The sequence below is a fragment of the Alloyangia mangrovi genome, from assembly GCF_002300555.2.
In the GTDB taxonomy this organism is placed as follows: domain Bacteria; phylum Pseudomonadota; class Alphaproteobacteria; order Rhodobacterales; family Rhodobacteraceae; genus Salipiger; species Salipiger mangrovi.
This window is the reverse complement of the sequence record NZ_NTHN02000007.1, coordinates 55,003-136,934: the sequence shown is the minus strand read 5'-3', so window position 1 is coordinate 136,934 and position 81,932 is coordinate 55,003. Positions and strand designations below refer to the sequence as shown.

At 66.5% G+C, this 81,932-nt stretch carries 76 protein-coding genes, 3 tRNA genes and 3 pseudogenes (1 of these 82 running past the window's edge); 49 read left to right on the top strand and 33 right to left on the bottom strand.

From position 1 onward, the window contains the following. Positions 1-712 (bottom strand): FUSC family protein (locus tag CLG85_RS06070; RefSeq protein ID WP_260348570.1); only part of this gene is annotated, 712 nt, incomplete at its 3' end. Then, entirely contained in the window at positions 709-1,170 is a 462-nt protein-coding gene (locus CLG85_RS06065) for a MarR family winged helix-turn-helix transcriptional regulator (RefSeq protein ID WP_095881972.1), read from the bottom strand. The genes CLG85_RS06065 and CLG85_RS06070, both read right to left, overlap by 4 nt. 188 nt (positions 1,171-1,358) lie before the next feature. Between CLG85_RS06065 and CLG85_RS06060 the strand changes: the two genes are divergently transcribed. Continuing rightward, the gene (locus CLG85_RS06060) at positions 1,359-3,086 is read left to right on the top strand and encodes a tetratricopeptide repeat protein (protein ID WP_095881971.1); all 1,728 of its coding nucleotides are present in this window, start codon (positions 1,359-1,361) and stop codon (positions 3,084-3,086) included. After that, entirely contained in the window at positions 3,073-3,957 is an 885-nt protein-coding gene (locus CLG85_RS06055) for a 4-(cytidine 5'-diphospho)-2-C-methyl-D-erythritol kinase (RefSeq protein WP_260348569.1), read from the top strand. Before CLG85_RS06060 ends, CLG85_RS06055 begins: the two co-directional genes overlap by 14 nt. Positions 3,958-3,985: 28 nt before the next feature. Here CLG85_RS06055 and CLG85_RS06050 read toward each other — a convergent pair whose 3' ends face one another. Further along, positions 3,986-4,987 carry a polyprenyl synthetase family protein gene (locus CLG85_RS06050; protein ID WP_260348568.1) on the bottom strand — a complete coding sequence of 334 codons (1,002 nt, stop codon included), beginning with the start codon at positions 4,985-4,987 and terminating at the stop codon, positions 3,986-3,988. On the opposite strand from CLG85_RS06050, the gene CLG85_RS28070 reads away from it, so the two are divergent. The 3 genes from CLG85_RS28070 to CLG85_RS06035 all read left to right on the top strand — a co-directional run bounded on the left by CLG85_RS28070 (position 4,877) and on the right by CLG85_RS06035 (position 6,326). After that, positions 4,877-5,263: a putative signal transducing protein gene (locus CLG85_RS28070; protein WP_512699364.1), complete on the top strand. Its 387-nt coding sequence runs from the start codon at positions 4,877-4,879 to the stop codon at positions 5,261-5,263. The two genes, CLG85_RS06050 and CLG85_RS28070, sit on opposite strands and share 111 nt — an antisense overlap. Continuing rightward, complete coding sequence (locus CLG85_RS06040; RefSeq protein ID WP_095881330.1) at positions 5,260-6,039, top strand: tRNA1(Val) (adenine(37)-N6)-methyltransferase; 780 nt, start codon at positions 5,260-5,262, stop codon at positions 6,037-6,039. Before CLG85_RS28070 ends, CLG85_RS06040 begins: the two co-directional genes overlap by 4 nt. 113 nt (positions 6,040-6,152) lie before the next feature. Next, a complete protein-coding gene (locus CLG85_RS06035) occupies positions 6,153-6,326 on the top strand; it encodes a YdcH family protein (protein ID WP_095881329.1) in 174 nt (57 codons plus the stop codon). Positions 6,327-6,690: 364 nt separating this feature from the next. Here CLG85_RS06035 and CLG85_RS06030 read toward each other — a convergent pair. The 4 genes and pseudogenes from CLG85_RS06030 to CLG85_RS06015 form a co-directional block, all read right to left on the bottom strand. Continuing rightward, positions 6,691-7,615: pseudogene (locus CLG85_RS06030) on the bottom strand (VOC family protein). A gap of 180 nt (positions 7,616-7,795) precedes the next feature. Continuing rightward, on the bottom strand, positions 7,796-8,518 hold the full coding sequence (gene phbB, locus CLG85_RS06025; RefSeq protein ID WP_095881327.1) for an acetoacetyl-CoA reductase: 723 nt from the start codon (positions 8,516-8,518) through the stop codon (positions 7,796-7,798). A gap of 145 nt (positions 8,519-8,663) precedes the next feature. Continuing rightward, the gene (locus CLG85_RS06020; RefSeq protein WP_095881326.1) at positions 8,664-9,839 is read right to left on the bottom strand and encodes an acetyl-CoA C-acetyltransferase; all 1,176 of its coding nucleotides are present in this window, start codon (positions 9,837-9,839) and stop codon (positions 8,664-8,666) included. 225 nt (positions 9,840-10,064) lie between these two features. After that, positions 10,065-10,712, bottom strand: a complete 648-nt coding sequence (locus CLG85_RS06015; protein ID WP_375796901.1) for an EAL domain-containing protein — start codon at positions 10,710-10,712, stop codon at positions 10,065-10,067. Positions 10,713-10,728: 16 nt separating this feature from the next. Between CLG85_RS06015 and CLG85_RS27675 the strand changes: the two genes are divergently transcribed. The 4 genes from CLG85_RS27675 to preA all read left to right on the top strand — a co-directional run bounded on the left by CLG85_RS27675 (position 10,729) and on the right by preA (position 14,655). Beyond that, positions 10,729-11,025 (top strand): hypothetical protein, encoded by a 297-nt coding sequence (locus CLG85_RS27675; protein ID WP_375796900.1) that lies wholly within the window; start codon positions 10,729-10,731, stop codon positions 11,023-11,025. Positions 11,026-11,216: 191 nt separating this feature from the next. After that, entirely contained in the window at positions 11,217-11,837 is a 621-nt protein-coding gene (gene rpsD, locus CLG85_RS06010; RefSeq protein ID WP_095881324.1) for a 30S ribosomal protein S4, read from the top strand. A 181-nt stretch (positions 11,838-12,018) separates the two neighbouring features. Further along, complete coding sequence (locus tag CLG85_RS06005) at positions 12,019-13,341, top strand: NAD(P)-dependent oxidoreductase (RefSeq protein WP_095881323.1); 1,323 nt, start codon at positions 12,019-12,021, stop codon at positions 13,339-13,341. 12 nt (positions 13,342-13,353) lie between these two features. Further along, positions 13,354-14,655, top strand: a complete 1,302-nt coding sequence (preA, locus tag CLG85_RS06000) for an NAD-dependent dihydropyrimidine dehydrogenase subunit PreA (protein ID WP_095881322.1) — start codon at positions 13,354-13,356, stop codon at positions 14,653-14,655. A gap of 29 nt (positions 14,656-14,684) precedes the next feature. Here the strand turns inward: preA and CLG85_RS05995 are convergent, their stop codons facing one another. Beyond that, positions 14,685-15,308, bottom strand: coding sequence for a TetR family transcriptional regulator C-terminal domain-containing protein (locus tag CLG85_RS05995; protein WP_095881321.1), 624 nt, complete (start codon positions 15,306-15,308; stop codon positions 14,685-14,687). A 198-nt stretch (positions 15,309-15,506) separates the two neighbouring features. Between CLG85_RS05995 and CLG85_RS05990 the strand changes: the two genes are divergently transcribed. The 7 genes from CLG85_RS05990 (at position 15,507) to CLG85_RS05960 (ending at position 22,370) form a co-directional block, all read left to right on the top strand. Next, positions 15,507-16,757, top strand: coding sequence for a Zn-dependent hydrolase (locus CLG85_RS05990; protein WP_095881354.1), 1,251 nt, complete (start codon positions 15,507-15,509; stop codon positions 16,755-16,757). Positions 16,758-16,869: 112 nt separating this feature from the next. Beyond that, entirely contained in the window at positions 16,870-18,321 is a 1,452-nt protein-coding gene (gene hydA, locus CLG85_RS05985) for a dihydropyrimidinase (protein ID WP_095881320.1), read from the top strand. A gap of 63 nt (positions 18,322-18,384) precedes the next feature. Next, positions 18,385-19,206: an ABC transporter ATP-binding protein gene (locus tag CLG85_RS05980; RefSeq protein WP_375796899.1), complete on the top strand. Its 822-nt coding sequence runs from the start codon at positions 18,385-18,387 to the stop codon at positions 19,204-19,206. After that, positions 19,199-19,630, top strand: coding sequence for a GNAT family N-acetyltransferase (locus CLG85_RS05975; RefSeq protein ID WP_095881319.1), 432 nt, complete (start codon positions 19,199-19,201; stop codon positions 19,628-19,630). The genes CLG85_RS05980 and CLG85_RS05975 overlap by 8 nt, the downstream gene beginning before the upstream one ends. Continuing rightward, a complete protein-coding gene (locus tag CLG85_RS05970) occupies positions 19,627-20,487 on the top strand; it encodes an ABC transporter permease (protein ID WP_095881318.1) in 861 nt (286 codons plus the stop codon). The genes CLG85_RS05975 and CLG85_RS05970 overlap by 4 nt, the downstream gene beginning before the upstream one ends. After that, positions 20,484-21,323: an ABC transporter permease gene (locus CLG85_RS05965; protein WP_095881317.1), complete on the top strand. Its 840-nt coding sequence runs from the start codon at positions 20,484-20,486 to the stop codon at positions 21,321-21,323. The genes CLG85_RS05970 and CLG85_RS05965 overlap by 4 nt, the downstream gene beginning before the upstream one ends. A 54-nt stretch (positions 21,324-21,377) precedes the next feature. Beyond that, positions 21,378-22,370 (top strand): ABC transporter substrate-binding protein, encoded by a 993-nt coding sequence (locus tag CLG85_RS05960; protein ID WP_375796898.1) that lies wholly within the window; start codon positions 21,378-21,380, stop codon positions 22,368-22,370. Positions 22,371-22,570: 200 nt separating this feature from the next. On the opposite strand, the gene CLG85_RS05955 is transcribed toward CLG85_RS05960, so the two are convergent. Beyond that, positions 22,571-22,945, bottom strand: coding sequence for a hypothetical protein (locus CLG85_RS05955; RefSeq protein ID WP_095881316.1), 375 nt, complete (start codon positions 22,943-22,945; stop codon positions 22,571-22,573). 77 nt (positions 22,946-23,022) lie between these two features. Here CLG85_RS05955 and CLG85_RS05950 point away from each other — a divergent pair, with 77 nt between their 5' ends. Then, entirely contained in the window at positions 23,023-23,754 is a 732-nt protein-coding gene (locus CLG85_RS05950) for a Crp/Fnr family transcriptional regulator (protein ID WP_095881315.1), read from the top strand. Between the two features lie 6 nt (positions 23,755-23,760). Here the strand turns inward: CLG85_RS05950 and CLG85_RS05945 are convergent, their stop codons facing one another. Next, a complete protein-coding gene (locus CLG85_RS05945; RefSeq protein WP_095881314.1) occupies positions 23,761-24,783 on the bottom strand; it encodes a LacI family DNA-binding transcriptional regulator in 1,023 nt (340 codons plus the stop codon). Between the two features lie 134 nt (positions 24,784-24,917). On the opposite strand from CLG85_RS05945, the gene CLG85_RS05940 reads away from it, so the two are divergent. Further along, positions 24,918-24,994, top strand: a tRNA-Arg gene (locus CLG85_RS05940). 94 nt (positions 24,995-25,088) lie between these two features. Here CLG85_RS05940 and CLG85_RS05935 read toward each other — a convergent pair. Continuing rightward, positions 25,089-26,669: an acyltransferase family protein gene (locus CLG85_RS05935; protein WP_260348572.1), complete on the bottom strand. Its 1,581-nt coding sequence runs from the start codon at positions 26,667-26,669 to the stop codon at positions 25,089-25,091. Between the two features lie 115 nt (positions 26,670-26,784). Next, positions 26,785-26,988, bottom strand: a pseudogene (locus tag CLG85_RS27670) (acyltransferase family protein); the annotation flags it as partial. A 668-nt stretch (positions 26,989-27,656) separates the two neighbouring features. Here CLG85_RS27670 and CLG85_RS05925 point away from each other — a divergent pair. From CLG85_RS05925 to CLG85_RS05900, 6 genes are all read left to right on the top strand, one after another. Further along, on the top strand, positions 27,657-28,529 hold the full coding sequence (locus CLG85_RS05925; RefSeq protein WP_095881312.1) for an LnmK family bifunctional acyltransferase/decarboxylase: 873 nt from the start codon (positions 27,657-27,659) through the stop codon (positions 28,527-28,529). 116 nt (positions 28,530-28,645) lie between these two features. Next, entirely contained in the window at positions 28,646-29,533 is an 888-nt protein-coding gene (locus tag CLG85_RS05920; protein ID WP_095881311.1) for a LysR family transcriptional regulator, read from the top strand. Between the two features lie 74 nt (positions 29,534-29,607). Then, positions 29,608-30,321, top strand: a complete 714-nt coding sequence (locus CLG85_RS05915; RefSeq protein ID WP_224917704.1) for an ABC transporter ATP-binding protein — start codon at positions 29,608-29,610, stop codon at positions 30,319-30,321. A gap of 4 nt (positions 30,322-30,325) precedes the next feature. Next, entirely contained in the window at positions 30,326-32,686 is a 2,361-nt protein-coding gene (locus CLG85_RS05910) for an ABC transporter permease (protein WP_260348565.1), read from the top strand. A 4-nt stretch (positions 32,687-32,690) separates the two neighbouring features. After that, on the top strand, positions 32,691-32,885 hold the full coding sequence (locus CLG85_RS05905; RefSeq protein ID WP_260348564.1) for a hypothetical protein: 195 nt from the start codon (positions 32,691-32,693) through the stop codon (positions 32,883-32,885). Continuing rightward, entirely contained in the window at positions 32,864-33,928 is a 1,065-nt protein-coding gene (locus CLG85_RS05900; protein WP_260348563.1) for an efflux RND transporter periplasmic adaptor subunit, read from the top strand. The genes CLG85_RS05905 and CLG85_RS05900 overlap by 22 nt, the downstream gene beginning before the upstream one ends. 67 nt (positions 33,929-33,995) lie before the next feature. Here the strand turns inward: CLG85_RS05900 and CLG85_RS05895 are convergent, their stop codons facing one another. Next, the gene (locus CLG85_RS05895) at positions 33,996-34,241 is read right to left on the bottom strand and encodes an accessory factor UbiK family protein (RefSeq protein ID WP_095881151.1); all 246 of its coding nucleotides are present in this window, start codon (positions 34,239-34,241) and stop codon (positions 33,996-33,998) included. 94 nt (positions 34,242-34,335) lie between these two features. On the opposite strand from CLG85_RS05895, the gene lgt reads away from it, so the two are divergent. The 4 genes from lgt (at position 34,336) to CLG85_RS05875 (ending at position 38,090) form a co-directional block, all read left to right on the top strand. Further along, positions 34,336-35,223: a prolipoprotein diacylglyceryl transferase gene (gene lgt / locus CLG85_RS05890; protein ID WP_095881150.1), complete on the top strand. Its 888-nt coding sequence runs from the start codon at positions 34,336-34,338 to the stop codon at positions 35,221-35,223. Beyond that, positions 35,220-36,284: a class I SAM-dependent methyltransferase gene (locus tag CLG85_RS05885; RefSeq protein WP_095881149.1), complete on the top strand. Its 1,065-nt coding sequence runs from the start codon at positions 35,220-35,222 to the stop codon at positions 36,282-36,284. Before lgt ends, CLG85_RS05885 begins: the two co-directional genes overlap by 4 nt. Further along, positions 36,281-37,036 (top strand): peptidoglycan editing factor PgeF, encoded by a 756-nt coding sequence (gene pgeF, locus CLG85_RS05880; RefSeq protein WP_095881148.1) that lies wholly within the window; start codon positions 36,281-36,283, stop codon positions 37,034-37,036. The genes CLG85_RS05885 and pgeF overlap by 4 nt, the downstream gene beginning before the upstream one ends. A gap of 373 nt (positions 37,037-37,409) precedes the next feature. Further along, complete coding sequence (locus tag CLG85_RS05875) at positions 37,410-38,090, top strand: Hint domain-containing protein (RefSeq protein WP_095881147.1); 681 nt, start codon at positions 37,410-37,412, stop codon at positions 38,088-38,090. A gap of 30 nt (positions 38,091-38,120) precedes the next feature. On the opposite strand, the gene CLG85_RS05870 is transcribed toward CLG85_RS05875, so the two are convergent. Beyond that, positions 38,121-38,621 carry an Lrp/AsnC family transcriptional regulator gene (locus tag CLG85_RS05870; RefSeq protein WP_095881146.1) on the bottom strand — a complete coding sequence of 167 codons (501 nt, stop codon included), beginning with the start codon at positions 38,619-38,621 and terminating at the stop codon, positions 38,121-38,123. A gap of 191 nt (positions 38,622-38,812) precedes the next feature. Here CLG85_RS05870 and trxB point away from each other — a divergent pair, with 191 nt between their 5' ends. Beyond that, a complete protein-coding gene (gene trxB, locus CLG85_RS05865) occupies positions 38,813-39,817 on the top strand; it encodes a thioredoxin-disulfide reductase (RefSeq protein WP_095881145.1) in 1,005 nt (334 codons plus the stop codon). A gap of 290 nt (positions 39,818-40,107) precedes the next feature. Further along, positions 40,108-41,016: an autotransporter domain-containing protein gene (locus tag CLG85_RS05860; protein WP_095881144.1), complete on the top strand. Its 909-nt coding sequence runs from the start codon at positions 40,108-40,110 to the stop codon at positions 41,014-41,016. 18 nt (positions 41,017-41,034) lie between these two features. Here the strand turns inward: CLG85_RS05860 and CLG85_RS05855 are convergent, their stop codons facing one another. The 3 genes and pseudogenes from CLG85_RS05855 to CLG85_RS05845 form a co-directional block, all read right to left on the bottom strand. Continuing rightward, the gene (locus CLG85_RS05855; RefSeq protein ID WP_095881143.1) at positions 41,035-41,916 is read right to left on the bottom strand and encodes a PhzF family protein; all 882 of its coding nucleotides are present in this window, start codon (positions 41,914-41,916) and stop codon (positions 41,035-41,037) included. 22 nt (positions 41,917-41,938) lie between these two features. Beyond that, on the bottom strand, positions 41,939-42,166 hold the full coding sequence (locus CLG85_RS05850; protein WP_095881142.1) for a DUF1150 family protein: 228 nt from the start codon (positions 42,164-42,166) through the stop codon (positions 41,939-41,941). Positions 42,167-42,169: 3 nt separating this feature from the next. Continuing rightward, a pseudogene (locus CLG85_RS05845) lies at positions 42,170-42,581 on the bottom strand (Hsp20 family protein). A gap of 159 nt (positions 42,582-42,740) precedes the next feature. On the opposite strand from CLG85_RS05845, the gene CLG85_RS05840 reads away from it, so the two are divergent. The 4 genes from CLG85_RS05840 (at position 42,741) to CLG85_RS05825 (ending at position 45,276) form a co-directional block, all read left to right on the top strand. Beyond that, positions 42,741-42,965 (top strand): YdcH family protein, encoded by a 225-nt coding sequence (locus CLG85_RS05840; protein WP_092423670.1) that lies wholly within the window; start codon positions 42,741-42,743, stop codon positions 42,963-42,965. A gap of 214 nt (positions 42,966-43,179) precedes the next feature. Then, positions 43,180-43,995: a pyrroline-5-carboxylate reductase gene (gene proC / locus CLG85_RS05835; protein ID WP_095881141.1), complete on the top strand. Its 816-nt coding sequence runs from the start codon at positions 43,180-43,182 to the stop codon at positions 43,993-43,995. After that, positions 43,988-44,326 (top strand): tRNA-binding protein, encoded by a 339-nt coding sequence (locus CLG85_RS05830; protein ID WP_095881140.1) that lies wholly within the window; start codon positions 43,988-43,990, stop codon positions 44,324-44,326. Before proC ends, CLG85_RS05830 begins: the two co-directional genes overlap by 8 nt. Next, a complete protein-coding gene (locus CLG85_RS05825; protein ID WP_095881139.1) occupies positions 44,323-45,276 on the top strand; it encodes a 2-hydroxyacid dehydrogenase in 954 nt (317 codons plus the stop codon). The genes CLG85_RS05830 and CLG85_RS05825 overlap by 4 nt, the downstream gene beginning before the upstream one ends. A 31-nt stretch (positions 45,277-45,307) precedes the next feature. On the opposite strand, the gene CLG85_RS05820 is transcribed toward CLG85_RS05825, so the two are convergent. Both CLG85_RS05820 and CLG85_RS05815 read right to left on the bottom strand, forming a co-directional pair. Next, a complete protein-coding gene (locus tag CLG85_RS05820; protein ID WP_095881138.1) occupies positions 45,308-45,901 on the bottom strand; it encodes a thymidine kinase in 594 nt (197 codons plus the stop codon). A gap of 38 nt (positions 45,902-45,939) precedes the next feature. Then, the gene (locus CLG85_RS05815) at positions 45,940-46,794 is read right to left on the bottom strand and encodes a glycosyltransferase family 32 protein (RefSeq protein ID WP_224847462.1); all 855 of its coding nucleotides are present in this window, start codon (positions 46,792-46,794) and stop codon (positions 45,940-45,942) included. A gap of 136 nt (positions 46,795-46,930) precedes the next feature. Between CLG85_RS05815 and CLG85_RS05810 the strand changes: the two genes are divergently transcribed. After that, entirely contained in the window at positions 46,931-47,827 is an 897-nt protein-coding gene (locus tag CLG85_RS05810; protein WP_176476494.1) for a hypothetical protein, read from the top strand. A 3-nt stretch (positions 47,828-47,830) separates the two neighbouring features. Here the strand turns inward: CLG85_RS05810 and rimO are convergent, their stop codons facing one another. From rimO to CLG85_RS05795, 3 genes are all read right to left on the bottom strand, one after another. After that, positions 47,831-49,195: a 30S ribosomal protein S12 methylthiotransferase RimO gene (gene rimO / locus CLG85_RS05805; RefSeq protein ID WP_095881135.1), complete on the bottom strand. Its 1,365-nt coding sequence runs from the start codon at positions 49,193-49,195 to the stop codon at positions 47,831-47,833. Between the two features lie 195 nt (positions 49,196-49,390). Beyond that, positions 49,391-51,091: an SLC13 family permease gene (locus tag CLG85_RS05800; protein ID WP_260348561.1), complete on the bottom strand. Its 1,701-nt coding sequence runs from the start codon at positions 51,089-51,091 to the stop codon at positions 49,391-49,393. A gap of 249 nt (positions 51,092-51,340) precedes the next feature. After that, entirely contained in the window at positions 51,341-51,946 is a 606-nt protein-coding gene (locus CLG85_RS05795) for a GcrA family cell cycle regulator (protein ID WP_224847458.1), read from the bottom strand. Positions 51,947-52,069: 123 nt separating this feature from the next. Here CLG85_RS05795 and CLG85_RS05790 point away from each other — a divergent pair, with 123 nt between their 5' ends. Beyond that, positions 52,070-52,879 (top strand): ABC transporter permease, encoded by an 810-nt coding sequence (locus CLG85_RS05790; protein ID WP_095882874.1) that lies wholly within the window; start codon positions 52,070-52,072, stop codon positions 52,877-52,879. Positions 52,880-52,955: 76 nt separating this feature from the next. On the opposite strand, the gene CLG85_RS05785 is transcribed toward CLG85_RS05790, so the two are convergent. From CLG85_RS05785 to dapF, 5 genes are read right to left on the bottom strand one after another with little or no spacing between them, the layout of a single operon-like run. Next, on the bottom strand, positions 52,956-53,660 hold the full coding sequence (locus tag CLG85_RS05785; protein ID WP_095882873.1) for a CDP-alcohol phosphatidyltransferase family protein: 705 nt from the start codon (positions 53,658-53,660) through the stop codon (positions 52,956-52,958). 39 nt (positions 53,661-53,699) lie between these two features. Next, positions 53,700-54,104, bottom strand: a complete 405-nt coding sequence (locus tag CLG85_RS27330; RefSeq protein WP_311734962.1) for an FMN-binding negative transcriptional regulator — start codon at positions 54,102-54,104, stop codon at positions 53,700-53,702. Then, positions 54,101-54,325, bottom strand: coding sequence for an FMN-binding negative transcriptional regulator (locus tag CLG85_RS27325; RefSeq protein ID WP_311734961.1), 225 nt, complete (start codon positions 54,323-54,325; stop codon positions 54,101-54,103). Before CLG85_RS27325 ends, CLG85_RS27330 begins: the two co-directional genes overlap by 4 nt. 4 nt (positions 54,326-54,329) lie before the next feature. After that, positions 54,330-55,592, bottom strand: a complete 1,263-nt coding sequence (gene mtaB / locus CLG85_RS05775; RefSeq protein WP_260348559.1) for a tRNA (N(6)-L-threonylcarbamoyladenosine(37)-C(2))-methylthiotransferase MtaB — start codon at positions 55,590-55,592, stop codon at positions 54,330-54,332. Then, a complete protein-coding gene (gene dapF / locus CLG85_RS05770) occupies positions 55,589-56,422 on the bottom strand; it encodes a diaminopimelate epimerase (RefSeq protein WP_095883768.1) in 834 nt (277 codons plus the stop codon). The genes mtaB and dapF overlap by 4 nt, the downstream gene beginning before the upstream one ends. A 169-nt stretch (positions 56,423-56,591) precedes the next feature. On the opposite strand from dapF, the gene CLG85_RS05765 reads away from it, so the two are divergent. Next, positions 56,592-56,667 (top strand) — tRNA-Lys (locus CLG85_RS05765). 23 nt (positions 56,668-56,690) lie between these two features. Then, positions 56,691-56,766, top strand: a tRNA-Lys gene (locus CLG85_RS05760). Between the two features lie 264 nt (positions 56,767-57,030). On the opposite strand, the gene CLG85_RS05755 is transcribed toward CLG85_RS05760, so the two are convergent. After that, on the bottom strand, positions 57,031-58,404 hold the full coding sequence (locus CLG85_RS05755) for an O-antigen ligase family protein (protein ID WP_260348558.1): 1,374 nt from the start codon (positions 58,402-58,404) through the stop codon (positions 57,031-57,033). Positions 58,405-58,685: 281 nt separating this feature from the next. Beyond that, entirely contained in the window at positions 58,686-60,131 is a 1,446-nt protein-coding gene (locus tag CLG85_RS05750) for a lipopolysaccharide biosynthesis protein (protein WP_176476554.1), read from the bottom strand. Positions 60,132-60,454: 323 nt separating this feature from the next. On the opposite strand from CLG85_RS05750, the gene CLG85_RS05745 reads away from it, so the two are divergent. From CLG85_RS05745 to CLG85_RS05695, 11 genes are all read left to right on the top strand, one after another. Beyond that, the gene (locus CLG85_RS05745) at positions 60,455-61,621 is read left to right on the top strand and encodes a GumC domain-containing protein (protein ID WP_141244507.1); all 1,167 of its coding nucleotides are present in this window, start codon (positions 60,455-60,457) and stop codon (positions 61,619-61,621) included. A gap of 62 nt (positions 61,622-61,683) precedes the next feature. Then, positions 61,684-62,928 carry a glycosyltransferase gene (locus tag CLG85_RS05740; RefSeq protein ID WP_095881811.1) on the top strand — a complete coding sequence of 415 codons (1,245 nt, stop codon included), beginning with the start codon at positions 61,684-61,686 and terminating at the stop codon, positions 62,926-62,928. A 664-nt stretch (positions 62,929-63,592) separates the two neighbouring features. Then, a complete protein-coding gene (locus CLG85_RS05735) occupies positions 63,593-64,585 on the top strand; it encodes a sulfotransferase family protein (protein ID WP_176476553.1) in 993 nt (330 codons plus the stop codon). A 59-nt stretch (positions 64,586-64,644) separates the two neighbouring features. Then, positions 64,645-65,634, top strand: a complete 990-nt coding sequence (locus tag CLG85_RS05730; protein WP_217989737.1) for a UDP-glucuronic acid decarboxylase family protein — start codon at positions 64,645-64,647, stop codon at positions 65,632-65,634. A 99-nt stretch (positions 65,635-65,733) separates the two neighbouring features. Beyond that, a complete protein-coding gene (locus CLG85_RS05725; protein WP_260348557.1) occupies positions 65,734-66,270 on the top strand; it encodes a hypothetical protein in 537 nt (178 codons plus the stop codon). Beyond that, complete coding sequence (locus CLG85_RS05720) at positions 66,233-66,937, top strand: hypothetical protein (RefSeq protein ID WP_260348555.1); 705 nt, start codon at positions 66,233-66,235, stop codon at positions 66,935-66,937. The genes CLG85_RS05725 and CLG85_RS05720 overlap by 38 nt, the downstream gene beginning before the upstream one ends. Positions 66,938-67,348: 411 nt before the next feature. Next, on the top strand, positions 67,349-68,560 hold the full coding sequence (locus tag CLG85_RS05715) for a sugar transferase (protein WP_095881807.1): 1,212 nt from the start codon (positions 67,349-67,351) through the stop codon (positions 68,558-68,560). Between the two features lie 142 nt (positions 68,561-68,702). Then, complete coding sequence (locus tag CLG85_RS05710) at positions 68,703-74,870, top strand: malectin domain-containing carbohydrate-binding protein (RefSeq protein ID WP_095881806.1); 6,168 nt, start codon at positions 68,703-68,705, stop codon at positions 74,868-74,870. A 49-nt stretch (positions 74,871-74,919) separates the two neighbouring features. After that, positions 74,920-76,041, top strand: coding sequence for a glycosyltransferase family 4 protein (locus CLG85_RS05705; RefSeq protein ID WP_176476551.1), 1,122 nt, complete (start codon positions 74,920-74,922; stop codon positions 76,039-76,041). Further along, the gene (locus tag CLG85_RS05700; RefSeq protein WP_260348554.1) at positions 76,038-77,198 is read left to right on the top strand and encodes a glycosyltransferase; all 1,161 of its coding nucleotides are present in this window, start codon (positions 76,038-76,040) and stop codon (positions 77,196-77,198) included. Before CLG85_RS05705 ends, CLG85_RS05700 begins: the two co-directional genes overlap by 4 nt. A gap of 12 nt (positions 77,199-77,210) precedes the next feature. Further along, the gene (locus CLG85_RS05695; protein ID WP_095884126.1) at positions 77,211-78,386 is read left to right on the top strand and encodes a polysaccharide biosynthesis/export family protein; all 1,176 of its coding nucleotides are present in this window, start codon (positions 77,211-77,213) and stop codon (positions 78,384-78,386) included. A gap of 16 nt (positions 78,387-78,402) precedes the next feature. Here CLG85_RS05695 and CLG85_RS05690 read toward each other — a convergent pair whose 3' ends face one another. The 4 genes from CLG85_RS05690 to CLG85_RS05675 all read right to left on the bottom strand — a co-directional run. Further along, positions 78,403-79,341, bottom strand: a complete 939-nt coding sequence (locus CLG85_RS05690) for an MYG1 family protein (protein ID WP_260348553.1) — start codon at positions 79,339-79,341, stop codon at positions 78,403-78,405. A 68-nt stretch (positions 79,342-79,409) separates the two neighbouring features. Further along, complete coding sequence (locus tag CLG85_RS05685; protein WP_260348552.1) at positions 79,410-80,846, bottom strand: acyl-CoA dehydrogenase family protein; 1,437 nt, start codon at positions 80,844-80,846, stop codon at positions 79,410-79,412. Positions 80,847-81,009: 163 nt separating this feature from the next. Beyond that, positions 81,010-81,885 (bottom strand): amidohydrolase family protein, encoded by an 876-nt coding sequence (locus tag CLG85_RS05680; protein WP_095884353.1) that lies wholly within the window; start codon positions 81,883-81,885, stop codon positions 81,010-81,012. Positions 81,886-81,897: 12 nt separating this feature from the next. Continuing rightward, positions 81,898-81,932: the end of a feruloyl-CoA synthase gene (locus CLG85_RS05675; RefSeq protein ID WP_095884352.1), read on the bottom strand. Its footprint extends 1,840 nt past the window's final position; the window shows 35 of its 1,875 coding nt (coding positions 1,841-1,875); the start codon falls outside the window, past its right edge — the gene reads right to left on this strand; its stop codon occupies positions 81,898-81,900.

The window sequence follows — 81,932 nt, the reverse complement described above, 5'->3', positions numbered from 1 at the left end:
GCACCGACAGCGCGGCCGACAGCAGCGCGCGGCTGGCGCGAGTCTCGCGGTGCGAGCGCAGCGAGCCGGCGGCATGTGGGTCGAGCGCCTCTTCGGCGCCGGCCATGGCCGAGATCAGCTTCCGCGCCGCCTCGGGGTCGGAGCCGGGCGCCGCGAGCTGGTCGCAAAGATCAGCCAGCACGCCACGGATGCGCCCCCGCAACGCGCTGCCGTCGGCGGTGGGGGCAAAGAGCCAGCCCACCACCAGCGCGGCGAGCACGCCCACCAGCACCGTCGCCATCCGGTCGGCACCGAGCGCCCAGACATTCTCGGGGTGGCCGACGTCGAGCAGGGCAACCATCGCGGCGGTATAGCCCGCCAACACCGTGCCATAGGCGACGAAGCCGCGCAGGAGGTTGGCGAGCCCGGTGCAAAGCCCGACCCATAGCGCCAGACCGACGACCAGCAGGGCCGGATGCAGCTGCATCGCGAGGATCAGCCCGACCCCGGCGATCGTGCCGATCACCGTCCCGGCGAAGCGGAAGAGGCCCTTTTCCAGCAGTTGCCCGCGCACCGGCTGTGAGGCCGCCCAGACAGTCATCCCCGCCCATTGCGGGTGCTCGAGCCCGAGCATCCAGGCAACCACCAGCGCCAGACACGCGGCAAAAGCGGTGCGCAGCGCAAAGACCAGTCGGTGCTTGTTGAAGCCGAGGGTTTCCAGCGCGGCGCTCATGCCTCCACCTTCTCGGAAAGCATGGCATCGGCGCGGACAGCGATGCGCGAGAAGGCGTCCAGCATGGCGCTTGTCTCGTCGTCGGCGATGTCGGCGAGCAGTTCCCGTTCGGCCTGCAGCAGCATCGCGCGGATGCGGGCGAGTTCGGTGCGGCCCTCCTCGGTCAGATGGATGCGGCGGGCGCGGCGGTCCGAGGGATCGACCCGGCGCTCGACGAAGCCACGGGTCTCGAGCAGGTCGAGCAACCGCACCAGCGTCGAGGTGTCGAGGCTGATCCGCGCCGCGAGATCGCGCTGGCTGATGCCGTCGCCGCCCTCGGCCAGATGCACGAGCGGGCGCCAGGTGGCATCGCTGAGCCCGGCCTCGGCGAGGCGCTTGTCGACCACCCGGTGCCATTGCCGGGCAAGGGTGACGAAGGCAAAGCCAAAGCGATCGCGGGGGGAGGGAGTCTGTGTCATGAAATGCATGTAGATAAAAATGATTGGCAATGCAAATTAAATACCGACGCTGGGGAGCGCGAAATTATTTCTTGGCTCAGCCCCTGTGCCGGCGGTGCATCGCGCTCGCCGCCCCGTGAACGGGGCGCGGATTGCGCCGGGGTGCGGCGCGGTCTAGTCTTCGTGCCAACCAATCAACAGGAGGCGGCATGTCGGGCAAGGCATTCGGGACACTTCGCGGCACGGTTCTCGCGCTTGCACTGATGGCGGCAGGGGCCGGGGCGGTTTCCGCCGAGAGCCTTTCGGGCGACTACCTCGCGGCGCGGCAGGCCAGCTTCGCCGGGGATTTCAAGGCGGCAGCCCGCTATTACGGCGAGGCGGTCAAGCATGACCCCGAGAACGCCGACCTGCTCGAGCGCGCTGCGCTGGCGAACATCGGCCTCGGCGATTTCGTCCGCGCCGAGGCGCTGGCCGAACGGCTCACCGCGCTGGGGCACAGCAGCCAGATCGGCCAGCTCGCCGAGATCGCCGTGCTTGCCCATGAAGAGAATTACGCCGAGCTCGTGAAGCGGATCGAGGAAAACCGCTCGGCGGGCCCGCTGGTTGACGGTCTGCTGATGGCCTGGGCCGAGCTGGGGCGCGGCGACGTGAGCGCGGCGCTGGCCTCCTTCGATGGCGTGGCCGAGGAGCGCGGGCTCGCCGGTTTCGCCGCCTATCACAAGGCCATGGCGCTGGCTTCGGTCGGCGATTTCGAGGGCGCGGAGGCGATCTTTGCCGATCCGGCGGGCGGCGGCATGCAGATGACCCGCCGTGCCGTGCTGGCCCGTATCCAGATCCTTTCGCAGATCGACCGGCAGGCCGACGCCGTGTCGCTGATCGACGAGGCTTTCGGCCCGCAGCTCGACCCGGGCATGGTGGAGCTGCGCGCCAAGCTCGAGGCGGGCGAGACGCTGCCCTTCGACATCGTCACCTCGGCCCGTGACGGCATTGCCGAGGTCTTCTTCACAATCGCCGGCGCTCTGGCCAATGAATCCGCCGAGGATTACACGCTGCTGCACGTGCGCGTGGCAGAGTACCTGCGCCCCGATCACGTCGGCGCGCTGCTGATGGCGGGCGAGCTTCTGGAGAAGATGGGCCAGTACGAGCTTGCCGCCGCCACCTACCGCCGGGTGCCGCGCGAGGATGCCGCCTACCATGTCGCCGAGCTGGGCCGCTCCGACGCGCTGCGCGCCGAGGGCAAGCTCGATGCCGCCGTGGAGGTGTTGGAACAGCTCGCCGACACCCATGGCAACCTGCCCGCGGTGCAATCGGCGCTGGGGGACCTGATGCGCCAGCTCGAGCGCTACGGCGAGGCGATCACCGCCTATGACCGGGCGCTTGCCACCTTCGGCGAGCCCGATCCGGCGCAATGGTTCCTCTATTACGCCCGCGGCATCTGCAAGGAGCGGGACGGGAACTGGGAAGCCGCCGAGAAGGATTTCCGTGCCGCCCTCGAGTTCGTGCCGAACCAGCCGCAGGTGCTGAACTACCTCGGCTATTCCATGGTCGAGCACCACGTTAACCTCGACGAGGCGCTGGAGATGATCGAGCGCGCGGTCGAGGCGGAGCCGCAGAGCGGCTATATCGTCGACAGCCTCGGTTGGGCGCTCTACCGGCTGGGCCGCTACGACGAGGCGGTGGGCCACATGGAGCGCGCCGCCGAGCTGATGGCGGTGGACCCGGTGGTCAACGATCACCTTGGCGATGTCTACTGGGCGGTCGGCCGCAAGACCGAGGCGCGCTTCCAATGGCAGCGGGCGCTTTCCTTCGTCGGCTGGGAGGACGCCTCGGACGACGTCGAGCCCGAGCGCATCCGCCGGAAGCTGGCCGTGGGCCTCGATACCGTGCTCGCCGAGGAGGGCAGGCCGCCGCTGAAGGTGGCGCATGACGTGGACTGACGTCTTCGCCCCGGCAAAGATCAACCTGACCCTGCATATCACCGGCCAGCGCGACGACGGCTATCACCTGCTCGACACGCTGGTCGTCTTTGCCCCGGTGGGCGACACGCTCCGCGTCGCGCCCGCCGAGGAGTTTTCACTGCGTCTTGAAGGGCCGGAGGCCGCGGGGCTTCCTGCCAATGGCGACAACCTCGCCCTGCGCGCCGCCGCAATGGTGGGCGAGGGGCAGGGGGCCGCGATTGTGCTGGAGAAGCTGCTGCCGGTGGCCTCGGGCATCGGTGGCGGCTCGGCGGATGCCGCGGCTGCCGCGCGTGCGGTGTTAGCCGAGGCCGGGGCCCTGGACACCGATGGCCTGGCAAGGGCGGAAGCGGCACTGCTGGCGCTTGGGGCGGATGTGCCCATGTGCATCGCCTCGCGCCCGGTGCGGGTGCGCGGCATCGGTGAAGGGCTGGAGCCCGTCGCCCTGCCGCCGCTGCCCGCGGTGCTGGTCAACCCGCGGGTGCCGGTCTCGACCCCGCAAATCTTCCGCAGCCTCACCTCGCGCGTGAATCCCCCGATGCCGGAGCGCCTGCCGGAGTTCGCCGGCCCGGAGTCGCTGATCGACTGGCTGTCGGGCATGCGCAATGACATGGAGCCCGCGGCGATAGCGCTGGAGCCGGTGATCGGAACGCTGCTGTCGGAGCTGGCCGCGCTGCCGGGCTGCCGGCTGGCGCGCATGTCGGGATCAGGGGCGACCTGCTTCGGGCTCTTCGCCAGCATGGCGGAGGCGGGCGTGGCGGCAGGAGCTCTGCGCAGGGCGCGCCCGGATTGGTGGATCGCCGAGGGCCTGTTGGGGGATCAGCAGGCGCGGGCGATGCCGCGCCGGGGATGAACCAGAGGCGAGAGCGGATGGCGCGGGATCAGTAGAGCCGCGCCACCACGAAATCAGCCAGCTCGATCATCACGTCGCGCAGCTCGGACTGCGGCAGCTGCGCCATCGCGGCCTTGGCCTTTTCCGACCAGCCGAGCGCGTCTTCGCGGGTGGCTTCGAGCGCACTGTGCTTGTTCAGAAGCTCCAGCGCGTGGTCGAGGTCGCCCTCTTCCTGCTTGCCCTTCTCGATGGTGCGCTGCCAGAAGGCGCGTTCCTCTTCGTCAGCCGCTGCGACGGCCTTGATCACCGGCAGGGTCAGCTTGCGCTCGCGGAAGTCGTCGCCGACGTTCTTGCCGGTGGCGGCGCTGTCGCCCATGTAGTCGAGCAGGTCGTCGGCGATCTGGAAGGCGATGCCGAGCGCGTCGCCGTAATCGAAGAGCGCCTGAACCTGCGCCGGATCGGAGCCGGCGATGACCCCGCCCACCTCGGTCGCGGCCGAGAAGAGCGCGGCGGTCTTGCCGCGCACCACCTGCAGGTAGATGTCCTCGGTGGTGCCGAGATCCTGCGCCGCGGTGAGCTGCAGCACCTCGCCCTCGGCGATCGTGGCCGAGGCGTTCGACAGGATTTCCAGCACCCGCAGGTTGCCGGTCTCGGTCATGAGCTGGAAGCTGCGGGCAAAGAGATAGTCGCCGACCAGAACCGAGGACTTGTTGTCCCACAGCAGGTTGGCAGTGGGACGACCGCGCCGCTGCGCGCTTTCGTCGACCACGTCGTCATGCAGGAGCGTCGCGGTGTGGATGAACTCCACCGTCGCGGCGAGATGCACGTGATAGGGGCCGTCGTAGCCGCAGATCTTCGCCGCGGCGAGGGTGAGCATCGGGCGCAGGCGCTTGCCGCCCGCTTCGACCAGATGCGCGGTCACCTCCGGGATGCGCGGCGCATGTTTCGAGGCCATCCGCTCGCGGATCAAGGTGTTCACCGCACCCATCTCGTCGGACAGCATCGACGCGAGGCGGTCGTGCGGTTTCGCTTTTGCCGTATCCAAGCCCATCAGACCCCCGTCACAGGCTCGACAAGGCCGGGGCCCTGTCCTTACATCCCCAGTATGGAAGAACTTCTGCGCACAACCGACATCACACTGATCCCGCTGGCGAAGACCCTCCTTGATGGGCAGGGTATAGACAGCTTTGAGTTGGACGTAAATATGAGCGTCCTCGAGGGCTCGCTGGGTATACTTCCGCGCAGGTTGATGGTCCGCAGCAGCGAGCTGGAGGCGGCGCGACGGGTGCTGCGCGACTTCGGCATTTCTTTCGAGGCCGGAGCGTGAGACGCGACACCTTTGCCGAGGAGGCGCTTCGCTGCGACGATTTTCTTGGTGGTCGTGCGAGGATATGGCAGCCAAGACAAGGGTTTGGCTATAGGGCAGGGGTGGACCCCGTGCTGCTTGCGGCCAGCGTCGAAGCGCGGCCGGGGCAGGAGGTGCTGGAGCTCGGCTGCGGGGCTGCCCCGGCGCTCATATGCCTTGGCGTGCGCGTGGGCGGGCTGCGGGTGACCGGCGTGGAGCTCCAGCCGGGCTATGCCGCGCTCGCGCGCCGTAACATTGCCGAGAACGGTCTCGAGGGCGATATCCTCGAAGCGGACCTCTCGCTGCCGCCCGCCGAGTTGAAGGCCCGCGCCTTCGATCACGTTCTCGCCAACCCGCCCTATTTCGAGCCGGGCAAGCGCAGCGTCTCGCCGGATGCGGGGATCGAACTGGCACAGGCCGGGGCACTGCCGCTGGGCGAGTGGGTGGCGCTGGCCGCACGGCGGCTGAAGCCGCGCGGCACGGCGACCTTCGTCCAGCGGGTCGAACGGTTGCCGGAGCTGCTGTCGGCGCTGAGCGCGCATCTGGGGTCTGTCGAGGTGCTGCCGCTTGCCCCGCGCGAGGGCCGCGCGCCCCGGCTGATTCTCGCGCGTGGACGCAAGGGAGGCCGGGCAGCTTTCCGCCTTTGCCCGGCGCTCGTGCTTCACGCTGGCGCGTGCCACCTTGAAGACGGCGAGGATTATACAAATGTCGTCAAAGCAGCCTTGCGTGACGGAAAACCGATCATCTTTGACGGGTAAGCGAAAGTCCGAGCACCGCCTTGAGCCTGCGCTAAGCAATGCTGCGGGTGCGGCGTGACAGAATGTAAAAGTTATGCTGCACTGTAAGTGCCCAAAGCAAAAAGGAGGATATAATGAGCTTAACTTCTCACCTGCAGGAACTGAAGAAGAAGCACCAGAACCTCGCCACCACGGTGGAAGAAATGCAGCGGAGTCCGGGCGTGGACGACCTGCATGTCGCAGCCCTGAAGAAGCAGAAACTCCGGATCAAGGAAGAGATTAGCCGGCTCTCGGCAGAGGCCACCTAAGCGGGTCCGGGCAGGCAGCGCCCGCGAGGGACAGCCACCTACCCGCCTCGAGAGCACATGTGAGACACCGATCCAAGAGGCCGCCGCGCCCGAGGATCGCAGAGGTTCCGGGCCCGAATCTCCGGGCCCGGGCGGCAGGGCAAGGCGCCAACTGGCGCGCGACGAAGCGGCATTTCAAAGCACGCCTTTCAACACGCATCCCTTTTCACCCTTGCAAGGATGGTCGCGGCCCCTCGGAGCCGCGCATTCGGAAGGACGTGCGTGCCGTGCCCTGACAAAGAAAGCGCCCCCGGAGGCCCAAGCTCCGGGGGCGCTGCCCTGAAAGGGGAGAGTTCAGTCAGAGAACCAACAGGCCCGGGTCGGGTCAGTCGATGGGCTCGAGGCTTTTCTCCAGCTGCTCGCGCAGGTGCGCGTGCTGGCTCGGCAGCTTCAGCGCTTCGCCGAGGTGTGCGCGGTCCTCGTCCCGATCGAAGCCCGGCTCGTTGGTGGCCACCTCGAAGAGCACGCCGCCGGGGCTGCGGAAGTAGATCGCATAGAAGTAATCCCGGTCGATTTGCGGCGTGATCTGGTAGCCCTGCTCGGTGAGGGCCTTGCGTACCTCGAGCTGTGCCGCGCGATCCTCAACCGCAAAGGCGATGTGATGCACGCTTCCGGCGCTCTGGGTGCCGCGGGGGGGCGTCGACGGTCTCGATGTCGATGGTGCCCGCGCCGTTGTGCTCGGGCAGCACCAGGCGCATCACGTTGGCCTGGCGGCACTCTTCCTTGTAGCCCATGGCGCCAAGCAGCTCGGCGGTTGGCCCGGCGTCGCGCAGGCGCATCTGCACCGAGTGGAAGCCACGGATCGCCATGTCCTCGCCGACGCTGCCGCCGGTCCAGGGGTGGCGGGTGTCCTCGGCCTCGACCAGCGCGAGACCCTCGCCGTCCGGTCCCTCGAAGGAGAGACGGTGCTCGCCGTAACGGTTGAGCCGGTCGATGCCGGTGACACCGGCTTCGGTCAGCCGGGCCTCCCAGGCGTCGAGCGAGCCCTCGGGAACGGAAAAGGCGGTGGTCGCGACCTCGCCAGTGCCCCTGTGGCCGCGTGCCGCATGGGGGAAGGGGAAGTAGGTCATGACGCTGCCGGGGGTACCGAGCTCGTCACCATAGTAAAGGTGATAGACGTCGGGCGCGTCGAAGTTGACGGTTTTCTTGACCCGGCGCAGGCCGAGCGTGGTGGTGAAGAAGGCGTTGTTCCGAGACGCGCTGCTGGCCAGCGCGGTCACGTGATGCAGGCCCTTGATCTGTGTAAGCATGGTCTCTCTCCTGATGAGGAATTGATCCCGATATAGGCTCAAGCGCCGTTTCAGAAAACGAACATGTCCGCGCGGAGGGGCTGCACCAGTGCACAGCTCGCGGGCCGGCGCCGCCCGGAGATACAAAAAGGCCCCGGCGCGCGCGCTCGGGGCCTTTGGTTGATCATGCCTGCGATGGTGTCAGACGAAGAACTGCCCGCCGTTGGCCGAGATCGTCGAGCCGTTCACGAAGCCGGCCTTCTCGTCGGCAAGGAAGACCACGCAGCGGGCAATCTCCTCGGGCTCGCCAAGGCGGCCGGCCGGGATCTGCGCAATGATCGACTCGCGCACCTTCTCGGGCACGGCCATGACCATCTCGGTGGCGATATAGCCGGGGCAGATGGCGTTGGCGGTGATGCCGTAGCGCGCGCCTTCCTGCGCGAGCGACTTGATGATGCCCAGATCGCCAGCCTTGGTCGCCGCGTAGTTCACCTGCGCGAACTGGCCCTTTTGCCCGTTGATCGACGAGATCACGATGATCCGCCCGAACTTGCGCTCGCGCATGCCCGGCCAGACCGGGTGCACCGTGTTGAACACGCCGGTGAGATTGGTGTCGATGACCTCTTTCCATTGTTCGGGAGTCATCTTGTGGAAGGGCGCGTCGCGAGTGATGCCGGCGTTGGCCACCACCACGTCGATCGGCCCGAGGTCCGCCTCGACCTGCGCGATGCCTGCCTTGGACGCCTCGTAATCCGCCACATTCCACTTGTAGGTCTTGATGCCCGTCTCCGCGGTGAAGGTCTTTGCCTTCTCGTCGTTGCCGGCATAGGTCGCTGCCACTTCGTACCCTTCGGCCTTGAGTGCCTTCGAGATCGCCTCCCCGATCCCACGGCTGCCGCCGGTGACCAATGCAACTTTCGCCATTCTTTCCTCCAATTCGGAACCCTCGCAGTCCAGTAACGTTGTTACCTTGTTTAAAATATTCTAGCAATAATATTGCGCCATCATTTTGCATGTGCAGCAGGCGGCGCAAAGAAAAAGGGGCGCCGTGGCGCCCCTTTTCAATTTGTCAGTCGCGCTCCACGCAGAGCGCAACGCCCATGCCGCCGCCGATGCAGAGCGTCGCGAGGCCCTTCTTGGCGTCGCGGCGCTGCATCTCGAAGAGCAGCGTGTTCAGGATGCGGGCGCCCGAGGCGCCGATCGGGTGGCCGATGGCGATGGCACCGCCGTTCACGTTCACGATCGACGGATCCCAGCCCATGTCCTTGTTCACCGCGCAGGCCTGCGCGGCAAAGGCCTCGTTCGCCTCCACGAGGTCGAGATCCTCGGGTTTCCAGCCGGCTTTCTCCAGCGCCTTGCGCGAGGCGTGGATCGGGCCGACGCCCATGATCGACGGATCGAGGCCAGCGGTCGCATAGGAGACGATGCGGGCAAGCGGTTCGATGCCGCGCTTCTCGGCATTGTCGGCGCTCATCAACAGCACGCCGGCGGCACCATCATTGATGCCCGACGCATTGGCCGCAGTGACCGAGCCGTCCTTGGCGAAGGCCGGGCGCAGCTTCTGCATAGCCTCGATGGTGGCGCCGTGGCGGATGTACTCGTCCTTGTCGACCACAATGTCGCCCTTGCGGGTCTTCACGGTGAAGGGGATCACCTCGTCGTCGAACTTGCCGGCCTTCTGTGCCGCCTCGGCCTTGTTCTGCGACGCCAGCGCGAACTCGTCCTGCTGCTCGCGGCTGATCTGCCACTGCTGTGCGACGTTCTCGGCGGTCTGGCCCATGTGGTAGCCGTTGAAGGCATCCCAGAGCCCGTCGCGGATCATCGTGTCGATGTAGCTCACGTCGCCCATCTTGTGGCCGGCGCGCAGGTGCGCGGCGTGGGGTGAGAGGGTCATGTTCTCCTGGCCGCCGGCGCAGACGATGTCGGCATCGCCCAGCAGGATGTGCTGCGCGCCCAGCATCACGGTGCGCAGGCCCGAGCCGCAAACCTGGTTGATCGACCAGGCCGAGCTTTCCTTGGGCAGGCCTGCATTGATATGCGCCTGGCGCGCCGGGTTCTGGCCCTGCGCCGCGGTCAGCACCTGGCCGAGGATGGTCTCGGACACCTCGCCCTTGTCGATGCCGGCGCGGGCGACCAGCGCTTCGAGCATGGCCGCGCCGAGGTCATGGGCGGGTGTGTTGGCGAAGGCGCCGCTGAAGCTGCCCACGGCGGTACGCGCCGCGGATGCGATTACGACATTGGTCATGAAATTCTCCCTCCAAGCAAACATGCGATCGGACCGCGTTCCCTCGCCCTCTTGGCGGGGATAGTGGTTCCGCATCTGGCCTTGGTTCATTTGATAACGCGGGGATCCGCAACTGCACAGAGCCGGCGGCGCGGATTCACGCCTGTTTGCGCAATTCGTCGCAGGCTGTGACGTCAGCTGGGAAAAAATCGCCGACGCCTAGAGATGCGCCGATTTCCCGAGGATTTACAGGGCGGAGGCCTGCGATGGCTCGTCCAGACCCCCCGGGAACGCGACGGGCGCACCATGGTAGTATCCCTGCAGGCAGTTCACTCCGGCCGCAACGGCGAGGTCTGCCTCGGCCCGCGTTTCGACCGATTCGGCGACCGTGACCATGTCGAACTGCTCGGCGATGGCGACGATGGCGCGCAGCAGCACCTGGTTGTCCGGGTCGCGGTCGAGGTCTCGGATCACCTGGCCGTCGATCTTGAGGATGTCGAAGCTGAACCGCTTGAAGTGCCGCAGCACGGTCGGCCCCGCGCCGAAGTCGTCCATGGCAAAGGTGATCCCGCGTCGGTGCAGCTCGGCCATGAAGCCGATCACCAGCTCCGGCAGCAGCATGGCCGAGATTTCGGAAATCTCGAGGATCAGTCGCTCCGCGAGCGTGGGATCGGCGGCGAGGCCCTTTTCCAGCACGCGCATCCAGCGGCGGTAGCCGATCGACCGGGCCGACATGTTGATCGAGAGCCTCAGGTCAGGCCTGCGTTTCAGCGCGGCCAACCCCTGTTCCAGCGCGAGGCAGTCCAGAATGCGCCCCTCTTCCAGTTCCTCGACCTCGAAGATGAATTCGCGCGCGGGTACGATGCGCCCGGTCTCGTCCATCACCCGCAGCATGGCCTCGTGAAAGGCGATGCGCCTGTCGCCCCCCCGCCTGCACGACCGGCTGGAAGACAAGCATCACCTGCCGGTGGCGGATCGCGGCGCGCACGCGCTGCAGGATGTCGCGGTCGCGCAGGTCGAGCGCGCTGTCGAGAATGGCACCGGCCCCGCCCGCGCTGCGGGGGAGGGGAGTGACTTGCTCGCCCTGATGCTGCCTTTCCCGAACATCCCTGTTCCCGCTGACCGGCTGCATGCGCTGTCTCCCACCCTGTCTCCAGCCATCGACCTTTGCCCTTGGGCCCTGTCAGTCTGCGCGCAAGAGGTTTAACAGGGGATTACGCGCAGCCGCGCCAGGAAGGCGGCGCTTCAAAGCGGGGCCGTGCGCAAACAGCGGTTGACTCCCCCCTCGATCCCCATATAAGCGCCCGCTCATTGGTGTTGGTGGCCCCCGCAAGGGGATGCCTGTCGGCCTCCGGGCAGAAGGACAACGCCCTTCACAACTTATGAAGGAGATCAGCCGTGACCAAACGCACGTCTGCCAAGTACAAAATTGACCGCCGCATGGGCGAAAACATCTGGGGCCGTGCAAAGTCCCCGGTGAACAAGCGTGAATACGGCCCGGGCCAGCACGGCCAGCGCCGCAAGGGCAAGATGTCGGACTTCGGTCTGCAGCTCCGCGCCAAGCAGAAACTCAAGGGCTACTACGGTGACCTGACCGAGAAGCAGTTCCGCCGCATCTTCGGCGACGCAGAACGCCTCAAGGGTGACACCGGTGAGCTGCTCATCGGCCTGCTCGAGCGCCGCCTGGACGCCGTCGTCTACCGCGCCAAGTTCGTGCCGACCGTCTTCGCAGCCCGTCAGTTCGTGAACCACGGCCACGTGCTGGTGAACGGCAAGCGCGTGAACATCCCCTCCTACCGCGTGAAGGAAGGCGACGTCATCGAAGTTCGCGAGAAGTCGAAGCAGATGGTTGTTCTGCTCGAGGCTGTCCAGCTCGCAGAGCGTGACGTTCCCGACTACATCGAGGCCGACCACTCCAAGATGACCGCGACCTTCGTGCGCACCCCCGGCCTCGCCGACGTGCCCTACGCGGTCCAGATGGAACCGAACCTCGTCATCGAATACTACGCACAGAACTAATCCTTCTGGTCGTACGATCCTTGGAAGGCCGCGCAGCAATGCGCGGCCTTCCTGCGTTTTTTTGCCCGGGTTTTGGGCGATTTCCCCTGCGGCAGCCGCTGCAATTATTTTACCGATTGATAAAAAAATTTGACCTGTGAGAGCGTTTCTCCATTGCGCAAAGGCAGCGGGGAGGCGACCGATGGACGCAAGACAACTGGCAGGAGGGATCCGCGCAGGACGGCTGGAGCCGCAGGCGCTGGAGGAGGGCTTTTCCGACCTGCACCCTCCATACGACGATCACGAGGCGCTGGTGGCGGCGGACCGTTGCTACTTCTGCCATGACGCGCCCTGCGCGACGGCATGCCCGACCTCGATCGACATTCCGCTCTTCATCCGGCAGATCGCGACCGGCACGCCCGAGGCGGCCGCGAAGACGATCCTGTCGCAGAACATCCTCGGCGGCATGTGCGCCCGGGTCTGCCCGACCGAGACCCTCTGCGAAGAGGTCTGCGTGCGCGAGGTGGCCGAGGGCAAGCCGGTCGAGATCGGCCGGCTGCAGCGCTACGCCACCGACCGCATCATGGCGCGCAACATTCACCCCTTCGAGCGCGCGGCCCCCACTGGCAAGCGCGTTGTTGTTGTGGGGGCGGGGCCTGCGGGCCTGTCCTGCGCGCACCGTCTGGCGATGAAGGGCCATGACGTGGTCATCCTCGACGCGCGCGCCAAGCCCGGCGGGCTCAACGAGTTCGGCATCGCCGCCTACAAGAGCACCGACGATTTCGCCGCGCGCGAGGTGGACTGGCTGCTCGGCATCGGCGGCATCACCATAGAGACCGGCCGGATGCTCGGGCGCGACCTCACGCTGACGGAACTGACCTCGGACTATGACGCGGTCTTCCTCGGGCTCGGCCTTGGCGGAGTGAACACGCTGGGGATCGAGGGCGACGACCGCGAGGGCGTGCTGAACGCCGTGGAGTTCATTTCCGAACTGCGGCAGGCAGGCGATCTTTCTGCACTGCCCGTGGGCCGCGACGTGGTGGTGATCGGCGGCGGCATGACCGCCGTGGATGCGGCCGTGCAGGCCAAGCTGCTGGGCGCGCTCAACGTCACCATCGTCTACCGCCGCTCGCAGGCGCGCATGGCGGCGAGCGCATTCGAGCAGGAGCTGGCGCAGGCCAAGGGGGTGCGGATCATCTGCAACGCCACGCCCAAGGGCGTGCACGGCAACGGCGCGGTGCGCGAGATCGAGTTCGAGTTCACCGACGATGACCTCACCCCGACGGGCGAGAGCTTCCGACTGCCCGCCGATCAGGTGTTCCGCGCCATCGGCCAGAGCCTCGTGACGGAGGGTCTGCCCGTACTCGCGGGCCGCAAGATCGCGGTCGAGGGGCCGGGGCGCACCTCGTTGCCCGGGGTATGGGCCGGGGGAGACTGCGCCGCCGGGGGCGATGACCTGACCGTCACCGCCGTCGCCGAGGGCCGCGACGCGGCCGAAGACATCCACGCCACGTTGATGCGCTGAGGAGGGACCGACATGGCTGATCTGACGAGCACTTTCGTGGGCATCAAGTCGCCCAACCCGTTCTGGCTGGCCTCGGCGCCGCCGACGGACAAGGAATACAATGTCCGCCGCGCCTACGAGGCGGGCTGGGGCGGGGTGGTCTGGAAGACCCTCGGCGAGGAAGGACCGCCCGTGGTCAACGTCAACGGCCCGCGCTACGGCGCGATCTGGGGTGCGGACCGGCGGCTCTTGGGGCTGAACAACATCGAGTTGATCACCGACCGGCCTCTCGAGGTGAACCTGCGCGAGATCAAGGCGGTCAAGCGCGACTATCCCGACCGCGCGCTGGTGGTCTCGCTCATGGTCCCCTGCGAGGAGGCGGCGTGGAAGGCGATCCTGCCGCTGGTCGAGGAGACCGGCGCCGACGGGGTCGAGCTGAACTTCGGCTGCCCGCACGGGATGAGCGAGCGCGGCATGGGCTCGGCGGTGGGGCAGGTGCCCGAGTACATCGAGATGGTGACGCGCTGGGTGAAACAGAACTCGCGTATGCCCTGCATCGTCAAGCTGACGCCCAACATCACCGACATCCGCAAGCCCGCCGAAGCGGCCAAGCGCGGCGGCGCGGATGCGGTCTCACTCATCAATACGATCAACTCGATCACCTCGGTCGATCTCGACCTCTTCGCCCCCGAGCCGACCATCGACGGCAAGGGCGCGCATGGCGGCTACTGCGGCCCGGCAGTGAAGCCGATTGCGCTCAACATGGTGGCCGAGATTGCCCGCTCGCCCGAGACCCGCGGGATGCCGATCTCGGGCATCGGCGGCGTCACCACATGGCGCGACGCGGCAGAGTTCATGGCGCTAGGGGCCGGCAACGTGCAAGTCTGCACCGCGGCGATGACCTACGGCTTCAAGGTCGTGCAGGAGATGATCTCGGGCCTGTCGCAGTACCTCGACGAGAAGGGCGTGGGGCTTTCCGACCTTGTCGGCCGGGCGGTGCCGAACGTGTCGGACTGGCAGAACCTCAACCTCAACGCCATCTCCAAGGCCAAGATCGACCAGGACCTCTGCATCTCCTGCGGGCGTTGCTATGCCGCCTGCGAGGACACCTCGCACCAGGCGATCGCCATGTCCCCGGACCGGGTCTTCACTGTGAAGGACGACGAGTGCGTGGCCTGCAATCTTTGCGTCAATGTCTGCCCGGTCGAGGGATGCATCAGCATGGAGCGGATGGATATCGGGGCGACGGACCCGCGCACCGGCAAGGTGGTGCCGGCGGAGTTCGGCGACTGGACGACCCACCCCAACAATCCGATGGCCCGCGCGGCAGAGTGATCCAAGGGGCGGGGCCTGTTGGCCCTGCCTCACCCCTTCGGCGTCAGGATCGCCTTGAAGATCGTCTCGACATGGGCATTCGCCGCGTCCCAGCCCGCGACCTCGTCGGGCACCAGAACCCGCACCTGCGTGTCGAAGTCGGCGAAATGCTGGGTCAGCGCCCAGATCGACATGACAAGTTGCTGCGGATCCTGCGGGGCGAGCTTGCCGGCCTCCATCCAGCCCGCGATCAGCGCGCATTTCTCGTCGAAGAGTGGCTTCAGGTCACTCTCGAGGTGCGGCAGCATGCGCGGCGCGCCCTGGATGATTTCGATCGCGAAGAGTCGGCTCTCGCGCGGGAACTGACGGCTCATTTCCATCTTGCGTCGGACGTAGGCGAGGATCTCCTGCAGCGGATCGCCCTGCGCATCCATCTCGCGCAGCGGGTCGAGCCATTCGGTCATGAGCGCGTTCAGCAGGGCGACGTGGATCGCCTCCTTGCCGTCGAAATAGTAGATGAGATTGGGCTTCGACATGCCCGCGGCCTCGGCGATCTGGTCGAGCGTCGCACCCCGAAAGCCGTGCTGTGAGAAGACATCCAGCGCGGCATCCATGATCTTGCGGCGGTTGCGGATCTGGATTCGGCTGGGCTTTTTCTCGGGAGGAGCGGGCATGGCATTCCTTGGCTGCTGCTTTTCCGGGCGGCGCTGCCCGCTCTATGCGCATCCGTCCCGGGGGCCAAGGCAGGGATTTCTTGACAGGTTCGGGGCGCATTGCAATCGTGGCTTTACCAAATGGTAAAAAACACGCGCGGCCCGCGCAAGCGCGACCGCGCAATGCAAGATGCAAAGCAAGGCAGCGAGGACAAAAAGATGGCGGCACCGGGCGAGAACCTCCGGATCGATGGCGACCGACTCTGGGACAGCCTGATGGAGATGGCCAAGATCGGGCCGGGCATCGCCGGGGGCAACAACCGCCAGACGCTCACTGACGAGGACGCCGAGGGCCGTGCGCTGTTCCGGAGCTGGTGCGAGGCCGCGGGCATGACCATGGGCGTCGACGCCATGGGCACGATGTTCGCCACTCGGGCAGGCGAGGATCCGGACGCGCTGCCGGTCTACGTAGGCTCGCACCTCGACACCCAGCCGACGGGCGGCAAGTACGATGGCGTGCTGGGGGTGTTGGGCGCGCTCGAGGCGGTGCGCACGATGAACGACCTCGGCATCAAGACGAAACACCCGATCGTGGTCACCAACTGGGCGAACGAGGAGGGCGCGCGCTTTGCCCCGGCCATGCTGGCCTCGGGGGTCTTTGCCGGGGTGCTTGACCTCGACTACGCCTACGGGCGGAAGGATCTCGAGGGCAAGACCTATGGCGACGAGCTCAAGCGCATCGGCTGGCAGGGCGAGGAAGAGGTCGGCGCGCGCAAGATGCACGCCTATTACGAGCTGCACATCGAGCAGGGGCCGATCCTCGAGGCCGAGGGCCGCGACATCGGCGTGGTCACCCATTGCCAGGGGCTCTGGTGGCTCGAGTTCACCCTGACCGGCAAGGCCGCGCACACCGGCTCGACGCCGATGGACATGCGGGTGAACGCCGGGCTCGCCATGGGCCGCATCTTCGAGATGTTGCAGGAGGTGGCCATGGCCGCCCAGCCCGGCGCCGTCGGCGGGGTGGGGCAGGTGACCTTCTCGCCAAACTCGCGCAACGTGCTGCCCGGCAGCGTGGTCTTCACCGTCGACATCCGCTCGCCCGATCAGGCCAAGCTCGACGGCATGCGCGCCGAGATCGAGACACGCGCGGCGGAGATCTGCGCCGAGTTGGGCGTCGGCTGCGCGGTCGAGCCGGTCGGCCATTTCGACCCGGTGACCTTTGCCCCCGAGCTGGTCGAGAACGTCCGCAATGCCGCCGAGCGGCTGGGCTACTCGCACATGAACATCATCTCGGGCGCGGGCCACGATGCCTGCTGGGCCGCCAAGGTGGCCCCCGCGACCATGGTCATGTGCCCCTGCGTCGACGGCATCTCGCACAACGAGGCCGAGGAGATCTCGCAGGACTGGGCGGCTGCGGGCACCGATGTGCTGTTCCACGCGGTGCTCGAGACCGCGGAGATCGTCGCCTGAGGCGGGCGCCGGATATGGGGCTCTGCCCCGCCCGCGGCCCGAGGGCCGCGGACTCCCCGGGATATTTTCGCCTAGAAGAAACCCCGGACACGGACTTCCAAGGGAGGGAAACATGTCCACAGTGATCAAGGGCGGCACCGTCGTCACCGCCGACCTGAGTTATGAGGCCGACGTGCGAATCGAGGGCGGCCGCATCGCCGAGATCGGCCAGAACCTCAAGGGCGACGAGGTGCTGGACGCCTCGGGCTGCTACGTGATGCCCGGCGGGATCGACCCGCACACCCACCTCGAGATGCCCTTCATGGGCACATATTCGGCCGACGACTTCGACAGCGGCACTCGCGCGGCGCTGGCGGGGGGCACCACCATGGTGGTCGACTTCGCGCTGCCCTCGCCGGGGCAGGGGCTGCTCGACGCGCTGCAGATGTGGGACAACAAGTCGACCCGCGCGCATTGCGACTACTCCTTCCACATGGCGGTGACCTGGTGGAGCGAACAGGTGTTCAACGAGATGAAGGAGGTGGTGGATCGCGGCATCACCACCTTCAAGCACTTCATGGCCTACAAGGGTGCGCTGATGGTGAACGACGACGAGCTCTTCGCCTCGTTCCAGCGCTGCGCCGAGCTGGGGGCGATCCCGCTGGTGCATGCCGAGAATGGCGACGTGGTGGCGGAACTTTCCGCCAAGCTGCTCGCCGCCGGCAACAACGGCCCCGAGGCGCACGCCTATTCACGCCCGCCACAGGTCGAGGGCGAGGCCACCAACCGTGCGATCATGATCGCCGACATGGCCGGCGTGCCGCTCTACGTGGTGCACGTCAGCTGCGAGGAGAGCCACGAGGCGATCCGCCGCGCCCGTCAGGCGGGCAAGCGGGTCTGGGGCGAGCCGCTGATCCAGCACCTGACCCTGGATGAGAGCGAATACGCCCACCCCGACTGGGACCACGCGGCGCGCCGGGTGATGTCGCCGCCCTTCCGCAACAAGGCGCATCAGGACAGCCTCTGGGCCGGGCTGGCCGCGGGATCGCTGTCCTGCGTGGCGACCGACCATTGTGCCTTCACCACCGACCAGAAGCGCTACGGCGTCGGTGACTTCACCAAGATCCCCAATGGCACCGGCGGGCTCGAGGACCGGCTGCCGATGCTCTGGACGCAGGGCGTGGGCACTGGCCGCCTGACGCCGCAGGAGTTCGTCGCGGTCACCTCGACCAACATCGCCAAGATCCTCAACATCTACCCGCGCAAGGGGGCCATACTTGTCGGCGCCGATGCCGACATCGTCGTGCTCGACCCGACCCGGGAGAAGGTGATCTCGGCCAAGACCCAGCAGTCGGCCATCGATTACAACGTCTTCGAGGGCATGACGGTGAAAGGTCTGCCACGCTTCGTGCTGAGCCGGGGCAAGGTCTCGGTGACCGAGGGCGCGATGAGTTCCGAGGAAGGGCACGGCCAGTTCGTCGCCCGCCCGCCCGCCGGGGCGGTGAACAAGGCGCTGAGCTCGTGGAAGGAGCTGACCGCGCCGCGCAAGGTGGAACGTACGGGCATCCCGGCCTCCGGGGTGTGACTTAGACAGACGACCGGGGCAGGGGGCCAGAAGACGCCCCCGCCCCACTCAGGGAAGACGAAGATGATGACACAGAAAGCGGTCGCCCAGGCGGCCGGTGCCGCGCCGGCACGGACGGTGATCTCGGCCGAGGGGCTGAACCTCGTCTACGAGACGAACGACGGCCCGGTGCAGGCCCTCAAGGATGTGGACCTGGAGATCGGCAAGGGCGACTTCGTCTCCTTCATCGGTCCCTCGGGCTGCGGCAAGACCACCTTCCTCCGGGTGATGGCGGATCTCGAGACGCCGACCTCCGGTACCGTGCTGGTCAACGGCGTGACCCCCGAGGCCGCCCGCAAGGCGCGCGCCTATGGCTATGTCTTCCAGGCGGCGGGGCTTTATCCTTGGCGCACCATCGGCGGCAACATCCGCCTTCCGCTGGAGATCATGGGCTATCCGAAGGCGGAGCAGGCCGATCGGGTGCAGCGGGTGCTGGAACTGGTGGAGCTGTCGGGCTTCGAGAAAAAGTACCCCTGGCAGCTTTCGGGCGGCATGCAGCAAAGGGCCTCGATTGCCCGGGCGCTGGCGTTTGATGCAGACATCCTGTTGATGGACGAACCCTTCGGCGCGCTCGACGAGATCGTGCGCGATCACCTGAACGAGCAGCTACTCGCGCTCTGGGCACGCACCGAGAAGACCATCTGCTTCGTCACCCACTCTATTCCCGAGGCCGTGTATCTCTCGACCAAGATCGTCGTCATGTCGCCGCGTCCGGGGCGGATCACCGACATCATCGAAAGCCCGCTGCCGAAGGAGCGGCCGCTGGAGATCCGCGACAGCCCGGAGTTCCTCGAGATCGCCCACCGTGTGCGTGAGGGGCTGCGGGCGGGGCATGCCTATGACTGATCTGCTGGTCAGGCGCGCCGGGGAGTCCGACATTCCCGCCTGCGCGGCGGTGGTGAACGGCTGGATCGATGCGAGCCCGTGGTTCCCGCGGGTGCATTCGGCCGAAGAGGTCGAGGGTTTCCTGCGCGACGCCTTCCCCGAGCGCGAGATCTGGGTGATCGGCGAGCCGGTCGAAGGCTACCTCTCGGTCGATCCGGGAACAGGTAAGGTCGGGGCGCTCTACTGCGCGCGCAGCGGGGCGGGGCTCGGCAAGGCGCTGATGGACAAGGCCAAGGAGGGGCGCGACGCGCTCTTCCTGCACACTCATGTCGCCAACGAGGCCGCACAGCGCTTCTACAGACGCGAGGGCTTCGTCGATGCGGGGGAGGTCGACCCGGAGCCGCCGCACGAGCTTCCCGAGCTGCGGATGGAGTGGGTGCGATGAGAAACGTGATCCCCGTTCTGACCGTCGTGCTGGCGATCCTGGTGATCTGGTATGGCGCGGCCGTGATGCTCAACAGGCAATGGGTGCTCGACCAGGCGGCGCGGCAGGATCGTGTGCTGACCACCTCCGAGCTGATTGCCGAGACCTGGGCTCAGGAGAAACCCAAGCTGCCCGCGCCGCACCAGGTGGCCGCCGAGCTCTGGGACACGGTGGCAATGAAAAAGCCCACCTCTAAGCGCAGCCTCGTCTATCACGCCTGGGTGACAATGAGCGCCACGGTGCTCGGGTTCGGGCTCGGCACGTTGCTTGGCTTCGCGCTGGCGGTGGGCATTGTCTACAACCAGGTGATGGACCGCTCGGTGATGCCCTGGGTGATCGCCAGCCAGACCATCCCCATCCTCGCAATCGCGCCGATGATCATCGTGGTGCTGAACGCCATCGGCATCTCGGGGCTGCTGCCCAAGGCGATGATCTCGATGTACCTGTCGTTCTTTCCGGTGGTCGTGGGCATGGTGAAGGGGCTGCGCAGCCCCGACGCGATGCAGCTCGACCAGATGCGCACCTGGAGCGCCACGCGGGCGCAGGAGTTCTGGCGGCTGCGGCTTCCGGCCTCGATGCCCTATCTCTTTGCCTCGATGAAGATCGCCATGGCGGCGAGCCTCGTCGGCGCCATCGTCGGCGAGCTGCCGACCGGCGCTGTGGCGGGGCTCGGCGCGCGGCTGCTGGCGGGGAGCTACTACGGGCAGACCATACAAATCTGGTCGGCGCTCCTCATGGCGGCGGCGCTGGCGGCGGTGCTGGTGGGGCTGATCGGCCTCATCCAGAGGATCACCCTCAAGCGGATGGGCATGGCATGAGCTGGATACTCGCTGGGCTGATCGTCTGGGCGCTGGGTCTCTGGGCCAACGTGCGACTGTCGAAAAGCCGGAGCCGCGCGGCGGCGCTGGCGGTGCCGGTGATCTTCGGGATGGTGCTGGTCTTCGTCTGGGAGGCGGTGGTGCGCGGCTTCGGCATCTCGCCGGTGTTGCTGCCCGCGCCCTCGGTGATCGCGGCGCGCTTTGCCCAGTCGGGCGGGGTGCTCTGGCAGGACTTCGTGCAGACCGTGCTGAAGGGCGCGCTCACCGGCTACGTGCTGGGCTGCGGCGCGGCGCTGCTGACGGCGATCGTGGTGGACCGCTTCGACTTTCTCCGCCGCGGCCTCTTGCCGGTGGGCAACTTCGTCGCGGCGCTGCCGATCATCGGCATCGCGCCGATCCTCGTCATGTGGTTCGGCTTCGACTGGCAGTCGAAGGCGGCGGTCGTGGTGGTCATGGTGTTCTTCCCGGTGCTGGTCAACGCGGTGCAGGGGCTGGCGGACACCAGCGCCATGCAGCGCGATCTGATGCGCACCTATGCCGCGGGTTACTGGACCAGCCTGTGGAAGCTGCGCCTGCCGGCGGCGCTGCCCTTCATCTTCAACGGGCTGAAGATCGCCTCCACCCTCGCGCTGATCGGCGCCATCGTGGCCGAGTTCTTCGGCTCGCCGATCACCGGCATGGGCTTTCGGATTTCCACCAGCGTCGGGCTGCTGCAGCTCGACCTCGTGTGGGCAGAGATCGTGGTGGCCGCGCTTGCGGGCTCGGCCTTCTACGGCGGCGTGGCGCTGATCGAACGCGCCGCGACCTTCTGGCACCCGTCGCAGCGGGGCCGGTGACACAGCAAACTGCGGTGAAAGACAAAGAAACGCGCAATGCAACAGGAGAGAGTCATGACCAAGTTTACCGGATGGGGGATTGCCTCGGCGATGCTGCTCGCCGCCGGCGGTGCACAGGCCGCGGACGAGCTGACGCTGCAGCTCAAGTGGGTGACCCAGGCCCAGTTCGCCGGCTACTACGTGGCGGCCGAGAAGGGCTTCTACGAGGAAGAGGACCTCGACGTGACGATCAAGCCGGGCGGGCCCGACATCGCGCCCGTGCAGGTGCTGCTCGGCGGCGGTGCCGACGTGATGGTCGACTGGCTGCCCTCGGCGCTGGCGGCGCGTGAGAACGGTGCCCCGATCGTCAACATTGCCCAGCCCTTCAAGTCCTCGGGGCTGATGCTGACCTGCCTCAAGGAGCACGGCATCGAGAGCCCCGCCGATTTCCCCGGCCACACGCTCGGCACCTGGTTCTTCGGCAACGAGCTGCCGCTCTATTCGTGGATGTCCAAGCTCGGCTACGCGACCGACGGCTCCGAGGGCGGGGTGACCATCCAGAAGATCAACTTCAACGTCGATCCGCTGCTGCAGAAGCAGGTCGAATGCGCCACCACAATGACCTACAACGAGTATTGGCAGGTGATCGACGCGGGTCTGTCTCCCGAGGATCTGGTGGTCTTCAAGTACCAGGACGAGGGCATCGCGACGCTCGAGGACGGTCTCTACACCACCGAGGAGAACCTTGCCGATCCCGCGATGACCGACAAGCTGGTGCGCTTCGTGCGCGCCTCGATGAAGGGCTGGAAATACGCCGAGGAGAACCCGGACGAGGCCGCAGAGATCGTGCTCGAAAATGACGAGACCGGTGCCCAGACCGAAAAGCACCAGAAGCGCATGATGGGCGAGATCGCCAAGCTGACCTCCGGCTCGGACGGTACACTCGACCCGGCCGATTTCACCCGCACCGTCGAGGTGCTGCTGAGCGCCGGCGCCGACCCGGTGATCACCAAGGACCCGGGCGAGGCTGCCTGGACCCATGCGATCACCGACGAAGCGCTGAAATAAACGATCTCGGCTCTGCAAAAGGAAAACGGGGGTGGCGTAAGCGCCACCCCCTTCTTCATTAAATCACTGGTATTTCTGACCGGGGGAGCGGGGTAATCCGCAGGGGCACCACGGCACTCGCAAAGAACGCCCCGACTCCTAGACCTTTGAGGTAACGCCGCGATGACAGCAGGGTGGCGCAGTTTTGCCAACCGGCCTGCTCAGCCCGCCCGCGCGCGGCTCAGGGTCAGCAAGAGCTCGGCGCTGCTGAATGGGCGCTGAAGCACCTCGTAGGCGCAGGCCGGTCCCTGCTGCTCGGCGGCATCCCCCGCAAGCGCGATACGGGTTCCGGCCGCGCTCAGCATCTGGCCGAGCGCGCTCTTGGGGACCTCGTCAGGGGCCATCTGCAGCAGCGCCACGCCCACATGTCCCTCGGACTGGACGAGCAGCAGCGCCGCCTCGGGCGTGCGCGCGCAGACAACGCGCGCAGTGGGGTCATGCTCGGAAATGCTTCGTGAAACGTCTTCGGCCACGAAGGGATCATTCAACAGCACGAGAAACCCCGGCCCGGTGTCGGGCGTCTCATCGGGAATCATGCGCGGTCTCCTCTCGCTGCGCGCAGATTGGAACCAAACCGCCAGAGGCGCATTAATCTGTGACATAGGAGGGCGACATGAGTCAGATATCCTGCAAGAGCTGCCCCTTGCGCCGCAAGGCCCTGTTCCGGCCGTTCGAGGAGGATGAACTGACCTTCATGGAACGCTTCAAGGTCGGCGAACTGAGCGTCGACCCGGGCACGCACCTGCTGATAGAGGGAGCGAATTCACCACAGATCTTCACCGTTCTCGAGGGGATGGGGCTGCGTTACAAGACGCTCGAGAACGGGCGGCGGCAGGTGATCAACTTCCTGCTGCCCGGCGATCTGACCGGGCTGCAGGCGGGGCTTCTGGGCGAGATGAAGCATTCTGTGCAGGCCACCAGCGCCATGCGCCTGTGCGTGTTCAACCGCTCGGACCTTTGGTCGCTTTATCGCAAGCAGCCGTCATTGGGCTATGACGTGACCTGGATCGCCGCCTCCGAGGAGCATTTCCTTGGCGAGACGCTCGCCACTGTCGGCCAGCGCGACGCTGCCGAGCGGGTGGCTTGGGCCCTACTGAAGATCTTCCGGCGGCTCACCGAGTTGGGCATCGGGCAGGGCGCGCGGGTGCCGCTGCCCTACCGCCAGCAGGATCTCGCGGATGCGCTCGGCCTGTCGCTGGTCCACACCAACAAGACGCTGGCGCGGATACGGGCGCGGGGGCTGGCGGAATGGGCAGACGGTGAACTGCACGTCAGCGACGTCGACGGCATGGCAGAACTGGCCATGACCGACACCGAGGAGCCCTCGGTGCGCCCACTTCTCTGAGCCGGATCAGCGGCGCAGCGTGTCGCCGTAGGCGATCTTCGGGGTCAGCTCGACGATGCGCTCGTAGTCCGCGTCCGGGTTCTCGACCCGCGCCGCGATGATCTGCGCCGCCTTGCGGCCGATTTCGGCCCGGTGCGCATCCATGGTCGCCAGCTGGCGCGGCAGCCCTTGCAGCAGTTCTACGCCGTTGAAGCCGGCAAGGCCGATCTCGCCGGGAATGTCGCGGCCCTGTTCCATCAGGTAGAGCAGCCCGCCCGCGCCGATCATGTCGTTGGAGTAATAGAGGAAGTCGATCTCCGGCTCGCGCTCGAGAATGGCCTGCGTCATCTCGCGGCCTTTCTTCAGCGCCGAGCCGCCCGAGTAGAACTCCTGGTCAACCACCTCGACACCGCTCTTGGCGAGCGCCTCGGTGAACCCCTCGAAGCGTTTCCGCGCGCGGTGGTCGAGCGGCATCTTGGTGCCGAGGAAGCCGATCTTCTGGTAACCGGCGCGCAGGATCGCCTTGGCCATCTCGCGCCCGGCGCGGCGGTGCGAGATACCAACGGCGCAATCGACCGGCGTGCCGTCGATGTCCATGATCTCGACCACCGGAATGCCGCTGGCCTTCATCATCGCCTTGGCTGCCTCGGTATGCTCGAGCCCGGCGATGATCACGCCGGAAGGTCGCCACGACAGCATCTCGTAGAGCACCCGCTCTTCCTTTTCCGGCATGTAGTCGGTGATGCCGACGACCGGTTGCAGCTCGGTGTCTTCGAGCACGGAGGCGATGCCTGCCATGACCTCGGGGAAAACCATGTTGCGCATCGAGGGGATGATCACCGCGACGAGGTTCACCCGCTGGCTGGCCAGCGCCCCGGCGATCTTGTTGGGCACGTAGCCGAGTGCCTTGGCTGCCTCGAGCACCTTGGCCCGCGTCGCCTCGGACACGTCCCCGCGGTTGCGCAACACCCGGCTCACGGTCATCTCGGACACGCCGGAGGCTTCGGAGACGTCTCGAAGGGTGAGGGGACGGGGATCGGTGTCGGCCACGGGAGGCTCCTCCAAAGCACTAAATACCTGAATGTTAGCCTTTCTACCGGGTCATACAAGCCAAAGCCGCGGCGCAGCGAATTTTCCGCTTGCAGGGTGACAACCGGGTGCACGCGCGCTATGGGAAGGCCGTCGGTCCCGTGGCTCAACTGGATAGAGCAGCCCCCTCCTAAGGGGCAGGTTGCAGGTTCGAATCCTGCCGGGATCGCCAGCTTTCCCTTGCCGCATATTGGTGCCGCATATTGGCGAAAATACGCGCGTCCAGAGAGGGCTGACGTTCCGCGGGCGCCGGTTTGCGCCGTGCCCTAGGGGCGCGGCATCTCTTTCACCGGGTGGTGCTCGGCTTGCAGTTGCGTGACCAGATAGGGTTTCAGCAGATCGCCCATGTACCTTGCCCCGGCCGGTGTGAGGTGCGTCCCGTCAAACGTCAGGGGCGAGCCCGAGGAATCGGCGTTGGTGCAGGTCTCGTAACCGCCGCACAGGAGCCTCTGGAGATCGACGTATTCGGCCAGCTTGGGGATGGTCTCGCTCATCTGGAGGCTGACCGCGGAAGGATCGTCCGGCACGCGGCGTTTGCCGACAAGCGCGTCGATGCCATCGGCAAAGACGCGGTAGGTCAGCCGGTCGCCGAAGTGTTTCCGCCCGAAGACGACGATCTCGGCATCGGTGCTCGCCGAGAGCGCTTCGAGGGACTTGGGCAGCAGCGGCGCGGTCCAGGGACTCCAGGAGGAGACCAGCCAGACCTGATCGGCTTCGTGCAGCCGGGCCTGGAGCTCCGGGTCCTCGTAACCGGGCAACCTGGCGCATTCCTCGCGGTTCTCGCGGTTCCTGTACTTATCCAGGTCGTCGATCATCAGGTTCCCGCAGCGCCCGGGGATGTGGTAGGTGGAGAGGTCGAAGTCCCGGTCCATGCCCGTCTCGTAGAGCGCATTCACCAGGTCCTGCCCATAGGAATCCCCGACGATCAACACCTTTGGAAGGTTACCTTCGGCGTTGAACTGGCGGCCCTTCAGCGCGTCGAAGCGCGTGGGCACATAGTCGTCGGCATCGACAAAGCTCCTGAGGATGCGCTGCTCGTCGGGGCTGTAGCGACGCTCCCAGCCGGTATCGGCGGTCAGGGCAAGCCCAAGGACGGCGAATAGGCTCAGCGCGGCGAAGGAGGAGGTCAGAACCCGTCTCGCGGGGACGCCCGGTGTCCGCTTCCGGAAGGGCTGTTCGACAAATTGCCACGTCAACCAAGCGATGGGAAAGGTCAGGAATGCGCATACGGCCACGCCCACCGTGTCGTCCGGAAAAGCGTGCCGGTAGAAGCTTATAAGTGGCTGGTGCCAAAGGTAGGCGCTGTAGGAGATCAACCCGATCAGCACGATCCACCGCGTTGTCAGAATGCGGTGCACCATCATGCCGGGCTTGGTGAAGAGGATGACCAGCGCGGCACCCAGGCAGGCGGGCAGCGCATAGAGGCCGCTGGACAGTCGGGTTTCATCGACGATCGCATAGCTTAGCAGGATGGCCGCGAAGCCGACCATCGACAGACCGCTGTAGAGAGCGCGCGGGGGGGAAACTTCGGTTCTGGCAAAGGCGAGGGATGCGAGCGCGCCAATCAAAAGCTCCCAAGCGCGCATCGGGAAGAGGTAAAAGGCATACTTTGGGTCGGATGCCACCGAGTTCAGGACCAGCGCCAGACTCAGCAGTCCGGCGGCGATCAGCGCATGGACCAGGAAGCGCGGGGCCTTGCGAAAGAGGAGCGCCAGGAAGATCGGGTAGACGATGTAGAATTGCTCTTCGACTGCGAGGCTCCAGGTGTGGAGGAGGGGGTTCAGATCTGCATGGGTGTGGAAATAATCGATTTCCTTCAGGAAAAAGATGTTGGACAGGAATGTCATCGCGGCCACCACGCTCTTTCCGAACGTTTGCAGGTCGCCGGGGGGGGAGGAAGATCAATGCAGCGGGAATGCTGCATGCAATGACGAAGATCAACGCCGGAAGAATTCTTCTTGCGCGCCTTTCGTAGAAATCGACAATACTGAACTTGCCGGACTTAAGGTCGGACATCAGGAGGGACGTTATAAGAAAGCCGCTTATGACGAAAAAGACATCAACTCCGATGAAGCCACCGGGAACTGCAGTGTTGGATGCGTGAAAGGCAATAACTGGAATGACAGCAAAGGCGCGCAAGCCATCGATGTGTGCTTTGTAATTCACTAAGCTGCTCCAAATATTCGAAAAAAAATTTCGGGACTAAAGATGCATGGGCCAGGGAGGAAATGAGCCCAAGTTGTGTCCCACAACGAATGCTAGTGCATGGGTGGCGTTCGATCCACCGCGATGACCCCTGTCGGCGCTCCCTCTCAGAGGGGGCTTTTTTGTCTTTTCGCAGCAGGACCCGTACGGAGCCGCTTGGCATGAAATTGTTGGTAGCGATAGCAGGGACATAGCGGTGCTGCGGGGGGGCTGACACCGGCGCCGCCCCGCGTCGGCCCGCGCCGGCCCTCCACTATGCAGGTGGCAGATGTCTGCCGATCGCCTCTTCAAACGGCAGGAGATGCCTGGCTTTCCCCGGGGTGCCGCCGCCCGGGCGATTCTCCCCTTCGCCGTCTCTGTCCCCGCAGGTCGCGTGGCCTGGGGCCGCCTCCGAGGCGGGCAAGCCCTGCATTGTGTGCTCGCGTCATTCCCGGGAACGCGGGCGAGCTGTCAGCAAAGATCATTAATAATTTTCTTAGTCTGCGAGGCGATCTTCTCAGGACCTTCGCGGCCGAAATTCCACCTCCCGGACATTTCAAACATTCCTACAACATTCTGCTGCGACCGTTCGTCTCACATCCTTTTCGGCGGTCCGCCGATGCCCCGGGACAGCGGGCAGATACCCGATCATGCAGAATTTGGAGGTTTCAGCGATGCTGAGCGTTCTTGATTTCGACTTGGCCGGCAGGGCGGTTCCCATTGCCGAGCCGGAAACGTTCCGATTGGGAATGCCCCATATGTGCACCTCGGGCGTGCGGCGCTCATGGTTGCTCAAAGAGGCGTGCCACCGGCATTGGCTTTCGATCGCGGCGCAGGTCGGCAGGCGCCCCTCGGAGTTCCGGGACATATCCGGCGCACGCATCTTCGCCTCGGTTGTCGCCTGCATACTCGACGGCGACGCGGCGCGCTTTCGCGAAGACGACATGTGCCAACTCTTCATGGTCGAGGTCCCGAGCGCGCAGACCGGATGGCGCAGCCAGTTCGTGCTCACCTCCGGGACGAAGACCCTGGGTGTGGAGATCCTCACCAGCTATGCCCGCCGGAACGGTCCGTCGAACTCCGAACTGGGGGCGCCGGAGCTGTTCGAGCGGTTCAGGGACGAGCGGGATCATGCCGCGGCACGCAGGGCGGGCCTGATACGGCGGATCGGCCGCCACGACCGCGAACTTGCGGTACGGGACGAAGCCCCGCCACATATCACCTTCGAGATCAACGAGGACGCGCATCTCAACGGGGTCGGGCTGGTCTATTTCGCGCATATCCACGACATGATCGAGCGGGCGGAGCGCAATGCCGTGCCCGAGTATGTCGGCACATATCCGATGCGAAACAGGCGGGCGCATTTCTACGGGAACCTCGACGTGGGGGACCGGCTCGAAATTACCGCCCGCGCGCGGGCGCGGTCCCTGTCTCCGAACCCTTCCGTGGTCGTTCATAGCCACGCTCGGCGGGCGAGCGACGGACAGGTGATCGCCTGCGCCGAGAGCATCTACGCCCGCTAGCCGCGCACCCCTCGCGCGTTTGCGCAGTGATGCGGGGCGCGCTCGGGCGATCCGGCATTGCTCTTGGCGATTTGGCGGGCAATCATGATCGAAACCACGTGTTTCGATAGGTCTTCATGATCGCCAAGCTTGAAATGTTCATTGCGCTCGCCCGGGAGAAGCACTTCGGCCGGGCGGCGCTCAGCCTCGGCATAACCCAGCCGACGCTTTCCACCGGCATTCGCCAACTCGAGGAGCAGCTCGGGGTCAAGCTGGTGCAGCGCGGCTCGCGCTTCGGTGGGCTCACACCGGAGGGGCAGCGGGCTCTGGTCTGGGCGCGGCAGATCGTCGGCGACACGCGGCGGTTGCGCGACGAGATGCGCGCCTCGCGCGAAGGGCTCGCCGGACACCTGCGGCTGGCGGTGATCCCCACCGCGCTGACATGGGCCTCGACGCTCACGGCGCGCTTCATCGAGCGCCACCCCCGGGTCACCTTCACCGTGCTCTCGCGCGCCTCGGCTGAGATCCTCGCGATGCTCGACGATCTCGAGATCGACGCGGGCATCTCCTACCTTGACAACGAGCCGCTGGGTCGGGTCACCACCCGTCCGCTCTACCGCGAGGCCTACCAGCTCGTCTGTCGCGAGGATCACCCGCTGGCCCGGCGCAAGATGCTGGACTGGTCCGAGTTGGGCAGCCTGAAGCTTTGCCTGCTGACGCCCGAGATGCAGAACCGACGCATCATCAACCGCCAGTTCATGGAGGCCGGGGTCGCGCCGGTCTCGGCCATCGAATCGAACTCCACCGTCGTGCTGGTGAGCAATGTGCTGACCGGCGACTGGGTGACCATCCTGCCGACCGACCTCGCAAAGTTCCTTGCCGAGGGGAAACCGCTGTCGCTGGTGCCGCTGGCGACCGACAGCCGGGCGCATGAGGTCGGGCTGATCGCACCCTGGCAGGAGCCCTATACGCCGGTCCTGCAGGCGCTGCTCGACGAGGCAAAGGCCTTGGCGCGTCCCGGCTGAGGGCGAAGCATTTGATCCGGCTCAAGACAAGCCGCGCCCGGCTGCCCTAGGGTGGCGGCAGAGGAGGGCGCTTCGTGCCGCATCAGCCGCCGATCTACCGTGTTGAAGGGCTCACCCGCGTGTATGGCGAGGGGGCCTCGGCCGTGCATGCGCTGCGCGGCGTCGATCTCGAGCTGCCGCCGGGCGAGATCACCGTGCTGCTCGGTCCTTCGGGCAGCGGCAAGTCGACTTTGCTCAACATCCTCGGTGGCCTCGACCGCCCCAGCGACGGTCGCGCGTGGTTCCGGGGCGAGGAGTTGACCGCCATGTCGGACCGGGCGCTCACCCGCTACAGGCGCGACAACCTCGGTTTCGTCTTTCAGTTCTACAACCTTATGCCCTCGCTCACCGCCGAGGAGAACGTCGAGCTCGTCACCGAGATCGCCCGCGATCCGATGGACCCCGAGGAGGCGCTGGCGCTGGTCGGCCTCGGCACCCGCAAGGATCATTTCCCCAGCCAGCTCTCGGGCGGCGAGCAGCAGCGCGTGGCCATCGCCCGCGCCGTGGCCAAGCGGCCCGACGTGCTGCTCTGCGACGAGCCGACCGGGGCGCTCGACAGTGCCACCGGGCGCGAGGTGCTGGGGGTGCTGCAGCATCTCAACCGCAGCCTCGGCACCACGGTGATGATCGTCACCCATGCCGCCGCCACCGCCGAGATGGCCGACCGGGTGATCCGCTTCGCCGACGGGGTGATCAGAACGGTCGAGCGGAACGACACGCCGCGCGCCGCTGCCGAGATCGAATGGTGAGCGCATGAGCACCCTCGACCGCAAGCTCTCGCGCGATCTGTGGCGGATGAAGGGGCAGGCGGCAGCGATCGCAGTGGTCATGGCGCTGGGCGTGATGATGCAGGTGATGATGGCGGGGTTGGTGGTCACCCTCGATGAAACCCGCCGCAGCTATTACGAGCGTTACCGTTTCTCCGAGGTCTTTGCCCCGGTGACCCGCGCCCCACGCCACGTGCTGCACCAGATCGCGGCGCTGCCCGGCGTCGCGCGGGCCGAGGGGCGCATCGCGGGCGCGGCGCGGATCGAGTTGCCGGACCACGCGGTTCCGGTGGCGGCAGTGTCGCTATCCCTGCCCGACCACGCCGAACCGGCGCTCAACGCCATCCGCCTGCAGCAGGGGCGGCTCTTCGATCCCGGTGCACCCGAGGAGGTGGTCTTGCTCGACACCTTCGCCGCCGCACATGGGTTGCGGCCGGGGGACAGCCTGCAGGTGGTGATGAACGGCGCACGGCGCAGCCTCAGGATCACCGGGCTCGCCCGCTCGCCGGAATTCCTCTACGCCGCCGCGCCGGGCGAGATGGTGCCGGATGACGCGCGCTTTGCCGTACTGTGGATGTCGCAGGCTTCGCTCGCCGCCGCCTTCGACATGAAGGGCGCCTATTCCGAGTTCCTCGTCACGCTCACCCGCGGCACCGATCCGCGCGCGGTGATCGAGGCGCTCGATCATCTCCTGAAACCCTGGGGCGGGGCAGGGGCCTACGACCGCGAGGACCAGTTCTCGCACCGCTTCGTCTCGGAGGAGATCAGCGGGCTGCGTGACACGGCGGCCGCGATCCCGCCGGTGTTCCTTGGTATCGCGGCCTTCCTGCTGAACATCGTCATCGCCCGCATGGTGCAGGCCGAGCGCGAAGAAATCGGCCTGCTCAAGGCCTTCGGCTACCGCGCCGCCGAGATCGGCGGCCATTACCTCAAGCTGGTGCTGGCGATCGCCGTGGCCGGTGCGCTGCTGGGGGCATTGCTGGGCATCCTGAGCGGGCGTGCGATGGTGCAGCTCTACCTGCATTTCTACAAGTTCCCTTTTCTCATCTTCCGTCTCGATCCGGGCGCTCTGGCGCTGGGGCTGGTGGTCAGCGTGCTGGCGGCGGCGGCGGGCGGGGCGGTGGTGCTGCGCCGCGTCTTCGCGCTGCAACCGGCCGAGGCGATGCGCCCGCCGACGCCGGCCGACTACCGCCGCGCCGGGCGGTGGGCGCGGGCGGTGAAGGCGCTCGACCAACCGACACGCATGGTGCTGCGCCGCTTCACCCGCACGCCCTTCCGCATGCTGGGCGCGGTTGTGGGGATCACCTTCGGCATGGGGCTCTCGGTGGGGATGCTGACCATCCACGCCGGGTTCAACCAGGCGGTGGCGCTCAGCTTCGACGTGCTCGACCGCTCCGAGGCGACGGTGACCTTCACCCATGCCGTGTCGCAGAAGACCCTGCTCGAGCTGGCACGCCACCCCGGTGTGTTGCGGGTCGAGGGCACCCGCTCGGTGCCGGTGGTGCTGCGCAACGGCCGCCTGACCCATCGCGGCGCGATCACCGGGTTGCCGCCGGAGCCCGAACTGGTCCGCGCGCTGACGCCCGATTACGCGCCCATCGCGCTCGACGGGCCGGGGTTGGTGCTGAGCACGGCGCTGGCGCGCAAGCTCAAGGCGCAGGCCGGGGACGTGCTGACCGTCGAGGTGCGCGAGGGTGCGCAGCCGGTGCTGCGCCTGCCGGTCACCGGTGTGTCGGAGACCGTGCTCGGTGCTCCGGCCTACATGGCGCTGGAGGCGCTGGACCGGGCGCTCTTCGAGCCGGGTCGCATCTCCAGCGCCGCCCTGCGGCTCGATCCGGCGCTGGCCGAGGCGGTGCAGGTCTGGCTGCGCGATCAGCCGGTGGTGGCCGGCGTGAGCCTCAAGTCCGAGGCGCGCGAGGCCTTCGAGCGGGTGATGAACCAGGGCACCGGGGCGACGCGTTTCATCATGGCGGCGGTGGCCTTCACCATCACCTTCGGCATCATCTACAACGCCGCCCGCATCGCGCTGGCCGAGCGCGCCCATGATCTCGCCAGCCTGCGGGTCATCGGCTTTTCCAAGGGCGAGGCCGCCTACGTGCTGCTCGGCGAGCTGGGGCTGGTGACGCTGCTGGCGCTGCCCTGCGGCGCGTTTTTGGGCTGGGGCATCGCGCATATGCTCGCCTCCGCCTACTCCTCCGACCTTTACACGATCACGGTGGTGTTCCGGCCCGCCGCCTTCGGATTCGCCGCGTTGGTGGTGATCGCGGGGGCGGTGCTCTCGGGGCTGCTGGTGAAGCGCGACGTGGACCGCGCCGACCTCGTCGCCGCGCTCAAGACACGGGATTGACCTCATGGCTCTCAACCGACCCCGCAACCGGACCCGGCTGGCCCTTGGCATCGGTCTTGCGCTGCTGCTCTTCCTGGCGCTGGCCGCCGCCTTCTGGCCGCGTCCCGAGCTGGTCGACCTCGGTCAGGTGACGCGTGGCCCGCTGGTGGTGACCATCGACGAGGAGGGCAAGACGAGGTGCGCGACGTCTACGTGGTGACCACACCCGTCGCCGGGCGGCTGCTGCGGGTGCAGGCCATCGACGGCGATCCGGTGAAGCAGGGCGACGTGGTGGCGCACATGCGCCCCGCCGCGCCTTCGGTGCTGGACCTGCGGACGCGCGAGCAGGCACGGGCGGCGGTCGCGGGGGCACAGGCGGCGTTGTTGCAAGCCAAGGCCGAGGTGAACGTGGCGCAGGCGGACGTGGAACTGGCGGTCTCGGACCATGACCGGGCCAAGGCGCTGGCGGCGCGGGGCACGATCTCCACCGCGGCGCTGGATCAGGCCCGCACCGCGGCGCTGGCGGCGCAGGCGCGGGTCGAGACGGCGCGGGCGGCGGTGGCCATGCGCGAGGCAGAGCTGGCCAATGCGCAGGCGCAGCTCATCGGATTCGACGATCAGGGCCTGGCCGAGGCGCTGGCCGAGGTCGGGGCGTCGGACATCCCGCTGCGGTCTCCGGTCGATGGGCGCATCCTGCGAGTGGTCGAACAGTCAGAGACTTCGCTGGAGGCCGGCGCCCCGGTGCTCGAGATCGGCAATATCGCGCAGGACCTGCAGGTGGCGGTGGACCTTATCTCTTCGGACGCGGTGCAGGTCGTGCCGGGCGCGCGCGTCATGCTCGACGACTGGGGCGGGCCGGGCTCGCTGGAGGCCGAGGTCGAGCGCATCGCTCCGCTGGGAACCACCGAGGTCTCGGCACTGGGAGTTGAGGAACAGCGGGTGCGGGTGATCCTGCGTTTCACCGCGCCCGCCGAGGCCCGCGCGGCGCTGGGTCATGGCTACCGGGTGTTGGCGAGGATCGTGATCTGGGAGGATGCGGACACGCTGCAGATCCCGCAGAGCGCGGCCTTCCGCGAGGGCACGGGCTGGGCCGTGTTCCGGGTCGAGGATGGGCGCGCGGTGCAGGTGCCGGTCACTCTGGGGCAGGGCAACGGGCGGCAGGTGCAGGTGCTGGAAGGGCTGAGCGACGGTGACAAGATCGTGCTCTATCCGCCGGGTGACCTGACGGACGGCGGACTCGTGGCGCAGCGGCAGGCGGGGTGAGACCGGCGCGGCCGGGGCTGGTCGCCCCGGGCCAATTCATGGGATCGAGCGAGCTGCCCGGTCCGGGTCAGCCCTGACCCTTCTCCAGCGCGTCGAGGCGCGCCTTGAGGGTCTCGTTCTCTTCGCGGGCTTTCTGCGCCATGGCGCGAACCGCGTCGAATTCCTCGCGGGTCACGAAGTCGCGATCCGCCAGCCAGCGGTCGATCATCGATTTCATCGCCGTTTCGGCCTCATCCTTCGCGCCCTGTGCCACGCCCATGGCGTTGGTCATGAGCTGCGAGAGATCCTCGAATACCTTGTTGCGCGTCTGCATTGGGCTCTCCGTCATATGCTTGTGTCCTATATGGGCCGAGAGGCCCGCGGTCACAAGGTTGACTTCCCCCGGAAACTCCCGTCACTCATCGCGCATGAGAGCAGCCATTCCCTTTCCGCCCCTGTCCTCCGAGGTCTTCTCGATCTCGGTCTTCGGCATGGAATTCGCCCTGCGCTGGTACGCGCTTGCCTATATCGCGGGCATCATCATCGGCTGGCGCATTGCCGTTGCCGCGGTGAAGCGCGTCCACCTCTGGCCGGGCGACCAGCCGCCGATGAGCGCGGCGCAGGTCGAGCAGCTGCTGACCTGGGTGATCCTCGGCATCATCCTCGGCGGGCGGCTCGGCTTCGTGCTGTTCTACCAGCCCGCCTACTACCTGACCCACCCGGCCGAGATCCTGATGGTCTGGCACGGCGGCATGTCCTTCCACGGCGGCTTCCTCGGGGTGCTTGTCGGCTTCCTGGGCTTTTGCCTGAAGAACCGCATCCCGCTCGGTTCCACCGCCGACATGCTGGCCATCTCGGTGCCGCCGGGGCTGCTGCTGGGGCGCATCGCCAATTTCGTCAACGCCGAGCTCTGGGGCCGCCCGACCGAGCTGCCCTGGGGGGTGATCTTCCCCGGTGAAGCCGCGCAGGCCTGCGGGCAGGCGGTGGGTGAGATGTGCGCGCGGCATCCGTCGCAGCTCTACGAGGCGCTGCTCGAAGGCGTTCTGCTGGGCGCGCTGCTGCTGTGGCTGGCGCTGCGCAGGGGCGGGCTGAAGACCCCGTGGCAGATGGCGGGCGTGTTCCTTGCCGGCTACGGTGTCGCGCGCTTCCTCGTCGAGTTCGTGCGCCAGCCCGATGCGCAGTTCGTCTCGCCCGGGAACCCGCTGGGGCTGGCGTGGCACGTCGGCGGCTACGGTCTGACCATGGGACAGATGCTGTCGCTGCCGATGGTTCTGGTGGGCATCGGCCTCATCTTCTGGGCGCGGCGGCGCGCATGAGCGCGCTGCTTCCGCTTCTCGAGGCGCGCATCGCGGCCGAGGGGCCGATGAGCGTGGCCGAATACATGACATGGTGCCTGCTGCACCCGCAGCGCGGCTATTACACCACCCGCGACCCGCTTGGCGCCCGGGGCGATTTCACCACTGCGCCCGAGATCAGCCAGATGTTCGGCGAACTGCTGGGTCTTGCGCTGGCACAGAGCTGGGTGGATCAGGGTCGGCCAAAGCGGATCATCCTTGCCGAGCTGGGGCCGGGGCGCGGCACGCTGATGGCCGACGCGCTGCGCGCGATGCGGGCGGTGCCGGAGATGATCGCGGCGGCGGAGCTGCACCTCGTCGAGGCCTCGCCCGCCCTGCGCGCCGAGCAGGCCAAACGCCTCGGCGGCTTTGCGCCCATATGGCATGACAGCCTCGCCGACCTGCCCGAGGGGCCGCTTTTCCTGCTCGCCAACGAGTTCTTCGACGCGCTGCCGGTGCGCCAGTTCCTGCGTGACGGGGAGTTCTGGCGCGAGCGCGTGGTGGGCTGGCACAAAGGGCGGCTCTCTTTCGGCCTCACCGATGTCGCGCCGCAGGCCGCGCTGGAGCACCGGCTGCAGGACACCGTGCAGGGCGACATGGTCGAGACCTGCGCCCCCGCCGAAGCCCTCGTGCAGGAGGTCGGGCGGCGAATCGCGGCGCATGGCGGCGTGGCGCTGATCATCGATTACGGCGGGTGGGGCAGCCTCGGAGACACACTGCAGGCGGTGCGGGCGCATGAAAAATCGGCGCCGCTGGACATGCCCGGAGAGGCCGACCTGACCGCCCATGTGGATTTCCGCGCATTGGCGCAGGCGGCTGCCCCGGCAGTTCACGCGCCGTTGACCGCGCAGGGGGTCTTCCTTGAACGGCTTGGCATCACCGAGCGCGCCCGTGCGCTTGCGGCGCACCTGCAAGGCGCCGGGCTGGAAAGCCACATCGCCGCACATCGCCGGTTGACGCACCCCGGTGAAATGGGAAGTTTGTTCAAGGTTCTGGCGCTGCACGCGCCGGACTCACCGCCGCCGCCCGGATTGGATACATGACGCTCGAAATCATCACCGCCGAGTCACTCAGCCCCCTCCGGCACGGGTTCTTCACCCGCAAGGGAGGCGCGTCTTCGGGGGTGTTTGCCGGGCTCAACTGCGGGCCCGGCTCGTCGGATCAGCGCGAGATAGTGGCGATCAACCGCACCCGCGTGGCGCAGGCCATGGAAGTGCCGAACGAGTCGCTGGTGACGGTCAGCCAGGTGCACTCCGCCAAGGTCGTCACGGTGACCGGGCCGGTCTCTGATCCGCGCCCCGAGGCTGATGGGCTGGTCACCCGCGAGCCGGGCATCGCGCTGGCGGTGCTCACCGCCGACTGCCAACCGGTGCTCTTTGCCGATGCCGAGGCCGGGGTGATCGGCGCCGCCCATGCAGGCTGGCGCGGCGCGCAAGCCGGGGTGCTGGAAGAGACCATCGACGCGATGCTCGCCCTCGGCGCAAGCCGCGAGGGCATTCGCGCAGTGATCGGGCCGACCATCAGCCAGCGCGCCTACGAGGTCGGGCCGGAGTTCCTCGGGGAATTCATGGCGGAGGACCCGGGCAACGGTCGTTTCTTCGCGGGCGGCCAGGGCGACCGCGCGCAGTTCGACCTGCCCGCCTACGGGCTGCACCGGCTTCGCAGCGCCGGGGTCGAAGCCGAATGGACCCGGCACTGCACCTATTCCGACCCGGACCGCTTCTACTCCTTCCGCCGGGCAACCCACCTGCGCGAGGCCGACTACGGACGGCTGATCTCGGCGATCCGCCTCTGACGCAGGCTCCGGCGGGCGCCTTTCCGGAACGGGCGCCCTGCCACGATTCGTCCGCGTGTGGGGCGAAATATGGCAAGGTGGTTCTCGTATCCCGGACAATCCCTCTCTCCATCCGGGATTGAGTGGATAAGCTGCTGCCAATTCATCGAAATTTTGACAGAAATGCCCGAATGCGGCCAGATCGCGTCAGTCGATTAGACGTCCTTCTGTCGTTGTTGGTGGGGGCCAGCACGGATGTGACAGCCTGCCAAGGGATGTTGATATGACCAGTATTCATCACGCGGCCCGCGGCCGCGAAGGTGTTGTTTCGCAAGATTCTCCGCGGGATCCGGTTTCTCTCCGGAACGGGCGGCCTCGTCGCGCAACTTCTCTCATGCGCAAGTACGAGGTCGCCGCTCTGTTGCCCGATCTCTCGATTTCGATGAAACAGCAGGTGGCTCCGGCGCTGCCGCTGTTCGAAGAGGCCTGCTCGGCCTTTGCCCGCGGCACCTTGATCCAGACCCTGCGCGGCCCCGTGGCCGTCGAGGACCTGCTGCCGGGCGATTACATCGAGACCAGCCGCGGCACCCAGTCGATCACATGGATCGGCTCGACAACCTATGTGCCGGGGGTGCATTCGGAGGAGAGCGCGCTCGACTCGCTTGTCCGGGTCACCGCGGAGGCCTTCGGTCTCGGCCGTCCGGGCGTCGATCTGCTGCTGGGCCAGGCGGCCCGGATGGTGGTGACCCGCACGCGCTTCAGGGCGCTGCTCGGGCAGGATAGCGTGCTTGTGCCGGTCATCGATGAGGCGGATTGGGACCGCATCGTGCCGGTGACCCCGGCGGGCGGCGTGCAGCTCTATCACCTGATGGTGCAACGCCACGCGACGATCCGGGTCGGCGGGCTCGAGATGGAGACCTACCACCCGGGCAAGATGTTGCACAGCGTGACCAGCCCGAACATGCGCGCGCTGTTCCTGTCGATGTTCGACAACCTGTCGGAGCTTCAGGACTTCGGCGAGCTGTCGATGACCCGTTCCTCGCGCGAGGCGGTCGACAACCTGCTCGCCAGCTGACCCGTATGTCGTGCCGGGGCCGGGCCGCCGTCAGGCGGTCCGGTTCAGCCGTTCCTCGAGCACGTCGAAGGGCACGCCCGGCTCGTCCTTGGCGCCGCGGATGACCAGCGAGGTCTTCACCGAGGCCACGTTCGGCGCGGTTAGCAGCTTCTCGGTCAGGAAGGCCTGGAAGGTCGACAGATCCGGGGCCACGCACTTGAGTATGAAGTCCACCTCACCGTTGAGCATATGGCACTCGCGTACGAGTGGCCAGCTGCGGCAGCGGTCCTCGAAGGCGCGCAGATCGGCCTCGGCCTGGCTCTGCAGTCCGACGCTAGCGAAAACCTGCACCTCGAAGCCGAGTTCGCGGGAATCAACCTCGGCATGGTAGCCCTTGATGAAGCCCTGCTCCTCGAGTGTGCGCACGCGACGCAGGCAGGGCGGGGCAGATATGCCCACGCGGCGGGCGAGTTCGACGTTGGTCATTCGGCCATCGGCCTGCAGTTCTGCCAGAATCTTACGATCGATGGGATCGAGCCTGTGGGCGGGCATGCGACTTCCTTGAGCTTTTCGCGAATATTATACCAGCCGGAACGATAGCGCAATAATCTTTCATATTCTTGAAAGATTCTTAACGGGACGAGATTCCGGGGGATATGGCGGAGGCACGGGGTTTGCGTCGCCGCCGCGCGTGGCTATATGCAATTCCCAAACCGAATGCCATAGCTCGCGAGAGGCACGATATGTCCGACACCCGCCACACACGGCTCCTGATCATCGGCTCCGGCCCGGCCGGCTACACCGCGGGCGTCTACGCTTCGCGCGCCATGCTCTCCCCGCTGCTGGTGCAGGGCCTCGAGCCGGGCGGCCAGCTGACCACCACCACCGAGGTCGAGAACTGGCCCGGCGAGACCGAGATTCAAGGCCCTGACCTTATGGTGAAGATGGAGGCGCATGCCCGCGCCATGGGCTGCGAGATCATCGGCGACATCATCACCGACCTCGACCTCGGCCAGCGTCCCTTCGTCGCCAAGGGCGACAGCGGCATCACCTACACCGCCGACGCGGTAGTGCTCGCCACCGGCGCGCGGGCGAAGTGGCTGGGCCTGCCGACCGAGGACGAATTCAAGGGCTTCGGCGTCTCGGCCTGCGCCACCTGTGACGGCTTCTTCTATCGCGGCCAGGAGATCGTTGTGATCGGCGGCGGCAACACCGCCGTGGAAGAGGCGCTGTTCCTCACCAACTTCGCCTCCAAGGTCACGCTGGTTCACCGCCGCGACGAGCTGCGCGCCGAGAAGATCCTGCAGGAACGCCTGTTCAACCACCCCAAGATCGAGACCCTCTGGCACCACCAGCTCGAGGAAGTGGTCGGCGAGGACATGCCCAAGGGCGTGACCGGCGTGAAGGTCAAGCACGTGACCACCGGCGATATCACCGAGATCCCCGCCAAGGGTGTCTTCATCGCCATCGGCCACGCCCCGGCGTCGGAGCTGGTGAAGGACCAGCTCGAGACCCACATGGGCGGCTACGTGGTGACCAAGCCCGGCACCACCGAGACCTCGATTCCCGGCGTCTTTGCCGCGGGCGACCTGACCGACCACAAGTACCGCCAGGCGGTGACATCGGCGGGCATGGGCTGCATGGCAGCGCTGGAAGCCGAGCGCTGGCTGGCGGAGCAGGGGCTCGACTCGGGCAAGGACACCTCCGAGCCGCTTGGCTACGGTGCGCCGGTCGAACAGGCCTCCTGAGCCCTAGAGGCAGGATGTGAGAGACGCGCGACGTCGGGACCCGGCGTCGCGCTTTCTTGTGCCGGGCGCGGCAAGCGGGGTTTTCCGCCTAGACTCGGCGCGACGCTGCGTCTCTCGCGCGAAATTGAGCGCATTCGCGGCACCGGGGGGTTTGATGCCAAATCCGCGCCGCATATGACTGGGACAAATCACACGACCCAAAGACCTCGCCCCGGCGCCGCATCGCGGCGCACGGATGCAGAAACTTCGCCCGGCCCCATGTCGCCCTGACCTCTTCCCCGGAGGACGCCATGAAGACCGCACCTCTGATGCGCAGGCTTGCGCTACTGACCTGTCTTCTGCCTGCCGTGCCGGCTCTGGCAGCGGACCAGATGCGGACGGCCTATCGCAGCAGTGTCTCGACCACGCTCAGCGCCTCGGTCGGGGCCTTCGACAGCGTCCTGGGGCATGCCCTGAGCGGTTATGACAAGGTGCGGCTCAACAGCAAGGGGCTGTTCCTCGCGACGCCGGGACCGGGGTCTGCGCCGCGCATGTGGTGGGCCTTCGAGGCCCGCGAATACCATGGCAGCACCTTCGGCCGGAAATTCGACATGCTGCTGGGGATCGAGAAGCCGGTCGGAACGGGCACCCGGCTCGGCTTTGCCACCGGGTACGGGGTGGCCGATCTCGACACCGGGCGCGACATCCGAACCCAGACCTTGAGCTTCGCGCCTTACGTGCAGACCGCGCTGACCGACCATATCAGGCTCAAGGCCTGGGCTGCGCTGGCGCGGCCCGGCTACCGCCTCGGAAACTCGCCGCGAAGCGCCTGGCGCACCGCGGCGGGGCTCAATGCCAATGGCAGCTACGAGTTGCGGCGCATGGACCTTTCGGGGGCGGCGGGCCTGTCGTTGTCGCAGCAGACCAGCAGCGGCATCGGGGACCTCTCCACCTGGCAGGTGGGCAAGCTCTCGGCCTCGCTGCGCACCCGCGCGACGCTGCGGCTCGAGCGCAACTTCCGCCCCTATTTCGAGCTGGGCTACAGCTATGGCAGCTGGGTCGATGCGGGCAATTCCGGCGAGACCCATGCCCCCAGCCTCAAGACCGGTCTGAGCTGGAGCCACAAGAAGCGCAGCTTCACCCTGAGCCTGATCGGCACGCAGGTCTTCGACCCGGTGCAGCCTCTGGTGCTCAACACGCGCTACAGCATCCGCTTCTGAGCGGGGAGGGGTGTCGGGTCAGAGGTGGATCTCGCCCGAGATAAGCACATGGGCTTGACCGCCCACCCGCACACCGGTGATCGCCCCGGGCGGGCCGAGTACCTCGACCTGCGCCTGTCCGGGGCGGCCCATGCCGTGGCCCTGCTCGGCGATGAAGACGGGGCTGTCGATCAGCCCCTTCGACCAGAGATAGGCCGCCATGGCGCCGGTGGCCGAGCCGGTAAAGGGATCCTCGGCCGGGCTGGGCGGGGCAAGCATGAGCCGCGCGAAGGTGTCGCCCGCCTCGGTCGCGCCGGACAGGGTGACGAGAAAGGGCTCAGCGAGGTCGAGACGCTTGCCCGAGGCCTCGGCGAGGCGGGACAGCGCGTCGAGATCGAGGCTGGCCCGCTCCAGCGCGGCACGGTCCTTCAGCACGGCGATGCAGAAGGGCAGGCCGGTGGAGACCACCTGCGGCTGGCCGAGAATGTCGGAGGGGGAGAGCGAGACGGCGTCTGCCACCACCGCCTTGTCGGGGCTGGGGCCGAAGGCGGGTGCCTTCTGGGTCATCACAATGCGCGGTGGGGTCACGCTGCGGTCGATCTCGATGGGAACGAGCCCGGCCTGCGTCTCGAGCGTGATGCTGTCGCCGCTGACCAGCCCGCGGTGGAGCAGCGCCGCGACCGTGGCGATTGTGGGATGGCCAGCAAAGGGAATCTCGCCGCTCGCGAGGAAGTAGCGCACCCGCACGTCGGCCACCTCGGAGGGACCGGTGAAGGTGCATTCGACCAGCGAGGTCTCCCGCACCACCGCCTTGCAGGTCTCGTCGTCCAGCGAAGCGCCGCCGTGCAGGACGGCACAGCCGTTGCCGCCGAAGGGCACGTCGGTGAAGGCGTCGGCCCAGTCGAGCGGCAACGTGGTCATTGGGAGATCTCCGGGCGAGCCCTTAGTGGACGGTGACGGGTGCGAGGTCGTTCTGCCGGGCCAGCGCAAAGGCGAGGCCGCGGTCGCGAACCAGCGCCAGCCGCTCGCCGTCGGCACGGTGCACCGCATAGAGGCGGGTCTGGTCACCGACTTGGCTCTGCACGTCCTCGGGCAGGTCACTCACTTCGACGGAGCGGACGTAGACGATGCGCTCGGCGTCGAACTCGGAAAAGTCGTATTTCGTGTTCATGGCTCAACCCTTTCTGATGTTGATGGTCTGCACCACCGTCTCGGGACGGGACATGGTCAGATCCACATGCAGCAGACCGTTTTCCATGACCGCTTCCCCCACCTCGACCCCATCGGCCAGCACGAAGCTACGCTGGAACTGCCGCGCCGCGATGCCGCGGTGCAGGAAGATCCGATCGGACCCGTCGTCGCGCTGCCGTCCGCGGATCACCAGCTGGCGGTCCTCGACGGTGATGGCGAGATCGGCCTCCGAGAATCCGGCCACGGCGAGCGTGATCCGGTAGGAGTGATCCGACGTCTGTTCGATGTTGAAGGGGGGGGTATCCCTCGCTCGACTTGGCCGTGCGCTCGAGCAGGCGCTCGAGCTGCTCGAAGCCGAGCATATGCGGATAGGAACCCAGGGTCAGTTTGCTCATGACATGTCCTTGACAGGGAAGCGACCGTCCGCCGGGCCCCGTTAGCGGCAACCCGACATCAGGGAATATGGGAAGGGCCGCCGGGCAGTGCAAGGGCTTTGCGGGCGCGGCAAGACTTGGTAGTCTAATGTTTCCCGTGACGTCGAAGGACAGACCCTCATGAATGCGCCGCAAGACATCTCGATGAAGACGGAAGAGGTGTTGCGGGTGGAGCTGGAAGTCTTCCGGCGCGAGCACCGCGATCTCGACGAGGCCATCCTTGCGCTGCAGGAGCGCGGCACCGCCGACCAGCTGACCTTGCAACGGCTGAAGAAGAAGAAGCTCTTCCTCAAGGACAAGATCGCGATGATCGAGGACCGGCTGACCCCCGATATCATCGCCTGACCCTGCCTGGGTTTGCGCCCGTGCCCCAGGCGACAAGGCTGCCCGGCTCTGGCCGGGCCGCGACCTCTGGCATGGCCTGCAACAGCCGTGGTCCGCGGGCGATTTTCCTTCGTCGGGCAAAGATGCATCCCGCTTTTCCGCCTTTTGGCGCGGACCGTTGCGCGATCTGGTTTGCCCGCGTATCACTGCCGCGACGTCGACAGGAGGGATCGCCATGAAGGACGGTGAGCTGGCGCAGCGCGGTTTGGTGCTGCTGGGATGCGGGAAGATGGGATCGGCCATGCTGGAAGGATGGCTGGGGCGGGGGTTGCCGCCTGCGTCGGTCTGGGTCAACGACCCCCACCCTTCGGAATGGCTGCAGGCGCAGGGCGTGCATCTGAACGAGGTCCTGCCCGAGAGCCCGGCGATCGTGCTCATCGCGGTGAAGCCGCAGATGATGGCCGATGCGCTGCCGGTGCTGGCAAGCTACGGCAACGCCGACACTGTCTTCCTGTCGGTGGCGGCGGGCGTGACCATCGCCACCTACGAGCGGATGCTCGGCGATAAGACCCCGATCATCCGCGCCATGCCCAACACCCCTGCTGCCGTCGGGCAGGGCATCACCGCCATCGCCGGTAACGCTAATGCGAGTGCCACGGATGTGGCCATGGCCGAGGAGCTGCTCTCGGCGGTGGGCGAGGTCGTGCGGCTCGAGGGCGAGGGCCAGATGGACGCGGTGACCGGCGTCAGCGGCTCGGGCCCGGCGTACGTCTTCCACATGATCGAATGCCTCGCCAAGGCCGGCGAAGCCGAGGGGCTGGCGCCCGAGCTCGCCATGCAGCTTGCCAAGGCCACCGTCGCGGGCGCTGGCGCGCTGGCGATGCAGGCCGCCGAGGACCCGGCGCAGTTGCGCAAGAACGTCACCTCGCCCAACGGCACGACGCAGGCGGGTCTCGAGGTGCTGATGGACGAGGACAAGGGCCTGCCGCCACTGATCCGCGCCACGGTTGCTGCCGCCGTTCGTCGCTCGGAAGAGCTGGCCAATGGGTGAGATCAGCTATGACGACTTCCTCAAGGTCGACATCCGCGTGGGTCGGGTGACCCGCGCGGAGCCCTTTCCCGAGGCCCGCAAGCCCGCCATCAAGCTCTGGATCGATTTCGGCCCGGAGGTCGGCGAGAAAAAGAGCTCGGCGCAGATCACCGTGCACTACACGTCCGAGGAGCTGGTCGGCAAATCGGTGATGGCGGTGGTTAATTTCCCGCCGCGGCAGATTGGCCCCTTCATGTCCGAGGTTCTTGTTCTAGGTTTCTCCGACGAGACCGGGGCGATCGTGCTCGCGACCCCCGACAAGACCGTACCGCCGGGAGGACGCCTGCATTGACCAAGATCCTGATCGCCCGAAACCTGCCCGAGAGCGTCGTCGCCGAGGCCCGCGCCGAGTTCGACGTGACCTACCGCGACCGGCCCGACCCGATGAGCCGCGACGAGATGCTGGCCTCGCTGTCGGATTATGACGGCGTTCTGATGACGCTGGGCGACCAGTACACCGCCGAGGTCTTCGCCGCCGCCGGGGTGCCGCGCGCGAGGATCCTCGCCAACTTCGGGGTGGGCTTCAACCACATCGACGTCGAGGTGGCGAAACACGCCGGGGTCACCGTGACCAATACACCCGGCGCCGTCACCGATGCCACCGCCGACATTGCCATGACGCTGATCCTGATGTCCTGCCGCCGCGCGGGAGAGGGCGAGCGGCTGGTGCGCATGGGAAGCTGGCAGGGCTGGCACCCGGTACAGATGCTCGGCCTGCACGTAACCGGCAAGACCGTCGGCATCCTCGGCATGGGTCGCATCGGCCAGGCTATCGCCCGGCGCTGTCACTACGGCTTCGGCATGGAGGTGGCCTACATGAGCCGCTCCGAGAAATCACTCGACCATCCGGCGACGCGCTACGACACGCCCGAGGAACTGGCGGCCAACGTCGACATCCTCGTCACCGCCCTGCCGGGCGGCGCGCAGACGCATCACACGGTGAACGACAGCGTGCTGGCGGCGATGCGCCCGCATGCGCATTTCATCAACATCTCTCGCGGTGACGTGGTCGATGAGGCGGCGCTGATCGCGGCGCTGCAGGAGAAGCGGATCGCCGGGGCGGGGCTCGACGTTTACGAGTTCGAACCGCGGGTGCCCGAGGCGCTGCGCGATCTCGACAACGTGGTGCTGCTGCCGCACCTCGGCACCGCGGCGCTGGAAGTGCGCGAGGACATGGGGCGCATGGCCGTGGCCAACCTGCGCGCCTTCTTTGCCGGGGAGCCGGTGCCGAACCCGGTCTGAGACCAGCGGACCCGGGCGCAAGCCGTCCGGGTCAGGCGCTTGCGGAGGTGTCGCCCATCGCTGCGCGCCAATGCTTGCGGCAGAGCGAGACATAGGTCTCGTTGCCGCCGATCTGCACCTGCGCGCCGTCGCTGAGCGCCTTCCCGGTCTCGTCCTGCCGGATCACCATGGTCGCCTTGCGCCCGCAATGGCAGATGGTGCGCACCTCGCGCAGCGAATCCGCCAGCGCCAGCAGCGCCGCCGAGCCGGGGAAGAGCTGGCCGCGGAAATCCACCCGCAGCCCGTAGGCCATGACCGGCAGACCCAGATCGTCCACCACCCGTGCAAGCTGCCAGACCTGTTCCTCGGTGAGGAACTGCGCCTCGTCGATGAACACGCAGGCCAGCGATGTCTTGCGGTGCGCCGCGGCGATCACCGCGAACAGGTCATCCTCGCCGCCGAAGGTCTCGGCTTCCTGTCCGAGCCCGATGCGCGAGCCGATGCGCCCGTGCCCGGCGCGCGTGTCGAGCCGGGCGGTCAGCAGGAAGACCTCCATGCCCCGTTCGCGGTAGTTGTGCGCCGCCTGCAGGAGCAGGGTCGATTTTCCGGCGTTCATGGTGGAGTAGTGGAAATGCAGCTTGGCCATGGCCGTCTCTTGCACCAGCCCGGAAGGCTGAGCAAGGCTCAGGGGGCCGCCCGCTCCGCCTGACCGAAGATCAAGTCGAGGTGCTTCTCGGAGGGCACGCTTTTCAGCGACAGCTTCTGCATCGGCGCATCGAGCAGGCTGAGCAGCTCCCGGTCGGTCATGTGGGCGTAGTCGCGTTTCCAGTGCCGCACCATGAGGTGGCGGTAGGAAGGGCGTTTGGGCACCTCGGCCCAGGCGGTGCGGAAGGGCTCGCTGCGGTGGAGCTGCAGGTCGAACAGGTAGTGCGGCCAAAAGTAGGGGTGGACCGGGCGCTCGGCCCCACCGCCGGGCTGCACCGACCACATGCGGTTCTTCGGCTCAATCACCCGCTTGCGTGTGTCGGCGCTGCTCAGACCGGCGAGTTTGCATGCCAGCGCGCCCTTGCCGCCACGGTCGAGCTCGCGCCTTGCGCTCTGCGCGCGGCGGGGGCGGTCCCAGTAGCCGCGCATCGCCTCCAGCCAGCCTTGGGTGATCGCGTGGCCGGGTTCGGAGACGAGAAACCAGTTCTCCACCGGGCGGCGGCGGTAGGGGTCGTGGAAGGCGAAGAAGCCCGTGCGGGTCAGCGGCTCGAGCCAGTCGTCGAGCGGCGCGCAGGGGATGGTGCCGCAATCGACGTAGACGCCGCCGTGCTGGTCAAGGTCGTGCACTCGGAAAATGTCGCCGCGGCCCTGCAGGGTGGCGGGGACATGCGTGAGACCCAGATCGCGGAAAGCCGCCGAAGCCTGGCTCTCGTCGGCGATCTCCAGCGACCAGCCGGGGTTGAGACGCGCCCAGGCGTCCCAGCAGCGCTTCACCAGGTCGGGAGCGGCGGCCTCGCCCTGCGCCCAGAACATCGAAATGCGCCTTGGTATCATGCCTGCCTCGTCGTCCTGACGTCCGCCCTGTTGCGCCGCCTGCGCAACTTGGTCAAAAGGAAACGCATCCGGCTTAGCCCGCGCACCGGCCTTGCGCAAGCGGCGCATCCCCGGCCGCGAAGAATGGAGATCAGCCTTGTCCCTCGCCCTGATGAAATTGCGCGCCATCATCAAGTACCGCCGGATGACGCGGTCGCTGCGCAAGACGGTGCGCCGCATCGAGCATGACAGCAGCGGCATCTCCAACGAGTTCGACCGGGCGCCGCTGCAGCGCGAGGCACTGCTGCCGCTGATCGGCAGCGCGCCGGTGCATGCGGGCGAGACGAGCGAGATGGCGGTCTACTCGACCTATTGCGGGCCGCTCGGCAGCTTCACCTACGACAAGAACAACCGGCCCAAGAACTGGCCGCATTACTTCGTGTCGAACAACCGCAGCGCGCTGGAGATCGTCGAGGGGCTGGGCTGGAAGCCGATCTTCCTCGACCTGCCGGTGTCGAAGAACCCGGTGCTGAGCGCGCATCAGGCCAAGGTGGCCAAGGCGCTTCCGCATCTCTTCCCCGATCTCACGCGGCACCGCTTCCTTACCTACATGGACGACAAGCGGCGCATTCCGCACGGCGATCTCGAGGGCATCCGCGACCGGCTGGTCGAGGCGGGCGGCGCCATGGCACTGCGGCTGAGCCCGCATATCGAGGGCAATATCCTCTGGGAGTTCACCGACTCGCTGTTCCAGGACCGCTACCGCGAGCAGGCGCACCAGATGTTGCGCTACACGCTGGCGCAGATGGAGGCAGGCAAGACGCTGGAGACAGACCGGCTGTTCACCACCAACTTCATCCTGCGCGACATGGCGGATCCGCGGATCGCGGCGCTGAACGAGCGCTGGTACGACGACATCCTTGCCTGCGGCATCGACTGCCAGCTGGCCTTTGCCTTCCTCGCGCAGGGCGAGGCGGCGATCGTCGACCTGCCGGCGCCGCCGCGCAAGAAGTACCTCGGCAAGAAGATCGCCGCGCCCGAAGGCGCGGCCTGAGCCTCAGACCAGCCGGCCCCAGAGGTCGTATTCGCCGGCCTCGTCGACCTCGACGGTGACCATGTCGCCCGGCTTGAGCTGCTCGAAGCCCTCGTCGATGAAGAGGTTGCCGTCGATCTCCGGCGCATCGGCCTTGGTGCGGCAGGTGGCGGCATCCTCGTCGACCTCATCCACCAGCACCTGCATCGTCTGGCCGACCTTGGCCTCAAGCTTGGCTTCCGAGATCGCCTGAGCCTTCTCCATGAAGCGCTCCCAGCGGTCCTGCTTGACCTCTTCCGGCACATGGTCCGGCAGCGCGTTGGAGCGCGCGCCTTCGACATTCTCGTACTTGAAGCAGCCGACCCGGTCGAGCTGCGCCTCGTCCATCCAGTCGAGCAGCGTCTGGAACTCGTCCTCGGTCTCGCCCGGGTAGCCGACGATGAAGGTCGAGCGCAGGGTGATGTCGGGGCAGTCCGAACGCCAGGCGGCGATCTCGTCGAGCGTGCGCGCGGCGGCGGCGGGGCGTGCCATGCGCTTCAGCGTCTCGGGGTGGGCGTGCTGGAAGGGGATGTCGAGATAGGGCAGCACCAGCCCCTCGGCCATCGCGGGAATCAGCTCGCGCACGTGCGGGTAGGGGTAGACGTAATGCATCCGCACCCAGGCGCCGAACTGGCCCAACTCACGGGCGAGCGAGAGGATCGGGAATTTCTCGTCCCGGTCCTTCCAGTCGGTGCCATAGGCCGAGGTGTCCTGCGAGATCACCAGCAGCTCCTTCACCCCGGCCTCGACCAGCTTTTCCGCCTCGCGCAACACCGCGCGCTGCGGCCGCGAGGTGAGCAGACCGCGCATGTCGGGGATGATGCAGAACTTGCACTTGTGGTTACAGCCCTCGGAGATCTTGAGGTAGCTGTAGTGGCGCGGCGTGAGTTTCACGCCCGAGGCGGGCAGCAGGTCGACAAAGGGATCGGGGACCGGCGGTACGGCGCCATGCACCGCGTCGAGCACCTGCTCGTATTGATGCGGGCCCGTAACGGCCAGCACCTTGGGATGCACGCCGGTGATATACTCGGGCTCGGCGCCGAGGCAGCCGGTGACGATGACCCGGCCGTTCTCCTTCAGCGCCTCGCCGATCGCCTCGAGGCTTTCCGCCTTGGCGCTGTCGAGAAAGCCGCAGGTGTTGACGATCACCGCATCGGCGCCGGCATAATCGGCCGAGATGCCGTAGCCCTCGGCGCGCAGCCGGGTGAGGATGCGCTCGCTGTCGACCAGCGCCTTGGGGCAGCCAAGCGAGACCATGCCGATGGTCGGCTGGCCGTCGCGGCGGGTTTCCGTGACGCGGGCGCGGGCAAGGTCGGGGCGAAGATCGGGCGGATTCTGCATGGGCGGCATATACGCGCTCTCTCGGCCTGCGAAAAGGGTGGTCGCGCGCGGCGCGTCAATCCGCGCCGCCGTGCTTCCGAAGAGGTCGCGGCAGGCGTATTTTGAAAGAGAAGAAGCCGCGATTGCCGTCCGAAACTTCTTCTTTTTTCAAATACGCAGGGGGTGAGGCGCGCAGCGCCGAGGGGGCATCGCCCCCTGACCCGCTCAGCCAAACAGCCAGAGGATCCCGCTGCAGGCAGCCAGCGCGGCGACGAGGTTCATCGCCAGACCGATCTTCAGGAAGTCGGAGAATCGGTAGTTCCCGGCCCCGTAGACCAGCGTGTTCGTCTGGTAGCCGATCGGCGTGGCAAAGCTGGCCGAGGCGCCGAACATCACCGCCATCGTCAGGGCGCGCGGATCGAGCCCGGTGCTCTCGGCGAGGCCGATGGCAATCGGTGTGAAGACCACGGCGACGGCATTGTTGGTGACCGTCTCGGTGAGCAGCGAGGCCAGCAGGTAGACCGCCAGCAGCGCGAAGAAGGGCGGCAGTCCAGAGATCGGCGGAGACAGCCAGCTCACCAGGAGGTCCACCGCGCCGGTGTTCTGCAGCCCGAGGCCGACCACCAGCATGGCGAAAATCAGGACGAGCACCGAGCCGTCGACCGCGCCCCAGGCCTCGTCGGCGTCGATGCAGCGCAGCAGGAGGATCGCCGCGACGGCGATGATCGAGAGCGTCGCGATGTCCATCAGCCCGAAAGCGGCGAGGGCGACGACGGCGGCAAGCGCCGCCAGCACCAGAGGCGCGCGGCCGCGGCGGAAGGCGCGACCGGTGGGGCGGCTGACCGAGACAAGCTGCGCCTCGTCCTCCAGCGTCTGGAAAGCGGTGGCGGGGCCCTCGAGCAGCAGCTTGTCGGCGGGGCGCAGCTGCACCGAGCCGAGGTCGGGGCCGGGGTTGTGCTCATGGCGATGCGCCCCCAGCACCCGAACGCCGAAGCGGCGGCCGAGCGACATGCTGCGCAGGCTGCGCCCGAGCGTGGACTTGCGCGGCGAGACCACCACCTCGACCGTGACCAGCTCGCCCTCGGGCGGCTCGCCCCGGCGCAGGCCGATCTTCAGCCCAGGATCGTCGTGCAGTGTCAGCAGCTCGGAGGTGGGTGCGCGCAGGATCACCGTGTCGCCCTTTTCCAGCACCTGCTCTTCGAGCGGGGCGGGCAGGGCGCTGCCCTTGCGCCGGAGACCTGTCACCCGCACGCCGCCACGCGCAAGCGGTGCGATTTCCGAAAGCGGCTTGCCCGCGTAGGTGTCATCCGACAGCGCCGCCTCCGACAGGAAAGTGGTCTCGCCGAGCATCTGCTCCGGATCGCTCGCCTCGCGGTCCGGAAGCAGCAAGGGGCCGAGCAAGGCGAGGGTCGCACCTCCGGCCAGGGCCACCATAAGGCCCACCGGGGTAATCTCAAAGATACCGAACGGCGCGAGCCCCTGACCACGCGCGACGCCGTCGACCAGCAGGTTGGTCGAGGTGCCGATCAGCGTGCAAGTGCCTCCCAGGATCGCCACGTAGCTCAGCGGAATCAGCAGCCGGGTCGGCGCCTTGCCGAGCGCGGCGGCAAGGCGGATCACCACGGGGATCAGCACCAGCACCACCGGCGTGTTGTTGACGAAGCCCGAGGCCAGCAGGGTGACGCTCAGGATCACCCCCAGCGCCAGGCCGGGGCGTTCCTGCGCCTGGCTGATCACCAGGTCCGAGATCGCTTCCAGCACCCCGGTGCGGACCAGCGCGCCCGAGAGAACGAACATTGCCGCGATGGTCAGCGGCGCGGGGTTGGAGAAGACCGACAGGAGCTGGTCCGGCGCGACGTAGCCAAGGCTCACAAAGAGCGCGGCGAGCCCGGCGGCGGGCACCTCGGGCGGATAGAGTTCGAGCATGAAGACGATGAAGAGACAGACAATCAGTCCCAGGGCGATCAGGGCATCATGGTCGGCGACCAGCGAGAAAAAAATCTGTCATCACGGCTCACTCTTGCGTCTTGCACAACGCTGGAGCCCGCGAGGAAGTTGCGCAACCCCCCGCGTTTCCGGCGAAAATCGGCCGGGCGGAGGGGAGGGCGGGGTTCGGCCAAAGAAAAACCGCCCGGGCCGGGAGGGCTCGGGCGGTTGATGATCTTGCGGGGCGGCTCAGCGACGCCGATCGCGGCGCGAGGACATCGGCTGGAAGGCCACGCCCACATGCGCCTCGCAGTAGGGCTTGCCCTGCTGCACCGGCAGGCCGCAGAACCAGAAGTCGTCGGTTGCCGGGTCGCCGACGGGCCACTTGCAGGTCCGTTCGGTGAGATCCATCAGCGAAAGCTTCTTCGCCTTCTTCTCGATCTCGTTGACCTTGGCCAGCGCCTCGGGGCTGATCTCGTTGGCCGAGGGCTGCGGCGGCAGCGGCTGGCCCGCAGGCACGATCGGCTTGCGCGACGGTCCAAGCGGAGCCGGGCGTGTCTCGACCGCCGTGGCGGTCTCGCGCGCGGGCTCGGCTGCCGGGGCCGGGTCTGCCTTGGGTGCGGGCTTGGCCTTGGTCTCTTTCGCGGCGGGCTTGGCTTCCTTGACCGGGGCCGCCGGTGCGGCAGGGGCCGCGCCGCCCGCGGGGGCGGTGCGGTTCGACAGGCCGAGCCGGTGCACCTTGCCAATCACCGCATTGCGGGTGACGCCGCCAAGTTCCTTGGCGATCTGGCTGGCCGACTGGCCCTCGGCCCACATCTTCTTGAGAAGCTCGACGCGCTCATCCGTCCAGGACATGTCCGATCCTTGCTTGAGAAAAAGCGGCCCGTGATCCGGGGCCGCCTGAAAATTCCATCAGGGGGCCTATTGTAGTCATCAACCGCCGAGTTACAAGCCGGACCCAGACGGAAAGGAGACCTTATGGACAGCCAACCCCGCCATGAGCCCGGAGCGCGCCGGTTCGGCGCCGTGAACTGGCTCGGACTCGCCACGCTCTGCCGCCGGGAAACCCAGCGCTTTCTCGCGGTCTGGACCCAGACCCTTCTGGCACCGCTGGTCACCGCGGGTCTGTTCCTGGTGATCTTCACCATCGCGATAGGCCCGAGCCGTGGCGAGGTGATGGGGGTGCCCTTCACGAGGTTCATCGCGCCGGGCATCCTGATGATGACGGTGATCCAGAACGCCTTTGCCAATACCTCCTCGTCGATCGTGATCTCGAAGGTGCAGGGCAATATCGTCGACACCTTGATGCCGCCGCTCGCGCCCTTCGAGCTGGTGATCGGCTATCTCGCCGGCGGTGTCGCGCGCGGGCTGGTGGTGGCCTGCGCGATCCTTGCCGGGCTCTGGGCGACCACGGGCCTCGTGCCGGCGCATCCGCTGATCGTGCTGGGCTTCGTCCTCCTGGGCGGGGCCTTCCTGTCGGCGGTAGGCATCGTCGCAGGGCTTTTTGCCAACAAGTTCGACCAGATGGCGGCGATCACCAACTTCATCGTGACGCCGCTCGCCTTCCTGTCGGGCACATTCTACTCGGTCGAGGCGCTGCCGCGAGGGCTCTACGAGATCACCCATTTCAACCCGGTCTTCTACCTGATCGACGGGGCGCGTTACGGCGTGCTGGGGGTGTCGGATGCCAGCCCGCTGCTCGGCGCAGCGGTGGCGATCTTCGCGACGCTGCTGGTCTCGCTGATGGCCTGGGGGCTGTTCCGCACTGGCTGGCGGCTCAAGGCCTGAGGGCGAAGGAGGGGGCTTTCCGCCCCCTCGGCGCTGCGCGCCTCACCCCCGAGGATATTTGCGCCTAGAAGAAGGCTCAGGCGCGCTCGAGGGCGGCCTTGGGGAAAAGCTGCTGGGCGATGCCGGCGAAGAGCAGGTAGACCGAGGTGATGATGAGACCCCAGTGCGCCCAGCTCTGAGGGTGGAAATCGACCCAGGCGGCCCAGCCGGCGAAGAAGGTCCAGGCGAGGGCGATGGGCAGCGACATCGGCCGCCAGCGTTCGGTGCGCACCGGGTGGATGAACTTCAGCGGCAGGAACATCGCCACGGCGAGCAGGCTCACCAGCGCGAGGATCACCCAGAAGTTCGGCTGCAGCGCGAAGAGAACCAGCACCAGCATGTTCCAGCAGCCGGGGAAGCCGTGGAACGAGTTGTCGCTGGTCTTCATGCGGCTGTCGGCGAAATACATCGCCGAGGCGAAGGTGATGATGATGATCGCGATCCAGCCGGTCCAGCCGGGCAGCAATCCCGAATGGAAGAGCGCGAAAGCCGGGATGAAGACGTAGGTCAGGTAGTCGATGATCAGGTCGAGCAGCACGCCGTCGAAGCGCGGCGCGTTCGACTTCACGTCGTACTTGCGGGCCAGCGGACCGTCGACGCCGTCGACGAAGAAGGCCACGACCAGCCAGAGGAACATGATCGACCATTGCTCCTGCGCGGCGGCGAGCATGGCGAGCATGGCGAAGACCGCGCCGGTGGCGGTCAGCAGGTGAACGATGAGAGCGCGGGTTTTCAGGGTCATGCCGCCTGACATGACCGATCTGCGCGCGCCTTGCAATCGTCACGCCTCGTCGGGCGGGGGTTCCTGCATGAGCGTGGCCAGCGCGCCGAGGTCCTGTCCGAAGCCGGATTCAAGCGCATCGGCGGCGGCGCGGCGCATCTGATCGGTCTTGTTCTGCGAGAGCTTCCAGGTGCTGTCGATCTCGTCGATGTGTAGGCGGAAGGGCAGGATCATGCGCTGCAGCCTGGCGCGGATCTCCGGGTCCATCTTGTCCATGGTCCAGGGGGGCTTGGGCGCGAGTCGGCCTTCGAAGGCGGCGCTCTGCGCAGCGAGCAGCGCGTCGATCTGGTCCTGCGGCAGCGACTCGAGACGGCCGATGAGATGGACGGCGACGTAGTTCCAGGTCGGCACCTGGCCGGGGTCTCCATACCAGTCGGGCGAGATGTAGCCGTCGGGGCCGGTCACCGCCAGCCGGGCCGGCAGGCCTCGCGGGCGGCGCGGCAGATCGGGTTGGAGCGCACGAGATGCAGATCTGCGTAGGAGGCATCCTCGGACAGCAGGAAGGGCACGTGCGACAGCAGCGGCGCGCCCTTGGTGCTGACCGCCAGCGTACCGAAACTGCGCGCCCGCACCTGCGCAAGGCTCTCGGCCTCGATGGTGCGGCGAAAGATCGGGTTCGGGTGCACCGGTTCAGACCGCCGTCAGCTGCGTGCCGCGGATGCCGGTGATCGTCGCGGTGACGATGGCACCTTCGGTCTGCGGCCTGTCGAAGAGCACCTCGGTGAACTGCTCGGTACGGCCCATCTCGGGGCTTTCCATCAGGATGTGATGGGTGCGCCCGGGCTGGGCGGCGAGGTGACGCGCGACGGCGGCGTCCCCGGCAGCGCGCAGGCGGGCGGCGCGCTCCTTGATCACGTTGCCATTCACCTTGCTCGGGATGCGCGCGGCGGGGGTGCCGGGGCGCGACGAGTAGGGGAAGACGTGCAGCCAGGTCAGATCGCACTCCTCGACCAGCTTCAGCGAGTTCTCGAAATGCTCTTCGGTCTCGGTCGGGAAGCCGGCGATGATGTCGGCGCCGAAGGTCATCTCGGGGCGCAGCCTGCGCGCCTCCTCGCAGAAGCGGATGGCATCGTCGCGCAGGTGGCGGCGCTTCATCCGCTTGAGGATCAGATCGTCGCCATGCTGCAGCGACAGGTGCAGGTGCGGCATCAGGCGCGGCTCGGTGGCGATGGCCTGCATCAGGTTCTCGTCGGCCTCGATGGAATCGATCGACGAGATGCGCAGGCGCGGCAGGTCGGGGATCAGCTTGAGGATCCGCATCACCAGATCGCCGAGCCGTGGTGTGCCCGGCAGGTCGGCGCCCCAGGAGGTAAGGTCCACCCCGGTCAGCACCACCTCGTTGTAGCCCTGCTGCACCAGCCGCTTGATCTGGTCCACGACCACACCGGCGGGGACCGAGCGCGAGTTGCCGCGGCCGTAGGGGATGATGCAGAAGGTGCAGCGGTGATCGCAGCCGTTCTGCACCTGCACGTAGGCGCGGCTGCGGGTGCCGAAGCCGTCGATCAGGTGGCCGGCGGTCTCGGTCACCGACATGATGTCGTTGACCATGACGCGCTCGGTCTCGCCGATGAAACCATTCGACAGGCGCGACCATGTCTCGGGGGCCATCTTCTCGGTATTGCCGATGACGGCATCGACCTCGGTCATCGCGGCAAAGCTGTCGGGGTCGATCTGCGCGGCGCAGCCGGTGACGATGACCTTGGCATCGGGGTTTTCGCGGCGCAGCCGGCGGATCTCCTGCCTGGCCTTGCGCACCGCCTCTGAAGTCACGGCGCAGGTGTTCACGATCACCGCGTTTTCCATGCCGGCCTGCGCGGCGAGATCCTTCATCGCCTCGGTCTCATAGGCGTTGAGCCGGCAGCCGAGTGTGGTGAACTTGGGGGCGCCGGTCACGAGACCATCTCCAGCCAGTTGTGGGTGAAATGCCCGTCGAAGACATGGGCGGTGGGGCCGGTCATCCAGACGCCATCCTCGCGCCAGTCGACCTGCAGCGTGCCACCGTCGAGCTCGATGGTCACCTTGCGCCCGGTCAGGCCGCGGCGGGCGGCGGCGACGGCGGTGGCGCAGGAGGACGAGCCCGAGGCCAGCGTGAGGCCCGCACCGCGCTCCCAGACGCGCATGCGCAGGTGGTCGGGGCCGATGAGGCTCGCGACCTGCACGTTGGTGCGCTGCGGGTAGAGCGGGTGATGCTCATGCGCCGGTCCGAAAGTCATGATGTCGACCGCCTCGGTATCCTCGACGAAGAAGGTGCAATGCGGGTTGCCCATGCCGGTGGCGGTGGGCTTGCCCTCGATCGGCAGCTCCAACGTGTCCATCGCCGAGGCGAGGGGGATCTCGTGCCACTCAAGCTGTGGCGGGCCCATGTTGACGGAGGTCAGCCCCTCGCCTGCGTCGCGGGCAAAGAGCGTGCCGCGCTCGGTGGTGAGTGTCAGCTCGGATTTGCCGGTCTCGTCCATCAGGAAGCGCGCAATGCAGCGCGTGGCGTTGCCGCAGGCGCCCGCGGTCGAGCCGTCGGCGTTGTAGAAGGTCAAATGCGCGTCGCCCGTGCCCTGCTCGATCAGCGCGAGCTGGTCGAAGCCGACGCCGCGGTGACGGTCGGCGATGGCCATGGCAAGGGCAGGGGTCATGGCAACGGGGCGCGCACGCGCGTCCAGCACGACGAAGTCGTTTCCAAGCCCGTGCATCTTCATGAAGGGCAGAGTGTTTGTGCGCGCGTGTTTCATCCGCGGGCATATACGCCTCTTGACGGAGCGTTTCCAGCCTGCGTTGCGGGGGGCTGCCTTGCCTCTGGTGCATGCGCCCGAGATGGGGGGGCGGCACAAGTTCGCAAGAAATGTCATTTTTCCGCTTGACCCCCCACGCCACAATTCCTAGAAGCCGCCCACACACAGTGGGCCGTTAGCTCAGTTGGTAGAGCAACTGACTTTTAATCAGTGGGTCGCAGGTTCGAATCCTGCACGGCTCACCACTGTGTTAAAGTCCCGAGAGAGTGGGCCGTTAGCTCAGTTGGTAGAGCAACTGACTTTTAATCAGTGGGTCGCAGGTTCGAATCCTGCACGGCTCACCACTCTGGCGAATTCCCCATAAACGTGAACGACTTGGCGCTTTCCCCTGTGGGGTCTCGCGGCCTGATCGGGCCTTTGCACCGACGGGGCGCGCACGCGAATCTGCCGCCGTTTCGGGCGCGGCATTCGGGCCGGTCGTCGATGTCTCCACAATGGCCGCAAGTGAACATTTCCCCGGTCGCCTGACTTCGGGCATCCTCGATGGTGGCCGCGTCCGAGCCGGCCCAGTGGCGCAGAATCGGTCAGCGAGTCCCGATGGGATAGGGCTAGATCACGCGGCGACTTCTGAACTGCAGGGCCGGGTGATCGGCATAGATGCAGCGTATGATCATATGGGACTCGGCAGCGAGCGAGACCACGTACCAGAGGAATCGCGGGATGCCGTCCTGAAGGAAAGTCATGGCGGCCAGATAGCCGACGAAAGCCGCGCAGAAGGCCACCAGACGCCTTGCCATCAAATCATCCCCGACGCTCCGCGCGAGCGCGGCGCCCCGGAAGAAGCTCACCGTGCCGAAGGCGGCGAAGCCGAGGAAGACCAACAGGCCGAGCAGCCCCTGCTCGGTGAGGAACTCGAGGTAGAGACTGTGCGTCGCCCGGGCCTCGCCGCGGAAGATCAGCCCGTCCTCGAGCGCATTGTTCTGGTAGTGGACCTTGAAGTTGCCCAGCCCGACCCCGAACCAGGGATGCTCGTTGAAGAGGTTGTAGGCCACGGTCCAGCTGGCGAGGCGGCCTTCGGTGCTGGTGTCCTGCGCCGCGCCCGCGGCGGCGGTGTCGAAGATGCTGGTAAAGCGCTCGATGAAGCGGTCGCCGGCGAAGACCCCGGCCATCACCACCACCAGCCCGCCGATCGCGGCGGCGGCGATGAACTGCTTGCGGGTGAAGCTGGTGCTCAGCACGACCAGACCCAGAGCAAGCCCAATCAGCGCGCCGCGGGACTGGGTGGCGAGCAGGCCGGCGATCAGGATGCCGCAGGCCAGGGTCCAGAGGGCCATCTTGGTGGGGCCGCGCGCATTCAGCAGGTGGAACAGTCCTAGCGGCAGGACGAAGACCACGATCGCGCCGAAGAAGTTGGGATCGAACAACATCCCCGAGAAGCGGCCGGAGCCGTACGTGAAGCGCGAGAAGCCGAAAAACCCGGTGGGCGAATAGTCGACCAGAAGCTGGTAGAGGCCAAGCCCGCAGATCAGCACGATGGGCAGCACCGCAGACAGAGCCACGGTCTCGAAACCGCGCTTGTTGTTCATGAAGGCAAGGGCCAGGATCGCCACCGCGGCTTCCTTGAGGAAGTCGATCGACAGCGCGATGCTCAGTTCCCATCGCAGGGCGTAGGTGGCGCTCAGCATCTTCATGGCGAAAATTATCGACAGGAAGATGATCGCGATGCGCGGGACATAGGGCGGCTCGCGGTAGATCGCGTAGCGCGCGGCCAGCAGCACGAAGAGACCCGGCGCGGTGATCTTGGCCAGCGAGGGGGCTCCGAAGGACTCGATGAGGTTGTCCGACATATTGCTCATGATCAGGACGAGCAGGCCCGCCAGCGCGATCATCGGGAAACGGATGCCGACGGCAAAGATTAGCAGGGCGAAGGGGAAGGCGATCAGCAGGGTGTCACGGCCGAGAAGCACGAAGCTGACCGCCATGGCGAAGAAGCCGCAGATCAGGATGGTCAGCGAGCCGCGCCAGTCAAAGCCCTTGCGGGGGGGGGAGGGCGGCGTCGCTCATTCTGGGCTCCGTGCGCTGGTCCGGCTTGCGGAAGGGGCCGGGGAGATCGCGCCGCGCAGCGCGCGGGCGTTTCCGAGGATATCGCGCGCAGCGTGGTGCAGGGGCACCCAGCCCGTATGGTCGCGCCGGCTTTGGCCGGGGCGGGAGCTGACAAAGGCCGAGGTGGCCTGCACCGCGGTCTGGGGATGTCTCGGCGGTGTCATGCGCGCCTCCGCTTCAGGATGAAGCGATGCCCGGCGGCGAAGACACCGGGTAGTAACAGCCGGAGGGCAACGAGATACACCGCGGCAAAGGCCGCGGCCCCGGCCATCAGCCGCAGCAGCTCGGAGCCGGCGTGCATCTGAAGCGCCAGGAAGGCCGCCAGCGAGGCGCTGCCGGAGCAGATCAGCGCAGGGCGCAGCGCGGCGAATATCTTGCCAAAGGTCACGTTCATGACCCGCTTGGTGGCAAGGTAGATCGGGATGAAGCGGATGAAGGCCATGGCCAGCTGCGCCGCAGCGACGGCGGTGATGCCGAAGGGAATCGCCCCGGCCAGCAACAGGATGAAGATCGGCAGGTTGAATAGCGCGGCGCGGAACATCAGGTCGGTGCGGCTCACCGCCTTGAGCAGCTCGCCGGGCACCATGTTGAGCGTGCTGACGGCGAGGGCGGCGGCGATGAATTGCATCGGCGCGACCATGTCGTACCATTTCTCGTTGTAGAGCACATGCACGGTGGGCTCGGCGAGCACGGCGATGGCGGCGCCGATGCCGAACATAAGCAGCGCGCAGTAACGCAGCGCCTGATAGTAGTATTTCGCCAGATCCTCGGGGTGGGTCTGCATCTTTGACATCACGGGATGCAGCACCGTGCCCGCGACCGACGTGAAGCTCTTGATCGCCAGCTCGGGAATTCGATAGGCGATGGCGTAAATCCCCAGCGCCGCCGGACCGAGGAACTTGCCGACCAGCAGGTTGTCGAGCAGGCGGGGCGTGGCGTTGATGGTCTCGGCTCCGATCAGGTAGGATCCGAAGCTCATCACGTAGCGCACCGTCGGCCAGTCGGGCAGGGCGCTGGGCTTCCAGGGGCGGATCCAGAACAGCAGCAACGTAGAGACCAGCGATCCGGCGACATAGCCGATCACCAGCGACCAGACCCCGTATCCCATGATCGCGAGGGCGATGGAGATCAGCCCCTTCGCCAGCCCCTGCGCCACGTCGGGCACCAGCTTCTTGCGCAGGTTGAGTTCGCGGAACAGCAGGCTGTAATGCACCGAGCCGAGGGCGCGGATCACCAGCACGAGGCAGACGGTGCCCAGCAGCGGCTGAAGCTCGGGCGATTCGAAGAGCCCGGCGATGGCTCCGGACCCCCACCAGAGCAGCAGGGCCATGAGGCTCGAGGTGAAGATCGCGCAGTAGAAGACCGCGTTGGCGGTCTCTTCCTGCCGGTCCTTGACCGAGATCAGCGCCGCGCCGAGGCCGAACTTCGAGATGATCTCGAAATAGCCCATGATCGCGAGGCAGATCGCCATCAGGCCGAATTCGCCCGGGTCGACGTAGCGGGCGATGATAATGACCGCGACGAAGTTCAGCAGCTTGGTGGAGATGAAGGAGAGGTAGGCCCAGAACAGGTTCTTGGAGGTGGCCTTGCCGGGAGAGAATGCCATGCAGCAAATCCTCGAAAACATGAGGAGAAAAAAAGAAAAATCCGGCCTGAAAAATGCGCTAGCCGGGTGTGAGAATCGAAGTCAGTCTACGGGCATCCCGGCGTAGGGCAAAGCTTTAAACCGCTTTCGACGGGCGGCTGCCCAAGATTGCCGCGTTCGGATCCCAAGGGCGCTCACTTGCCCGTGAACTCCGCCACAAGCCGCTCGAAATATTGCCGCAGGGCGGCACGAGTGTTACAGTCGTTCCCCGGAAGACTACATTTTTGATCTATTTCTATTTCTTTTTTACCGACGCCGCATGGTGTCCATGGATTGGTTTGACCGTGAAACGCATCATTCTTGCTATTGTCGTGTTCGGCGCAACTCTCACCCCCATGCTTTTCGCCATCAAGGAGTCGACCCCCACGTTCGAGGCTCGGTCGCTGGTGTCCTTCGCGCTCGGGCGTGAATATGTTTATGTGCCCGACCCGAGCCTCACCGACATCCGTGCACCCAACGCCGGCGACTTCCAGGGTTTCGTGAACGCCGAGATGCTGCTTCTCGACAACCCTAAGCTGGTCCGCAAGGCGATCGAGAAGGTCGGTCTGAATCGGGTCTACCCCGATATGCCCGACACCGAGGAGGGGCTTGTCGAGGCCACGATTCGGCTTGATGAAAGCACGATGATCGAACTGATCACCGGATCTTACGTGGTGAAGGTCTCGGTCTTCCACGGCAGCCCGGTGATTGCGGCGGAACTGGTGAATGCACTGGTCGAGGCCTTCCTCGATCACCGCCGGGTCATGTATACCGAACGAGAGCTTTCGACGATCACGGCGCGGCTCGAGAAAGCGCAGCAGGAGGCCGACGAGATCGACTCGGCGCTGACTGATCTGCTCGGGGGTCCCGATGCAACCGGCCTGCAGATCGAATACGAGAACGCGGTGCGCGACGAAGTGGCGCTCAATGCCGAGTTGCGCGAGGCGCGGCTGAATATGATCTCGCTGCAGCAGCGCAAGGCGTCTCTCGAGAACCGGCTGGGCTTCGAGGCGGATGCGCTGGAGGCCGAGACCGAGATCGAGGAGGCGCAGAGCCGGATCAGCTATCTCGAGCAGGAGCTCCAGGAGACGCAGACCCATATCACCGGCCTGTCCGAAGTGATGCCGAAGGCGCGGCTTCTGCAGGCGCGTCAGGAAGCGCAGACCAACCGGATCGCCGAGCTTGACCTGCGGCTGCGTGATGCGCGGGCGGTCGAGGTCTCGGGCTTCGACAACGTCAGGGTGATCGAAGAGGGCACGCCTCCGATCAACCCGGTCAGCCTGTCGCCGAAAGCGCAGTTCGCCATTGCCATCATCGTTGCGGGGATCGCTGCCTTTGCCGCCTACATGATCGCCTTCCTGCTGGCCTCGCGGCCCAAGAAGGCGCGCGACGAAGATCTGCATGCGCCCGGGGTGACGGTGATGAAGCAATCGCCGCGCGGCGACGATCGTCCGGCGCATCTCGCGCGCTGAGCAAGACGCGCGCGACCGGATCCGGCCGCGCGTTGCCTCCCTTATCCAAGGCGGACTGTCTCATGAAGGCTGCGAAGATAGATTTCCCAGGACATGCGCTTGCCGTGCACGGCCCGGCGCCGTTGCGCCTGGGCTATATGATCGACACCCTGTTGACCGGCGGCGCCGAACGGCTCGTGCTGACCTTTGCCGAAGCGGTGCGCGGGCGGGCGGACATAACCCTAACGGTGTTCGTGCTTAGTGATCTGGACACGCCCTTCCTCCAGCGGCTGAGGGAGACGGGCACCGAGGTTGTCTTGCTGCCTGGGCGCAATCTTGCGGACTTCGGGCGCTTCCGGCGGCTGGTCGCGGCGCTGCGTGCCTATCGGATCGAGTACCTGCACGCGCATCTCGCCTCGTCGAGCACGCTGGGGGCCTATGCCTCGCGCCTGCTCGGGATCCCCTTCATCACTACCATCCACAACGTGAAGCCCTCGGTCCGGCGCATTCGTCCCGGGCGCCGCCTTCTGCAGGGCATGGCGATGCGTCTGCCCGGGGTGAACAAGATCGCGGTGGGCGAGGCCGTCGCCGTGGCCGCGGCGGGTGAGATCGGGCGGGCGGGCTGCCGGGTCGTGCCGAATGCGGTTTCCGAAAACGTCGTCGCCCCCTTTGGCGCGCGCGCGCGGCTCCGCCGCGAGCTCGGCCTCGGCCACGATCAGGTCGCCCTTGTCTGCGTCGGGGCCATCATCGGCCAGAAGGCGCATGAGGTGCTTCTGGATGCCTTCGCCGCGATTCGCGCGCAGGCGCCGCAAGCGGTTCTGTTGCTCGTCGGTGACGCCCGCGACACCCCTCGCTTCGAAGCGCTGCTGGCGCAGGCGGGGCAGCTCGGCCTGGGCGATGAGCTGCGCTTCCTGGGAATGCGCAGCGACATCCCCGAGGTGTTGGCCGCCAGCGACATCTTGGTCAGTTCGTCGCATTGGGAAGGGGCGCCGGTCTCGCTGCTCGAGGCCATGGCCAATGGCCTGCCGCCGGTGGTGACCGATGTGGGTGAGAACGCGCTGGTCCTGGAAGGGACGGGTGCGATCCTCGTGCGGCCGCGCGATCCCGAGGCGCTGGCGCGTGGCGTGCTCGAGATGATCGAGACGGAGGGTCTTGCCGAGCGCACCGGCCTTGCGGTCCGTGAGCGTGCGCTCGGGCGCTACGGGGTAACGACCTGGGTCGAGCGGCTCCTGGCGATCTACGCCGAGACTGGTCACCGTAGCGACTGGCACAGGGCGCGGGCGGATATTCCCGCGCCGAGCCTGCAACCACGGCGGGTGCCGCGGTGACAGGCAGAACGGTCACTCTTAGGTGTGGGCCCCGGCGCGCAGGGCATAATTCCTTGACGCGTCTTCCGGCGGTTGCGTATCGTCATGGTATAGTAACGCGCAACGGGGCCGCCGCTGGTTTTGGTCCGGGTCCTGTTTTTTGGAATTTGTCCCAGATTTTTAGGGGGACCACGTGTCGGTCATCACTGCCAGCCCGGCTGAAAAACACTCGGATCGCATCCGATTGGTCAGGATTGGATGATGCCGCTCAACGCTCTAGAAAGGAGGCTTCGTCTTACGCGCGGTCGCGGGTCTGCCGACCGGTCGCAAACATCGCCCATGGACAAGCAGGCTGAAAAGCCGCCGCGGCGAGACCGCCAGCATGTCCGGCAGGCGATACTTATTATTTCTTGTGCGCTAACCGCAATTTTTTTACGCTTGGCTTATTTCATTCTTCGTTGGTTTCAGCCTTGGGGCGGTTGCCTGGATCGGGATTGCATTTTTGGGCGCTCTTGCCGGGTTCTTTCTGTCGGTCATCCTGTGACCGTCTGACCCGGGCGCCCCGACGGCCCCCCAAATCGGCCAATTGATGGCCCCGATCCGTGCGATCATCCCGAAATTTGTTCTGGCGCCCCTGCGGTGCCGTGGCCCGAGGCGACCGGCGACGCAGTAGGAGACGCTGCCCGTGTCGACGCATTCCCTTCCGTCCGATCCCGAACCGGTTTCCGGGGCGGAGTTCTTTCCGCCCGCCGCCTACCTGGTCGGCGCGCCGAAATGCGGCACGACGGCGCTGGGTCACTACCTTGCCGGGCATCCGGGGGTGAGCTTCAGCAACCCCAAGGAGCCGCACTACTTTTCGCGCGACCTGCGCGGGCTGTGCTTGTGCGACGATCTCGACGCCTATCGCGCGATCTTTGCGCCGGGACCGAAGGCCGAGGTGATGATGGAAGGGTCGGTCTGGTATCTCTACTCGGACAACGCGATCACCGAGATCCTCAAGGCGCGGCCGGATGCCAAGTTCATCGTCATGCTGCGCAATCCGGTCAAGATGCTGGCCTCGCTGCACCGGCAGCTGATCCATGCCCTCGACGAGAGCGAAGAGGATTTCCGCACGGCATGGGACCTCTCGGACGCGCGCGCCGCGGGCAAGAGCATCCCCCGCAGCTGCCGCGCCCCGAAGACGCTGCTCTACAAGCGCACCGCTGCCTATGGCGAGATGCTGTCGCGGCTCTACGCCCGCGTGCCGCGCGAGCGGGTGCTGGTGCTGTTCCAGGAGGACATGCGGGCGGATACGCCCGGCATCTACCGGCGCACGCTGGAGTTCCTCGGCCTCGAGGACGACGGGCGGCGGGACTTCCCGTCGATCAACGAAGCCAAGCGGGCGCGTTCGAAGCTGGTGCGCTACGTGGTGACGCGGGCCGGTCCCGCGCGCCAGCTCGTGTCGCGGCCGATCAAGCGCGCCCTCGGCCTCGAGTCGCTGGGGCTGCTGAAAAAGGTCGATGCGCTCAATACCGCCAAGCTCGCCAAGGTGCCGGTCCCCACCGACCTCGCCGAGGAGATCGCGGCAACCTACGCCGAGGACATGCTGCTGCTGCAGCAGCTTGTCGGACGTGACCTCGCCGAGCTGGGCTGGCCTATGCCGGACCCGGTGCGGCCCAAATCCGCCGCGGGGGCATGATCCCCGGGCATTGTGTTTGTTGTGACTGAATTGATTTCATTTTTTGCAAAGGAAGCACCATGTTGAAGCGCAATTACGACAGCCGAAAGCGCATTCTCGTCACGGGCGGGGCGGGTTTTCTGGGCTCGCACCTGTGCGACCGGCTGCTGGAAAGCGGGGCAGAGGTTCTGTGCGTCGACAACCTCTTCACCGGCACGAAACGCAATATCGAGCACTTGCTCGGCAACCCGCGTTTCGAGTTCCTGCGCCATGACGTGACCATCCCTCTCTATGTCGAGGTGGACGAGATCTATAATCTCGCCTGTCCGGCCTCGCCGATCCACTACCAGCACGACCCGGTACAGACGACCAAGACCTCGGTGCACGGTGCGATCAACATGCTGGGGCTGGCGCGGCGGCTGAAATGCCCGATCCTGCAGGCCTCGACCTCCGAGGTATACGGTGACGCGCTGGTCAGCCCGCAGGCAGAAGGCTACTGGGGCAACGTGAACCCGATCGGCGTGCGCTCCTGCTACGACGAGGGCAAGCGCTGCGCCGAGACGCTGTTCTTCGATTACAACCGCCAGCACGGGCTGCCGATCAAGGTGGTGCGCATCTTCAACACCTATGGGCCGCGCATGCACCCGCAGGACGGGCGGGTCGTGTCGAACTTCATCCGGCAGGCGCTCTACGACGAGGATATCACCATCTACGGCGACGGCAGCCAGACCCGCTCGTTCTGCTACATGGATGAGTTGATCGACGGCATGATCCGCATGATGGCCACCGAAGAAGGGTTCACCGGCCCGGTGAACCTCGGCAACCCGCAGGAATGCACCGTGAAGCAGCTCGCGGAAATGATCGTGGCACAGACCGGCTCGAAGTCGAAGCTGGTGTCGCGCGACCTTCCCAGCGACGATCCGGTGCAGCGCCGCCCCGACATCACCCTCGCGCGCGAGCACCTCGGCTGGAACCCCTCGATCGAGCTGTCGGAGGGCATCGGCAGGACCATCGCCTATTTCGAGGAGCTGCTGGGCAAGAAGTCGCGACAGATGCAGACGACCTCCTGACCGGAAGGCACGCGTCGCGGACGGCGCGTGCCCCGACCAACCCTAGTGAGCCCGGGCGCTCCGTCGTCCGGGTGCCGTTGTTATTCATGGGAGCAGGTGATGACCCGTCTTGCGTCTCTTCCGCGCCGTGTGGTGCTGGGAGGTTTCATTCTCTCGACCGCGCTCGCGGCATTCGCGCCACCCGTCGGCATTGCCCGGGCCGAGACCGCCGCCCCGGCGGATGCCCCGGAACTGATCGGTTTCGGCGCCCTGACCCGCGGTGGCGGCGATGGCCGCACCCTGCATGTGACCACCCTGGCCGACGACGGGCCGGGCAGCCTCCGCTGGGCCGCCGAGCAGGAGCAGGGACCGCGCATCATCCATTTCGATGTCGGCGGCACCATCGATCTGTCGCGTCAGATCCAGATCGGGCCGGACATCACCCTCGACGGCGGTACGGCGCCGGGGGGGGATCACCCTCACCGGCGGGCGGCTGCGGGTGGTGGGCAGCAACGTGATCGTGCGCGGAATGCGCCTGCGCCCGGGCGACGGTCCGGGCGATGCGCCCGACAATCGCGACGGGCTGTCGATCGGGGACGGCTCCAAGCCGATCCGCAACGTGCTGATCGACGGCAATTCAATCAGCTGGGCGGTTGACGAGAACCTCGCGGTGTGGGGCAACGTCGCCGATGTCACCATCTCCAACAATATCATCGCCGAGGCCCTCGACCAGTCGATCCACCCCAAGGGGCGGCACAGCATGGGGCTGCTGATCGGCGGTGGCTCGGCGAAGCGCATCACCGTGATCGGCAACCTTCTGGCGCACAACCGGCACCGCAATCCCAATATCAAGGACGACAGCCAGCAGATCGAGTTCATCAACAACCTCGTCTACAACTGGGGCCCGAGCGGCTTTCAGGGCACCGGCTCGACGGTCAACATCCTTGGCAATGTCTATATCGCCGGACCGAACAGCGTTGACCGTCCGCCGCTGCACCTGCAGGACGCGGGCCGTCCCGGGCCGAACTTCTACGTGTCGGACACCCTGGGGGAGATCCGCAGGGACGCGGAGGTCGGGCTGTCGAAGGCGCCGACTTTCGCGGGCAGCGGAGCGCCGGTCATGCCTTCGGCCGAAGTCGCGGACTCCGTGCTCGCCCATGCGGGCGCTCGTCTGCCCGAGGTTGATTCCACTGACCTTAGAATCTTCGAAGAGGTGATTTCCCGTGGCGGCTACATTATCGATTCGCCCCGGCAGGTGATCGGCGGCCGCATCCCGAGGAGGGCAGCGGGGAATGCGGAGGAGGCAGAACAAAATTCAAACTAAGGCCCCGCCGCACAAGGCGAAATCAAGGATCAAATGGGGCAGGAAGTTGGTGCGCTTGGCTTGGGGGGGAGAAGCAACTGTTGCGAGATGCTGCACAGTGTCCGTGCAACCGCCGCGCGACAAGCGCTCGAATATCCTTGTTGTTCCGGGTTTGCAGGCTAGGCTCCAAAAAAACAGCTTTGCACCGCTGGTCCGTAAAGTTAGTATTTTGCATAGAATGATGCGCTTTGATTAACATACAAAACGATCTGCCCCCGTATTGGTCAGGGGGCATTTGAGGCAGTTTCTGGCCGAAGTCCGAGCATCAAGAAAGTTTTCATGATCGCCGCGTGTTTATGCGGCAACGTTTGCATTTTGCTTTTTGGCTAGGGGTTTTCCCTTGGCTCCTTGAGTTTGCCGAGGATATTTCTGATGAATTTTTCAACACACAAAGAACTAGAAAAACCAAACACATACAGAACTGTAGACGACTCCTCCTCCCCCTTCAGCGATTTCCAATCCTCCCACTACCGTACGGAGCTCTCCTCCCCATCCGCGCGGGACACTGGCTACGCGAGTGGCGCGGTCACCGGGGTCGATCCCTGGCCGTCGGGCGGCCGGCGCGCGATCTGGCCGCGTTTCTCGGTCGGCTTCCAGCCGCGCTCTCGGATTGTCTACCGGACTTACAATTTCGCCATCGCCATGACGCTTTTTCTCATGGTTCTGCCGCTGTTTCTGGTGATCACCGCACTCCTCGCCCTCACCCAAGGTGCGCCGATCTTTTATCGCGGCCCCCGCATCGGTGAGAATGGCGAGCTCTTCGACGTGTTCAAGTTCCGCAGCCTCGACAGCACCAAGGCGGCGATGATCACCAAGGACAAGGTGCTGCCCAAAGGGTCGGGCATCGAAACACCGATGGGCCTGTTCCTCCGCGAAACCCGTCTCGACGAGATTCCGCAGCTTCTGAACGTCATCAAGGGCGACATGAACATGTGCGGCCCGCGCCCCGTGCGCCCGGAGATCGCGGCACAATACGCGGCCACGATCCCCGATTACGAACGCCGCTTCCGGGTCAAGCCCGGGATGATCGGCCCGGCCCAGGCCTTCATGAGCCACGGCACCTCCAAGGCGATCCGCTCGCGGCTGAACAACAAGCTCTGCCGCACCGAGGTGTCCTACCTCGGCGAGATCTCCCTGGTGTTCCTCGTCGGGGCCTGCGTGGCTGCGCGCACGGTGTCGCGGATCGGGTCCACGCTCTTCGGTCGCCGGTCGGAACGTGTCGAGGCCGCGCGTGCGCGGGTTTACGACATGCGCTTCGTCTCCGACGACGGTCAGTCGCGGGCGGTGTTCTGGGTCGACGAGGATCAGCTCATCCTCGACCAGGGCAATGCGCTGAACGTGCCGCTCAACGGTCGGCTGACCATGCTGCTTCCGGATGGTCAGACCCGCAGCGCGGCGGTCGAACTGAGCACGGTCCAGGCCACTGCGCCGAACGGCCGGGTGCAGGTCAGCTACAAGCCGAAAAGTGAATACGCCGAGCACATTCTGAGCCGTTACCTGTTCCAGGCCGTGGTCGTGCCACACCGTTCCGAGTTCCTTTCCGCGAAGCTGCGACGGGCGCTCAGCCGCTCGACCGCGGCATGATGCAGGACGGGAATTAACCCACCCGGCAAACACGAGGTCCCCTGCCAGGGCAAAGGCCCAGAAAGATCGAAAACAGATAGAAAACAAAAATAAATAATTGATTTTATAGTTTATTTTACCCCTCTCCTCAGAGGACCTTATTATGCCCGAAGATATTACATTCGGTGTCACTGACCTTTCCGGGGAACAGAGCACCAACCCGACCGCACTGGATTTCAGCGAAACCGGTAACCCGGTCCTTTTTGTCGCCCAGCAGGACGGCACGATCTACCGCTACGAAATCGAACGGCAGCCGGATGGGGCGGATGCCGATACGAGCCCCGACTTCGTCGTCACCTCGTCGACGGCGATCAATGTCATTCCCGCCGACACCCAGAACTACAACGATGACGGTTCGGTGAACAACAAGGCGTTCCGCCAGATGACCGGGCTCGTCGCGACGACCGACGAGGACGGGAACGACGTTCTGTATGTCACCTCCTCGGATTGGCGTATCTCGGTGGGCGAGGACAGCGGGCTCGACACCAACTCGAGCCAGATCCACCGCATCGTGCTCGACCCTGACACCGGCGAGGTGCTGTCCAATGTCGCCATCGTGCGCGGCCTGCCGCGCTCGGAGGAGAACCACGCTATCAACGGGCTGGACCTGTCGGTAGATCCCGACACCGGCGACACCTACCTGTGGGTCGCCATCGGCGGCAACACCAACAAGGGCGCTCCCGGCAACAACTTTGCCGGGACGGTGGATTTCGCCTACTCGGCCTCGGTCATCAAGATCAACCTGACCGAGCTGGATTCCTACGACATCCGCACCGATGCCAGCGGGAACCTCTTCATTCTCGACTTGCCGACGCTCGACGATCCCTCGCGGCCAAACGTCGATCTCACCACGCTGAACATCCAGAACCTGGATCTCGACCCGAACTTCACGCTTGATAACAACGGCAGCAGCGGCGGCGTTCTCCGGCCCGATTGGGCAGGCGGCAACAACGGCCTGAACATGGCCAAGATCACCGACTACGTGCTGGTCAGCGAGGACGGTCAACTCAAGCTGGTCGACAATCCGCTGAGCATCCATTCGCCGGGCTTCCGCAATCCTTTCGACGTGCTGGTGACCGAGGACGGCCAGGTCTACACCTTCGACAACGGTCCGAACGGCGGCTGGGGTGGTCAGGCGGTCTCTTATTCCGACGGCGCGATCGTCGACGACTGGACCTCGGAGTTTGCCACCAACCAGTTCAGCGAAGACGGCAGCAAGGGCTATGGCGACCAGCTGCACTATATTGGCGAGATCACCGACCTATATGGCCCCTACGGCGGTCATGCCAACCCGATCCGCGCGGCGGCCGAGGCACTGTCCCTGGCCTTCAACAGCGACGGGACCTACGCCGGGGCGACCTCCGGCTCGGCGATCATGGCCTATGGAGAGGTGCTTTTTGCCAATGAGGCGGAGGCGCGCGACTTCCTGTCCGAACTGCTGATCATCTACGCACAGGATTCCGCCGGGAGCTGGGTCGATACGACGTCGCTCACCGGTCTGCCCGACGATTTCTTTGACGTGGTCTCGGGCTACGACTGGGAGCATCCCGGTAGTTCAATCGCCAACGTGCTTGATTTCTTCGACGGCACCTCGGTGATGGATGGCACGGCTTATTCGCCGGAGGCCGAGTTGCTCGATTACACCGAGGACGGCTCGCTGCTCACGCTTCCCGAATCCACCAACGGGCTCGAGGAATACACCGCGACCTTCTTCGGCGGGGCGCTGCAAAATACCATCGTCGCGGCCAGCTTCGATGGCACGCTCTATTTCATCAAGGTCGATGACACCGACGGCGACGGCCGCACGGATTCCGCTTCGGTGGTCTACGAGCTGGGCAACTTCGGCTCGCAGCCGCTGGCGGTGACCGCGCTGGGAGACGACGGGCTCGGGGTCTTCATCGACAATGACGGGGACGGGCTCGACGATTTCGCCGGGCTCATCGTCAGCGGTGTCTACGGCAAGGACAATATCGCCATCTTCATTCCCGGCGGCGAGCCGCTCGATCCGAGCGACGATCTCGATCTCGACGGGGTGGACAACATCCTCGACAGCCATGTCGGCGATCCGACCGACGGCACCGGCGTGGTGGTGGGGCCGAATTCCTCGGCCAAGTGGGACTTCGAGCTGAACAACCCCGCCTCGACGCCGCCCGGCGCCGTGCCGAGCGGCGACAGCATCGCGGGCGGCATCGGTGTCAACGCGGTGTGGCGCAACAACGTGCTTCCGGCCACCGACAACGCCGGTGACCCGACGCAGGGTCTCTACAACGGCGGTGTCTTCAACCTTGGCGGGGCCTCGAGCTTCGTCAGCATCGACGAGGCCTATGCGGGCACCGCCGTCGGTGCCGCGAACACCCAGCAGGATGTGCTCGGCATCGGCTTCATGTCCTCGGGCGCGCAGCAGCTTGCGATCACCAGCGAGATGGTCAACATCTTCGCCTATTCCCTGAACAAGGATGCGCCGGCCAAGACCTGGGACGGCGGCGAGAAGGTCGGCCTGATGGTCGGGCCGGGGGATCAGGACACCTTCGTCGAGGCCACGATCGCTGTGGTCGATGACGGCGGCACGATCAAGTACGGCGTGCAGCTGATCGTCGAGGAGAACAACAGCTTCGTCAGCAGTTTCGTCGAGGTGCCGGGGATCGAGGATCCCGACATCCTCGGGGTCGGCGATCCGAACTTCGAGGTGGCGATCGATCTCGACATGACTTCCGGGGCCGAGACCGCCACGGCGCGGGCGCGCTACGTGAACAATGGCGTCTACACGGACTGGGTGCCGACGGCGACTCTGGCGCTTCCGACGGCCGTCGTCGAGGCGGTGAAGGGCGAGTATGACAACCTCGGCTCGGTCACCGGCGCGGTGGTCGGCATGGTCGCCTCCACCACCACCGGGGACGATAGCTTTGCCGCCTCCTGGGACTGGATCGAGGTTACCAACACCTCGGAGGGGGAGGTCGTGCACCGCTGGGTCGGCGGCAATGCCGACGTCGCCGCCACCGATGGCGGCATGGACTGGAGCAGTTCCACCTCGGTCCTGGTGGCTGGCACCACCTCGGTGTCGACCTTCAATCTTGCCACGCTCGACAGCTCGGTGCCCTCGACCACCCCGATCGGGGTCTTCACCCAGGAGCGTTGGGCGCAGCCCACGGGTGCGGGCATGCAGTACGAGTTCGCTGTCGACCCGGGTAGCTACGCGATCCGTCTCTACATGGGCAACGGCTACGCTGGCACCGACCAGATCGGCGAGCGGATCTTCGACGTGTCGATCGAGGGCACGCTCTTCCTGAACGACTTCGACCTCGTCGCGACCTTCGGGAGCGGCGTCGGTGGCATGGTGCAATGGACGGGCCAGATCAACGACGGCATCGCCGACATCGACTTCGCGTCGGTGCTGGAGAACCCGCTGATCAACGCCATCGAGATCATTGCCATCGATGACGTCGAGACGGGGCCGTCGATCTCGGTCGGCGACGCGATTGCCGGCGAGGCGGACGGGTCGGTCACCGTCGCGCTTTCCGCGAGCAATTACGTGCCCTCCGAGAGCACGGTGCTCGTGCAGTTCGAGGTGCGTCCGCTCACCGCGACGGCGGGCAGCGACTACAGCGTTGCCAATGCGACGCTGAACGCCGCAACCGGCGTCTACAGCGGCAGCCGGCAGATCGCGGGCGGCGCGGCGGATGCCAGCGTGCAGATCAACATCCTGAACGACACGCTGGTCGAGGGGGCCGAGAGGTTCGAGGTGGTGATCACCGGGGTCAGCGGAGCCAATGCAACCATCGGGGAGGAAACCGGTTTGGTAACGATTCTGGACAATGACAGCGGCACGCCAGGCACGGGTGGCGGCGCGGTCACCCTGGCGATCACGGCGAACGCGACAAATGTGAAGGAGTCGAACTATGGGAGCGGCTCCTTTGTGCTCAGCAACACCGGCACCAAGGTGGTCACCAAGGTCGAAATCGATGTTTCGAAGGCGGTGCTGAAGGATGCGGTATTCGATCCCTTCGGCGTCGCAGGGGACACGATCTCCAAGGCGCTGACCATCGACAGCGCCGGGAACACCGGCGTGGATGCGCCGAACAACAATGCCAGTGACCCGAACAACGAGACCTACCTGGGGGCCGGCGGCACAGCCGGTTACGAGGGCATCGTGCTGACCTTCGATACGGCCACCAATGGCGGTTTCCAGTCGGGCGAGACGGTGACCTTCTCGGTTGATATGGATCCCAACTCGATCGCCGGGGCCAAGAAGTCGACGCTGGATGCAGGAACCAGTCCCAGCTGGGACGTGGGCGGCGTGTCGGGGGCAGAGCTGATCGGCTCGAGCTTCACCGTGACCTATGCCGACGGCACCACCAGCACGGGCTACTTGCAGGGCACCGGCACGCAGGCGGGCGCCAAGGGGCTGTCGTCGCAGGCGGCGGCGGGCACCGAGGCCAGCATCGTGGTCAACGGGCTCATCGAGGGCGGTGTCGGCACTTACAGCGACAGCGACTTCAGCATGCTGGTCAGCGGCCCGGCGGGCGCGACCATGCGGGTGGTGCTGATGAAGGCGATGATCCAGCCCACCACCAACGCCTTCTCCACCGGCACCAGCACCGAGCAGGCCTATGCGCCGCAGCTCGACGCGCAGCTGGCGGCTTTGGCGGCGTCGGACTTCCCGGCGAACAACGCGGTGGAGGTGCAGACCGTCGACGTCACCCTGACCGGGGGCGTGCAGGACATCTCGTCGATGTTCGACCTCTCGGGCGTGGCGGCCTTTGACTTCACGGGCGAGGACCAGCTTCCGCTCGGCATCGTCGCGGCGGTGATCGACCCGAGCAACGGCAACTTGCCGGTGGGGCCGACCACGTCGCCGATCTACCTGACCTATGATGCCGACAGCTCGAGCGGCGGCGGCAGTTCGGGAGGGGGCGGCACCGGAGGCGGCAGCACGCCCACCGGCGATCCCTTCGTCGTCGAGGCCGAGGACATGACCCTCGTGCAGGGCTTCGCGGTCTTCGGCAATCCGCACGCCTCGGGGGATCAGCTCATCCAGGCCACGGACCCGGGCACGCAGATCGCCAGCTACAGCGTCGTCACGGCCGGCACCTTCGACATCAAGATCGGCTACTTCGACGAATCCGACGGTCAGTCGGTGCTGAACGTGCTGCTCAACGGCACGGTGATCGACAGCTTTGTCTGGGATCTCGATGCGGCCGAGACGACGGTCACGCCGTCCTCCTTCGCCGAGCACGTCATCTCGGGCATCGAGCTGGCGGTCGGCGATACACTGGAGCTGTCGGGCGTGTCCGACGGCGGCGAGCCGCTGCGCATCGACTTTGCCGAGTTCACGCCGGTCGAGGGCAGCTCGGGCGGGGGCAGCTCGGGCGGGGGCAGCACCGGCGGAGGCAGCACCGGCGGAGGCTCAAGCTCGGGCGAGACCTTCCGCGTCGAGGCCGAGAGCCTGACCCTCGTGCAGGGCTTCGCGGTCTTCGGCAACCCGCATGCCTCGGACGATCAACTCATCCAGGCCACGGACCCGGGCACGCAAATCGCCAGCTACAGCGTCACCCAGGCGGGCAGCTTCGATCTCACCCTTGGGTATTTCGACGAATCCGACGGGCAATCGGTGCTGAACGTACTGCTCAACGGCACGGTGATCGACAGCTTCACCTGGGATCTCGACGCGGCCGAAACGACGGTCACGCCTGGGTCTTTCGCGCAGCACACGATCTCGGGGATCGAGCTGTCGGTCGGGGATACCCTGGAGTTGTCGGGCGTGTCCGACGGGGGCGAGCCGCTCCGCATCGACTACCTCGACTTCACGCCCCTCGAGGGTGGCTCCGGCGGCGGCAGCGCGCCTGCCAACCCGGGTGAGCTGGTGCGCATCGAGGCCGAGACTTTCTCGCTCGACCAAGGTTTCATCATCAGTGGCAATGGTCACGCATCCGGCGATCAATTGATCCGTGCGGGCGACGCGGGCGTGCAGAGCGCAAGCTTCGTCTTTGCGGATGCGACCGGAACCTATAACTTTACCTTGGGTCACTATGACGAGTCGGACGGTCAGTCGCAGCTCGACATCGAGGTGAACGGCATTGTGGTGGACAGCTTCGTCTGGAACCTCGATGCGGGCGACGCGATCGTGAACGGCACATCCTTTGCCGAGCACAGCACGCTCGGGGTCGAACTCGAGACCGGCGACGTGGTGAGTTTCACCGGTATTTCGGACGGCGGCGAGCCGCTCAGAATTGATTATCTAGACTACATTTACGTGGATGGGATCATTGGGTGAGATGAAGGATTTTTCAACGGTGGGTCCCGCGCGGTTGCGGGGATTATTAGTGATCCGCGGGAGCTTCTCGCACATCAACGCCCAGCTCGAGGCGGCCCTGCGCAAGGTCCGCCCCGAGATCACCCTTGATGTCATCGACGTCGGAAAGGAGTTCAAGGAGAACATGCTGAGCCAGCTGCGCTGCCTCCTCGGGGTGCAGCGCGAATACGGGCTGTCCAGCTGGAGCTCCAAGGACATGCTGCGCTACCGCCTGGCGCGCTCGCGGGCGTATTACCAGGCGGTCAGCGAGACGGTACGCGATCGGTTCGATCCCGCCGACTACGACTTCACCCTGCAGACACAGTCGCTGTTCAATGCGGCGCTGCCCGGCATCCCCAACTTCGTCTACACCGACCACGTCGCGCGGGCGGGGATGTCGAGCCTGCAGGGACTGTTCGGGGCACCAAGCGACGGCTGGTTCGCCTGCGAGAGCCAGATCTACACGCAGGCCCAGCACGTCTTCACCTTCGGCCCCAAGATCCGCCGGATGCTCCTCGAGCAATACGGCATCGCGCCGGACAAGACCTCGGCCATCGGGGCGGGGGCCTCGGTGCTTCCCAAGCGGCCGGTGGAGCTCAGCACCGAGCGCTTCGCCCGCCGCCGCATCCTCTTTGTCGGGGTCGACTGGGAGCGCAAGGGTGGGCCGGAGCTGGTTGACGCCTTCAAGCTCCTCCGCGAGCGACTGCCGGATGTGACGCTGACCGTCATCGGCTGCAGCCCCGACGTGCAAGTGGAGGGGGTCGAGGTGCTGGGGCGCCTGCCTTTGGAAGAGGTGGCCGAACATTTCCACGAGGCCGCCTGCTTCTGCATGCCCTCGCGGCTCGAACCCTTCGGCGTGGTCTTCTGTGAGGCGATGCAGTTCGGCCTGCCCGTGGTCGCCACCGACGTGGGCGACATCGGCTCGATCGTGGTCGAGGGCGAGACCGGGCACGTGGTCCCGGCGCGCAACCCCGAGGCGCTTTCCGAAGCGCTCTTCCAGACGCTCGCGATGCCCGACAGGGCGCTGCGCCTCGGCACGGCGGCCAAGGCTCGGGCACCGCAGTTCACCTGGGACGCGGTGGCGCAGCGCATCGCCGCGCATTTCCCCGGCGAGCCGGCCGCGCCGCGCGCCGAGCTGGAGGTGGCCTGGTGAGCAAGCGCATCCTCTACGTCATCGACAGCCTCAAGTTCGGCGGCGCCGAGATGCTGCTGCTGGGCCTGCTCGATGCGGCGCGGGAGCGTGGTTGCGAGGCGCATGTGGCCTATTTCACCCCCGGCCCGCTCGAAGCGCGGGTGGCCGAGCGCGGCGTCGGCATGACCCGGCTCAGCACCAGGGGCCTGCGCGATCCGCGCGCGCTCGCCCGTTGCCTGACGCTGATCCGCGACTGGCGGCCCGACATTGTCCACAGCCACCTGATCAAGAGCGATCTTGTCGGCCAGACCGCCGCGCGCCTCTCGGGCGTGCCGCGCATCATCACCCTGCACAACACCGATCCCTGGCGCGAGAAGAAGGCCAAGAGCCTGATGTACCGCGCCCTCACCGCTGGGGCCGACGCCTGCATCGGCGTGTCGGACCGGGTGACCGACCACGTTGCCCGCACCGGCGGGTTCCGCGCCGATGGCATCGAGACCATCGTCAACGGCATCGACCTGCAGCACTTCGACCCAGCGCGCACCCAGCCGCTCGATCTGGTCCGCTACGGCGTGCGGTCCGGCGCCAGGGTCGTGGCGGTGATCGGCAGCCTCACGGCGCAGAAGGACCACGAGAATTTCCTCCGCAGCGCCGCCATCCTCGCGCAGCGCGTGCCGCAGGCGGTATTCCTCGTCGTGGGCGAGGGGCCGCTGGCGCCGCAGATCGAGGCACAGGCCCGCGGCCTCGGGCTGGGACCGGAGAAACTGATCCTGACGGGCGCCATCAGCCAGATGCGCGAGCTCCTGTTGGCGCTCGACGTGATGGTGATTTCCTCGGCCTGGGAAGGTCTGCCGATGGTGCTGCTCGAGGGCATGGCAATGCAATGCGCCGTCGCCTCGACCGATGTCGGCGGCATTTCCGATGTCCTCGAAGATGGCCGCAGTGGCCGCCTTGTGCCCGCGCATGACGCCGAGGCGCTGGCGCAGGCGGTGGCGGGGCTGCTGGCCGACCCGGGTGCCGCCTCCCGGCTTGGCGCGGCGGCGCGCGACACCGTGGCTGCCCGCTTTAGCGCCGAGGTGATGCGCGAGCGCATCTTCGCCCTTTACGACAGCAAGACCCGACCGCGCCGCGGCGCGCATCACCAGCCCGGCGCGCCGCGGCTGGACAGTCCCAACTGAGGAGTAGCGAGAATGGTTGTTTATCTTCGCCAGTTTGCCGCCTGCACGGCGCTTGCCCTGGCCCTCTCCCTGACCGGCGGCGCGGCCAAGGCCGACACGCCGGATTACCACGTGGACGTGGGCGACCGGCTGACCATCTCGGTCTATGGCAAGCCCGAGATGTCGGGCAACTTCCAGGTCCGCGCCGACGGCCAGATCGCGATGCACCTGCTGGGGCCGATCGATGTCGCGGGGCTGACCATGCGCCAGGTCGAGGAGCGTATCGAGGCCGAGGCCCGGGAACGCTTCTCCAGCCGCGAGTCGGTGGTGGTCGACATGCTCGAGTACCGCGATGTCTTTGTGCTGGGCGCGGTCGACACGCCCGGCGCCTACGAGTTCCGCCCCGGCCTGACGGTGATGAAGGCCATCGCCATGGCGGGCGGCATCGAGCGCGTCCAGGAAAACCTGAGCAGCGAGCGCGACATCGAGAACGCCCGCAACAACCTGGCCGAGGCGCAGAGCCGCCTGACCTTTGCCCAGTCCGAACGCGATGCGCTGGCGCGGGAACTGGCCCGGCTCGACGGGGCAGAGACGGAGGCCCAGGTGCCCGAGGCCCGTCTCGACCAGGAACAGGAACAGCTGGTCGGCCTGCGCCGCTCGCTGATGCATGACCTGATGGAAGGCGCCACCATGCGCAGCACGCTTGCCGACGAGGAGGCGGGGATGCTCGACCAGCGCCGGGTGTTGATCAACGAGCGGCTCGACGCGACGCAGGAGCAGCTCGAAAGCATGCAGGAGCTTGAGTCCCGCGGTCTCGCCCGCAAAGAGCAGACGCTGGGGCTGAAGATCGACCTGTCGGAGTACAATGCCGACCTGCTCGAGGTTGCCGCCTTTGTCTCGCGCGCCAAGCAGACCCGCGCCAATGCCGAGAGCGACATTCAGGAAGCCCAGACCGAGTACCGACTAAACCTGCTGCAGGACAAGATCGAGGCCGAGCAGCGCGTCGCTCAGGAGCGCACCGAGGTGCAGATGGCACTGAATTTCCTGCGCCGCGCCAGTCCCGCCGCCGCCGCCGAACTGGGCGAGGCGGTCGAGACGATCTACGAGGTCTTCCGCAACGGCTCGGACACGCCCGAGCGGGTGGCGCCGACGGCGCTGCTCGGGCCCGAGGACGTGCTGAACATCTCCTTCGAGGCGGTTATGCAGTAAACCCTGACGGCGCGGCTCAGGCCGCGCCCGCCACCGCCTCGGCCTCGCGCACGGCCAGGTCGGCCATGGCGAGGATCGCGTCTCGGCTGCCCGCTACGGCGATGAAGCGGCCGTTGTGGCAGAACTTCGCCCCCGCCACGCCGCTGGCCTCTTCCAGCGCCGCGTCGGTCAGCCCGGCCCAGGCGGCGGGCAGGTCGGCGCGCTGCTCGAAGCCGTCGGCGTTCTTGCGGATGCCGGTGAGCGCCCAGTCGTCGCCGCGCGGGTGCACCACGAAGAGCAGGTGGTCGGCACCCGCCGCCACCACCGCCGAACGGAACGGCATGCCCTGAGGCAGCTCCAGCACGCGACTGGTCCCTGCGGTCTGGATGGCCGCCGTCACCTGCGCCTCGGCGCGGCGCTTGGCGGCCTTGCGGCGCACCTGCGCCTCGACGAAGGCACGGGCGATGTGCAGCGCACCGGCAAAGGCCATGTCCTCGGCCTCGGGCGCCCTGTCGTCATAAACCGGCTTGAGGCTTTCCAGCAGCATCGGCAGCGTGAGGTCCGACAGCATCGGCCCGGCCTCGGAGGGGCTGAGCGCGCCGTTGTCCATCAGGTCCACCGGCAACACGAAGCCCATGTCGAAGCTGGTGTGGATGCCCTCGAGATCGACCTCGGGCACCGCCAGCGCGCGCAGGTAGTCATGCCCGTAGTGCTTCCAGATCAGCCCGAAGGAGCTGAAGGGTTGGCCGTCCTCGCGCAGCGGCGCGTCCTTCTGGTGGTGGTCGTAGATGCCCTGCGCGTGATCGTAGGCGCGGCCCACGTCGTAGATCACCTTGCCCGCGCCGGGGGTGATCCACGCCGCGTCGCGGGTGCGGATGATCTCGGCTTCGGGGTGGAGCCGGGTGAGGATCACCGAGGACAGCAGCTCGTCGGCGTGGAAGCCGCCGGAATGGGTGACAAGGTGGGTGATCTGCATCGTCGGGCCTCTGGATTGCTCGGCGCCCCCATATCGCGGGAGCGCCCCGCTGCCAAGGCGCGAGCGATTCAGCCCGCCGCCAGCCTCAGCCGCACCGCCCGGGCCAGAAGCGTCGCGGTCGCCTGGGCGAAGCCATGTGCCTCGGCGCGGGTATCCGGGGTCTCGGCGAGGGTCCGGGCGCGGCCCTGCCACGCCGCGCAGTCCGCCACCAGCTCGGGGTTGTCGCCGCCGAGCCGCATCACCAGCGCCGCGAACTGCCCGATCGCCGCGCCACCGTCCAGCCTCAGCCCACGCGTCGCCAAGGTGAGCGCGTGGATGCCGTTCGCCCCTTCGTAGATCGAGGTGATCCGCGCATCGCGCCAGATTTGCGCAACACCGTATTCCTCCAAATAGCCGTAGCCGCCGAGGATCTGGATGCCGAGGTCCGCCGAACGGATGCCGGCCTCGGTGGCGTAGATCTTGCACAGAGGGGTGAGGAACTCGATGAGGGCAGGGGCCTCGGCCTTCTCCAGCTCGGCCAGCGCAAGGTGGCACATGCCGCGCGCGGTGCGGGCGAGGTCCTGCTGCTCGTCGAGCATGCGCGTCACATCGGGGTGGTCCGTCAGTAGCGCCGGGTCGCCCTCGGGGGTGCGGCCCTGCCTGCGCTCTGCGGCATAGGCGCTGGCGATGGCAAAGGCGCGGGAGGCATGTGCAACGCCCTGCAGCGCCACGTCGAGCCGGGCGTGGTTCATCATGGTGAACATCGCTGCCAGTCCGCGCCCCTCGTCACCGATCAGCTCGGCCGTCGCGCCGTCGAATTCCATCTGGCAGGTGGGCGAGGCATGCAGGCCGAGCTTTTCCTCGATGCGGGTGACGGTGATGGCATTGCGGGTGCCATCGACCTCGGAGGTGCAGAGGAACAGCGACAACCCCTTCACCCCGTCCTCGGGCGCGCCGGTGCGGGCAAGGACCAGATGCAGGATGCCCTGCGACATGTCCTGATCGCCGCCCGAGATGAAGATCTTCTGCCCATAGATCTTCCACGCGTCGCCCTCCCGCGTCGCCTTGCAGCGGATGCGCGAGAGGTCAGAGCCCGCCCCGGCTTCGGTCAGGCACATGGTCGAGAGCCAATCGCCCGAGGTCAGGTGCGGGATATAGGTGGCCTGCTGCTCGGGCGTGCCATTGGCGAGCAGCGTCGAGATCGCGCCGGGCACCAGACCGGTGACCATTTGCAAAGAGTGGTTGGCCCCCGAGAAGATCTCTGACACCGCCGCCGCCGTCAGGTGGTCGAGCGCCTGACCGCCAAGCGCCTCGGGGGCGGTGAGCCCCTGCCAGCCGCTTGTCGCCAGCTCGGCATAGGCCGCGCCGAAGCCGTCGGGCATGCGCACCCGACCGTTCTCGAGGCGACAGCCCTGCCGGTCGCCTGGCTCGTTGAGCGGCGCAAGCACGCCCTCGGCAAAGGCGGCGAAATGCTGGGTGATCTCCTGCGACAGCTCGGCATCCCAACGGGGGGGTATCCCCGGCAAAGATGCGCAGGCTGTAAAAGATTTCGTCGGTGGGGGCCTGGAAGGGGATCATCTGTGCCTCGCTCGCAAGGGGGCTCGGCGGCGCAGGGGCACCGCCGCGGAGCCCGCTCCGGCTCCGCGCGTGAAGAAGGGAAGCCCGCGCGCCGGGACGCGCGGGAGGGGGTCAGGCCTCGATGCCCAGCAGGCGCATCGCGTTTTCCTTGAGGATCAGCGGGCGCACCTCGTCCTTGAACTCGGCCTGATCGAAGGCATTGAGCCACTTTTCGGGGGCGATCATCGGCCAGTCGGAGCCGAAGAGCATCTTCTTCTTCAGGATCGAGTTGGCGTATTGCACGAGGATCTTCGGGAAATACTTCGGCGACCAGCCCGAGAGGTCGATGTAGACGTTGGGCTTGTGCTGGGCCACCGAGAGCGCCTCTTCCTGCCAGGGGAATGAGGGATGCGCGAGGATGATCGGCATGTCGGGGAAATCCACCGCCAGATCATCCATGTACATCGGGTTCGAGTATTTCAGCCGCATGCCGTTGCCGCCGCGCATCCCCGAGCCGACGCCGGTCTGCCCGGTGTGGAAGAGCGCCGGCACCCCGGCTTCGGCGATCGCCTCGTAGAGCGGATAGGCCATGCGGTCGTTGGGATAGAAGCCCTGCATCGTGGGGTGGAACTTGAAGCCCTTGATGCCGTGGTTCTGCACCAGATCGCGGGCCTCGCGCGCCCCCAGCTTGCCCTTCGCCGGGTCGATCGAGGCGAAGGGGATGAGGATGTCGTCGTTCTTGGCGCAGGCGTCGGCGACCTCGTAGTTGTCGTAGCGCCGGTAGCCGGTCTCGCGCTCGCTATCGACGGGGAAGATCACCGCGGCGATGTTCATCTGCCGGTAGTGCGCGGCGGTCTCGTCGATGGTCGGCGGATGCGCCCAGGGCGCGCCGAAATACTTGGCCATGGTCGACTGAAGCTCGTCGTAGCCGTCGTCAGTGTGGCAGCCGCAGGCTTCCTCGGCGTGGGTGTGGAAATCGATCGCGCGGATCTTGGCGAAGTCGATCATGGGGATGCCTCCTCAGACGCGGATCAGGCCCGGGTCTTCGTTGTCGT

Coding starts and splice junctions, on each gene's coding strand:
- CLG85_RS05710 (WP_095881806.1), top strand. CDS start 68,703: ATGCCCGAAGATATTACATTCGGTGTCACTGACCTTTCCGGGGAACAG.
- CLG85_RS05950 (WP_095881315.1), top strand. CDS start 23,023: ATGAGTCAGATATCCTGCAAGAGCTGCCCCTTGCGCCGCAAGGCCCTG.
- CLG85_RS05990 (WP_095881354.1), top strand. CDS start 15,507: ATGGCGGCACCGGGCGAGAACCTCCGGATCGATGGCGACCGACTCTGG.
- CLG85_RS05960 (WP_375796898.1), top strand. CDS start 21,378: ATGACCAAGTTTACCGGATGGGGGATTGCCTCGGCGATGCTGCTCGCC.
- CLG85_RS05885 (WP_095881149.1), top strand. CDS start 35,220: ATGAGCGCGCTGCTTCCGCTTCTCGAGGCGCGCATCGCGGCCGAGGGG.
- rimO (WP_095881135.1), bottom strand. CDS start 49,195: ATGCCGCCCATGCAGAATCCGCCCGATCTTCGCCCCGACCTTGCCCGC.
- CLG85_RS05830 (WP_095881140.1), top strand. CDS start 43,988: ATGGGTGAGATCAGCTATGACGACTTCCTCAAGGTCGACATCCGCGTG.
- CLG85_RS05925 (WP_095881312.1), top strand. CDS start 27,657: ATGCAGAATTTGGAGGTTTCAGCGATGCTGAGCGTTCTTGATTTCGAC.
- CLG85_RS06050 (WP_260348568.1), bottom strand. CDS start 4,987: ATGGGCTTGGATACGGCAAAAGCGAAACCGCACGACCGCCTCGCGTCG.
- CLG85_RS05800 (WP_260348561.1), bottom strand. CDS start 51,091: ATGCTCGAACTCTATCCGCCCGAGGTGCCCGCCGCCGGGCTCGCCGCG.
- CLG85_RS06005 (WP_095881323.1), top strand. CDS start 12,019: ATGGACGCAAGACAACTGGCAGGAGGGATCCGCGCAGGACGGCTGGAG.
- CLG85_RS05955 (WP_095881316.1), bottom strand. CDS start 22,945: ATGATTCCCGATGAGACGCCCGACACCGGGCCGGGGTTTCTCGTGCTG.
- proC (WP_095881141.1), top strand. CDS start 43,180: ATGAAGGACGGTGAGCTGGCGCAGCGCGGTTTGGTGCTGCTGGGATGC.
- CLG85_RS05975 (WP_095881319.1), top strand. CDS start 19,199: ATGACTGATCTGCTGGTCAGGCGCGCCGGGGAGTCCGACATTCCCGCC.
- CLG85_RS05680 (WP_095884353.1), bottom strand. CDS start 81,885: ATGATCGACTTCGCCAAGATCCGCGCGATCGATTTCCACACCCACGCC.
- CLG85_RS06020 (WP_095881326.1), bottom strand. CDS start 9,839: ATGACCAATGTCGTAATCGCATCCGCGGCGCGTACCGCCGTGGGCAGC.
- CLG85_RS05755 (WP_260348558.1), bottom strand. CDS start 58,404: ATGGCGGTCAGCTTCGTGCTTCTCGGCCGTGACACCCTGCTGATCGCC.
- CLG85_RS05860 (WP_095881144.1), top strand. CDS start 40,108: ATGAAGACCGCACCTCTGATGCGCAGGCTTGCGCTACTGACCTGTCTT.
- CLG85_RS06055 (WP_260348569.1), top strand. CDS start 3,073: ATGACGTGGACTGACGTCTTCGCCCCGGCAAAGATCAACCTGACCCTG.
- CLG85_RS06015 (WP_375796901.1), bottom strand. CDS start 10,712: ATGCTGCGGGTGATGGACGAGACCGGGCGCATCGTACCCGCGCGCGAA.
- CLG85_RS05715 (WP_095881807.1), top strand. CDS start 67,349: ATGAATTTTTCAACACACAAAGAACTAGAAAAACCAAACACATACAGA.
- CLG85_RS05690 (WP_260348553.1), bottom strand. CDS start 79,341: ATGCAGATCACCCACCTTGTCACCCATTCCGGCGGCTTCCACGCCGAC.
- CLG85_RS05870 (WP_095881146.1), bottom strand. CDS start 38,621: ATGCCCGCCCACAGGCTCGATCCCATCGATCGTAAGATTCTGGCAGAA.
- CLG85_RS05970 (WP_095881318.1), top strand. CDS start 19,627: ATGAGAAACGTGATCCCCGTTCTGACCGTCGTGCTGGCGATCCTGGTG.
- CLG85_RS05750 (WP_176476554.1), bottom strand. CDS start 60,131: ATGGCATTCTCTCCCGGCAAGGCCACCTCCAAGAACCTGTTCTGGGCC.
- CLG85_RS05935 (WP_260348572.1), bottom strand. CDS start 26,669: ATGACATTCCTGTCCAACATCTTTTTCCTGAAGGAAATCGATTATTTC.
- phbB (WP_095881327.1), bottom strand. CDS start 8,518: ATGGCGAAAGTTGCATTGGTCACCGGCGGCAGCCGTGGGATCGGGGAG.
- CLG85_RS05850 (WP_095881142.1), bottom strand. CDS start 42,166: ATGAACACGAAATACGACTTTTCCGAGTTCGACGCCGAGCGCATCGTC.
- trxB (WP_095881145.1), top strand. CDS start 38,813: ATGTCCGACACCCGCCACACACGGCTCCTGATCATCGGCTCCGGCCCG.
- CLG85_RS05820 (WP_095881138.1), bottom strand. CDS start 45,901: ATGGCCAAGCTGCATTTCCACTACTCCACCATGAACGCCGGAAAATCG.
- CLG85_RS05790 (WP_095882874.1), top strand. CDS start 52,070: ATGGACAGCCAACCCCGCCATGAGCCCGGAGCGCGCCGGTTCGGCGCC.
- CLG85_RS06065 (WP_095881972.1), bottom strand. CDS start 1,170: ATGACACAGACTCCCTCCCCCCGCGATCGCTTTGGCTTTGCCTTCGTC.
- pgeF (WP_095881148.1), top strand. CDS start 36,281: ATGACGCTCGAAATCATCACCGCCGAGTCACTCAGCCCCCTCCGGCAC.
- CLG85_RS05725 (WP_260348557.1), top strand. CDS start 65,734: ATGACCCGTCTTGCGTCTCTTCCGCGCCGTGTGGTGCTGGGAGGTTTC.
- CLG85_RS05980 (WP_375796899.1), top strand. CDS start 18,385: ATGATGACACAGAAAGCGGTCGCCCAGGCGGCCGGTGCCGCGCCGGCA.
- CLG85_RS05855 (WP_095881143.1), bottom strand. CDS start 41,916: ATGACCACGTTGCCGCTCGACTGGGCCGACGCCTTCACCGACGTGCCC.
- CLG85_RS05740 (WP_095881811.1), top strand. CDS start 61,684: ATGAAGGCTGCGAAGATAGATTTCCCAGGACATGCGCTTGCCGTGCAC.
- CLG85_RS05905 (WP_260348564.1), top strand. CDS start 32,691: ATGGCTCTCAACCGACCCCGCAACCGGACCCGGCTGGCCCTTGGCATC.
- CLG85_RS05695 (WP_095884126.1), top strand. CDS start 77,211: ATGGTTGTTTATCTTCGCCAGTTTGCCGCCTGCACGGCGCTTGCCCTG.
- CLG85_RS28070 (WP_512699364.1), top strand. CDS start 4,877: ATGTTTCGAGGCCATCCGCTCGCGGATCAAGGTGTTCACCGCACCCAT.
- CLG85_RS05895 (WP_095881151.1), bottom strand. CDS start 34,241: ATGCAGACGCGCAACAAGGTATTCGAGGATCTCTCGCAGCTCATGACC.
- CLG85_RS05965 (WP_095881317.1), top strand. CDS start 20,484: ATGAGCTGGATACTCGCTGGGCTGATCGTCTGGGCGCTGGGTCTCTGG.
- CLG85_RS06060 (WP_095881971.1), top strand. CDS start 1,359: ATGTCGGGCAAGGCATTCGGGACACTTCGCGGCACGGTTCTCGCGCTT.
- CLG85_RS05875 (WP_095881147.1), top strand. CDS start 37,410: ATGCGCAAGTACGAGGTCGCCGCTCTGTTGCCCGATCTCTCGATTTCG.
- hydA (WP_095881320.1), top strand. CDS start 16,870: ATGTCCACAGTGATCAAGGGCGGCACCGTCGTCACCGCCGACCTGAGT.
- CLG85_RS05910 (WP_260348565.1), top strand. CDS start 30,326: ATGAGCACCCTCGACCGCAAGCTCTCGCGCGATCTGTGGCGGATGAAG.
- lgt (WP_095881150.1), top strand. CDS start 34,336: ATGAGAGCAGCCATTCCCTTTCCGCCCCTGTCCTCCGAGGTCTTCTCG.
- preA (WP_095881322.1), top strand. CDS start 13,354: ATGGCTGATCTGACGAGCACTTTCGTGGGCATCAAGTCGCCCAACCCG.
- CLG85_RS05785 (WP_095882873.1), bottom strand. CDS start 53,660: ATGACCCTGAAAACCCGCGCTCTCATCGTTCACCTGCTGACCGCCACC.
- CLG85_RS06035 (WP_095881329.1), top strand. CDS start 6,153: ATGAGCTTAACTTCTCACCTGCAGGAACTGAAGAAGAAGCACCAGAAC.
- dapF (WP_095883768.1), bottom strand. CDS start 56,422: ATGAAACACGCGCGCACAAACACTCTGCCCTTCATGAAGATGCACGGG.
- CLG85_RS27675 (WP_375796900.1), top strand. CDS start 10,729: ATGCGCCTGTCGCCCCCCCGCCTGCACGACCGGCTGGAAGACAAGCAT.
- CLG85_RS05920 (WP_095881311.1), top strand. CDS start 28,646: ATGATCGCCAAGCTTGAAATGTTCATTGCGCTCGCCCGGGAGAAGCAC.
- CLG85_RS05795 (WP_224847458.1), bottom strand. CDS start 51,946: ATGTCCTGGACGGATGAGCGCGTCGAGCTTCTCAAGAAGATGTGGGCC.
- CLG85_RS05815 (WP_224847462.1), bottom strand. CDS start 46,794: ATGATACCAAGGCGCATTTCGATGTTCTGGGCGCAGGGCGAGGCCGCC.
- CLG85_RS05730 (WP_217989737.1), top strand. CDS start 64,645: ATGTTGAAGCGCAATTACGACAGCCGAAAGCGCATTCTCGTCACGGGC.
- CLG85_RS05995 (WP_095881321.1), bottom strand. CDS start 15,308: ATGCCCGCTCCTCCCGAGAAAAAGCCCAGCCGAATCCAGATCCGCAAC.
- CLG85_RS05840 (WP_092423670.1), top strand. CDS start 42,741: ATGAATGCGCCGCAAGACATCTCGATGAAGACGGAAGAGGTGTTGCGG.